Origin of the sequence: Kitasatospora sp. NPDC056531 (assembly GCF_042794375.1) — a bacterium.
Taxonomy (GTDB): Bacteria; Actinomycetota; Actinomycetes; order Streptomycetales; family Streptomycetaceae; genus Kitasatospora.
This window is the reverse complement of record NZ_JBHTTU010000031.1, coordinates 1-97,963: the sequence shown is the minus strand read 5'-3', so window position 1 is coordinate 97,963 and position 97,963 is coordinate 1. Positions and strand designations below refer to the sequence as shown.

Here is a 97,963-nt window from a genome sequence, read left to right as displayed (position 1 = left end):
ATCTGCGGGGTGAACATCCCGGTGCGCGATCCAGTGCCGTTGGTGCTTGCGACGACGAACCGCGACCCGTCCCCGTCCCCCCCCCCCCCCCCCCCCCCCCCTCCCCCCCTCCCCCCCCCCCCCCCTCCCTCCCCCCCCCCCCCCCCCCCCCCCCGCGACGGGAAGCTCAGGCCCTAGCAGGGCTTGCGCCAGGCGTTGAGGTCGAGCTTCTTCTGCATCGAACTGAAGCCCAGTGCCTTGGTCTTGGCGCAGAACTGGTCCGTGTCGATCTTGTACTCGACGTGGAACACCGCCTTGCCCGCCTTGATGAAGGGCGAGACGCGGTCGCACTCGTCGAACTGCGAACACTCCTCGTTGACCGCGAAGTCGAAGTCCGGCAGCAGCGCGGGGATCTGGTCCAGGTCGTTCTTCAGGCCGATGGCCAGGCCGCGCTCGTGCGCGAGCTGGGCCAGCATGCGGTTGTACGCGAGCTGGTCGTCGGGGGTCAGCGGGAAGCCGCTGTTCTGGTTGTAGGCCTCGATGGTGTCCGGCTCGATGGCGTCGAAGCCCTTGCTCCTGCACATGTCGAAACGGGCCGCCATCAGCGGCTTCAGCTGGTCGAGCTTGCGGATGTCGAACCACTTCTCGCCCTTCCAGCCGGTGTCCGAGCCCTGCAGGGCCTTGGCGAAGGTGTTGGAGTCGGGGCGGAAGTCCTCCCAGGACCCGGCGTTGATGTAGCAGATCACCTTGCGGCCCTTGGCGTGCAGCGCGGCCACCACCGAGGCGTCGTTCTCGAAGCCGTCGATGTCGTAGACCGGGACGTCCACCGACTGGTCCACGGTGCCACCGAGCTGCCACTGCCAGGCCAGGCCCGGGGCGGGCTGCCAGCGGGCCCCGGCCGGGGCCGGGGCGGTGGTGCCGGGCGGGGTGCTGCTCCCCGGCGGGGTGGCGGGAGCGGTGGTGGCCCCGGGCGTGCCCGGGGCCGTGGTCCCACCGGTGGCGCCGGGGGTGCTTGGGGTGTCCGTGGCGGACGGGGTGCCGGGGGTGCTCGGCGCGGTGGCCGCGGGAGAGTTGCTCGGGCTGCCGTCGGCAGAGTCCTGGTCGTCCTCCGAACCGGAGCTGCTGCACGAGCTGACCAGCAGGGCGGTGGCGGTGGCGAGGGCCAGGGCGGCCGGCAGGAGCCGGGTACGGCGGTTCACGGTAGTCGAACTCCGGATCGGGTCAGGTCAGTTCAGCGGCGGTCAGACCGTACGGCAGGGTGCGCCAGGGGTTCTCGCCGGCGCCGGGTACGGCGCAGCCGACGCCCGCGCGCCGGGCGGCGATCAGCGCGGAGGCGTCCAGGGCGGCGTCGGCCGGGACGTCGTAGACCAGGTGGCAGAAGCGGGAAGCCGCGTGGCGGCCGGTCCACAGCGGCAGTGTCATGGTGCGGTAGGTGTCCCAGTCGCCCTCGAAGGTGACCAGCAGGTCGGCCAGGCCGACCTCGGCGTAGCCCGGGTCCGGGTGCTCGCCGTGGCCGAACACCACGGTGCCGCAGCCGGCCGCCCGGGCGGCCGTGGCCAGTCGCCGGTAGTGCGACAGCGCGCCCGGGTGGGTGGCGACCTGGTCGAGGTACACGCCGGTGATGCCGTGCCGCTGGCGGTACGTCAGGATGTCGGCGACCACGGCCGCGTGCGGCCTGCGGCCGTAGTCGGTGTCGGTGTAGCCGACCAACGGCAGGCCGGCCGCGCGGAGTTCCTCGGCGGCCTCGGCGAAGACGTTGTCCGGCACCTCGCCCGGACCGTCCGCGAGGTTGAGCACCACGGCGGCGATCCGGGCGGGGTCGGCGGCGGCGACCGCCCGCCAGGCCGCCGGGTCCACCGCGGGGTGGACGTACAGCGGCACCAGCAGGCGGCCGTCGGGGGTGATCCCGGTCATGCGACCACCGGGGTCGGGGGGTGCTCGGCGGTGCTGAGCCACAGGTCGCGCAGGGTGTCGGCGAGGTCCGTCTCCGGGTGCCAGCCGAGCTCCCGGGCGGCGGCCGACACGTCGGCCTGCTGCCAGGAGACCGCGGCCGAGCGCTCGGAGCCGGCGCCGCTCTCGTCGATCCGGCCGGTGAAGCCGGCCGCCGCGACCAGTCCGTCGGCGATCGCCCGGACCTGACGGGCCCGCCCGGACGCGAGGTTGAGCACCCGGGGGAGCGGGCGGTCGGCGGTGACCGCCAGGCCGACCGCCTCGGCGATGTCCCGGGCGTCGACGAAGTCGCGGTAGGCGGAGAGGTCCCCGACCGTGACCACGGCGTCGGCGCCCTCGGGAGCCACCCGGCGCAGCTCGGCCGCCAGCCGGCCGGGCAGCGAGCCCGCCGGGGCGCCCGGGCCGACCGGGTTGAACACCCGCAGCACCACCGCGTCCAGCGGCGAGCCGGCCACCGCGAGGGAGCCGGCCAGCTTGGTCGCGCCGTACACGCCGACCGGGCGGGCGTCGGCCTCCTCGGACAGCGAGCTGCCCTCGGCGCAGACGCCGTACTCGCCGGCCGAGCCGATGTGCACCAGGCGGGCCTTCGAGGCGCCCAGGGAAAGCGCCTCGCAGAGCACCGCCGGGCCGCGGGCGTTCACCTCGGCCAGCTTGACCGCGCTGCCGGCCACCGCGCCGGCGAAGTTGACCACCACGTCGGGGGCCAGCGCGGCCAGTTCCTCGCCGAGCGGGCCGGCCTGGGCGGTGCCCAGGTCCAGCCGGAGGTCGTGGGCGGGCCGCCGGCCCGCGGTCAGCACGGTGGCCCGGGGCAGCGACCGCAGGACGGCGGAGGCGTGACGGCCGAGGAAGCCGTCGCCGCCGAGCAGCAGAATCCTCACGCGGCGCGTCCGTCGCTCTCGGCGCCCGTGGCGGCGGGCTCCTCGACCGTGTCGTCCGCGGCGGTACGGGCGGCCGGGATCGGCAGCTCCGCGACGCCCGGCGCGATGCCGGTCGACTCGAAGGGCATCAGCACCGGGCGGATGCCGGCGAACTCGGCGTTGGCCCGGTCGTAGTCGTCCGGACGGCCGATGTCCAGCCAGTAGCCGCCGAAGTCGTAGGAGGCCGGCGGGGTGTCGGCGGCCAGCAGGTCGAGCACCAGCTCGTCGAAGCCCAGCGGCAGGCCGGGGGTGTATTTGGCGAGCGCCGAGCGCGAGACGCCGTACACGCCCATCGAGACGCGGTAGTCGATGCTCGGCTTCTCCTGGAAGCCGGTGATGGTGCCGGAGTCGGTGGTCAGCACACCGAAGTCGATCTTCACCTGGCGGGCGTAGGTGGCGATGGTCAGCGGGGCGCCGGACGCCTCGTGGTGCTTGAGCACCCCGGCGAAGTCCAGGTCGGTGAGGATGTCGCCGTTCATCACCAGGAAGTGCTCGGGCAGGCGGTCCTGCATGGTGAGCAGCGGGCCCATGGTGCCGAGCGGGCTGTCCTCGACGGCGTAGCCGACCCGCAGGCCCCACTGGGAGCCGTTGCCGACGTACGCGCGGATGATGTGGCCGAGGTGGCCGATGGCCAGGGTGACGGTCTTGAAGCCCGCGGCGGCGAGCTGGCGCATCACGATCTCCAGGATCGCGTGCTGGTCGCCGATCGGGACGAGCGGCTTGGGAAGCGCGGTGGTGTACGGGCGGAGACGGACGCCCTTACCGCCGGCCAGGATCACTGCGTGCATGGTGTTTCCCCCACGGAAAGGATGTGTAGGACACGAATCCCGGTTACCAGGACGAGCATGATCGTTTAAGGCGGGTCAGACGTTGTAGATGTCGGTCTTGTAGCGGGCCAGGTTGGCCGGGTCGCGGAAGAACTCGATGGTCTGCTCCAGGCCCTGCTCCAGCGTGAACTGCGGCGCCCAGCCGGTGGCCTCGCGCAGCCGGGTGGCGTCCGCGACCAGGCGCATGACCTCGGAGTTGGTCGGACGGATGCGCTGCTCGTCCTCCTTCACCACCAGGTCCACGCCCATCAGCTTGCCGACCAGGGTGACCAGGTCGCCGACCGAGATCTCGCCGCCGGTGCCGGCGTTGAAGGTCCGGCCGACCACGGTCTCGGCGGGCGCGGTGCCGACCGTGCGGAAGGCGTTGGCGGTGTCCTTGACGAACATGAAGTCGCGGGTCGGGCGCAGGTCGCCGAGGGTGATCTCGGTCTGGCCGGCCGCGACCTGGGCGATCACGGTGGGGATGACGGCGCGCATCGACTGGCGCGGGCCGAAGGTGTTGAACGGGCGCAGGGTGACGACCGGGGTCTCGAAGCTGGCGTGGTAGCTGTCGGCCAGCCGGTCCCCGCCGGCCTTGGAGGCGGCGTACGGGGACTGGGTGTTGATCGGGTGGTCCTCGGTGATCGGCACGGTCTGCGCGGTGCCGTAGGTCTCGCTGGTGGAGGTGTGCACCAGGCGCGGGATCTCCAGGTGGCGCACCGCCTCCAGCACGTTCAAGGTGCCGGTGACGTTGGTGTCCACGTACGAGTGGGGGGCGCGGTAGGAGTACGGGATCGCGATCAGGGCGGCCAGGTGGTAGACCGCCTCGGTGCCCTTGACCAGGCCGTTGACCGAGCCCGGGTCCCGGACGTCGCCGAGGATGATCTCGACCGAGTCCAGCACCTCCTCGGAGAGGGTCTCCAGCCAGCCGAAGGAGGAGAAGGAGTTGTACTGGACCATCGCGCGGACGTGGTGCCCGTCGGCGACCAGGGTCTCGACGAGGTGGGAGCCGATGAAGCCCTCGGCTCCGGTAACCGCGACGCTGCTCATGCGGGATTCGCTTTCTCGATGTACGGGGACGGCGCGACGCTCTGTGGTGGTCGGCCGGTGGTGCCTCGGCTGAGGCGGACTTTTCAGCGGTGTTGGGTGGTGCGGCCGAGCGCGGGCCCGGCGATGGCGGTGAGGACGAGTGCGGCCGTCCCGCAGCCGATCAGCTGCAGGACGATCGGGTCCGCACCGGTCAGCAGCCCGGCGCTCTCGGCGACCGCGGCGGCCAGACAGATGAGGGCGGTGCTCCAGCTGAACCCGAAGGCGTTCAGCAGCAGCGCCAGCCAGAGCGAGCCGCCCAGGAGCAGCATCGCGCCGAGCTGCGGCACGCCGAGCGAGGGGGCGCCCGGCCACAGCACGGTCGCGGCGGCGTCCAGCGCGGCCACGGTGGTGAGGTAGATGAACAGGCAGCCGAGCAGGATCCCGCCGGTGCGGCGGGTGAACTGCCCGGTGGTGTGGCTGGTGCGCAGCGCGGCCACGGCCATCGCCCGGTAGCGGAACAGCAGCCACTCGGCCAGGCCGAGACTGAGCGTCAGCGCGATCATGGCCGGGCCGGTCGGGGTGGTCCGCACCTCGTGTGCCGGACGGGCGTGCACGAGGTGCGCCGGGGTGTGCACGACGTGGGAGGCGGCGTGCACGGCCTGGTGGATGGTCTCGCCGAGGCCGGCGATCAGCGTCAGCGCGCCGCAGGCCAGGCCGAACAGCAGGTGCGGGACCTCCTGGCTGATCGCCAGCTTCAGCTCCACGCCGTCCTGTTCGCCGCCGCGCGCGGCGACCAGCAGCTCGCGGACGGCCAGTCCGACCGCCAGCGCCACCGAGGCGAGCAGCACCACCGTACGGACCACCTGCGGGACGTCGACTGCCAGCACCACGCCCGCGCCGACCGAGGCCGGTGCCAGCGCCAGCAGCAGGAACTTCTCCCGGCCGAGCACCAGCAGCGCGGTGGCCGCGCCCAGGTAGCAGGACTGCCCGGCGGCGAACCACAGCGCGCCGAGCGGCCCGCCGACCACGTACGCCGCCGCTGAGGCGAGCAGCGCGCCGACCGGTGCGCCGACGGCCAGGCAGACCGCGGCCTCCCGGCGGCGCAGCCGGCCCAGCCAGCGGTACGCGCGGTGCGCCAGCGCCTGGTTGAAGCCCCAGCTGACCAGGGTGGCGATGGACAGCGCGAGCATGCCCGAGGGCAGGCCGAAGCGCATCCGGGCGGTCGCGAACAGGTTGGCGCCGAGCAGGTAGCCGAGCCCGGGCAGGGCGAACACCAGGCCGCGCACCACGCAGCGCCAGGGGTCGGCCCGCCAGGGGTTGGCGAACTCGGAGCTCGGGCCGGGGTAGCGGCGCTCGACCTTCTCGAACAGCTCCTCGGCGACGGTGAACGCGTCGGGGCGGCCGTAGAGCAGGGCGGCCTGCTCGTCGGACAGTCCGTCGGACTCCAGGATGGCCGCGATCTCGTACGGGTGGACGGCGTCGGCGCAGATGTCCCGCAGGCGCTCGGCGAGTTCGTCCAGCGGGTCGGCGGAGAGGCCGAGCTGCTCCGTGGGCTTGGGCTCGACGGGCGGGGCGGGGCGGCGGAGCTTCAGCGGCAGGGTGCGCAGCTGCATCGTCCGCTCGGCTCCGCCCTCGTCGGGAACGAGCCTGATCGGACCACTCATGCGCCCACCTCGCTGCGCTCGGCGGCCGCTTCGCGGTACACGCACCCTTCGATCGTTCGCTCGCTTCGCTCGCTCATGCGCCCACCTCGCTCGGCTGGGGCCGGGCGGCGGCCAACTGCTCGTTCCAGTCGGGGCTGGGGACTTCGTCGGTGACGGCCACCACGCCGCCGGGCATCCAGCGGGAGGTGCCGAGGAGCTCGGTGTAGATGCCCCGGAAGCCGTCGATGTTCTGGCGGAGCGTGAACTGCTCGATGACCCGCAGCCGGGCCCCCTCGCCGAGCCGGGCGCGCCGTTCGGGGTCGCGCAGCAGCTCGATCGCGGCGGCCGCCATCGGCTCGGGCTCGCGCGGCGGGACGACCAGGCCGGTGTCGCCGACGGCCTCGCGCACGCCGCCGACGTCGGTCGAGACGGTCGCGCGGCCGCAGGACATCGCCTCGATCAGGGTGAACGGGAAGCCCTCGCTGATGCTGGAGAGCATGACCACGTTGCCCGCCGCGTACGCGTCGGTGATGTCGGCGACGCGGCCCTCGAAGGCCACCGAGTCGGCGATGCCGAGCTCGGCGGCCAGGGCTATGCAGCCGTCCCGGTACGCCTCGCCGCCCTTGGGAGTGCCCCCGAAGAGCCGCAGCCGCGCCTCGGGGATCTCACGGTGGACGATGGCGAAGGCCCGGATCAGCGTCTCCAGGTCCTTGATCGGGTCGACCCGGCCGGCCCAGCTGAGGGTCGGCGTCTCGGGCTCGGGCCCGGCCGGCGGGAAGGCGGCCGGGTCCACCCCGTTGTAGACGGTGCGGATGTGGGCGGACGGCGTGCCGCCGCGCTCCTCCCAGCGCCGGTTGTACCGGTTGCCGGGGGTGACCAGCGCGGCCTGTCGGTAGCTCTCCTCGGCGAGCATCCGGTAGAAGCCGAGCAGCAGCGCCTTGACCGGCCAGCGGTAGGGGCCGGTGCGGTAGCCGAGGTAGCGCTCGCGCAGGTAGATGCCGTGCTCGGTGAGCAGGAACGGTACGCCGTACTGCTGGGCGGCGATCAGCCCGGGAAGGGTGGCCAGGCCGCCGCTGGCCGCGTGGGCGACGCCGTCGGTGGGCGGGTCGACGGAGAGCGGCCGCAGGGCGTGCTCCAGCAGGTCGGTGGCGTTCAGCGCGTCGTGCAGGGTCGGCCGGGAGACGGCGGTGGGCAGGTAGTCGCGGGTCCACACGTGCTGGAGGGTGCGCAGGGCGCGCTCGCTGCGCAGCGCCGGGCTGAGCAGCCCGCGCCGGGCGAGGTCGGCGAAGCCGTACAGCTCGGTGCCGAAGTGGGTGGTGTAGACCGGGTCGAGGATGGAGTGCAGGAAGCGCTCGTACGCGTTGAGGAAGCGCCGCATCTCCTTGCCGCGCGGCGGACCCGCCTCCGCGGCCGGGCCCCACAGCGGTGCGGTGGTGACCGACCGTACGTTGGCCGGCAGTTCCCAGGCCAGTGCCTCCTGGCCGGTGCCGGTGACGGCGATGACGTCGAAGTCGACGTCCGGCATGCCTTGAACGAGCTGGTCGCACCAGACGCTCACGCCGCCGTGCTGGTGCGGATACGTCCCCTCGGTGAGCAGGGTGACGCGCATCTCCTGTCCCCCCTCCTGTTCTTGCGTCGGTTGTCCGGGCTGGGTGGCCGGAGCGGGCGCCGTGGCGGGGTCGGGCCGGGAGTCCGGCCCGACCCCGTCAGCGGGTGGTACGGGTTACCGGTTGCCGGGGCGCCCGGTGGTGCTGCCGTGCGAGGCCGTCCCCCCAGAGGCCTTGCCGGACTGGTCGCCCTGGCCGGTGTTGCTGCTCACGACTCCCTTGCCGGGCACCGGGGTTCCGCTGCCGGGGACGAGGGACTTCGCGGGCTTGCGGGTGGTGTCGCTCGGGCCCACCGGGACCGGGGTGGCGACACCCTGCGGCACGACCTTCTTGTCCGCCGGGGCCGGGGCCGGGACGGACTTGGCCGCAACGCTCGGCGCGACGGCGGCCGGGGCGGCCGGCGCGCTGCCGGAGGGGAGCTGCAGGGCGACGCTGCTCTGCAGGGCGCCCGGGGACACCCAGCCGGAGAGCGTACCGGCATAGGCCGAACCGAAGGCGGTCGAACCGATGGCCAGCTTCTGAGTAGTTCCGGTCGGCATGGTGGCCTGGACCTGAACACCGGCCGGCGCGCTGACGGTGACGCTGTTGCCGATCTTGTACGCGGTGACCTGGCCTGCGGCGACGGCGTTGTTCCAGGCCGCGCGCTTCTGGAACTCCTGGCCGATCTCGCGCTCACCGAGGTTCACGATCGGGGCGTTGTCGGCGTACAGCCCGCGGTAGGTGCCGAGGATCTTCTCCAGCACCGGGTACAGGATGCGGCCCTCGGACAGGTTCGACTGGTGCACGAAGTGCGGCCGCGGGTCGTTGCTCAGCACGTGGCCGAGGTCGATCCGGGCCTCCAGCGGCACGATGTACGACTGGTAGCCGGTGGTGGTGTCCAGCGGCTTGGGCAGGCAGGTGGAGTTGGCGTTGTTCTCGCAGACGCCGCTGCCGCCGTTGGCCTTGCTGGTGTAGATCCAGTTGTACTCGTCGGCCTCCTCCTGCGCCGAGCCGGCGTTGTAGAAGACGTTCATCGGGTACCGCGGCACGGTCAGCGTGGACGTGCCGACGGCCCGCTGGGCGGGCTCGCGGGAGGCGTCGCTACCGGTGAACTTGATGCCGTTGGCGGCGAGCGCCGGCGCCAGGTTCGGGTTGTCGCTGGTCTCCTGCGGGGCGGTCAGCAGACCGGAGTGCTCGCCGGTGACGAGGACCTGCGGGTCGACGTTCAGGCCGTTCTTGGTGGCCCAGTCGAAGTTGTTCTTGATCTGGGTGTTGATGGTGTTCTGGTCGACCCAGACGGTGTTGCCCGAGGCGTCCTTGGTGCAGCGCCACGGCACCACGCTGACGTCCTGGACGCAGCCCAGGTACGGGTGGGTGTAGGTGTGGTTGACCCAGCGGTAGCTGTTCTGGTCGGCGATCATCTGGTTCGCCGTCGGGTCGACCGTGGTGTTGTTGTCGGCCTTCCAGTCCTCGCTGCCGCCGCCGTTGAACACCATGTCCAGCGTGAAGTTGTTGGCGGCCTCCCACTGCTTGAGGTAGTTGGCGTCGTCCGGGGTCATCCGGATCGGGTTGGTCGTGCCCGGGGTGCCGGGCGGGCAGGTCACGTCACCGGGGGTGCACTTCAGCGTGGTGGACCAGCGGTCGTCGGCCAGGAACACGTCGTCCACGTGGGTGGCGAAGTAGTTGCGGTCGTAGCCGAGGTGGACGCCCTGGGTGATCCAGTCGACCATGCCGCGGGCCAGCAACCGGAACTGCTGCTGGTACTGGTTGTAGACGAAGGTGACGACCAGTTCCTTGCGGCCGTCGTGGGTGTACTCACCGACCAGCGAACCGCGGGTGGTCGAGTTGGGAATCTGCGCGTCGACCAGCGGGACGAAGGAGGCGCCGGACGGCAGATTGGCGAGCGGGGTCGCCAGGTAGCCGTAGCTCTCGCTGACGTTCGGGTCGTTGTCCTCGAACGGCACGCTGCCCTTGAGGTACCCGAACGGGCCCGAAGTTCCGGCCGTGGTGGTGGCGGCCTGGAATCCGTCGAGGGTGCCGACGAAACCGGGATTCTGCGCGTAGTTCAGACCGACGGCCGGGCTGGCCCAGGTGTACGCGTCAATCTGCCGCACGTTGAAAGCGGCTTCGTAGGTCGCGATCGCCGTCATCTCGGCGGCGCTGTTGGGGAAGGGGTTTTCGTTGGGCAGCACGATGCCCTGGTACTTCCCCCGCGGCTGCCCGTTCAGCGTGTCGCTCAGGAAAGCCGAGTTGATGACGGGGCGGTTGGGGTCATTGAGGCTGACGACCTTGTACGGCGTCCCCTGGCTCTTCAGTTCGGCGGTGATCGCCGCGACGGACGGACCCCCGTCGTCGATGACCAGGACGGTGAGGTCGATCCTGGGCGGCGTGGTGTCGCCGTGGGCCAGGGTGGTCTGCAGGCCGCTGGCCAGCAGAACTGCCGCTGCGCAAGCGGCAACTCTTCGGGTCGCTCGACCCATGGTTGATCCTCCCCTTGGGGCCGGCGCAGCGCTGCTCTGCGCTCGCCCGCCCGTGTAGCTGTTCGCGGGCAGCAGGCTGCCCGGCGCCCATCCTGGTCGAGGGTCGACTGTGCGAGGGACCAATTGGGCGAGAGTGCAGCGAACCTGTTACCAACGTTCATGGCGAAGCCATGGAGGCGCTGATTGTGACCGTAGCCGGACCGCCCGCGCAAATAATGAATTGAAAATGAAAAAACGGAAGCCGAGTGCTACAGCTGGTTACCGAGTGTGCGGCTCAGGTGCTTCCGCAGGGGACCTACACTGTCGTCGTAGCGCATGGCACTCTTGCACATCTCGCCGGTCTGACGGGCAGGTTCATGCAATATCTGGCACCGCTGTGCCATGTGACAGTCTGAATATGCAATGGAGGCGCGCGGGTGACCGATCGGCAGATCGAGTCAGAGCGAATCGGAGACGCGCGGAATGCGCTCCCGGAGCCGGACGCAGCGGTGCTGGTCGGGCGCAGTCTCGGCCTGAGCGGCGCGGTCAACGCCCGGGATCTGGGCGGCTATCGGACGGCCGACGGGCGGGCGGTCCGCGGCGGAGTGGCCCTGCGCAGTGATGGCCTGAACCACGTCACCGCCGAGGACCTCGGACCGCTGGGCGCGCTCGGCCTGCGCCGGGTGGTGGACCTGCGCAGCGCCGAGGAGATTCGCGAGGCCGGCCCGGACCGCCTTCCGGGCAGCGTGACCCTGCACCATCTTCCGCTGCTGGCAACGGACTTCGACATCCACCTGACGCTGCGCAGCGCCCTGTCCGACCGCAGCGCGCGCAAGCAGCGCGCCCTGCTCGGCGGCGGCCGGGCGCCCGCGATGATGACCGGCCTCTACCGCTGGTTCGTCACCGACGCGCAGGCCCGGGAGCGCTTCGCCGACCTGCTGCGGCTGCTGGCCGCGCCGGACGGGGTACCGCTGCTGTTCCACTGCTCGGCCGGCAAGGACCGCACCGGCTGGGCCGCCGCGCTGGTGCTGACCGCCCTGGGCGTGGACCGCGAGACCGTGCTCGCCGACTACCTGCTCACCAACGAGCGTTCCGCCCCGGTGGTGACGAGGGTGCTGGACGACTTCGGCAGCCGCGGCCTGATGCGCGAGCCCGAGCTCCTCCTGCCGGTCTTCCGGGCCGACCGCGCCTACCTGGACGCGGCCTTCGCGGAGGTCGAGGCCGGCTGGAGCGGCTTCGACGCGTTCTGGCGGGAGGGGCTCGGGCTGGACGAGGACGTGCTGACCGGGCTGCGGACCAACCTGCTGGACGGCGGCGGCGGTTGAGTCGGCGAGGGGTCAGCCCTCGCTGATCAGCCCCGCGCGGAGCTGGGTGAGCGTCCTGGTGAGCAGCCGGGAGACGTGCATCTGGGAGATCCCGATCTCCTCGCCGATCTGCGACTGGGTGAGGTTGCCGAAGAAGCGCAGCATGATGATCCGGCGTTCGCGCGGCGGCAGCTTGGCCAGCAGCGGCTTGAGCGACTCCCGGTACTCCACGCCCTCCAGTGCGAGGTCCTCGTAGCCGAGCCGCTCGGCCAGCGGCCCCTCGCTGTCCTCCTCGCCGGGGCTGGAGTCCAGCGAGCTCGCGGTGTACGCGTTGCCCACCGCGAGGCCCTCGACCACGTCCTCCTCGCTGACGCCCAGGCAGGTGGCCAGCTCGGCGACGGTGGGGGAGCGGTCCAGCCGCTGGGACAGCTCGTCCCCGGCCTTGGTGAGCGCCAGCCGCAGCTCCTGGAGCCGCCGCGGCACCCGGACCGACCAACTGGTGTCCCGGAAGAAGCGCTTGATCTCGCCGACGACGGTCGGCATCGCGAAGGTGGGGAACTCCACCCCGCGCTCCGGGTCGAAGCGGTCGATCGCCTTGATCAGGCCGATGGTGCCGACCTGGACGATGTCCTCCATCGGCTCGTTGCGGCTGCGGAAGCGCGCCGAGGCGTACCGGACCAGCGGCAGGTTGAGCTCGATCAGGGTGTCGCGGACGTAGGTGTGCTCCGCGCTGCCCGGTTCCAGGGCGGCCAGCCGCAGGAACAGTGAGCGGGAGAGCGTCCGGGTGTCCAGCCCGGAGCCGGGCGGCGTCTCGGGCGGAGCCCCGGGGCCGGGCGTCTCGGCGGCGGGCCTTTCGAGGGACGTGGCCCGCTGGTGCGGGATCCGGTCCTCGGCAACCACGGTGCCTTCGGCCTGACCAGCGTGGATCTCCGCAGTGCCCAGCTCTCCGGACATGCACCCACCCCCTTGTGACTGACAGTTGAACGGGGGCCGTCGCACGGAGGTTCCCGGCGAGGGCCCAACCCCCTGCATACCGGAACACGATCCACGGCAAACCCGAACGTCGCAAGATGTCACGCCGGGGTAACGCGCTGCAATCTCACTCTTCCCAGGAGTTGCCGGTGCGAAGCCTGGTCAGGATCCGCGAGAGCAACCGGGAGACGTGCATCTGGGACATCCCCAGCTCGGTGCTGATCTGTGACTGGGTGAGGTTGGCGAAGAACCGCAGCATCACGATCCGCCGCTCCCGTTCGGGGAGTTGGACCAGCAGGTGGCGGACCATGTCGCGGTGCTCGACCTCGGCGAGCGCGGAGTCCTCGTAGCCGAGCCGGTCCAGCAGGGCGAGCCCGCCCTCGTGCTCCTGCGCGGCCTCCAGGGACGCCGCGTTGTAGGCCCGTCCGGCGTCCAGGCAGGCCCGGACGTCCTCCTCGGGGATCCGCAGGCTGGCGGCGATCTCGGGCACCTTGGGGGCCCGCCCGTTCAGCACCGTCAGTTCCTCCATGGCACTGCTGACCTGGACCCACAGCTCCTGGAGTCGGCGCGGAACGTGCATGGTGCGGACGTTGTCCCGGAAGTAGCGCTTGATCTCGCCGAGGATGGTCGGCAGCGCGTAGGTGGGGAACTGGACGCCGCGCTCCGGGTCGAAGCGGTCGATCGCGTTGATCAGGCCGATGGTGCCGACCTGGACGACGTCCTCCATCGGCTCGCTGCGGCTGCGGAAGCGGGTGGCCGCGTAGCGGACCAGCGGGATGTTCACCTCGATCAGGGCGGCCCGGACCCGCTCCCGCTCGGGGGCGTCCGGCGGCAGCTCGGCGAGCCGCTCGAACAGCACCCGGGTCAGCGTCCGTACGTCCACGGCCGGCCGGCCGCCGGCGCCGCGCAGCCCGTCCGGGCGGAGCTCGCCGGCCGGGCTGATGATCGCAGCCAGCACCTCGTCCACGGACACGTCACCCCTCCCAAAGTCGACAACGGCGGGCCCTGCGGATCGGGTGTCGCGGCTGGTTCACCACCTCGCCATGTCCGGCAAAACCGGTCATAGCATCACAAGGTGGGCGCAGGTCGGGCAAGCACCCGACGGAGGTGTGTTGGTGGGGCGCCCAGCCTCCACCGCTCCCGTCGCCGAAGCGCGGCAAGGGTCGTTCCCGGACGGAGCAGAACGCCCCGCCCGGAGGCCGGGCGGGGCGGCGCGGGCCGTCCGGGGGACGGCCCGGTGGGGATCAGACCTCGATGTCGGCGATCACCCAGGTGGCGAACTCGCGCCACTGGCCCGCCGCGGCCTGGTGGGCCGGGTGGGTCAGGTAGGCCTGGAGGGACTCGCGGTCCTCGACCAGGCTGTTGATCGCGTAGTCGTACGCGATGTCCCGCTCGGTGGTGTTCCAGCCGCACTCCCACTCGCGGAGCTCGGGGATCAGCGAGCCGAGCTCGGCGAACGCCTTGGCGCCGGCGAGCACGCGCTCTTCGTCCTTGGTGACGCCTTCGTTGAGCTTGAACAGGACCAGGTGCCGGATCACGATTGCCGCTCCTCGCGGACGGGGGTAGAGGGTCCCGCCCACCGTAGCCGGTGTACCCGGGCCGGTCGCGGGCCGTCCGGCTGTCGAGTCGACCGCTACTTGATCAGGCCGGTCATGAAGGTGCCGACGGCCTTGGCCGCGTTCGAGATGCCCTCGAAGCCGAGCTGGACGAGTTCGGCGGAGCGGGCCGGTGAGGTGATGATCGAGTAGAGCACGAAGATGAGCAGGAGGACCATGCCGATCTTCTTCGCCTGCGCCATCGTGACCTTCCTCCCTGCGATGGGCCGCCGCCATTCGGGTCCCCGAGCGGCCCTGCAGGGCAGCTTATCCACCGGACGGGCTATCAAGTGTGCGACGCGTTCGTCCGACGGGACGAAGGTCCCCGGCACTGGGGCCTTTCTCCGGGTGCCCGGACGGGACCGGGGCGGCAGGATGGATGGCGTACCGGGGATCTGGCAGGAATCCCCCGGTGCGTGGATCCGGAGCTCCCCGCTGTGGGACCGGGCGCCGCGGCTTCCCCCCGACGCGGCACCGGTTGTGGGACTCCGCCGGGGGAGCGGTCAGTCCCCCCGAGCCGCTCCCCCCTCCAGGCTCCGTACGGGCCGGGCAATGGTGGTCATCAGCCCGGAGTGCGGAGCCGTTTCCGCGTCCGAGGGTGCGCGGAAACGCCGAGGGCCCGTCCGGATCGGACGGGCCCTCGGGCTTTCCAGCGGTAGCGGTGGGATTCGAACCCACGGTGGAGTTGCCCCCACACACGCTTTCGAGGCGTGCTCCTTTGGCCGCTCGGACACGCTACCGAGGGGAACTCTACCGGACGGGTGGCGCGGTCACGAAATCCGTTGTCGGCGGGACCGTGGCCGAGGGCTCGGCGGTCGGTGTCGAAGCTCAGCGGTGGGTGTCGAAGAAGGCGCGCAGCTGCTCGCCGCACTCCTCGGCGAGGACGCCCCAGATCACCTCGGGGCGGTGGTTGAGCCGGCGGTCGCGCATCACGTCGAAGAGCGAGCCGGCCGCGCCGGCCTTCTCGTCGAGGGCACCGTAGACCACCCGGTCGATCCGGGACAGCACGATGGCGCCGGCGCACATCGTGCAGGGCTCCAGTGTGACGACCAGGGTGCAGCCGCTCAGCCGCCACTCCCCGATCTTCTCCGCCGCCTGCCGGATCGCGACCACCTCGGCGTGCGCGGTCGGGTCGCCGACCGCCTCGCGCTCGTTGTGGCCGCGCCCGAGCACCTCGCCGTCCGGTCCCAGGACGAGCGCCCCGACCGGGACGTCACCGGTGGACGGCGCCAGGGCGGCCTCGGCGATGGCGAGGCGCATCGGCGCCGCCCAGCGGTCGCGGACCGGGTCGGGGCGGACGGGGGCGGGCAGCGGGGGGACGTATGGGACGGTCAGTGGGGTGGATGCGGGCTGCATGGCATCCAGTGTCGGGCATCCGCCCGCTACCGGACCGCCTCCAGGACCTCGCCGCAGCCCAGGGCCTCGGCGATCTCCTCCAGGGCGTCGCCGGGTACCGCGCCCTCGCCGCTGAGGGCGAGCAGCTCGTCGGCGGCGAGGCCGAACTCGGTGAGCAGGTGGGCGTCGCCGAGCGGGCCGACCGGGACGCCGCCGCGGGCGTCCGCGTCCTCGTCGTCCTGGTCCTCAGCCTGCTCGGCCTCGTCCAGCAGGTGGTCCAGGTCGCCGAACTCGCTCTCGCCGGCCTGGTCGACCAGCTCGTCGGTGAGGACGGAGCCGTAGGAGCTGCGGGCGGCGGCGGCGCCGTCCGACACGAAGATCCGCGGGTCCTCCTCACCGTCCACCCGGACGATGGCGAACCAGGAGTCCTCCTGTTCGATGAAGATCAGGACGCTGTCGTCGTCCTGCGCGGAGTCGCGGGCCAGGTCGGCCAGATCGGCCAGGGTTTCGACGTCGTCGAGTTCCGTCTCGCTCACATCCCACCCGTCCTCGGAGCGAGCAAGCACTGCAGCGAAGTACGCCACCAGGGACACTCCCAAGATCATCGGTCTCGGCTGTCGGCGCGTTCGGGCAACGCGGAAATCTGGCCGCCCCCGCGCCAGAGGCGGTCCGCTTGTTCGGACCGTCCCATCGGAATCGTGACAGAAAGCCCGCCCTTGCGGGGGGTGTTCGGCAGCGCGTCTTTGCAGGTCGTGTCGGAAGGACCGGGTGGCGGACAGCGGAGTCGGGCCAGGAGTGTCCGAAGGCGGTCGAAATTTGGTCCGAACGTCCGTCGGAGTCGGGGCGGTCGAGTCGGCGGCCACCGCGGATCCGAGTCGGACCCCGGTCGGCCCCGGCTGCGGTCCCCGTCGGATCGGCGTCGGCTCCCGACGGAACCGCCTCAGAACCGCGTCAGATCCCTGTCAGATCCGGAATGTTCGCATCCGCATCGCTTCGCGCATCCGCCGTTCCTTGGTCCGTCGGGGCTGGACCCGCTCCCTCAGCTCGCGGGCCTCGGCGAGCTCGCGCAGAAAGACGGCCCGCCGCTTGCGGCGCTCCGCCTCGGTCTCCGGAGGGTCGTGCGGCGGGCCGGCGCCAAGGGTCGCCCCGCCGACGGGCTCGTCCGCCGAGCCGTCCCCGGCTTTCGGGTTGCTCGTCATAAGACGTGACATTCCCAGAACGGGCGGGTTGATACCACAGGAGGCGGTTCCGTCCGGACATCCGCGATGTGTCACGGCGTGTCACAGCAGCGTCACCCCCGCTGGTGGGTGGCTGTGGCACGGCGTGTCGTACAGGCGTCCAGGACCGGGCTAACCTCGATACATGCGTCTCCACGTCGTCGACCACCCCCTGGTCGCCCACAAGCTCTCCACCCTGCGCGACGAGCGCACCGACTCGCCGACCTTCCGTCGCCTGACCGACGAGCTGGTGACCCTCCTCGCCTACGAGGCCACCCGGGACGTCCGCACCGACGAGGTGGAGATCACCACGCCCGTGGCGGTCACGCTCGGTACCCGCCTCAGCTACCCCCGTCCGCTGGTCGTGCCGATCCTGCGGGCCGGCCTCGGCATGCTGGACGGGATGACCCGCCTGCTGCCGACCGCCGAGGTGGGCTTCCTCGGCATGGTGCGTAACGAGGAGACCCTGGAGGCCTCCACGTACGCCACCCGGATGCCGGACGACCTCTCCGGCCGCCAGGTCTACGTGCTCGACCCGATGCTGGCCACCGGCGGCACCCTGGTCGCCGCGATCAAGATGCTGATCGAGCGCGGCGCCACCGACGTCACCGCCGTGGTGCTGCTGGCCGCGCCGGAGGGCGTCGAGGTGATGCGCCGCGAGCTGGCCGACCTGCCGGTCACCGTGGTCACCGCGGCCCTGGACGAGCGGCTGAACGAGAACGGCTACATCGTCCCCGGCCTGGGTGACGCGGGCGACCGGCTGTACGGCACCGCAGGCTGAGTCCCCGCTGACGTACGGCCCCTTCCGGCACGACTTCGAACGACCGAGAGCCCCCGGCACTACGTCTGCCGGGGGCTCCTGCGTGTCCGTCGGGCCTCAGCAGCTGCCGGTGGCGCTCGGGGTGGGGGAGGGCTTGATGGCCAGGGCGAGGGCGGCGGCCGCCTGGGATTCGTCCAGCAGGGCGTTGTAGCTGTCGCCGATCACGAAGTCCACGCTGGCGTCGGTGCGGGCGTCGGCGGTGACGGTGGCCCCGGCGATCTGCGAGCCGACCAGGGTGCCGCCCCCGGCGCCTGCCGGGCCGGCGATCACCTGGGCGGTCCCGGGCACCTTCTTGTCCAGTTCGGCCGGCGCGTTGCCGACCTTGCCGATGGTGAAGCCGCGCTTCTTGAGCTCGTCGGCGGTCCGTCCGGCCAGGCCGGCCTTGGTGGTGGCGTTGTAGACGTTCACCGTGACGGCCGCGGCCTGCGGAATGACGTGCGGGTCGCCGCCGGGTGCGGCGGGGCCGGTGGCGCCGGAGGCCGCGGGGGCGCCCGGCGTCGGGGCGGCCAGCGGCTTGCCGGACGGCGTCGCGCAGGCCTGTGCGGAGGTGTTCTTGCCCTTGCCGGTGAAGATGTCGTAGAGCTGCACGCCGCCGAGCGCGATCAGGGCCAGCGCCAGCAGACCTGCGAGCGCGGCGATCACCTTGCGGCTCTTCTTCGGGGGCCGGCCCAGCCGTGGGTAGGCGTTGCCGGTGATGCGGTACTGCTTCCCCTTGAGGCCTTGGGGAGTCAACATGCTCACGGTTTGTCTCCCCCTCGTGCCAGGGCGGGGTCGGGATGACGGGTGGGCCGGGTAGAGGCGCCCCCCACGTGCGGGCGGATCCCCTGGTCGCGGCCGTAGTCAGCAGAGTAGTGCCGTACGGCTGAGAAGGTACTAAACGATCATCATGTGGAGTACGCCGGTACCCGAAAGGAGGTACCCGGGTACGCGTGGACCGCCCTCCGGCGGATGGCGAGAGGACGGTCCGTGAAGACTGTGTGGATGCCCCGGGGCCGCTGGCCCGGGGTCGGCGCGCTGGGTCGGCGCCCTGGGTCGGTGCCCTGAGGTGGGGTGCCGTCAGTCCATCTCGAGGACGCGGGCGTGGAGCACCTGGCGCTGCTGCAGCGCGGCCCGTACGGCCCGGTGCAGCCCGTCCTCCAGGTAGAGGTCGCCGTGCCACTTCACCACGTGGGCGAAGAGGTCCCCGTAGAAGGTCGAGTCCTCGGCCAGCAGGGTTTCCAGGTCGAGTTGGCCCTTGGTGGTCACCAGCTGGTCGAGCCGCACCGGACGTGGGGCGACGTCAGCCCACTGGCGGGTGCTCGTCCGGCCGTGATCCGGGTACGGCCGCCCATTGCCGATGCGCTTGAAGATCACACGGAAAGCCTACCGTTTGGGTGGCGGATGGCGCAGCAGCCGCGACGCCGCCACGCGCACGGGTGTGAACTGCGGATGGACGAATGCGGCTGTTTGATGGGAAATGTCGCGAACATCAGCCCGGTTCCGATCGGGTTCCGGTCCTGAATGCGAAGCGTGCCGGTCCCGTGGCCCGATCCGCCCAGGAGTGTGCCTGATGTCCGCCGCCCTCACGCACCGCCTCCCGCGCCGCCGAAGTCGGGCAGCAACGGACGCCGCAGGGCTGCTGGGCTCGCAGCTCGGCTACCCGACCGTGAAGTCCTTCGCGCGCTCGGCCGGGAAGCAGCTCGGGCAGGGGATCTCGCGCAGCCTGTTCGGGACGCCCAAGCGGCGGCGGTGGGCCCTCAGCCGGAGAGCGCGGCGCCGATCCGGTCGAGCGAGGACAGCCGCATCAGGCCGTAGTTGTAGAACTCGACCTCGGGGACACCGAGTTCACGCAGGGCGGCGATCTTGGCGGCGAGGTTCTCCGGGCCGTTGCAGTCCGAGGCCATCGGGCGCAGGATCACCGCCATCCGCTGCGGGCGGACGCCGTGCAGGGCGAAGGCGGCGAGCTTCTCCCGGACGGCCTCCGGGGTCCTGGCGTACCCGAGGGTCTCGATCTGGTCGGTGACCCCGGCGAGGGCGGGCAGGTCGATGCCGGACAGCCAGCCCTTGCCGGGGCCGCCGCCGTCCATGAAGCTCAGCCGCATGCCGTGCCGACGGGCCTGCTCGGTGAGGTCGGCGGCGAGCGCGGTGACGGTGGCGGCGGAGACGTCCACGTAGGCGGCGAAGGCGCCGTCGGCGAGGGCGCTCAGATCGGCGGGCTCGGCGGCGGCCTCCTGGTCGGCCAGCCGGTGGCGCAGTTCGGTCCGTACCGCCTCGGTGACCTGCTCGGCGGGGACACCGGCACGGGTGGCGGCGGCGCGGCAGTGCGGGCAGAAGCAGACGCCGAGCAGGGCCTCGGCGGTCGGGCCCAGCTCCTCGAAGTAGCGCTCGTGGTGGTAGCCGTGGCGCAGGCCGTGGAAGTGCAGGGACTCGGCGCGGATCGCGTCCACGCCGTAACGGGCGAGTTCGTCGACCAGGGTCAGCGCGTACTCGCGGACCTCCGGGTTCGCCGGGCAGAGCTCGGTGAGGTGACGGTCGCCGAAGGCGTTGGCCGGGGCGCAGTCGGGGTGGGCGAAGCCGAGCCGGTCGTTGTGGCAGAACACCGTCCAGGCGTGCAGTTTCAGGCCGCGCCGGCCGGCCTCGGCGGCGGCCTCGGTGAAGGGGTCGCGGTCGCCGATGGCGGTGGACGGGACGGGCGCCAGGCGCCGGCCCTGCCAGCGGACCGGGTCGGGGCGGAAGTAGGCCGCGCCCGGCTCCAGGTAGCGGATCACCCGGTGGGGGTTGTGCGGGAAGACGTCGCGGGCCTCGTGGTAGACGGAGGCCAGGGTGACGCCGCCGACTCCGGCCCGGTCGGTGAGGTTGCCGAAGAAGGTGTCGGCGCCCTCGTCGAGCAGGTCGGTGGCGAAGGCGAGGACGGACGACTCCACGGTGCGGCTCCGGAGCTGGGGGCAGGTGCGTCGGTCACGCTAGCCGCCGGGGTGGGAATGGTCTATACCTGACTCCCCGAGTGGCCTACAGGCCCAGGTCGTCGAGTTCCTTGAGCAGGGCGGCGTTGGGGCTGTTCGGGTCGGTGCCGGTCGACTTGGTCTTGCCCTGGGCCTTGCCCTGGGCCTTGCCCTCGGCCTTGGCCTCGTCGGCTCGGCGCGGAGCGCGGTTGCGGAAGATCCACGCGCCGGCCAGGCCGCCGGTCAGACCGCCCAGGTGGGCCGACCAGCTGATGCCCGGGGCGACGCCGGGCAGGGCGCTGGTCACCATGTAGGCGTAGGAGGCGCCGAGCACCACGCCGATCAGGGTGTCGATCAGGTTGCGGTCGATGATCCCGCGCAGCACCACGTAGCCGAAGTAGCCGAACACCACGCCGCTGGCTCCGGCGCCGATCCGGTTCGGGCTGTCGAAGACCCAGGAGGTCAGCTCGCTGGTCAGGGCGACCAGCAGGGTCAGGCCGAGGAACTTCTTGACCCCGCGGTAGGCCGCCAGGAAGCCGAAGACGAACAGCGGGCCGGAGTTGGCCTCCAGGTGCGCCCAGTTCCAGTGCAGGAACGGCGCGGTGACGACGTTCGGCAGCCGGCTCAGATCCTGCGGGACGACGCCGAAGCGCTTGCCGAGGTCGTAGTCGTCCATCCAGTTCACCAGCTGGATCAGCCAGATCGCGGCCAGTACCCCGACCATGGTGAACAGCGCCCGGCGGGCGTCGGCGATCATCTGGACGGGGTCGATCGTGCTTGCCGTGCTGCTGCGGTGCTCCGAGGCCATGACCTCGACTGTAGGGGCCACGGGATCGGACGTGCATCCCATTACAGTGATCGGTGACGGCCGGTTCACGGCCGTCACCGGCCCGTTGAGAGGTGACAGACCCATGAGTGTTCGTCCGCCGCTGCCGTACGAGTTCCTTCCGCAGGTGCCGTCCTTCCCGCTGAGCAGCCAGGACTTCGCCGAAGGCGGCACGCTGGGCCGGGAGTTCATCCACTCCGGCGGCAACCTCTCGCCGCAGCTGGCCTGGTCGGACCTGCCGGAGGGCACCAAGAGCATCGCCGTCACCTGCTACGACCCGGACGCGCCGACCGGCTCCGGCTGGTGGCACTGGCTCGCCCTCAACCTGCCCGCCGACACCGTCGAACTGCCGCGCGGCGCCGGTTCGTCGGACGGGACCCTGCCGGGCGCGGCCTCCTTCCACGGCCGCACCGACTTCCCGGGCAACAAGTACGACGGCGCCGCCCCGCCGCCCGGCGGCCCGCACCGGTACGTGTTCGCGGTGCACGCGCTGGACGTGGAGAAGCTGGACGTCACCGCCGACACCCCGGCGGCCCAGGTCGGCTTCAACCTGACCTTCCACACCCTGGGGCGGGCGCTGCTGACCGGCGAGTACGGGGTCTGAGGAGCGGTGTCGACGTCCGATCGTCCGGTCGAGGTCTGGCGGCTGCCCGAGGAGGACCGACGGGCGGGCCGCCGGGCCGCGACCTGGACGGTCGGGCCGGACGGGGAGTTGCTGGTCCTTCTGACGGCCGGACCGGAACCGGAACCGCCGTACGACGCCTGTCTGGTGACCGTCGCGCGGGGTGGTGACCAGCGGCTCGATCTGCCGCAGGTCCCGCTCCACCACCCGACGTACCTCGGTCTGCTGCCGGGCGGTCGGCCGCTGGTGGTGGACGGTCGGGCGGAGGAGCTGGCGGACGGCTGGGAGCTCAACGGCCTGGTGTTCGCACCGGACGGCCGGCCGACCCGGCGGCTGCAGCTCGGCGACGACGTCCAGGCACTGGTGACGGACCGCGAAGGCCGGATCTGGCTGGCCTTCGGCGATGAGGGCCGCTACGGGGACAACCCGCTCGCCCAGCGCGGCCTGCTGGGTCTGGACGGCGCCGGGCGGACCGTCTGGGTGCCGGACTTCAAGGACCTGCCCGACGACCCGATGGAGGGCCTCGCCGCCGCCACCGAGGGGCGGCGGGTCTGGCTGGCCTGGTACGGGGAGCGCGCCTTCCTCACCGCCGCCGACCCGGGCGGTGGGCCGCCCCTCAGCACGCGGCTGCCGGCCCGTCAGCCGGTGGGCTTCGCGGTCGCCGACGACCGGGCCGTCTTCCTGCAGCCCGACGGCGAGTTGGTCCGGTGCGTACGGGAGAGCCGGAAGGGCTGGCGGGAGGTCCGCCGGGAGCGGCTGGACCTGCCGGGGGAGTTGGACCGGCACCACGCCTACGGCCGGGACGGTGTGCTCTGGTTCCGCTGCGGCAACGGCTGGTACCGGGTCCCGGCCTGAGTCACCGGCATCGGCCCTGACCCGGCTGGTTCGCCGCGTGGTCGGCCAGGTCCGCGAGCCTGCGCAGGTGCTCGCGCAGCTCCGGCGGCTCGTGCACCTCGAAGGGGCAGTCCAGCATCAGCAGCCCCGCCGCCAGCCACCGCAGGGAGTCCGCCCGGGAGCGCAGGCGGCAGCTGTGGTCGTCGATCGGCTCGATCTCGTAGTCCCCGGTCCACGGCATCCAGCCGTCTACCTCGGCGGCGGGCCGGTGCACGGTGGCCACCATGGTGTGCGTCGGCGACTGGCCGCGCAGCCTGCTCGCCACGAACACGGCGGCGTCCTCGGCGGGGAGCGGGCGCGGGGTGAACCGGGCGCCGGTGGCGAAGGGCTCGCTCAGCCGGTCGATCCGGAAGAGCCGCCAGTCCTCGCGGTCCAGGTCGTAGCCGATCAGGTACCAGCGGCGGCCGGTCGAGACGAGGCGCTCGGGTTCGACGTTGCGCCGGGTCTCGGCGCCGTCGCGGGCCCGATAGGAGAAGCGCAGCCGCTCCTTGGCGGTGACGGCGCGGGCGAGCATGGTGAGGTCCTCCGGGTCGACGGTCGGGCCGTCCCCGGTGAGCAGCGGCACGGTGGCGCTGTTGAGCGTGCCCACCCGGTGCCGCAGCCGGGCGGGCAGCACCTGGAGCAGCTTGCCGAGGGCCCGTACCGAGGCCTCCTCGATGCCGACCACCGCGTGTCCGGCCGCCGCCCGGAGCCCGACCGCGATGGCCACCGCCTCGTCGTCGTCCAGCAGCAGCGGCGGCATCGCGGTGCCCGCGACCAGCCGGTAGCCGCCGACCGCGCCCATGGTGGCCCGCACCGGGTAGCCGAGGTCGCGCAGCCGGTCGATGTCGCGCCGGATGGTGCGGGGGCTGACGCCGAGCCGCTCGGCGAGTTCGCTGCCGGGCCACTCGCGCGGGGTCTGCAGCAGGGACAGCAGGTTCAGCAGCCGGGCCGGGGTGTCGGTCATGCCGTCCAGGATGCCGGATGAACTGGGACAGGTCCTGACCTACATGGCCCCTACCTTGGTGGACGTGCAGCAGAAGAGCGAGGAGTACGGAATGACCACGGCGGGAGCCGACCGGCGGAGGTGGATCGCGCTGGCGATCGTGATGGTCGCCTCCTTCATGGACCTGGTGGACGTGACCATCGTCAACATCGCCATCCCGAGCATCCAGCAGGACACCGGCGCCTCCTTCAGCGCCATCCAGTGGGTCACCGGCGGCTACGCGCTGGCCTTCGCGATCGGGCTGATCACCGGCGGCCGACTGGGCGACATCCACGGCCGCAAGCGGCTGTTCCTGATCGGGATCGGCGGCTTCACCGTGGCCTCCGCACTGTGCGGACTGGCCTCCGGCCCGGAGATGCTGGTCGCGATGCGGCTGCTGCAGGGCGGCACGGCGGCGCTGATGGTGCCGCAGGTGCTGTCGATCATCCACGCGACCTTCCCGGCGGAGGAGCGCGGCAAGGTGTTCGGCATGTTCGGCGCGGTGGTCGGACTGGGCGCGGTCTCCGGTCCGATGATCGGCGCGCTGCTCACCGAGTGGGACCCACTGGGCCTGGCCTGGCGGCCGATCTTCCTGATCAACCTGCCGGTCGGCATCGCCGGTCTGCTGCTCGGCCGCCGCTACATCGACGAGTCCAGGGCCGAGCACGCGCTGAAGCTGGACCTGGTCGGCGTGGCGCTGGCCAGCCTCGGCCTGCTGATGCTGATCTACCCGCTGACCCACGGCCGGGAGGCCGGCTGGCCGCTCTGGGGCTATCTGTCGATGGCCGGGAGCCTGCCGGTGTTCGCGCTGTTCGTGGTGTACGAGAAGGCCAAGACCCGGCGGGACGGCTCGCCGCTGGTGGAGCTGTCGCTGTTCCGGGTGAAGAGCTTCGCGGCCGGGATCTGCGTGCAGCTGGCCTTCGGGGTGGCGCTCGGCATCTTCTTCCTGGTCTGGACGCTCTACATGCAGGTCGGGCTGGGCTGGAGCCCGCTCAAGGCCGGCGCGACCGGCATCCCGTTCTCGCTCGCGGTCTCCACGGCGGCCGGGCTCTCGGTGCAGAAGCTGGTGCCGCGGTTCGGGCGGAAGGTGCTCCAGGCGGGCGCGCTGGTGATGGCGGCGGGCGTGCTCACCTACATCTGGGAGGCGGACCGGTACGGGACGTCGATCGCGCCCTGGCAGATGGCGCTGCCGCTGGTGGTGATGGGCCTCGGGATGGGGCTGATCGTCGCGCCGATCACCGACGCGGTGCTGTCCGAGGTGCCGCGCCGGCACGCCGGCTCGGCCTCCGGGCTGATCAACACCGTGCAGCAGGTGGGGAACGCGCTCGGGCTCGGGCTGGTGTCGGTGGCCTTCTTCGGGGCGATGGACGACGTGGTCGCGCCGGACGCGGTCGGGACGGCCTTCGGCGGGGCGTTCACCAACGCGCTGTGGTGGGTCGCGGGGGTGCTGCTGGCGGTGTTCCTGCTGATGTTCGCGCTGCCGCGGAAGCGGGCGGCGGGGGGTGTCGCCGCTGCGGGGGACGCGGCGGAGCAGGAGCAGCAGCCGGTGCTGATCTGACGCCCGGCTCGACGAGGGCCTCGGTCGCGCGTGTGCGGCCGGGGCCCTCGGCGCATCCCGGACCGTGCGCCCGCTACGGGGGCTCGGCTGCCCGGACCCGCTGGTAGCTGCTGCCGTCCTTGGGGCGGGCCAGGTGGCCGGCCTCGACCAGGTCGCGGCGCAGGGCGGGGGCGTCGTCGTCCGGCCGACTCAGCGGGTGCCGGGCACGGCCGCTGCGGTCGCCCGGGAGGTGGTGCGGGGCTTGGCGGCGGCCTTCGCCTCCTTCGCGGCGCGCTTCATCTCCTGCTTGAACTCCCGTACCAGGGTGAGGGAATCGGGGCCGGTGATGTCGGCGACCGAGCGGTGCGAGCCCTCCTCGCCGTACGCGCCGGCCGCCTCGCGCCAGCCCTCCGGCCGTACGCCGTACTGCTTGCCGAGCAGGGCCAGGAAGATCTGCGACTTCTGCTTGCCGAAGCCGGGGAGGGCGTTGAGGCGGCTGAGCAGCTCCTTGCCGGTGCGGGCGTCCTTCCACAGCGCGGCGGCGTTGCCGTCGTACTGCGCGACGAGGAACTGACAGAGCTGCTGCACCCGTTTCGCCATCGCGGCCGGGTAGCGGTGGACGGCCGGTTTCGCGGAGAGGAGGGCGACGAACTCCTCCGGGCTGTAGGTGGCGATCTCGTGGGCGTCGAGGTCGTCCCGGCCGAGGCGCTGGGCGATGGTCAGCGGGCCGGTGAACGCCCATTCCATCGGCACCTGTTGGTCCAGCAGCATGCCGACGAGCGCGGCGAGCGCACTCCGTCCGAGCAGTTCGTCGGCCTCGGGCTGCTGGGCGAGCCGGACGGTGACGTTCATGGGGTTTGCCCTCCTCGGAGTTGACGTCGGGTCGGCGCCCAGTCTGGTGGACGCGGCGTGGGCGGACGCCGTCAACACGCCCGTAGCCGGGGAAGTCTTGGTGCCCCGGCCTTGCCAGGCCTGCATTGTTCGTTGGCGGAACGGTTGTTGGGGCCCTTCGGAGGGAACGCGGAAAAATTTTTGTCCGCGCCTGTCACATCCGCGGCGCGCGCCGGGTCAGTGCTGTGTCCGACCGACCAGCCACCGAATGGGGAGCACACCAAATGTCCGTCGCCCACACCATCGTCACCATCCTCGGCGCCCTCATGGTCGGCTTCTCGGCGTACTCGGTCTTCACCAAGGCCGAGTACGTCGTGGGGCCCCTCGCCGAGTACGGCGTCCCGCGCGCCTGGTGGACCTGGCTCGGCGTCGCCAAGGCCGCCGGCGCCCTCGGCCTCCTGGTCGGCCTCGCCGTCCCGGCCCTCGGCTACGCCGCCGCCGTCGGCGTCATCCTCTACTTCCTCGGCGCCGTCATCACCGTCGTCCGCGCCCGCGCCTACGCCCACATCCCCTTCCCCCTCATCTACATGGCACCCGTCGCGGCCTCCCTGATCCTGGGGCTCGCGGCCTGACAGGGCCAGCGCCGCAGGGGCGGACCGCCGAGCGGTCCGCCCCTGCGGCGCTGTCTCCGTGGGGGCGTCGGGGGCGGTCGAGGCGGGGTGGGTGTGCGCTCGGCCGGGCGGGTGGTCGTGGTGGGGCGGGTGCGGGGGCGAGTGCGCCGGTGGGGGCGGTGATCCGGGCCCCGTACGGACGATCCGGGGCAGCCCGATCGCCCGGACGAGAGTCCGAGCGGAGGTTCGAGCAGGTGGGTCATCTCATATGACTGTTCCTGTTGTGCCGGTGCGGTGACCTGGCGGCGGGTCATTCTTGGTCCAAACGACGCGTCCAGAAAGGCTCGCCCGCCGTGACCCAGCCGTTCGAACTGCCGTCCTTCTACGTGCCGCACCCGGCGCGCCTCAACCCCCATCTGGACGAAGCGCGGGCCCACTCCACCGACTGGGCCCGGGAGATGGGCATGCTGGAGGGATCGGGCATCTGGGACCAGGTCGACCTTGAGGCCCACGACTACGGGCTGCTCTGCTCCTACACCCACCCCGACACCTCCGCCGAGGCGCTGTCGCTGGTCACCGACTGGTACGTCTGGGTCTTCTTCTTCGACGACCACTTCCTCGACATGTACAAGCGCACCAACGACCGCGAGGGCGGCAAGGCGCACCTCGACCGGCTGCCGCTGTTCATGCCGGCCGACCCGACCACCCCGACGCCCGAGCCGGAGAACCCGGTCGAGGCGGGTCTGGCCGACTTGTGGCGGCGCACCGTGCCGGCGATGGGCGAGGACTGGCGGATCCGGTTCGCCGAGAGCACCCGCAACCTGCTCAACGAGTCGCTGTGGGAGCTCTCCAACATCAACGCCGGCCGGGTGGCCAACCCGGTCGAGTACATCGAGATGCGCCGCAAGGTCGGCGGCGCTCCGTGGTCCGCGCAGCTGGTCGAGTACGCGGCCGACGCCGAGGTGCCGAAGGAGGTTTCGGGTTCGCGCGCACTGCGGGTGCTGATGGACGCCTTCTCCGACGGCGTGCACCTGCGCAACGACATCTTCTCGTACCAGCGCGAGGTCGAGGACGAGGGCGAGTTGAGCAACGGCATCCTGGTGCTGGAGCGCTTCCTGGAGTGCTCCACCCAGGAGGCCGCCGAGGCGGTCAACGACCTGCTCACCTCGCGGCTCCAGCAGTTCGAGAACACCGTGTTCACCGAACTGCCGGTGCTGTTCGCGGAGACCGGGCTCGACGCCGCGGGCCGCGCCCGGGTGGCGGCGTACGTCAAGGGCCTGCAGGACTGGCAGGCCGGCGGGCATGAGTGGCACATGCGCTCCAGTCGTTACATGAACGGTGCGGGCGTGAACGGCGGTGGCGCGGCGGCGGGTTCGGCCGCCGAGGCGACGCCCGGAACGGGCGGCGGGCTGCCCGGCCTGCCTGGTCTGCCGGGTTCCGGCAACTGGTGGGACCAGTACGCGATCGGCGGCATCGGAACCTCGGCGCTGGACGTCCTGCGCAAGGGAGTTGAGAAGGCGGCGGCCCCCGTCGCCCCTGCCGCTCCCGCCGCGCCCGCCGCCCCCGCCGAGCGGCGGGCGCGCTCGCACGGCCACGTGCCGTTCCAGCCCGTCGGCCCGTCCCGACTGCCCGAGTTCAAGCTGCCGTTCAGCCTGTCGCTGAGCCCGCACCTGGACGGCGCCCGGGAGCGGGTGATCGACTGGGCCGAGCGGGTCGGCCTGCTGGCCGGGCACCCCGACGTCCCCGGCTCCGGAATCTGGGACGTCGAGTCGATGCGCGACTACGACCTCCCGCTCTGCGCAGCCGGCATCCACCCGGACGCCACCGCCGACCAACTCGACATCTCCTCGGCCTGGTTGGCCTGGGGCACCTGGGCCGACGACTACTACCCGAAGCTCTTCGGACGCACCCGCGACCTGGCCGGCGCCAAGGCCGCCAACGCCCGGCTGTCGCTGTTCATGCCGCTGGAGGGCGGCCCGACGCCCGAGCCCGCCAACGCGCTGGAGCGCAGCCTCGCCGACATCTGGGAGCGGACCGCCGGCCCGATGACCGTCGAGGCCCGGGGCCGGCTGCGCGAGTCGGTCGAGGTGATGACGGCCAGCTGGATCTGGGAGCTCAGCAACCAGATCCAGAACCGGATCCCGGACCCGGTCGACTACCTGGAGATGCGCCGCACCACCTTCGGCTCCGAGCTCACCACCCTGCTGGCCCGTCTCGGCCACGGGCGGACCGTGCCGGATGAGGTGTACCGGCACGGCTCGATGCGCGCGCTGGAGAACTCCGCCATGGACTACGGGTGCATGATCAACGACGTCTTCTCGTACCAGAAGGAGGTCGAGTACGAGGGCGAGCTGCACAACATCGTGCTGGTGGTGCAGAACTTCTTCAACTGCGACTACCCGTCGGCGGTCCGGATCGTCGACGACCTGATGCACTCCCGGCTGGAGCAGTTCCAGCACGTAGCGCAGCAGGAACTCCCGGTGATGTACGAGGACTTCGGACTGGACGCGGCCGCCCGGGAGCTGCTCGCCGGGTACGTCACGGAGCTGGAGAACTGGCTCGCGGGCGTGCTGAACTGGCACGAGGGCTGCCGCCGGTACCGCGCGGAGGACCTGGAGCGGCACTTCGGCGCCGAGCGGGACCTCGCGGAGGCGGTCCGGACGCGGGCGAAGGCACCCGAGGTGCCCGAGGCGCCGGCGGCCGCGGCCAGTGCGGCGGCCCCGGGCGTCCCGACCGCCCCCGTCCCGCCGGTGCCCGTGCCCGTACCCGCTGCCGCGCCGGACCCCGAGCCGAGCGCCGCCGCCGTGACCGGCGCGGTGCCGCTCGGCCCGACCGGCCTCGGCACGGCCTCGCTGCGCCCGCCGCTGACCGGGGCCGTCCCGGCGAACTGAGGCGGCACACCCGAGGCGCACCCAAGCGGGTGCGCCTCGTCGTGGCTAGGCTGGCGAGTCGGGGGCCGCGCGCGCCTTCCGGCGCGTGCCCGCATCGTCACGGACAAGGGCTGATAGATGGCTGCGCTACCTGAGGGCACACCCTGTTGGGCCGACGCGATGTTCACCGACGTGGAGGGCGCCAAAGCCTTCTACGGCCACGTCCTCGGCTGGACCTTCGGTGAGAGCTCTTCGGAGTTCGGCAACTACACGGCGGCGTACTCGGACGGCAAGGCGGTGGCCGCGCTCGTGCCGCCGGTGCCCGGTTACCAGGCGCAGTCCGTCTGGTGCCTGTACCTCGCCTCCCCGGACGTCGCCGCCACCGCCGAGCGGATCCGCGCCAATGGGGGCGAGGTGGTCATGGGCCCGATGGCGATCGGAGACGTCGGCACGATGGTGCTGGCCAAGGACCCGGGCGGGGTCGTGTTCGGCGTCTGGCAGGCCGGGACCCACGAGGGCTTCGAGAAGCAGGGCGCGCCCGGCGCGTACAGCTGGGCCGAGATCGTCACCCGCGAGCCCGGCAAGGCAGACGCCTTCTTCCCGGCGGTCTTCCCGTACGGCACCAAGAAGATGGACTCCGAGCAGGTGGACTACCGGATGTTCCAGGTCGGCGGCCGACCGGTGCTGGGCCGGAAGGGGGCGGAGGGTGACTTCCTGCCGCCCGAGGCGCCCTCGTACGTGAGCGTCTACTTCGCCGTGGACGACACCGACGCCGCGGTCGAGCGGCTGACGGCACACGGCGGCAAGGTGTACTTCGGGCCGGTGGACAGCCCGTTCGGCCGGTTCGCGGCGGTCGGCGACCAGCAGGGTGCGGCCTTCGGGCTGATCGACCTCGGCCGGACCGTGGGCGAGCAGCCCAGGACCGTGGACGTCTGATGGGGGAGCGGGGGGATCTCGTCGAGACCCTGGGCAACCACCGCGGCCTGCTGCGCCGCACCGTCCGGGACCTCACCGACGAGCAGGCGGCCCGGCAGACCACGGTCAGCGAGCTGTGCCTCGGCGGTCTGATCAAGCACGTGTCCGCGGTCGAGGCGCGCTGGGCGCGGTTCATCACCGGCGGCGCGGAGGCGATGCGCAGCGGCGACGGGGACTGGGCGGCGCAGTTCCGGATGGCGGAGGGCGAGACGCTGGCCGGGCTGCTCGACGCGTACGAGGCGGTGGCGCGCGGCACCGACGAACTGGTCCGCAGCCTGCCCGACCTGGACCTCGCCCACCCGCTGCCGCCGGCGCCCTGGTTCGAGCCGGGGGCGAGCTGGTCGGCCCGGCGGGTGCTGCTGCACCTGATCGCGGAGACCGCGCAGCACGCCGGGCACGCGGACATCATCCGGGAGTCGCTGGACGGGGCGAAGTCGATGGGGTGAGCGGATTCGTGCTGCCTCGGGGGCTCGGGGCACTTCGGGGGCTCAGGACACCTCGACCCCGAGCAGTTCGCGCAGCGCCCGGCAGCCGTCCGGGGTGACCCGCACGGCCCGGCCGGAGCCGATCCGCTCCACCCAGGCGCGGTCCAGGGCGGTGCGGCAGAGCGCCGCGCCCAGCGCCCCGCCGAGGTGGCTGCGGCGTTCCGTCCAGTCCAGGCAGCCGCGCACCACCGGGCGCCCGCCGGGGCGGCCCGCGCGCGGCGGCAGTTCGATCGCCTGCGCGGCCAGCCAGGCATGGCCGCGCTCGGTGACGGCGAGGCCGGCGTCGTCGCTGACCAGGCCGCGGTCGAGCAGCGCGTCGGCGACGGCCACGCCGAGGCGGCCGGCCAGGTGGTCGTAGCAGGTCCGGGCGCGGGCCTCGGCGCTCTGCCGGGTGGCCTCGCGGAGGGTGTGGGGCGCCCGGTCCGGCAGCTCGGCGGCCTCGGCGAAGACCGTCTCGGCGAAGACGGTGACGTCCTCGATCAGGGTGGCGACGGCCGGGGTGGCCAGTCGGACGTACCGGTGCCGCCCCTGCCGTTCCTCGGCCAGCAGCCCGCCCGCGATCAACCGGGAGAGGTGCTCGCTGGCGGTGGACGGCGCGACCCCTGCGGTCCGGGCCAGCTCGCCGGCCGTCCAGGCGCGGCCGTCGAGCAGTGCGGAGCAGAACTCGGCGCGGGTGGGGTCGGCGAGCAGGGCGGCGAGGGCGGCGAGCGAGGAGCCCCGGTGGTCCAGCGGCATGCGTCCATGGTCTGGCATACCGCCATGGTCGCCCCGGCACAGTTCGGCCGGGACCGAAACGAGCCGGGGCCACGATGAGGGCATGAGTGATCCCACGGTGATCCGAATCGACTTCTCCCGGTACGAGGACGTGACCGAGGCCCTGGCCGACCCGACGCTGGTCCCCCCGCCCGCGACGCCCGGCCCGTACGGCACGGTGGCCTGGCTGCGGGCCGCCGTCGCCCGGTTCAGCGCGGGCGGGCCGCACGCCCGGCGGCGGGCGCTGGTGCTGGCCGACCTGGAACGGCTGGACCCGGCCGCGCTGCGGGTCGCGGCGGCGGGCGGCTACGGGACGGACGTCCGGCTGCGGGTGGTCCGGGTGCTGGCGGCGGCGCTCGGGCTGGCCGAGCCGGAGGCTGTCGCGCGGGACGTGAAGGCGGTGTCCCGGACGTACTTCGAGGCGGCTCCGGACGACCCGGAGGCGGACGCGGCGGTCGCCCGGCTGGTGCCCGCGATGGGGGACGCCGACGAGGAGACGGCGGTCAACCGGATCGGCCTGCTCGTCCAGGCCTGTGACGCCACGGCCACCCTGGTCGAGCACGCCCGGCGGCACCCCGGCGGCCTGGCCGGCGCCCTGCGGGAGGACTCGCCCGTCCGGGAGATGCACCGCTTCGCCGCCCGGGCGACCGAGGTCGGCGGGGTCGCCGTACCCGCCGGGGCGCACGTCCTGCTGGACGTCGCGGCCGCCCAGCAGCCGGACCGCGAGCCGCTGGCCTTCGGCGCCGAGCCCCGGCTCTGCCCGGGCCGCTCGCACGCGCTGGTCATCGCCGAGGGCATCCTGTACGGCTCCTCGGACCCGGCGGACGACTCGGTGCCGCCCTCGCAGGACGTCGATCAGGCCGAACTCGCCGCCCTGATCCCGGAGATGATGGATCACGTCCTCGGTCTCGCCGCCACCTGGACGACCTGGGACGGGCGCCCGATCGTGAACGCGGGCGGGCGAACCTACACCCCGCACAAGGTGGTTCGCCGGGTCGCCGACCATCTCCTGGACCACCTGGCCGAGTTGGAGGCCCGACTGGTCGGCGAGCCGGCCGAGCCCGACCACTGGCACGCCTCCAACGTCACCACCCCGGCCGACCTCGCGCCGTTCACCGTCGCCGACCTGGACGAGGCCCGCAGCCGGCTCACCAGGCTCGGGCGGATCTGGTCCCAGCGGGTCGCCGCGCTGCCGGAGAAGCACCTGGACGACTCGCCCGGTGCGGGCTGGAGCTTCCGTCAGATCGTCTGCCACCTCGCCTCGGCGTCCGGCTACTACGCGGACTCCGTCGGCGAGTTGAACCCGGAGGTGACCCGATGACCCCGTTCGCCGCACTGCACCACCGCCCCGGCCGCCCGCTGCTGCTCCCGAACGCCTGGGACCACGCCTCGGCCGTCGCCCTCGCCGCCGAGGGCTACCCGGCGATCGGCACCACCAGCCTGGGCGTGGCGGCCGCCGCAGGCCTGCCGGACGGTGCCGCCGCCACCCGCGCGGAGACCGTACGGCTGGCCCGCCGGCTCGGCCGCGACGACTTCCTGCTCAGCGTCGACGTGGAGTCCGGCTTCAGCGACGACCCGGACGAAGTCGCGGCGTTGGCCGTGGAGTTGGCGCAGGCCGGGGTGGCCGGCATCAACCTGGAGGACGGCCGGGCGGACGGCACGCTGACACCGGCCGCCGTCCACGCGGCGAAGGTCGCGGCGGTGAAGGCGGCCGTGCCGGAGCTGTTCGTGAACGCCCGCACCGACACCTACTGGTGTGGGCAGGACGACCCCGAGCCGGAGGCCGTCCGGCGGCTGGAGGTCTACCAGCGGGCGGGCGCGGACGGCGTGTTCGTCCCCGGGGTGACCGAACCGGCGGTGATCGCCCGGCTGGTCGGCCGGGTCGCCGTCCCGCTCAACGTCCTGCTGACGCCGACCGGCCCGGGCCTCGCCGAACTGGCCGAGCTCGGGGTGGCCCGGGTCAGCCTGGGCTCGCTGCTCTACCGGGCGGCGCTGGCGGCGGCGGTGGCCACGGCGGCGGCCGTCGCCTCGGGCGGGCCGGTGGGGCCGGTGCCGGGGTACGCCGATGTGCAGGCGCTCAGCGGGAGTTGAGCGTCGGCAGACGGTGAGCGATGGGTGACCGGCGATGATCGACGGCCCGGGCGGGTGCGGTGCACCCGCCCGGGTCGCCTCGATGCCGTCCAGGATCACCCCGACGCCGCGGATGAAGCTGCTGTCCCGGCTGTCCATCCCGCCGATCGCGGCGGACCTCAAGGCCGGGGCGCAGGACATCCAGTGGATCATCGACTCGTACATCCTGGTCTTCGCCGGGCTGCTGCTGACCTCGGGCAGCCTCGGGGCGTAGCCTTCGACGCATGTCCACCGACTACGCGGAGCGCGCGTCCAGGCTGCCCGGGGCGGTGCTGTGGACGAAGGGCGCCGACCGTACGGGCGGTGGCGCGGGCGGCCTGGTGCTGCCGGACGGCTGCATGGACCTGCTGTGGACGGAGGGCCGGCTGCTGGTCGCCGGCCCCGACACCCGGGCGTTCCGACCCGGGCCCGGGCTGCGGGGCCCGTGGGCGGGCGTCCGGTTCCGGCCCGGGGCCGCTCCGGCGCTGCTCGGGGTACCGGCCTCCGCGCTGCGCGACCGGCGGGTCGACCTGGCCGACCTGCGCCCCGGCGGCGAGGTGCGGCGGCTGACCGGACGGATCGACGCGGCGCCCGACCCGGCCGCCGCGCTGGAGGAACTCGCGCTGCGCCTGGCCGCCGAGGCGCAGCCGGAGGACCCGCTGGTACGGGCGGTGGCCGGAGCGCTCGCGGCCGGGCACAGCGTCGCGGCGACGGCCGAGGCGGTCGGGCTCGGCGCCCGCCAGCTGCACCGCCGCTCGCAGGCCGCCTTCGGTTACGGCCCCAAGACGCTCGCCCGGATCCTGCGTCTGCAGCGCGCCCTCGGGCTGGCCCGCTCCGGTGTCCCGCTCGCCGAGACGGCGGCCCGGACGGGCTACGCGGACCAGGCGCACCTGTCCCGCGAGGTACGGGAGTTGGCGGGACAGCCGGTGACGGCCCTGTTGGCGGCCTAGAGCTGCCGGGGGCCTGGAGCCGCCGGGCCCCGGAGCTACTGCGCCAGCGGCGCGAGCAGGTCGACCCCGTTGCCGTCCGGGTCGTGCACCGTCGCGTAACGCTGGCCCCAGAAGGCGTCCCAGGGCTTCAGCTCCCCGTGGTACCCGGCGCCGGTCAGCTCCTCGTACACCGCGTCCACGTGCGCCGGGCTCTGGCAGCGGAACGCCAGCGCGGCCCGGCCGTTGCCGGTCGGCGGCCGCCAGCCGGGGTGGAAGGAACGGATGGTGGACTCGGCGTCGAGCACCAGGAGCAGCCCGCCGGGCAGTTCGGCCTCGACGTGCGGCGCCTGCTCGGAGCCCTCCGGGAAGGCGATGCCGAGCCGCCGGTAGAAGGCGACCGAGGCGGCCATGTCGGAGACCGCGAGGCCGAAGAAGGCGAGTTGCGGTGCGGATGTGCTGTTCATGGTCGCCACGCTAGGCGGGGTGCGGTCGGGGGGTCTTGAAGGAATCGGACGTCCGGGCCGGGGGCCGCTACCCTCCCGGTCATGTCCACTGCGCCTGACCTCGACGAACCGATCCACCTCGTCCCGTACGACCCGGTCTGGGCGGTCCGGGGCCGGGCCCTGGTGGAGCGGCTCACCGCAGGGCTCGGGGAGCAGGGCCCGTACGTCGAGGTCGGGCACATCGGCTCGACCTCCGTCCCCGGCCTGGACGCCAAGCCGGTGCTCGACGTCCAGATCGGCTGTGCGGCCGGGGACGTCGACGCGGTGGTCGGGTACGTCCGTGGGCTCGGCTTCGAGCACCTGGGCGAGGCGGGCGTCCCCGGCCGCGAATACCTGCGGCGGCGCTCTGAGCGGCCGGCCAACGTCCATGTGGTCGTACTGCGCGGGCAGTTGTGGACCGACAACCTGCTGCTGCGCGACTACCTGCGCGCTCACCCGGAGGCGGCCGCCCGCTACGCCCGCGCCAAGCGGGACGCCGCCCGGGCCACCGGGCGGCTGCTCGCCTACTCGGACCACAAGGCGGCGACGGTGGCCGAACTCATGGCGGCGGCCCGGGCCTTCGGGGGCTGAGCCCCGGCCGGAAGGCCCCGCCGTCCTGGCCGGAAGGTCCGTTGTCAGTCCCTCCTTGTACTGTCGATCGCGGCAACAGTGATCACTGCACGGGGGTGTGGCGAATGATCAGGACCGACCCGGAGACGCCCGACGTCTTCATCACCCCGATCGAGGACGTCTTCGTCCGCAACCACCTCGGCCCGCCTCCGCGGCTCGACCCGGCCAGCTGGACGCTCACCGTCGAGGGCCTGGTGGAGCGGCCCCTGCGGCTGGACTTCCGGAGCCTCCAGGGCCTGCCGCAGACCCGGTTCACCGCCGTCCACGAGTGCTTCGGCAATCCGCTGCGCCCCGATGTGCCGACCCGCGCCGTCACCAACCTGGAGTGGGCCGGCGTCCCGCTCGCCGCCGTGCTGGAGCTGGCCGGCCCGCGCCCGGAGGCCCGGAACGTCTGGCTGGAGGGCGCCGACCGCGGCGACTTCGCGGGGGAGGGCGGTGTGAGTTACCTCAAGGACCTGCCCCTCGACCAGGCGGGCGCCGAGGTCGTCCTCGCCCACACCATGAACGGCGAACCGCTGCGCCCCGACCACGGGTATCCGGTGCGCGCGGTGGCGCCCCTGATGTTCGGCACCAACTCGGTCAAGTGGCTGACCCGGATCGTGCTGGCCGCCGAGCGCCCCGACCACATCTTCACCACCCGCCTGTACACCCGCGTCCTGCCCGGGGAGAGTGAGGCCCGTCCGGTCCGCGAGAAGGACGTCGGCAGCAAGCTGCTCACCCCGCGCGACGGCCGGTCCGTCCCGGCCGGAGTCTGCGAACTGGCCGGCTATGCCTGGAGTTCCACCGAGGTGACGGCCGTCGAGATCGCCGTGGACGACGCCGACTGGCAGCCCGCCGAGCTGGACCGGCGCGGCCCGCACCCCAGTTGGCAGCGCTTCCGGCTCCGGTGCGACCTCGCCCCGGGCCCGCGCCGCGTCCGCTGCCGGGCCACCGACTCCGCCGGGCGGGTCCAGCCGCTCACCGGCGACCGGAACGCCGTCCACGAGATAGCCGTGGTGGCCGAGTGACGGCTGCCGCCGTGCTCAGCGCGCGACCGGCTGGGCGGTGATCGCCGGACGGACCACGGTGAGCATCAGGTCGAGGAACTGGTCGGGGTGGCGGAAGCTCGCGAAGTGGCTGGCGTTCCGGATCAGCGCGAACTCCTTGACCGGCGCGGTGACCTCGTCGAAGAAGCGCTTGGCCGGCTCGGGCGGGGTGAGGACGTCGCTGTCGCCCTGGAAGACGAAGAACGGGATCCGGAACTCCGTCCCCTCGGCGCGCTCGTCGAAGGCCGCGGCCTCCAGCTGGAGGCGCTCGGAGAACTCCATGGCCTTCAGGTACGACCGCAGGCCGGGCAGGGTGTGCAGGGGCGAGAACCAGAGTGAGCGCACCACCACGGTCTTCATGGTGTCGAAGGAGAGCGGGTCGCTGGTGAGGACCAGCTTGTTGTACTCGCCGACGTCCTTGGTGGTCCACGCCGACCGGTCGGCGCCCATCGCCAGGGCGGTGGCCAGCTCCTTCTCCTTCTTCCGGCCCGCCGCGCGCAGCCGGCCCACGAGCGCGTCGTAGGCCGAGCGCTCCCGGCCGCCGTCGATGATGTTCTGGTCGGTGCCGACGTAACCCGAGTACAGCTCGGGGTGGTTGCGGGCCAGCCGCAGGCCGAGGACGGTGCCGAAGGAGTTGGCGACCAGCAGCAGCCGGTCGACGCCGAGCCGGGTCCGCAGGTGCTCGGTGACCTCCAGGGCGTCGTGGTACAGCCGCTCGTGGCTCAGCTCGCCCTGCCCCTCCGGGCCGGTGGCGGCGAAGGTGAAGCCGGCGCCGCGCATGTCCCAGCGCACGATCGTGAAGTGCTTCTCCCAGCCCCGGGTGCGGGGGATGAAGACCAGGTTGGAAGCGCCGGGGCCGCCCAGGATCTCCAGGATCACCGGGTTGTCGCGGTCCTCGCCGCGGATGGAGACCCACTGGTCGATGCCGCCGATCCGGACGAAGCCCGCCTCCTCGATCCCCTTCGGGCCGGTGATCCGCAGCCGCTTGGCGAGCGCGGCGCGCTTGAGCTGCCGGTAGCCCAGCAGTCCGGCGACGGGAGCGGTGAGAGCGGCGGCGGAGACGGTGGCGATGGTGGCGAGCATGGTGTATCCCCCAAACTGTTTATCGCATCAGCAGATGCGTTTAAGGTATATACAGTTCTGGGTGGTGTCAACGGGCACCACGGAACACCAGCTGAGAGGGAGCGTCGGATGGCCAGGGAGAAGGCGCGTGACCTGCGTGCGGGCATCGCACTGCTGTGGGGCGAGCAGGACCAGCCGACCCGGGGGCCCAAGCCGAGCCTGACCCCCCAGCGCATCGCCGTGGCCGCGGTGGTGATCGCCGACGCCGAGGGGCTGGACGCCGTCTCGATGAACAAGGTCGCCGCCGAGTTCGGCGTCTCGGCGATGGCGCTCTACCGCTACGTGCCCGGTAAGGCCGAACTGATCGAGCTGATGGTCGAGTCCGTCCTCGCCGAGGCCCCCGACCTGTCGGCGGCCGGGGCCGGCTGGCGGGAGCGGATCACCGAGTGGGCCCGCCGGTCCGCGGCGACCCACCGCGCCCACCCCTGGCTACTGGCCGCCACCGCCATGCGCCGTCAGCTGATGGGCCCCAACCAGCTCGGCTGGCTCGACGCGGCGCTCGCCGCCCTGGAGCCCAGCGGCCTGACCGCGGCCGAGCAGCACCGGGTCTTCGTGCTGGTCGCGGGCCTGGTCCGCACGCTCGTCCAGCAGGACCTCGACTTCGACGAGCAGCACAGCCGGGAGTGGAACCGCCTCACCGGCGAGCTCCTGGAGCGCCACGCCGACCGCTTCCCCACCCTCACCCGCGCCATCGCCGCCGGCGCCTTCGCCCCCGACCCGGTCGACCCCTTGGAGTTCGGCCTCGCCCGGATCCTCGACGGCGTCCAGCTACTGGTCGACCAGCCCTCCTAGCGAACCAGTACTACTGGTCGGCGGCGTGAGGCGCGGCTACCTCGGCAGCAGGAGCGCGTATTCGCGGATCAGCGCGGCCGCGCCCTCCTCGACCCGGGCGAAGACGATCACTTCGTCGAGCGAGCTGAACGACCCGAGCTCCTGACGGGCGGCCACGATCCCCTCGGCCAACGGCGGTTCGATGGAGCACGCGTCGGCGATGGCCCGGGCCGGCGCGTTGTTGAGGTCGACCAGGCCGCCGTCGTCGTACTGGCGCGGCAGATCGGGGCGTCCGATGTGGAGGTCGTGGACCCGGCCTGCCGGGCGGGCTGTCGTTGCGGAGTTGTGATGGTCGTGTGGTGCGGCCCGGACCAGCTCGGTCGGCGGGGTCGGCCGGGTCCACCGGGCCGGCCGACCCCTGCTACGCGGTGGGGCGGCTGGCGGCCAGGAGGTCGTGGAGGAGTGGCAGCAGTTCCTCGGGCGCGGCCTTGGCGAGTTCGGCGAAGGCCCCGCTGGAGCGCGCCAGGATGATCCCGGCGAAGGCGGCCGCCGCGAGTTCGGCCCGCAGCTGGGGGCGGTCCACGTGTTCGGCGGCGAAGCGGCGGTGCAGCGGCTCGACCATCCGTTCGTGGAGGTAGGTGCGCGCGGACTGCTGGACCTCGGTGTTGTCGCCGGGTAGGACCGCGGCCATGAAGGAGGGGCCCGGGCCGCGTCGGGTGAGCCGCTCCACCAGGGTGCGCAGGCGGTCGTCGTCCAGCAGGTCGGCCGGTGCCGAGTCGCCCAGCTCCATGCGTACGGTGGCCAGGTAGAGCTGGGTCTTGCCGCCGAAGTAACGGGCGATCAGTGCCGGGTCCACGCCGGCCCGGTCGCCGATCTCCCGGATGGTGGTGCGCTCGAAGCCGCGGTCGGCGAAGAGTTCCATCGCCGCCCGGATCAGGAGCTCCCGGCTGCGGGCGGCGTCCCGGCGCCGCGGGGTGGCGGGTTCCGGCTGTCCGCCGTCCGCGACGGCGGGCCCGTCGGCCCCGGGGGCCGCCTCGGTCACCGCTCGGCTCCGGCCCGCAGCACGGGCACCTCGCCCTCGCCGGCCACGCCGTCGGCGATGCTCTCTTCCACCATCAGCTCCTCGTCCACGCGGGCACCCTTGCGGGCGGCGGTCGCGGCACTGAGCCGCGGCAGGACGATCGTAGTCAGCCCGATCACCACCCACACCGCGCAGCCGATCAGCGCCGCGTCCCGGTAGCCGCTGTCGGCGGGCAGCAGCTGCCCCGGTGCGGTGTGCGCCTGGAGGACGGCGCCGCACAGCGCGCTGCCGGTGGAGTAGCCGACGGTGCGCAGCAGCTGGTTGAAGCTGACCGCGCTGCCGACCTCGTCGGCGGGCACCGCGTTGACGATCAGCCCCGGCATCACGGCGAAGGTGCAGCCGACGCCGAGCCCGGCGATCCCCATCACCACCAGGAGCTCCCACAGGTGGTCACGGGCGAACAGGAAGACCAGCACCGAGACCAGTGAGACCGCGCAGCCGAGCGGCAGCACCAGGGCGGACGAGGTGCGCCGGGCCAGGGTCGGGACCACCTTGCTGGACAGCAGGCTGAGCGCCGAGAACGGCAGCAGCACCAGGCCGGCCACCACGACCGAGGCGCCCAGGCCGTAGCCGGTGCTGGCCGGGGTCTGGACGTAGCGGATCACCAGCGAGAACAGCAGGTACATCCCGACGCCCGCGACCAGGGCGGCCACGTCCGCGGTCAGCACCACGGGGTTGGTCAGGCTGCGCAGCTCCACCAGCGGGTGGGCGGTGCGCAGCTCGTGCCACACCCAGCCGACCAGCAGCAGCACCGAGGCGCCCGCCACCGTCCACAGCCGGGCGCTGGCCCAGCCCCAGCTCTCGCCCTCGCTGAGCACCAGCAGCAGTCCGACCAGCGCCAGCCCGATCAGCACCGCGCCGAGCGCGTCCAGCGGGCGCCGTTCGCGGTCCGTCGTCGGGGGCAGCACCAGGACGGCCAGCGCCAGGGCGAGCGCGCTGATCACGGCGCCGAACCAGAAGGCCGCGTAGATGCCGAAGGACTGGGCGATCAGGCCGGTGATCGGGTAGCCGAGGCCGACGCCGGCGACGGTGGTGATGGAGAGCAGTGCGACCGCCGAGCGGGAGGCCGGGCCGGGCAGCGCGTCCCGCGCGGTGGCGATGGCCAGTGGGGTCAGCCCGACCCCGACGCCCTGCAGCGCGCGCCCGGCGATCAGCGAGTCGAAGCCGAGCGGCAGCGCGGCCAGCACGCTGCCGACCACCACCATGGCGGCGGCGGCGAGGGTGGTCGCACGCCGGGCCGGCCCGTCGCCCAGCCGTCCGAGCACCGGGGTGGCGACCGCCCCGACCAGCATCGTGATGGTCAGCGACCACTGCGCCTCGGCGAGCGACACGTGGTCGACGGCCGCGATGGTCGGGATCATCGGCGCACCGAGACTGCTGATCACCGCCACCACGGCACTGAGGAACACCAGCACGGGCACCAGGGCCCGCTCACGTCGCGTCGACAGGCCCGTTCGGGTCTCCATGGACGCGCCCTCCCTTGTCGGAGATCGAGTGTCTGACGGCTGTCATCATGCGATGTCATCAGACGATGTCATCGCATGATGACATAACTGACCCGCGGAGCAGAAGCCATTCTCGGCAGCGGGATCGCCACTGCCGCGCGGAAGCCGCGCCGGAACCCGAGCCGGAGGACGACGAAGGCCCCGACCGGCGAACCGGTCGGGGCCTTCGCGAAGGCGGAGGATGCGGGATTCGAACTCGTGAAGGGCTTCCGTACTGCTGGTCGTCGGCATCACGGGGGCGCGACGACGGCTGAACGGGCCGACGGGGACGGGCCTGCGGCCGGGCTCAGCGCCTTCGCCGCCGCGACACCCGGCGGTCGGTGTGCCGTGGCGATGGGCGGCGGGGACGAGAGGCCGTTGCGATCTGACGCACCAGCTGGTGCAGGCAGACGGCCGAGGTGATCGGCGGCAGGCCCGCGACGACGATGTCGAGCGGATCGAGGGACGTCCGGTACACCTCGAAGGAGCACAACCCCGTCGCGATGCCGGAGAAGACGACCACCACGACCCACGCGTGCACCAGCCTGCGTGATTCCAGCGTGCTGCGCAGCATCGAGAGGCTGCCCACCAGCCACGGCCCGTAGATGATCACCGGCCACAGGTGGTCCATTCCGTGCGGCACCCGGGACCCGGCGAGGTCGCGCAGCGGGTTGTAGCAGAGCAGCCAGTCCAGCACGCAGACGGCGGTGACCGTCACGGCCGTCAGCACCCCGAACAGCTTGCGGAAGACCAGCGGCCACGATGTCACCGACTGTTCGCGGCGGTGCCGCACGGCCGGAGCGGGCTCCCGCGTCGCCTGGTGCGGCACGGTGTCGAGCAGGCTGAGGTCGTCCAACGACGCGTAGGCGTGGTGCGGCACGGTGTCGAGCAGACTGAGGTCGTCCAACGACGCGTAGGTGTGGAGCGGCCCGGGCTGCTCGCTGTCCCAATCGATCCATCCCTCGGTGGTCGGGACGCCGAGGACACTGGCCCCGCTCCCGAACCAGGCGGAGGACTCGCCCATCGAGTCGTACATCGCCAACTCCTAACGTTGTGCCGTCCGCTGCCCTGCTCGCCTGCCGCCGAGTCGCGCGGGTCAGCATTTGGCCGGGGCCGAGGAGCCGGCACGCTGGGCGTGGCTCTCCTGGAGGTGGCGGAGCGTACGGAGGAAGTCGGCCAGCAGCCGGGAGCAGTGCGCCAGGACGACGCGCTCCCCGTTGCGTGCCAGGTAGCCGCACTGCACGTCTCCCGCAGCATTTCGACGATCGGGCACAAAAAGCCAGCTGCCGACGCTGCATACGGGGTCCCGGTCTGCCGGGGGCAAATTTTGCCATTGACGAATTACACCCATACCCCGGTCAACGACGGGGATGGCCCATCGAATATCCGCAATCCGGGCGACCTTTAATAGCTCATTTTGGGCATGCTACATGGAATTCCTCGGTCGATCCACCCGGGCTGCCGGATTAAAGATTCGGTATGGTGCTCCCGAAAATTCCCCACCCGCCGGGGCGGTGGTCATATGTTCATAACCGCCCGTACCTGCTTGGCGATTCTCCCCGGGTGGCGCGACGGGGTGGCGCGCGCGGAGACCGTGTCCTCCCCGGAATTCTCAACGAATCAGTGGTGTAGACATCTTGCCAGCTTCGCATCTTCCGGATACTCATGTAAGGTCTTTGGCTCGTTGGAGGAATCCGCCATCCACATGCACCCGGCATGATTTTTTAGCCGGTTTCGGCAAGGGGACTGGAATGCTCGCCAGGAACGAATATCTGGAGATGCAGGGGCTGCATCTCCAGGGCTGGTCGATCTCGGCGATCGCCCGGCATCTGAGGCGCGATCGCAAAACGGTGCGGTCCTATCTCGGCGGTGGTCGGGTAGCGGGCGTGCGCAGTGCGACGCCGGACGTGTTCCTGCTCTTCCTGCCCTATTGCCGGCAGCGGCTGGCCGATGACCCGCACCTCCTGGCGACCCGGCTGTACGCGGAGGTGGTCGAGCTCGGCTACCTCGGCGCCTACTCCACCTTCACCCGGGCGCTGCGTCGGCACCTGCTGCGTCCGCCCTGTACGCACTGCCCGCCCGGTGGGTATCCGGGCGGGCCGGCGGACGCGTCACGAGGCGGCCAGGAGATCCGGTTCGACTGGCTCCGGTTGTCCGCCCCGCCGGCGCGGTGGGGGTGCGGCACCCACGCGCAGCTGCTGATCGGCACCCTCACCACCTCCGGTCGCTGGCGCGGCGTGCTGAGCGACGGCGACGACCTCCCGCACCTGGCTGAGGCGATCGACCGGGTGCTACGCCGGTTCGGTGGCACGCCCGGATGCTGGCGGCTCGGCCGGACGCCGGTCGCGTGCAGCGTCGCGACCGGCCAGCCGAAGCCGGCTTTCACGCGGGTGGCCCGCTACTACGGTGCGGCAGTCCAGCTCGGTCCGGCCGGCCATGCCGATCCACCGGACGAGGCCCGGGGGGCGGTGCTGCGCGACTGGTGGTACGGCACCGCGCGGGACACCTGGCTGACCGGTGCCCAGGAGGAGCTCGATCGGCTCGCACTGTGCCAGGACGCCCAGGACGCCCAGGACGCCCAGGACGCCCGGGACGGCCATCGGCTGCCGGCCCTGCCGGCCACCCCGTTCCCCGCGCGATTGTGCACGCACCGGGTCGTCGGCCCTCAGGGGCTGGTGCCGTACCGCGACAGCTTCTACGCGGTCCAGCCCGACCTCGCCGGCGCGTTGGTGACGGTCCACCACCGGCTGGACGAGCCGTACCTGTCGATCGCCACTCCCACGGGCGCCGTCATCGCTCGACACCGGCTCGCGCCGCCCGGGTCGGCCCGGACCATGGCCGACGACGCCGGAACGAGCGCCCTGGAGCGCCCCGCACGCCTGGCGCGGCCCCAGGTCCCCGCCTGCAGGGACGGCTGGCGGCGCAAGCCGCTCTCACGGCAGGCCTTGGCCGAGGCGCAGGCGCTGCGCGCGTCCGGCGGCGGACGCGATACGCCTCGGTGACGCGGTGGAGGACGGACGGGTCCGCCCGACTCCGGCTCTCGTCGGTGCGGCCCACGAGGTCATGGACGAGTTGGTGAGGGTGGCCCACGCCTTGCGTCCGCTGCGCGAGCGCGAGCGACCCGGGACACGGCCGGGCCGTGCTGTCCACCGGTGCCCGGAGCCGGCAGAACATCGCGCTCTACGAGAGCGAGGGGTACCGGGCGGCGCCGCACTCCGGTGCCGACGGGACAGCCCGCCTGATCAAGAACCTGGCGTGGGCCCGGCTTCCATCCTGGGCCCAGGCGCGTCCAACGGACTCTCCTCGGCGCCTCGTGGCGCACCCACGGGCCGACAGCCCGCCACCCCCCGAGGCGTGACCGGAGGTGTGCTCACCGCAGCCACCGGTTCCCGGCCGGCGTTCCACCCCGGCCCGCCGTGGGCTTCGCGCGTGCGCGTCCTCGGGCCGGGTGGCAGCGTGGAGGAGGGGACCCGGATGCGCGGGAACGGCCCGGACGCACACAGGGAGCATGCCCTTGAGCAAGGCACAGGACGGACCGGAGGAACACCGGTCCGCTCGTAGCCGGCTGCGCTCGCGGCTGCGGGTGCGCAGTGTCGCCGGGCAGGTGTTCCTGTGGCTGCTGGTCGTGGTGGTGCTGCTGGTCGGCGCGGCCCTGACGACGCTCATCCTGCAGGCCCACAACTACGCCATCAGTGATGCCGGGCACAGCACGCGCGCCGCGGCCGTCACGTTGTCGCGTTATCCCGGGCTGGCGGCTGCTCTGGACAGCGCCGATCCGACCGCGGTGCTGCAGCCGCTGGCCGTGGACGTGCAGAAGAGCGGCGGCTTCGACTACATCGTGATCTTCGGCACCGACGGGACCCGCTACGCCCAGACCGCCCATCCCGAGCTGATCGGAAAGCACGTCTACGGCGACTACCAGGATTCCCTGAAAGGGCCGTACACCGTGACCGAGAACATACCGCTGGGACCCGACGTGGACACCACCGTGTCGGTCACCAGGCCGGACGGTTCGGTCGCCGGTTTTCTCTCGGTTGGGTACTACGTCAAGAACACGGGAGGCGCGGTGAGCCGGCAGCTGCCGGTCCTGTTCGGCGGTGCGGCGGCCGCGCTCGCCGTGGGGACGGGCGGGGCGGTGCTGGTGCGGCGGCGGCTGCGTCGCCAGACGCTCGGCCTGGGCCCGGCCGAGATGACGCGGATGTACGAGCACCACGACGCGGTGCTGCACGCGGTGCGCGAGGGCGTGCTGATCGTCGGCGGGGACGGTCGGGTGGTGCTGGCGAACGACGAGGCCCGGCGGCTGCTGGAGCTGGCGCCCGAGGTGGAGGGACGGCCGGTCACCGAGCTGGGGCTCGATCCGGGGCTGGCCGGGCTGCTGGCGTCCGGGCGGGCCGCCACCGACGAGGTGTACCCGGCCGAGGACCGGCTGCTCGCCGTCAACAACCGCCCCACCGCGCCGTTCGGCGGCGGGCCCGGCAGTGTCGCGACGATCCGGGACACCACCGAGCTGCGGACGCTGGCCGGGCAGGCCGAGGCGGCCCGGGCCCGGCTGAGGCTGCTCTACGACGCGGGTGTACGGGTCGGCACCACCCTGGACGTGGAGCGGACCGCCCAGGAGCTGGTCGACGCGGTGATGCCGCGCTTCGCGGACTTCGCCACCGTCGAGCTGGCCGAGGCGGTGCTGCGCGGTGACGAACCGCTCCCGGACACGGGCGTCGCGGGAGGCCCGCGGATCCGCCGGGTGGCCGCCGGCGGCATCCGCGAGGACCGGCCGTTCCACCCGGTGGGTACGCAGATCAGCCCGCTGCCCGGCACACCGGAGGCCGTCGCCCTGGGAAGCGGGCGCGCCACGCTGGTGCCCGACCTGCGCCAGGCACACGCCTGGCGGGCACGTGACCCGCAGACCGCCGACCGGATCCTCGCGTACGGGGTCCACTCGCTGGTCTCCACACCGCTCAGGGCGCGCGGCCTGACCCTGGGCGCGGTCACCTTCTGGCGCTCGGGGCAGTCCGCACCGTTCGGGGAGGAGGACGTCGCCTTCGCCGAGGAACTGGTCGCCCGCGCGGCGATGTCCATCGACAACGCCCGCCGCTACACCCGCGAGCACCGGATGGCCGAGGCGCTGCAACGCAGCCTGCTACCCCGCGCACTGCCCGAGCAGAACGCCATGGAAGTGGCCTACCGCTACCGGCCGGCGCAGCGGGGGGTCGGCGGGGACTGGTTCGACGTCATCCCGCTGCCCGGCTTCCGCGTGGCCCTGGTCGTCGGCGACGTCGTCGGCCACGGCCTGCACGCCGCCGCCACCATGGGCCGACTGCGCACAGCCGTCCTCAACTTCGCCGCCCTCGACCTGCCCCCGGACGAGCTGCTCGCCCGCCTCGACGAACTGGTCGCCCGACTCGACCAAGGCGAACCCGTCGAGGACGACAAGACGAGGGCGGTCACGGGCGCCACCTGCCTGTACGCGATCTACGACCCGGTCTCCGGACACTGCGCCATGGCACGGGCGGGCCACCCGCCGCCCGCCCTGGTCCGCACCGACGGCGGCGTGGAGTTCGTCGACCTGCCCGCCGGGCCGCCACTCGGCGTGGGCGGCCTGCCCTTCGAGACCACCGAACTCCAGCTGGAGCCCGGCAGCGCACTGATCCTCTACACCAACGGACTCGTCACCGGCCGCGAGCGCGACCTGGAGAACGGACTCGCCGCGCTGCGTGCCTGCCTGGCCGACACCCCAGCTCACGGATCCCCGGAGGAGACCTGCCGGGCCGTGTTCGACACGCTGGTCCCACCGCACCCGGGCGACGACATCGCACTCCTCGTCGCCCACACACGCCTGTTCGAACCGTCCCAGATGGCCACCTGGGACGTGCCGTACGACTTCGCCGCCGTCTCCCGCATCCGCAACGCATGCGGCCACCAGCTGACCGCCTGGGGCCTGGAGGAACTGAGCTTCACCGCCGAGCTGATCCTCAGCGAACTGATCACCAACGCCCTCCGCTACGGCGCCGAGCCCATCCGCGTGCGCATGCTGCGCGACACCAGCCTGGTCTGCGAGGTCTCCGACAGCAGCAGCACCGCCCCCCACCTGCGCTACGCCGCCACCATGGACGAGGGCGGCCGGGGCCTGTTCCTGGTGGCCCAGATCGCCGAGCGGTGGGGGACCAGGTACACGGCCCGCGGCAAGGTCATCTGGGCCGAGCAACCACTGACCGCACCCGAGTACCGGTTCGAGGCGATGCTGCTCTAGAGCCCGCGTGGTGGAGGTGGTCCTGAGCGCTGGTGTGGTCGCAGAGCCGGGCGAGGACCATGCCCCTGATCAGGCGACGCGGGGAGGGCGATGGCGCCTGGTGACCACCAGGATGGCCATGTCGTCGCCGCGTTCGCCCCCGGTCCAGTGGCCGACGTCCTCGGTGAGGGCATCCACCACCGCACCGGGGTCACTGAACCGCCTGTGCATGCGCTCCGAGGCGAGCGGGTCGTAGAAGGCCCCCCGCTTGTCCCGCGCCTCGGTGACGCCGTCGGTCACCAGCAGTAGCGAGGCCCCCGGGGGCAGCCGCACGACATCGGCGGGCACGGAGTCGGTATGAGTGGGATCGACCAGTCCCAGGCCGAGGGGTAGCTGTGGGACGGTCGGGTCGAGCCGTGCGAGCCGTCCGTCGTGGATCAGGTACGGGGGCGGATGCCCGTGGTTCACCAGGCTCAGTACCTCGCCGTCGGTGGAGACCTCGGCCAGTACGGCGGTGATGAAGCCCTCCATGGCGGGCACCGGGCCGCTGCAGGCTGTGTCTCTGGCCACTGCCTCGTCCATCCGCTGTCCCAGCGTGACCAGGCTGGGGGCGTACTCGGCTTCCTGGCGGAAGGCTCCGATCGCGATCGCCACGGCGGCGACAGCCGCGACGCCTTTGCCCCGCACATCGCCGATGATCATCCGTACCCCGAACGGCGTCTCCTGCACGGCGAAGAAGTCACCGCCGATCCGTGCCTCGGCCTGCGCCGCCGTGTACCCCGCGGCCACGGTCAGCGGCCCGACCATCCTCGGTGGCTCCGGGAGGACCGCCCGCTGGACCCTCTCCGCGACATCCCTGGCCAGTGCCAGATCGCGCCCCTGCCGCACGATCAGCCGGTTGACCGCGAGAGCCAGCACGCCGATCACGCTGACCACGGCGAGGTCGACGATCAGTGGTGTCGCCGGACGCCCGCGTTCGATGTCCACCAACACCGAGACCACGCACGTGACACACACGACGGCGAGCGCGGAGCGGAAGGAGAGCGTGGCACCCGCGATGAGCGGTGCGGCTGCCAGCAGTGGGAGTCCCGTGTACGGCTGGGGTGCGAAACGATCCAGCAGGACGCCGGCCACGAGGACCAGTGCCGCGAGCATCCACGGCACCTTCGCCAGAGTGGGTCGCAGGACTTTCACGGTGCACCTCCCGTCCCGGCCGATCAAGGCCCGGAGCGCGGGCCCCGGCCAGCCTGTCACATCGGGGACTTACGCGATCTTTCGGACACGCTCGTGGTCGCCCGCGGGGCTGTCCGGGCCTTCGGCCAAGGGCGGAGGTGTCATCGGGGAGGCCTGCCACAATGATCTGATTAGTCATCAAACTCAGCGTTTGTCCGGGTTGTTGTGTAGCCTCACCGCATGTCCACCGGACGTGCGGTCGGCCCGCGCGAACTGCAACGTGCCCTGAGTGGAATCGGGGCGTCGGTGCACCATTCCAGCTGGTCATGCTCACGGACGAGGACTTCGAGTACCTTCCTCGCCCCGAGAGGAGCATCGCCGTCGCCGAGAACGCCGCCGAATCCGCCCGTGCCGCATGCGTGGGAAGGATCAAACCGTGCCGGCTGATCAGGCTGGAGCAACACGTCGATCCACGCGGCACCCTCTCCGTGGTCGAGTCCGGCATGACCACGGACTTCGCCATCCAGCGCGTCTACTACATGTACGGGCAGCCGGAGTCGTCGCCGCCTCGTGGTGAGCACGGGCACCGCACCCTGGAACAGGTGGTGATCGCCGCGCACGGCGGCTTCTCGGTCAGCCTGGACGACGGCTTCCACCGTACGGCGTACCGGCTGGACGAGCCGGGTGTGGGGCTCTACATCGGGCCGATGGTGTGGCACGTGCTCCAGGACTTCGCCCCCGGGTCCGTCGCCCTCGTCCTCGCCTCGCGACACTACGAGGAATCGGACTACTACCGCGACTACGACACCTTCCTGCGCGACGCCCGGCGCCTGCCGTGAACGTGCCCTTCCTCGACCTGAGCGCGGCCTACCGGGAGCTGCGGGCCGACCTCGACGCGGCCGTGCGCCGGGTGGCCGCCTCCGGCCGCTACCTGCTCGGCGCCGAACTGGAGGCGTTCGAGGCGGAGTTCGCGGCGTACTGCGGCAACGACCACTGCGCCGGGGTCGGCAGCGGCAGTGCCGCGCTGGAGCTGGCGCTGCGCGCGCTGGGCATCGGACCCGGCGACGAGGTGGTGGTGCCCGCGCACACCTACATCGCCACCTGGCTGGCGGTGTCCGCCGTCGGGGCCAGACCGGTGCCCGTCGATCCGACGCCGGACGGGCTGTCCCTGGACCCGGCCCTCGTCGAGGCGGCGCTCACCCCCCGGACCAGGGCCGTGCTGCCCGTGCACCTGTACGGGCATCCGGCCGATCTGGATCCGCTGCTGGCGATCGCCGAACGGCACGCCCTGGCCGTCGTCGAGGACGCCGCGCAGGCGCACGGCGCCCGCTACCGGAGCCGCCGGATCGGATCGGGCCACGTGGTCGCGTTCAGCTTCTACCCCGGCAAGAACCTGGGCGCCATGGGCGACGCCGGAGCAGTCGTCACCCGGGACGCCGCCCTGGCCGACCGCGTCCGGCTGCTGCGCAACTACGGCTCCCGGGAGAAGTACCGGCACGAGGTGCGGGCCACCAACTCGCGACTCGACGAGCTCCAGGCCGCCGTGCTGCGCGCCAAGCTGCCGCACCTGGACGCCTGGAACGCCCGGCGGGCCCGCACCGCCGAGTGCTACACCCGCGCCCTGGGCGGCCTTCCGCAGCTCGCCGTCCCCGCCACGGCCGCCTGGGCCGATCCGGCGTGGCACCTGTACGTGATCCGCTGCGCAGAACGTGACGAGCTGCGCCGTCGGCTGGAGCGGGCCGGGGTGGAGACCCTGATGCACTACCCCGTACCACCCCATCGGTCCCCGGCCTACGCCGACGACCCGGCCGGCGCGCCGCCCGGCACCCACCCGCGCAGCGAACACCTGGCAGCGGCGGGCCTCAGCCTCCCCCTCGGGCCCCACCTCGGCGGCGACGAGGCCGGCGTCGTGGTGGAGGCGGTCACCACGGCGGCCGCGGGGCTGCGAGCGTACGACCGTCGTTCCCCGGCGGGGACGCCGCGGACGGGAAAGCACTGGACGGAAGCCTTCGGGAAGGGATCGCGGCCGAATGGATGACCGCTGCTCCGCCGTGCCGCCGGAGATCGTCCGGCTGCCCCGGTACACCCGCGCCGACCAGGACGAGATCTTCGGCCCCGGCGACGACCCCTACAGTGTCGGCGACCTCGGACTGACCTTCCGGCCCAAGGAGATCCACCTCGGCATCCGGGCCGCCGACGACCGGCTCGTCGCCCACATCGGCCTGGTGCCGATCCTGCTCAGCGTCGGTGACACAGAGCTCGCGGCTGTCGGCATAGGGGGCCTCGCCGTCGCCCCCGGCAGGCGCGACGGCAGCCTCGCGCGCGCCCTGCTCGAAGCCGCGTTCGACCACGCGCGCACGCTCGGCTCCGCGCACGCGCTGGCGTTCTGCCGCCCGAGGCTCGTCCCCTACTACGAGCGGCGGGGCTTCCACGAACTGGCTGCGGAGGTGACGGTGGAACAGCCCGGAGGGCGGCTCGTGGTGATGCCGCTACGCACGATCTGGTCGCCGCTGCGTGACGGCGCCGAGTGGCCCGCGGGCGCGGTGCGGCTGCGCTCACTACCGATCTAGGTCGACGGGGGCCACCTAACGAGGAAGGCTCCGACCGGAAACCCGGTCGGAGCCTCCGCCCTGCCGGCCGAGATCGACTGATCCACAGAGCGGAAAGACGGAAAAATGTTCAAGACCGAGGCTCGTTTCGTCAAGTTTGCCGTTGCCCTTGCCGTTGGCGCCTTCCTGGCGCTCGGCGGGTCGGCCGCCCCGGACACCGTCAACACCGCCGCTCCGGTCGCGCTCGCGGACTCCGCCTGGGGCTGATCGTCCGGGCACCGGCCGTGAGCCGGGCCGGTGCAGTCCTCAGGCGTCCAGTGGGTTCGCGGCGATCCTGGCGGCGATGCCGTTGCGCATCGCCGCCGCCGCCGAGCTGTCCGGCTTGCGCTGCGCCTGCTCACGGAAGCACGACACGAACTCGTCGCCAAGGCCGAGGCGGGGGTGGCGTGCCAGCACTTCGCCCCGGAAGGCGGCGGTGAAGTCGTCCACGTTCCGGCCCGAGATGTCCAGGCTGGTGGAGCGCTCGAGCAGGTGGCCCTCGGGGTCGTCGGCCACGTCGACCTGATCCCACATGTGCCGGACGATCACCTCAGCCAGCCGCGTGCGGCGCGCCGCCGGCCATCCGGCACCGGCCGCGAACACCCACGCCACGTGTCCGCCGGCTTCGTCGAATGCCACGGTGTGGCTGTCGAACTCACGTACCAGGCCGATGTCGTGGAACATCGCGGCCACGTACAGCAACTCCGCGTCGAACGCGATGCCCTGGGACGTGCCGTAGGCCGCCGCCCACAGGTAGGCCCGCGCGGAATGGTTCAGCAGCGCGGGGGAGCAGTAGGCGGAGGCCACTTCCCGGGCGGTGGCGCACGCGGCGGTGTCGGGGATCACGAGATCATCGAGTTTCACGTCAGTGATTATCCGCGCCGCCGGGCCGTCAGACGGTCGAGGCCGTGGCCTCCGTGACGCCCGCCGGTCGTCAGCTGGATTCGGCTGCGTCGAGGATGCCGGAGCGGGCCACCAGGTAGCCGAGCTCCGCCCTGCTGCGACTGCCCAGGGCATCCGAGATCTTCTTGATGTGCGAGGAGACCGTACGGGAGCTGATGCCGAGCCGGGCCGCGATGGCCTCGTCGGTGTGCCCGCGCACCATCAGGCGCAGCACCGCCGTCTGGCTCTCCTGGGCGAGTCGCTGCGGGCGTAGCCGGTCCGGACCGTAGGTGATCGTCTGTGCCCGCCCCCACATGTGGTCGAAGACCTTCACCAGAAAGCCGACGATCCCCGGGTGCTGGATGGCCAGCGTTGTGGTCCGGCGCTCCTGGAATCCGGGGGCGAAGGCGGCCGATCGGTCGCAGATGATGATCCGCTCGAAGACCTCTTAGTGGCCTTCTGCAAGGAGAACGGCCTCTGGCCCGTCTACAACCACAACCGCATCCACGTCGTCCCGCCCTGCACCATCACCGACGAGGAGGCCCGGGAGGGTCTCGCCATCCTCGACCGGGCCCTCTCGATCGCCGACAGGTACACCGACAACTGAGGTACCGCCCCAGCCGCAGGAGCACGGGGCCGCCTGTTACCGCGGAGATCCGCCGTAGCGGGCGGCCCGGTGCACTGTCGGTCCCGGAGCGCCAGCTCCTCGGGTCGAGCTGCGACCAAAACCGCAACCATGAGACGACGAAGGCCCCGACCGGAAACCCGGTCGGGGCCTTTCGTTTGCCCTGGCGGGCAGAGGCGGAGGATACGAGATTCGAACTCGTGAGGGGTTGCCCCCAACACGCTTTCCAAATGTTCGTCCGACTGTCCGGGGGCGGCCGCAGGTGTCCTGACCTGTGGCGGAACGGCGTGCTCGCCCGGTTTTGGACGGTTCTGGACGGGGGTGAATGCAACCAGAACTGCAACCGGGGGAGCTGGTCGTACCGGCTCCCGATCTACGGGCGCGAGGGTGCCGGCGTTCGGAGCCGAGTCCGGGCGCGACTCATTTCTCGGCTTCTGACCCGTACCACTGGAGGGCTTGCCCGGTGACCTTCGCGATGCACTCGAAGTCCCGGTCCCGGTGCAGCAGGGTCAGGCCCTCCATCTCTGCCGTTGCCGCGACGACCAGGTCCACCGCGCCGGCGCTGCGGTGCTGGCCCCGTTTGGTCAGTGCTTCTTGGACCCGCCAGGCACGCTCGAAGGCGCGATCGTGGACAGGCACCCAGCTGAACAGCTGTCGCATGTCCTCGATCCCCTGCATGCGGTCGGCAGCCGTCCGCGCGCTGTAGAAGAACTCGAGCTCGGTGATGGGACAGGTGGCGATGAGCCCGGCAGCCGCTGCCTGGTCCCAGCCGTACTGCTCACCGTCCCGGCGCATGAACCGCGCGAGGGCGCTGGTGTCGATTAGGAACCTTGCCGCGCTCACCGACGGTAGTTCCTCTTGTCCTCGAAGATCTCCAGGTCGAAGGCTCCATCCTCAGCGGCAGCGCGTAGCCGGGTGAGTGCGAGGGCCCGCCTCCGGGTCTCCAGCACCTCACGAAGGGCGCTGTTGACCGTCTCCTTCTTCGTACTGGTCCCGAGTGCCTGGGCCACGTCGGCGAGCAGCTCGTCGTCCAGATCGATCACGGTCCGGCTCATGGATGCACCTCCTGATGTATCAACTCATGTGCAAAGTATATCTCGCCATGGGCGACGGTGGGCAGCTGTGCCAGGAGATCGGACTGGCTGCATCGACTGTTAATCCCGTTCTCGATCGTCCTGACAGGCTGGGGCGTAGCTTCGATGATAAAAGCCCAGCTCAGCGCAACATTCGCGAGCCGATTCTGATTCGGCGCCGACGACTGAAGGCCAAAGAATGCGCACTGCGGGTGCGCAGTGGACGCAAGGGCTCCACGCTTCTAGCGTCGTCTTTGTCGGAACAGGCAGGCGGAACAGCCCGGGGGGCATCATGAGTACGGCAGACAGTACTGACGAGCGTCTGGTCACGCGTTCCGAGATCGTGGAGCTCACCGGAGTGGCGCGACCGACGATCACCATGTGGGCGAAGCGCCACACGGACTTCCCGTCGCCGGTCCGCTCTGGTGAAGCGGAGTACTTCTGGCTCCCCGGTGTTCTCGAGTGGCTGGACTCCCGGGCGGTTCCGGAAGCGCGGCTGACCCGGGACGAGAGGAGTGGTGTCACCTACGGTAGTCGGGCGCGCCAACGGCTGAGGGTGAGGCGGCTCCTGGATGTTGAGGCCGGCGTGTGCGGTCGCGGCACTGAGCCGGAGGATGCCGGGAATCGACAGTGCGTGGACGAGCTCATGGGAGAGCTCGCGGACAGAGTTCGCGGGTCAGGCTCGATGGTGGACTACCTGAGCCTGCTTCTGTCGCTCAACTTCCTGCGGCTCGGCGAACCCGGTCGCTGGAGTGCGCTCCGAGAGGTGGCCGCCTCCGGCCGTGGGGCGGAAGCGGCTGGAACGCTGCTTCGGCACATCGGCGTCTCCGCCGACGAGGTACTTCGCCGCCGTGGCCTACCACCAGGGATGCGGGACGCGTTCGTGAAATTGGAACCAGGGTCCTACGAAGTCCTGCTGCGAGTCGTGCACTTGGTGGAGGGGCTGGGACGCGATGCCTTCCGACTGGTTCTCGACGAGTACGAGGCACAAGCAGGTCTGCGCAGCAGCGACTTCTTCACGCCGCGCGGGCTGGCCAGGCTCATGGCCAGGCTGGTCGTGCGCCCGGACGAGGTGGTGGGTACGGTCCACGACCCCTACGCACGAGGGGGCGAGATGTTGGCAGCAGCGGCCAGGGCCGTTTCGTCGGCTGATCCCCACTCTCCGCCGCCCGTGGTCATCGGAGAGAGCCCGAGCAGGGATACGTTGCGACTCGCGAGCATGAACCTCACCCTCCAAGGCATCCGGCCAAAGCTTCGAGCCGTTACCGCATCGCCGTGGCGTCGACTTGAAAGGGCTGGGGGCGCAGCAGACGTGGTTCTGACGAACCCGCCCTTCAACATGAGCGATTCTGCAGGCCAGGAGCGGGGAGGCACGTGGCAGTTCGGTCCGCCGCCCGGCGGCAACGACAACTTCGCGTGGCTTCAACATGTAGTGGCATTGCTGAGCGCGGATGGCAGGGCTGCCGTGGTGATGCCCAACAAGGCGGGCAACTCGACCAATCGGGCGGAGCGCCGGATTCGCCGGAACATGGTGGAGGCCGGGGTGGTCGAGGCGGTCATCGCGTTGCCGCCAAAACTCTTCTCGCAGACTCCCATTCCGGTCTCGGTCTGGCTTCTGCGGAAATCTGTGTCTGCTCGTCAGGAGGTGCTGTTTCTCGATGCTCGGAATCTGGGGACAGAGCATCGCGGGCGGCGCGTTATGGATGAGCGAGATCAGCAGAGCGTCGTAGAGGCGTATGAGCGGTGGTGCGCAGATGACCAACAGAGCCTGGCACCGGGGGATTTCGGGTGTCTTGGCGTCTCCGTGCCACGGTCGGCCCTTCGCGACAAGGGGTACACGCTGAATCCGCTCGATCATCTCGCGGGTGCACAGCGGGAATCCTCTCCCGCACAAGTGCCTGATGCGCTTGTGGAAGCTCGCGCGGACACCGTTCGTCTGCGGATGCGTGTCGAGGAGGCGGACCGCGCTGCCGATGCCATCCGTGCAGCCGCTCGCTCAGGGGAACCCGGTCGCCGAGGGCCGGCTCCGGCGGGCTGGACCCACGTCTTCCTGCGCGACCTGTGCCAGATCCAGGCCGGATTCTCATATTCACGCCTGCCGGCGGAGCAGCGCGCATCAGGTGAGCAAAATCCGGTGGTATTTTCCCGGCATCTCCGAAACGGGCGCATCGGGGAAATTATCGACGAGAGGGTCTCCGCCGAGACCGCGCGGCGGCTTGAGCGATTCCGGCTGACCGTGGGGGACATCGTGTGCATCCGCACCGGCGCGATGAGGCCTCCGGCCATCGTGACCAGGCGGGAGGAAGGATGGCTGCTCAGCACGAATCTCATCAGACTGCGAGTGCTGGAGCCCGCCAGGGTTGATCCCGAGTACCTCCTGGGTTATCTGTCCCTGCCGCACACCGTGGGGTGGATCACGGACCGCGCGGCGGCTACGGCCGCACCCTCCATCAACGCCGCGTCTCTCGGGCAACTGCTGGTGGCGCTGCCGCCTCTCCAGGAGCAGTTGGAAGTCGCCGCGACGCTCAGGAGCCTCGACGAGCAGATCGCCGCGCACCAGCAACTGGTTGCCAGTGTCTCCCGTACTCGTGCGGTGCTCGCGGAGCACCTCATGAGCGCCGTGCTGGCTCTCGAATGATGCCGACCGTCACCCAGTGCACCTCACACCACCAGAAAGGCACGTTCTAGTGACTGAATCAAATCGCCCGAACTCCTCCGGCACGTGGGTGCTGTGGCTCCTCATCATCGGCCTCGTCTCGCTCGTCATCGCACTCGTGGTGGGCATCCTCCAGACCTGGGCGGGAGCCAGACTGCCGGAGGCCACGATGGCTGCCGGCGCTGCCTTCGGGGTGTCGGTCGGGCTCTGCCTGGCCGTTCTGGCCGCCGTAAGGGAACTGAGAGGGTCTCTGTAGCCGTCCCGCTCGGAGGGGCGCACTCGTGGGATACGACGATGGCCCGGACCGTTGAACGGTCCGGGCCATCTACTGGCGGAGGATACGAGATTCGAACTCGTGAGGGGTTGCCCCCAACACGCTTTCCAATTCTCCCGAACCCTGTCCGCCGGCGTCCGTACGCGTTCTGACCTGCGGGGAAGCGAACCGTTGGGCAGCGGCAGAACCCAGCCGGACGGGGGTGAACGAGACCAGAACCGAGACCAGGGCCGGGCCGGGCCATGCGCCGAAACAGGTGCCCGGGGGCGCTGGTGGCCTCGAAGACCGGGCTCTCCCGGGTCCATCAGCAGACTCCGGGCGAGCTGCGCCATCCGCCCCCGCCTTCGGCCTGGGAGGAGTCGTGGGGCCCGTCGCTCGACCAGCCCCGGGCAGAGGACAGCGACTTCGCGCGCCCTGCGTCACCCGTTCGGTGGTCAGCCGGCCTTGCCGTCGTCGTCCTGCAGGAGTTCGACGATGATCTCGATGCCGAGCGCGTAGGCCGGCGTGCCCGAGGTGATGAGCGCGGTCTCGGCGACTCCGATGAGGTCGGCGATGCCGGCGCCCGCGTGGAGTGCTCCCCGGGCGTGGATCCGGGCCGGTTCCGCCCGACCGAGAGCCAGCAGCTGCCCGAAGTGGACCAACTGTTGCACTCGACCGCCGAGTGGGCTGTCGGCCAGCACGATGTGGCGCAGGGCCGTGAACGCCTCCTCCGTGGGGAGCCGGCCGAAGGCCTGGGCCACCCGCAGACGGTCCTCCACCGCGCCCGGGACGGCTCCGAGCGTCGTGCGGTAGCGGTCCCGCAGGGCTTCGGAACGCTCGGCGAAGGTGTGGTCGCTCATGACGAGACCCGTGCGATCGAGGCCCGGACGGCCTCCAGAGCGCCCTCGGGGAAGTCCACGGCCCCGCCGATCGCCGCGGCGGCGATCTCGGCCTCGGCGCTTTCCTCGATCGCCACCACGAGGTGGCCGGCAGCCGCCGCGTCCGGGCCGAACACCAGCAGCCCGTGGTTGGCCAGAAGGACCGCGGCCGTCGTCGGGCGTCGTTCCAGGACGTCGGCGATGCCCCGGACCGACACGTCCGACCCGCGCGGCCCCCAGGGCACCACCGGTACGTCCTCGGGCTGTCCGAAGCGGAGCATCGGTTCGGTGCGGCACGGCAGCGGCCGGTGGGCCACCGCGAAGGCCGTCGCGCCGGGTGAGTGGGTGTGGATGATCGCGCCCACGTGCGGGCGGGCGCGGTAGACGACGCTGTGCATGGCGATGATCTCGACGCTGACGGAGCGCAGTTCTCCTTCCAGGACCTGCCCGTCGAGACCGACGGTCGCCAGCTGGTGGGGTTCCAGGTCGCGGACGAACCCCGGGGTCAGCAGGAAGCGGTCGGCGTCGAGCCTGACGCTCAGGTTGGCGTGTCCGGAGTGCGACATCACCCCCGCCACGAAGAGTTGCCGGGCAGCCTCGACGAGCTGGTGGGCCCGGCTCGTCACTTCAGGTGCGTCTGCCATCTCTTCATCTCCCAATTCTCCGTCGGCGGCGGCCGGTTCGCCGCCGCTGCACGTGCCGGCCACTCTGCGACTTGAACTAAGGTTCAAGTCAAGCGTCGGGCCAGTACGACGAGATGACGAGAGAAAGGGGAGGGGCGAAGCGTGCGCATGACGATCGGTCAGCTTGCCGAGATCACCAACGTTCCCGCGTCAGCCATCCGGTTCTGGGAACGCCACGGCCTGCTGACTCCGCCCGAACGGCAGGGTGGGCAGCGGCGCTATCCGCCGCATGCCGCGGAGCGGATCGTGCTGTTACGCAAGTTCCAGCAAGCCGGGCTGAGCCTGGCCGAGGTCAGGGAGTTCCAGCAGGACCAGCCGCGCAGGCAGGCGATGATCCGCGCCAAGGTCGCCGAGATCGAGCAGCGCATGGTCGATCTCGACTACGCCCACCAGCTCCTGACCCATGCCCTCCAGTGCAGCAAGACGGACATCGTCAGCTGCCCGACCTTCCGGGAACAGATGGCGAAGTGGAGTCGGTCCAGCTGACGGCAAAGACCGCGACCACGGGACGACGAAGGCCCGGACCGCTTCGCAACGGTCCGGGCCTTCGATCAAAGGCGGAGGATACGAGATTCGAACTCGTGAGGGGTTGCCCCCAACACGCTTTCCAATTCTCCCGAACAGTGTCCGCCGGGGTTCACACCCGTTCTGACCTGTGGCGGAGCGAGTCTGGGGCTATCGGCTGAACCTCGGCGGACGGCAATGAATGAGACCAGAAATGAGACCACCCGCCATCGGCCTCTGGCCGCCACGGCGGTGCCGCCGTGGGCATGGGCATAGGCCCAGGCTGATCTTCAGGCGATGGTGCTGCAGCAGGCGTCCGGCGCGGTGGCGCGCTTGCAGAGGGGCCGGCTACCGGGGAACGGCCACAGCCATGAGGTCGCCGTCGCCGAGGTGCAGCCAGCCGCGGCCTGGGGTGGACGATACGCCGACGAGAGAGGTTGCCGAGGCGCTGCCGATCAACTTGCCGGACGTGTTGGCCTGCGGTGCGAGTAGGAGGCCCCGGCGCGCCTTGGTCAGTTCGCTCAGCCACTTCATGCTGTGGTCGATCTCCCGCTCGTCGCCGGCTGCGACCAGAGCTGCAGCTTCGCTGGATCCGTTTTGGAGCAGTCGCCTCAGCACACGGGACGCACCGCAGTCCGCCAGCACCTCGGCGTCGTCCATCACCACCACCACGGGGTCGTCCCGCGTAGCCGTGTCCAACACCTCCTCAAGTTCCTGACGTTCGATGTCGTCCTGGACGAGGCAACCCAGCACAGACGGCCGCTCCGCCAGTTCGCGCAGCGGGGAAGGTCGTGGCGCTACTAGGAGGAGCCGCGTGCCGCCCGCCAGCAAGGAGCGCGCGACGGTCGTCAGCGCGGTGGAGCGCCCCGATCCAGCTGGTCCGGCAATGGTGAAGGCGGGAGTGGATCCGGCTGCTAGATCGGGACCGTGGGCGGAGAGGGGGTCGCCTCCGACACCTGCGAGCGCCCACAGTCGTGGTACCGCTGAGGGTCGCATCGCCCACGCTTCGTCAAAGCCGATGTCCGACGGTAGGGAGTCGAAGCGCAGCTGTCGCTCCAGAGCCTCACGGGCCGTGCTCCAGAGCCCCAGCAGCAGCGTGTGGTCCTCCAATTGCAGGTGCGCCGCGTTGGAGAAGGCGATCAGCGCTTCGCGGTCGGGCAGCTCGTCATGGGTGTACCAGCGGATCCATCTGTCCGCCGAGATCCCTGTCTGGTGTTCCAGCTCAGTGAAGGACCAATGGTGTTTGAGCCGGTGCTCTTCGAGGCAGCGTTGCACAGCGATGAGTTCCCGACGTGCGGGGGAGCGGGCCACCTCGAACTCGTGGCTCTGCACCCCGTAGAACGTCGCATTCGCCGGGCGGTGCTCCTCCAGCGCGTCCGCCATCCTGGCGAATCCCTCGCTACGGCGAACCACGCCGAGGAAGACCCTGAGTGCGTCCTTGTCGTCCCACAGCGACTGCGCCGCATTGATGATCAGGGACTTCAGCGATTCCAATGCGGCGTCGCCCTGCGTGTCGTTGTCTGTTTCCTCGCCGGGCTCCGTGTTGTCGTCCTGGAGGCTTGCGTGCGCCTGGGCGACCGTCTCGCTGACGGCCAGCTTCCACAGCTCCTTGAACCGGTCGGCCACAGTGTCGTCATCATGGCGGGCGATCTCGGCAAGGGCGCGGACGATGAGGTCGAGGCGGCCTAGCGGCGGCAGGTCGGTCTTCTGGAAGACATCCAGGACCGCTTGGTGGTTGACGATCCAGAAGCCCTGAGTGTCCTTGCCGATCCGATCCCGGATGCCCCGTGCGGACGGGAGCCCCGCGTCCAGTCTGAGGTCGTGGAGATCGCCGTTCAGCTTTTCCAGACAGGGCTGATGGGAGAGGTCCGGCCTCGTCCACAACTGAGCACTCACGGTTCCTCCCCCGGGGCAGAGTTCACAAGTCGTCAGCCCGGCACTCGACGGCGCCGGCCATTGTCAGACTCTGTCACAGGCCGCGCGCTCGCGGCCCCGGTTGGCCAATGTCGTCAGGGACTGTCCGGGGCCGTCAGCGGCAGCTGCCGGTGACCCACGCTGGCTGTGGCAACGGCAGTAGGCCGGTCACCGACGGAAGGCAAGTCCTATGGAACAGCTCAGCGTCCGCACCGTCGTCCTCCTCCTGGTGGGCATCCTCGCTGTCGTTCTCATCGTGCGCGCACCGACCCTCGGGTTCGCCATGGTGGGGGCGACTGCAGTGGTCGCGCTGCTGGCCCAACTCATGGGTAGGGAGTGAGGCTGCCGCCCGAGAGCACCGCGTGCAAGGCCGCACTGGTGCTGATCACTCTCGGCGAGCTAACTGACCCGGATGCCTCCGACTGAATCGCTGGTGCGGCTCCGGCCATCCTGGGGATCAGTAGTAACTGCAACTACGGAACGACGAAGGCCCCGACCGCTGAGCGGTCGGGGCCTTCGTTATGGCTGGTCGGCCATGGCGGAGGATGCGAGATTCGAACTCGTGCGGGGTTGCCCCCAACACGCTCCCCACGATTCACACTTAGCTCTGCTGCGGCCAGCGGCTGCGGCTCTGAAAGTACTCGAGAGCCGCGGGTTCCTCCGTGAACTCAAGCAGGCCGCCTACCCTGTCTGCCAATAGAGCTCGGACCTCGGATGGTGTGGCGAAGAAGAACTCGCGTCGAGCGTTGACGAAGTTGACCCGTCGATCGGCGAACGCCTTATGGAGTTCGGACTCCAGTGCCACGGCGTCCTCGGAGAAGAACAAGGCATGGACGTCGTACCGGAACGGCACTGAAGCGTCGCCGAGCTCGCGGACGCGGTCCATCGGGTCGAGGCGGCGGGTCATGCCGATCTTGACGATGTTCGGACCGAAGGCGCCGATGTTCGAGATGACGTATACGTAGCCGGCGCGGATGTTCGCGATGCGGTAGTCGTTGGCTGCGATGGCTTTCTCGATGTCAGCGAGTCGGCCGGAGAGTTCGGTGGCGGCGGTGTCGTCGCCGTTGGCGCGGAGGGATGCCAGGACGCTGATGTAGTGCGCTCGTTCTTTCTCGAGTCGCTCCTTCTCTGCGGCCAACTCCTGCTCAGCCCGGCGCTGTTCGCGGAGAAGCTGGCGCTCCTGGCGGGCGTGTTCGCGCTCTTCCTGCACCTTCATCTGGAAGTCAGCAGTCAGCTCGAGCTCAGCGACTCGCAGAGCGTGATACTCGGGGTTGATCCGCATCTCCATGATTGCCCCGAGCTTCTCGACCGCCGTGACCGCCGACTCCAGCCGCTTCTGCGCGGTGCGCACGTTCCCTGACCTCAGCGAGCGTACGCAGTTGTCGGCCTCGGCGTTGTAGGCCCGCAGCATCAGCTTGGACAGATCGCCGACAAGTTTCCGTCCTCGGGCTAGAGATCCGTCGAACGTGAACATGTCTGCGGCGAGGATCGCGCGGCTGCTCTTGATGACGTCGTCGATCTGGCCTTCGAGACTGCGCAGCCGGTCTTTGTAGGCCGCCGCGTTCTCCAGAGGATGGTGGTAGCGGTAGATGCCGACGTCCTGCAAAGCGCGCTGGTCGCTGAGATCGATCACGTCGGCGCCACTCTGTGCGGCGGCGAGTGCCGCTTCGAGATCGGCGATACGGGCCAACAGTGGCGCGGGGTCGACTCCGCGGAACGGTGGCAGAGTCGGTGGGATGGCAGATGTCTGGTCTGGCCCAGTTCCCGGTGACCCTTGCGCCGGGTCCGTGGGAGCCTCGGTGGTTGGCGCGGTCGCGGACTCGTCGAAGTCGTTGTCCGATTCGGACTCGTCGTCGGGCACGAAGAGGTGCCAGCCAGGCGGTGGGGTCGGCCAGGTCGGGTCAGGCTTCCATCCTGGCGGGGGAGTCCAACCTTCGGGCGGCGTGGGCCACCCCGGCGGTGGGTTGAATCGCACTGTCACTGCCCTCGAACGCGGATGCCGCGACTGGTGTCAGCCGGGACCAGGCCGAATGGCGACTTCGACATTGCGGCACCGAGGTGCTGCAACGTGGCCTGGGGGATCACTTTGGCCAGATCGAAGCTGTTGAAGGTCTCGCGGTCCGCGGCAACGATGACAAGAGGAACAGTGGTTGGGCGGCCGGTGGCGGGGTCGATCGTATCGACGCCGACCGTCAGCGCGATCGAGTGGACTTTGCCGGCGCGGTCGGCCTCGAAGACTTCGTGGAGACTGCGAACTGCGACCTGCCAGACCGCGTTCGCGTACCGCTCCTTCTTTTCGCGAACGGGCAGGTCAGTTGAGGCAATCTCGTCCTTCGCCTTCACGTATCGGTACGCCTTCACCGCGGGTATGGTTGAGGGCTCTGGAACGCTGACTGTAAGCGTGAGTTCGCGGGATGCGAGATTGAACGCATGGTCGTGCTCGACCGGGAAGACCTCGGGGTAGACCGAGTTGGACAGGACGATGCCGACGTATTCTTGGATGGCGGATTCGACATCGAAGGCAAGGTCGTTGATGAGCTTGCTGACCTTGGCGTTGTGAGCCGACGCCTCAGCCTCGCGCTTTTCGCATTCCTGCTTGTATTTCTCCTCGGCGGCAGATAGTTCCGCCACGCGCTTGGCTTCCAACCTCTCGCGGTGGGCCATTTCCTTGAGGTAGCTGCTGTGGACAGCATTCCTGGTGCGCTCCCAGTAGCCATGCGCGTTTTCAAAGGCGGCCCGGGCTTCCTCGATGGCCTGTTGGTGCCGTTTTTTGCCGCCAAGCATGGCTGAGAGTCCGCTGGGTGCGGTCGGCTCCTGATACACGGGCTCAGGCGCGTAGTGCGGCTCTGTAACCTTGGGCGCAGGGACAGCCAGGCCACGAGGAATGAACGGAGGATGCTCGACCTTCGAGATCTTCAATGATTCGAGATCGACAAAGTCGTCTATGCCCAGGGTCCACGCGAGCAGACTGTCGATGTCGGCAAGGTCGCTGGCCAGATCGGTGTTCATGGACTCGACTTCGGCGAGCCTGGACTCCACATGGAGTCGCGCAGCCTCACGCTCCGCGGCCTTCTTCTCGGCGGCAGAGGCTCTCGCCGCCGCCACCTGCGCGCGTTCGTATGCCCTCATGGCTTGTTCGGCTTGGCGCTGCGCTGCAAGATGAGCACGATGGGCGGCGGCCTGCTGCTGGCGTCGGCGCTTCTCCGCTTGCTGCGCCTGGTAGTTCATCTCCGCGAAGAAGCCGCGACGTTTGCCCATGACATCCCCTACAAGACCCGGTACCGAGGATCAAACCTTGCGAGTTTCACCGTAGCGATGATCACTGCCGCTGGCGGGCTTAACCCAGGATTGAGGGCGGAGGTCGCTGCAGGTCCCGCGCAGGTAGCAGGACGATGGCAGCGGCGCGGGGGATACCGATCTGTGGGGCGGCGAGGCCCATGCCCTTGGCGAAGGAGTGGACGCGGCCGATCCGGTCGAGGGCGGTGAACAGTTCGTCGACCACGGTCTGGGCGGCGGTGCCCTCGGTCGGCAGGTCGAACGGCTCGGCCGGGTGATTGAGGATGGGGGTGCCCTGTTGGACGATGCCGAGGGGCTGCATCTGCTGGCTGGGAGGCACCTTGAGCACCTGTTCGACGCGGCGACCTACGCGAAGCCAAACGGACCTCTGATCCACGCTACCGGCGGTGCCCTGCTGCCTTCCCCGTTTCGTCTCTGCGCATGGCGGTCATCGACAACTCGGCGAGGCGCGGGAGGAATTTCACGTCGAGCTGTTCCATCGGGTGCAGGAGGCCACGCTCGCAGGTCTCAGCGATCCACATCGCGTAGTTAGCTCGCGGGTAGGCGGGGTTGATGCCGACCTCTCCCTTCGGGACCGTCCCGTTGAACGGGGCGGGGATGCCCTCGGTGTTCCAATAGGCCCATGCCTCCATGGCCTTGGCCTGTTCGAAGGCGAGGTAGAGCTGCGGGTAGCGGCCGATGGCCCGTAGGTCGCGAAAGACGAGCTGTCCCAGCAACCCCGGCGCCGTTTTGGTGAGAGTGTCGAAGTCCGCGTGGTGGAAGGTGAAGGAGGCCGCGTCCTGGCCGGTGGCGAGCGCCACGGTGGCGAACAGGTGCGACAGGCGCCTCCTCGTGTACTGGGCGACTCCGGCGGTGAGGTCGGTTTCGATCCGGCCGACGAGGTCGAGGAGGCGGTCGTGTCCTGGGTTGAAGCGGGATAGGTCGAAGAGTTTGTCCATGCCCTGTACGGCGGTGAAGGCGAGCTGCTTGTAGAGGCGGTTGTTCATCTCCCCCAGCTCTGCGTAGGCCTTGGTCTCGTGGCTGGTGGAGTGGAGCATCAGGTACTCGGAGAGCACCTCGAAGTAGAGGTAGCCGAGGAACGGGAATGCTGGCACGGTGGCGGCGAGTTGGTCGATGAAGTCGGTGTCCGGCGTTGGTGTTCCGGTGGCGTTGGCGAGGGCGGTGTCGAGGAAGGGCGCCGTCGCCTGGATGCGTTGCAGGGCGGTGCGGCGGAGCTTGGCGTCCTCGTGCTCGGTGAGGAAGCTGCGGTGGGTGAAGTAGGTCCGCAGGTGGATGGCGCCGAGGCGGAGGTAGTTGATGCCCTTGGGTGGGGCCGGGGCGTCGGGGGTGATCTCGAAGACAAGGGTGCGGGTGTGCTTCTTGGTCTCCAGGAGGTAGGAGCCGAGGTTGTGGGGGCGCAGACCGGCGGGTTCCGGGGTGAGGGGCGCGCAGTAGAGGGCGGCCACGAGGCAGCCGCTGGAGGCGTAGAGGTGTCCGCTGGTGCGGATGGCGTCGAGGGCGACGGTGGTGTGCATCAGGTGGATGGGGCGGCCGGAGACGAGCGTCTCGGTCATGGCGTTGCCGCGTAGGAGCCAGCCGTTGGGGGTGTCGTGTTCGAGGTGGGATCGCCAGTCGGCTTCGGTCTCGGTGAGGCCGACGGGTCCGGGGCGGGTGGGGGTGGTGGTGTGGTCGGTGTGGGCGTTATCCCATTCGGCGTGCATGGCGCGGCCTCCTTCTAGCAGGTGGGGTCGAGGATCTGGCGGGCGTGGATGAGCGCTCCGTGGTTGCTGGCGCCGTCGAGGCGGGCCTGTTCGCTGCGGACGACCAGGTCGTGGGCGACGGCGTGGAGCCAGGCGGGCGGCACGAGCCGCAGGTGGGACGGGTCGGGCCACCAGCGGGCGAGGGGGAGCCGGTAGCGGTCCAGGCAATCGGCGGCCTTGAGCAGGTCGATCAGGTGCGGTGCTCGCTGGTAGACGCGGTTCTGCTGCACGGTGAAGCGCTCGTACGGCACGTCGTGGAGGCTGATGGCGGTAGCGGCCTGCGTGAGGGCGTCCTGCGGCAGCTCCCGGCCGACCAGGCCGGTGACGGCGGCCTGGTTGCGGGTGAACCATGCAGCTGCCCGCAGGCCGTGGCCGGGGTCGTCCCGGTCGTTGTGGCGCTGGCAGTCGTGGACGGCTGCGGCGACGCACAGCGCGGCTCTGTGGTCGCGGTCGAGCCCGTACTCCTGGGCGAGGACCGACGAGAGCAGCGAGACGCGGGCGTTGTGCCGGACGCCGTGGACCGAGTCGGCGCACCGGGGCTCCGCGAACCAGGTGACGTCCGGTACCAGCATGAGCGGCGGGTGTGGCAGGGTGGGCGGCGCGGCGGAGACCTCGGGCCGCATCCCGGTGATCCAGGTCAGTGTGGATTGGTCCATGACCTGGTGGTCCGGAAGCATCCGGTTCTCGGCGAGTTCTCTGAGCGACGCGGCGCCCGAGCGGTGTGTTCGTTGGGCCATGTCTGTTTCCTCGAAGGGATGGGTTCGGTGGGCTTGAAGCTGGGCGTGGCGGTTCTGACCATGGGCACGCGGCCGAAGGAACTGGCCGAGCTGCTGGCCTCGGTGGAGATGCAGACCGTCCCGGCCGCGAGGGTCGTGGTGGTTGCCCAGGGTTGCCCCCTGCCGGAGCTACCGGCGTGGGTGGAGGGCGTCGAGCTGGCCGAGAACCTCGGGGTGACCGGCGGCCGGAACGTGGCGCTGGAGCATCTGCGTGACGTGGACGTGGTGATCGACCTGGACGACGACGGCCTGCTGGTTGCCGACGACGTGTTCGCGAGGATCGAGGCCCTCTACGAGGCCGATCCCCGGCTGGGCATCGTGTCCTTCCGGATCGCCGACGAGACCGGGCTGACCCAGCGCCGCCACGTTCCCCGGCTGCGGGCCGGCGATCCGATGCGCGGTGGCGAGGTGACCAGCTTCCTCGGCGGCGGCCATGGGCTGTCGACGAAGATGCTGCAGCAGGTCGGGGACTGGCCGGACGCGTTCTTCTTCGCGCACGAGGAGACCGACATGGCCTGGCGGGCGCTCGACGCTGGCTGGAGGGTGCTGTACGCCCCGGAGCTGCTGCTGCAGCACCCGCGGACCAGCCCGACCCGGCACTCGTTCTTCTACCGGGTGAACGCCCGTAACCGCGTGTACCTCGCGCGCCGGCACCTGCCCGCTGTGCTGGTGCCGGTCTACCTCGGCGTGTGGGTGGCGCTCACGGTCGCCCGCACGCGGAATGCGGCCGGGCTGAAGGCGTGGTTCTCCGGCTTCGCCGAGGGCTGGCGCACACCGTGCGGTCGGCGCAAGCCGATGCGCTGGAGCGCGGTGTGGACCATGACCCGGCTCGGCCGGCCCCCGATCATCTAGGCCGCAGCCGCCCGGCGCATCCAATCCGGGATCGCGCCGGGGTTCGCCCGCAGCCAGGCCACGTAGCGAGCGACGCCCTCCTCGATGGTGGTCGCCGGCCGCCAGCCCAAAAGCTCCTCCATCCGTTCGACGGAGGCGTACCCGCCTTCGGGATCGCCGGGCGGCATCGGCGTCTCCGCGAGTTGCGTGTCGGGGTAGTGAGCGCGGACCAGTTCGGCGACCTGCCGGATCGACGTGCCGGTGCCCGTACCGATGTTCACCGTCTCGGTGTGCACGCGGGGCGAGGTCAGGGCGTGCAGGGTGCCCGTGGCGATGTCGTCGACGTGGACCAGGTCACGGATCTGGTGGCCGCCGCCGTTGAGTTGCAGCGACAGGCCGAGCGCGGCCCGCATGGCGAACCAGGCGACCACCCAGGAGTGGCTGTTCTCCTTGACGACCTGCGGTTCACCGTAGACCGAGAAGTACCGCACGACCGCGTAGGAGTGGCTGGCCTCCCCCAGCATTGCGGCGGTCTGGTACTCGCCCCACACCTTGCTGTTCCCGTACACCGACACCGGCGCGACGGCCGCATCCTCGACGAACCGCGGGCTGCCGTTGCCGTAGACGCTGGCCGAGGAGACGAACACCATGCGCTGCACCCGCGTGGAGGCGGCGACGGCGTCGAGGACGTGCTGGGTACCGATGATGTTGGAGCCGATGGCGTCCAACGGCCGGCGCGTGCAGGCGGCGACATCGGCCAGCGCAGCGGCGTGGATCACATAGTCGCACTCGGTGATCACTCGGTTCATCAGACCCGGTTCGGCGATGTCGCCGACGATGAAGTCCGGGTTGAAGGTGTCGATGCCGAATCGCTCGCGGTACACCTCGGGCGGGTAGGCGTCGAGCTTGCACACCGAGATGGCGCGTGCGCCGAGTCGGCGGAGCTGGGCCGTGATGCGGCTGCCGATCAGGCCGCCGGCCCCGGTGACCAGGACGGTCTTCCCGGCAAGCTGTTCAAGGGACATGAGGTGTTCCCTCCTGTGGTGAGCGTGGAGTGTTGGCGAATCAGTTGGCGCGGTGCCGCGGGCAGGCACAGTCAGGCCAGACCTCGATCCGGGCGACGTACTCGTCGGGGCCCGGGTTGGCGGCGATCACGCCGGAGTCGTCGTAGCGGGTGCCGTCCTTCGCGACGCTGAACGTGCGGATGGTCAGACCCGGGCGACGCCTGGCGCGAGTAGCACGGCCCTCTTCAGCAGTTGCGCTCGCCTTGCTATCCGCCGGGGACCGCGCTTCCGCCGTGCGTCGGGTCGTGACGTTGTCCATCGGATCCCTCCCATTGCCGGCCTCGGGCCGGTGTGCCCGTGGTGCTGGACGGGTGATTGGCAGGTGCTGGAAGCCGCCCAGATCTCACGCTTCGCTGTCAGTTGTGTGCGGATTGCGAAGTGTCGTCAGCATGGCGGCGGGCGGTTACGCATCGATACGACGTCGCTGCCGTCGTGGTGGCGTCGTCACTGGGCGCTGGTTGACATGGCCGACGACGTCGTGCGTCATGACCACCGTCATGACTGCCGCCATCTGGCCCGAGAGCCCTCCGGACGGGTTTCCTGCGGACCGGCCATGGCTATCGTCAGAGCAGACGAACGGGGACGGAGAGGATCCGCAGTGGCCGAAACCCCCACCCTCTTAAGGGTCTTGACGCTGCAGCGCCACTGGCAGGTCTACGAGACCTTCCGCCTCCGGTTCGAGGCGACGGCGAACTCGGCCGCCGAGCAGGAAAACGATCCCCGACTCCGGGGCCTGTCGGTTTCCAAGCGGCAGTTCGAGCGCTGGTACGGCGGCGCAGTGAAGACCCGCCCCTACCCGGACCAGTGCCGGGTGCTGGAGGCGATGTTCGGCGTCAGCGTCGACGTGCTCCTCGCGCCCGCACCGGCCCCGTCCCTGGCAGCGCCTGCGGTCGCCGACTCGTTCGTCATCCCGCCACAACGGCCGGTCCCTGTCCTACTCCCCTCCGAGCAGGCAGCGGTACTGCCTGCCGGCGGCCCGTCCAACAGCGAGACCCGTTTCGACGCGGGCACCACGGAATTGGAAAGGCAGGTCGCAATGGCGGCTCGTCGCGCACTTCGGTTCACCGCGATGGCAGAGGGCAGCAGCATCGGCCCGGAGACCCTGGGCCAGATCCACGACGAGGTCCGGCGGCTGACCGTCGCCTACCCGAGGCTGGCGCTGCCGACCCTGCTCGGCGACCTGGTCGAGGTACAGGACCTCACCTTCCGCCTCCTCGAACACGGCCGAGTCAAGCCCCTACAGGCCCGCGATCTGTACCTGCTCGCCGGGATCACCTCCGGCATGCTCGCCAAGGCAAGCCACGACCTGGGCAACCCGAGCGCCGCGATGATGCAGGCTCGCACTGCCTTCGTCTGCGCCGACAACGCCGACCACCACGCCATGCGCGCCTGGGTCCGCTCCCTCCAGTCGCTGATCTCCTACTGGGCGGGCCGCCCCGGCGAGGCCGCCGACTACGCCACCCTCGGGCAGAGCGCGGCTGGCGACGTCCACGGCACCACCAGCGTCTGGCTGGCCTGTCTCTCCGCCCGCGCCCACTCCCTCCTCGGCGACGGCGAGGCCACCCGCACCGCCATCCAGCAGGCCGAGGACGCCCGCGCGGCCGCCGAACCCGACGACCTCGACGCCTTCGGCGGCATCATGACCTTCCCCGTGCCCCGACAGCTCTACTACGTCGCCGAGGCCACCGTGCAGCTCGGCGAGGACGCAGCGCTCGGCGAGAGCCAGTCCGAGGCCGCCGTCGCCGCCTACCGCGACGCCTCCGAGGACGACTGGGCCTTCGGCGACGAGGCCGGCGCCCAGACCGACCTCGCCCTCGCCCGCATCGCCCGAGGCGAGGTCGAAGGTGCCGTTGAGGCCGTCCGCCCGGTACTCGACCTCCCCATCGAGCAGCGGAACTTCGGCATCGTCAGCAGCGCTCAACGCGTCCACGCCGCGCTGAGTGCCGATGGCCGTCGCAACGGCATTGTGGGCGTGAATCTGCAGCAGGAGATCGAGGCCTTTACCGCCACCCCGACCTCGGTCCTCGTCCGGTGACCCCACGGATAGGCTCCGCAGCCATGACCCCAGTTCACCTGGCCGGCCCCCGCCTGGCACTGCGCGAAGTCGAACCCGAGGACACCGACGCCCTCCTGGCCATCTACGGCGACCCGGAGGCTACCCGGCACCTCAGCTTCGAACCCCGCACCCGCGACCAGGTTCAGGCGATCACCGCCCGCTCCATCGCCTCCGCGAGCGCCACCCCGCGAACCGAGTACTGCCTCGCCATCACCCGGCTCGGCGAGCACCAGTTGATCGGCTACGCGCGCCTGGCCACCGAACCGCAGCAGGCCGCCACCATCGGCTTCGCCCTCCACTTGGCCGAGTGGGGCAAGGGCCTCGGCACGGAAACCGTCCACCTGCTGTGCGCGCTCGGCTTCAACGTCCTCGGCCTGCACCGCATCTGGGCAGCCCGCTCACCGCTCAACGAGGCCTCCGCGCGCACCCTGCTGCGAGCCGGCATGACCGAGGACGGGCGCATCCGCGACCACGTCTTCGTCCACGGCGCCTGGCGCGACTCGATCACCTACTCGATCCTGGAGCAGGAGTGGTCGCCGAACGGCGTGCTGGGAATCGCCGCCGATCACGAGAGCTGAGTCCTCGGGGATCTGTGCCTATCGGTCTGGCGGTGCAGCACCTCTGCGGCCTCCCGCTGGCGCTTGGCTCCGGGGTCTGTCCTCGCACCCCTGGGCGAGGGCAGATGCGTGCGGAGGGCGGTGAGACCGTCCGGTGCGACAACTTGCTCCGTCAGGAGCGAGCCGGGGTAAGGATGACTTACCCCACAACTTGCTCCGGCTTCCGGCGGTCTGACCTGGGTTCGGTCACAGGTGATCTCGTGTAGCCAGGAGCTGCCGATGCGCTGGCAGTGCTGTTCCTGGTCTTATGCAGAGTAGGTCAGGGGACGTTACGGCGTGCGGTGGAAGCTCGGAAATCTGCTTGAAGGCAGGGCGTTCACGGCGGGGCGTACACGCGAGCCCCCTTCTAGAAGGGGGCTCGCGCGTGAACGCTGGGTCGCGTGGACGGCGTGTACGCCTTCGTGATCGCTCTGCCTGCGGTTTCATCGTCGAGCGTGGACGGTGTGAGCGGCTCTCGCAGGGGCCTGCGCGGAAGGCGTGCGTGGACGGTCCCGTGTGCGGGTCCACGCCCGGAATGTGCCCCGTGGCGGCGATAATCCGCCTGTTCACCGGCGGGCCGGTTGCGACGGTCGGCGCTGCCCGCTGGCCGACGCGGTCACCCCGGTCAGTTCGGTCGGTCGCAGTGACCAGGGTGACCGGAACTCCGGTCACTGCGGTCGGTCAGTGCGACGGACTGACCGGAGACTCGGTTACTGCGCTGTCCCCGGTCACTCCTGTCACCGCGTGGCGGTCAGGAGACGGCGGCGATGTGCCGGGCGGAGGGGCGGTAACGGGCCTGCTGGCCGCCCCCGGCGCCGCCGGCGGTGCCTTCGGTCTTGACCGCCAGCCCGCTCTTGACCAGGCGGTCAAGGTGGCGGCGGGCCTTCTCGATGTCGGCACGGTCGGGGTTGGCCTCGCCGGTCAGGGCAGTCGCCAGGTCACGGGCGGTCAGACCGTCTGTGGCGGCGCGCAGGAGGGTGACCGGGTCCAGGGTCGGCTCGACGTAGGTGGTTCCGCGCTGGTGGTCGTGGACGACTGGTAGCGGGCCGATCTCGCCGGTCACGGTCTTGAGGTGGTGAATGGTGACCGCCGGGTCGCCGGCCTCTCCGGCGATGAACAGGACGCTGCCCGCTCCGGCGGTCAGCCAGGTTGAGCCGTACACCCGGTCCAGGGTGGGACGCTGGCCGCGTGGCGCGTCTGCGGTGGCCTTGCGCTGGTGGTGGAGCTCCATGATCTGGACGCCTGCGCGCAGGGCCCGCATGCGGGCGTTGTTGAAGGCGACGGCCAGGGAGTCGTCGACGAGGGTGCTGACCGCGTCCTTGAGGCTGTCGATGACGATGGTGTCGGCGCGGTGGGCGGCGGCGAGTTCGGCGAGGAGGTCGGGTTCCTTGTCGAGGGTGGCGGGGAGCGGTCCCTGCCACACGGCGAGGCGGTCGCGCAGGTGGGCCTCGTCGGCAGGCAGGATGCGGCGAGCCATGGCGCGGGCAATCTGCTGGGGGCGGTCCATGGCGAGGTAGAGAACGCGTTCTCCCTCGGCCACGGGGAGATCGAGGACGGCGGCCTGGAGGCCGAGGCGGGCGAGGACGACCTGGTGGGCGATGGTGGTCTTGCCGACGCCCGGCGCGCCGACGATCATCAGGCTTTCGCCGGAGGCCCAGGCGGTCTGTTCGCGGGTGCCCCACAAGGGTTCCTTGTCCGCGCCGGTCTTGGTGACGAAGTCCCAGCCGTTGACGATGTAGCGGGACAGGCGGCTGCTGCCGGAGGCCAGGGCGCGTTCGCGCTCGGCACGGATCTCGGTCTCGACGGCCGTACGGATCTCGTCCGGGTCGGCGCCCGGAGTCAGCGCATGCTGGACCGTGCGGATGCCGGTGGCATGCAGGGTCCGCAGTTGGGCGTCGCGGCGCACGATCTGCGCATAGTGGTCGGCGTTGTCGGCAGAGGGCGGTGCGGTGGCGACGAGCGTGTGGAGGTACGACGCGCCCCCGATGCGGGAGAGATCTCCCGATCCCCGCAGGTGGTCGGTGAGGGCGATGGGGTCGGTGGGCGCGTCCTCGGCGCGCAGGGCCAGGATCGCGCGCCAGATGGTCTCGTGGGCGGGCCGGTAGAAGTCGCCCGCGTCCAGAGTGCCGCGGACCTTCTCCACCGCCTGGTGGTTCAGCATGCAGGCACCGAGGACCGCCTGTTCGGCGTCGACGTTGTGCGGTGGTTCCCCGAGGGCGGGGCCAGCGTGAGCGTTCGACGCGTCGCCCCGTCGCCGGTCGTTGGATGACGGCTTTGACGGCGGGGCCGTAGGCTTGTCCACAGCGGTGTCCTCACTCGGAGGCGCTGGGCGGCTACCCGGTTCCTCCGTTGTCGACTGTTCCAGGGATGGGCGGTTTCGAGGTTCTGCTTCGGCCCTCGGCGTTCGTAGCGCCGGGGGCCTTTGTGTTGTCGCGATGCGGGGTGGCTGGCCCGGCTCGTCGATGCGTTTCGGCTTATTTGCGTTTCGCTTTGCATCACGTTAACGTCGTGCTCGACGCATTGCAAATGGGCTTAACGACGATGCATGGAGGGTTGGCCGTGGCTGATGAGGACCGGCGACAACGGCTGGAAGGGGAGGAGAACGTCGCCCGGCGGATCAAGATGGAGCGCGAGGCGCGTGGGTGGAGTACCGCCACGCTCGCCGATCGCCTGACCGAGGCCGGCTACCCGCTCAACCAGTCGGCGGTGTGGCGCATCGAGAGCGGTGAACCGCGTCGCAGGGTGAACCTGGACGAGGCCATCGGCTTCGCCAAGGTCTTCGACATCTCCCTGGACAACCTGGTCGGGCCACCCGAGATCGCTGCCAACGCCCACGTGAAGCGGTTGCTGGCGGAGTTTGCCGAGAGCTGGCAGAAGTCCGTCACCGCTCGCAAGGAGATGAATCGCGCCCGTGACGCGCTCGATGCCTACGGCGCAGCCCACCCGAACCTTGCCGAACTCATCAGCGCGATGATCACCCAGGTCGTGGCTGACGAGGCCGGCGCCCAGGGGCTCGCCGACCCGGGAACCGCGACGTAGCCCGTCGCTCCGAACGGGGCCCTGGCCACTTGAGGGCACCTGCTACACGCTGCTGGGTCCGCACGTCACTCCTGCCGCTAGCCCGATGTTGACCGACATCATGCTGGACGTCCGGTGGTTTGGTGCGGCCGGAATCAACCGCTAACGTCCCCTCCCGCCGGTCCGACTACGGGCTTTGCCAGCCCATGGAGCCTCGACCAGTCATGCCCTCCGCAGCCCCGGCGCTACGAACGCCGGAGGCCACAGCGCGGACCCGTAAAACCGAATCCGCCCATCCCTGGAACTTCGACAACGGCGGCGCATAGCCGAAAGCGCCGCTGGGATAGGACACCCATGTCCGAAACGCCGTTGGAACTTGCCCGAGTGGCCCACGCCCTCGGCACCACCGAGCGCGTCCTCCTCCGCCTGGTCGCAGATCAGTGCGGTGTTGCAGCAGACCCCACGCTCGTCGCCCTCACGGTCGAGGAAGCCGCTCGCCGACTCGGCGTCGGTCGGACGACGATGTACGCCCTGGTCTCCTCCGGCGAGGTCCCGTCCGTGACGATCGGTCGCCTCCGCCGGGTGCCCGCCGAGGCACTCAAGGGGTACATGGCCGCTCGTGCGGCTGCCGCCGCTTCGACCGTCGCGCTCGCGGCCTGAGCGGGGGAACCGAATGGCGAAGACCCGCAAGCCCAACGGCGACTCCTCGATCTACGAGGGCAGCGACGGCCGCTGGCACGGCCGCGTAACGGTCGGCGTGAAGGGCGATGGAACCCCTGACCGACGCCACGTCAGCGCCAAGACCCGCACCGAGGTCACGGCCAAGGTCCGCAAGCTGGAGAAGCTGCGCGACAACGGCACCGTGCCCAAGGCCGGCCAGAAGTGGACCGTGGGCAAGTGGCTGACCCACTGGATCACCGAGATCGTGCCCGGCACCGTTGGCGAGAACACCTACGCCGGATACGAGGTCGCCGTCCGCGTGCACCTCGTCCCCGGCCTCGGCGCGCACCGCCTGGAGAAGCTGGAACCCGAGCACCTGGAGCGCTTCTACAAGAAGATGCAGGCCGCCGGCAGCGCCGCCGGAACTGCCCACCAGGCCCACCGCACCATTCGTGTCGCCCTCGGCGAGGCCCTGCGGCGCGACCACCTCACCCGCAACGTGGCCACGATCGCCAAGGCCCCGAAGCTCGAAGAGGAGGAGGTCGAGCCGTTCGAGATCGAGGAGGTCCAGGCGCTCCTGGAGGCGGCGCGCAAGCGTCGCAACTCCGACCGCTGGATCTTCGCGCTCGCCCTCGGCCTGCGGCAGGGGGAGGTCCTCGGGCTCCAGTGGAAGGACGTCGACTTCAACCGTGGCGTCGCTTGGGTCAAGCGCGGCCGGCTGCGGCCCAAGTACCGGCACGGCTGCGGCGATCGCTGCGGGCGCAAGCCCGGCTTCTGCCCGCAGAAGGAGCCGATCCGCCGCGAGACCAAGGACACCAAGTCCCGGGCCGGGCGACGCGCGGTGCCGCTGCCCGAGCAGCTCGTCGTGATCCTCCGGCAGCACAAGGAGGAGCAGGGCCGCGAGCGGGCCCTCGCCCGGGACCTCTGGGTGGAGAAGGGCTACGTCTTCACCTCGGAGATCGGCGAGCCGCTCAACCCCAGCACCGACTACCACCACTGGAAGCGGCTCCTGCGCGAGGCCGGCATCCGGGACGGCCGCCTCCACGACGCCCGCCACACCGCCTCGACCGTCCTCCTCCTGCTCGGCGTGCCCGAGCGGATCGTCATGGCGATCATGGGCTGGTCATCGACCGCGATGGCCCAGCGCTACCAACACGTCACCGATCCGATGCTGAACGAGGTCGGCAAGAAGATCGGCGGGTTGCTCTGGGCTGGGGCAGCGGTCGATGAGTGCCAGGAACGGAGCGCCATCTGAGCTCGGCATGTTCCGAAGGACACGTCCGGGTCCTCGACCGAACCATGGTCGAGGACCCGGATGCACCTTTTGGGGCCTCGTGGGGAGGGCTGGGGCGAAAGCAGCCCGGCCTGCGCCGCCAGCTGGTAGGGATCCACGTCCTGCCAGATCGGGCAACCGCCTGCCAGGTTGGCGGAGCTTGCCGCATTATGTGGGCATATCAAGAGCGCATGCCCTAGGGGGGACATGGCCAACTCGCGCATGGACCGGATCGTCCGGTGGGTTGTGCGGTACTGGGTGAAGCGTCGTCGCAAGCGGCGCGCCGTTAACCGGCGTGCTGGCGAGGTATTGATGGTACGACTCGATCAGGCTTCTGACCAACTCGCTTTGCCGGACAGGACTTTGCCGCACACGCGTGCCGCTCTCTATGCGACGCGCGCCACGCTAGAGACCTTCCCATTCGAGCTGCTTCCGATCTTCGTGGTGCTGTTCGTCATCCCGATGAGGAGCCTTGGGGGCATGCAGCAAGCGCTGTCTGCCAGCGCTGAATGGTCGGGGCGTGAACACTTCGATGCCCTCAAGCACTTCCTTCAGTCCTACGCCAACGCCTTTGAGAACTTCCTGGCCACGCAAGGTCAGGCTCCGATGGCGGGGCTCTACGACTGGCTGGCGGTCTTCACGCTAGTGCTGCCGTCGGCACTCGCGATGTTTGTCCTTACGCCTAGGAGATTGGGTCGAGGAGCAGATCGTCGTTTCAGGCTGAACCTGGAGGTCCTTAAGGCTCTGGAAGCCTGCGGCCATGCCCAGGAGCTGCCTACGATCAGACGTCAGCGGAGTCTTCGCAAGCTCGACCGGGCGTGCCGACGAGTCGAAGAGCACGTGTTGAAAGCGCACCGTATGGTCGGCACGATCCCTCTCCGTTCCACCCGGCGAGCGCCGGCTCGCCAGCATGCAGCGCTGGTCGCCGGAATTTTGCGCCAGCAGGTGGCATGTTTGGACACTGCGCCGGAGAAGGCCTTCGCTGATCTCGGCGCGATGTTGGCCACGATCGGTGAGCAGTATGCGGCTGGCCAGGTCAGCGCTCTGCTGGACGTCAAGGCATACCCGGATGCGCAGCCGTTGTCGACCGTCAGGCAGGCGATCGGTGAAACAGTTCGGATCGCCGTGGCTCTGTCTGCTGCGACAGCTGCCGCGGCGGTGGCCGCCGCGATACTTCCTAAGCTTCCCGTCCCCGATCAGGCGCGTCCTTGGGTGACGTTCGGCTGCGCGGCCGTTGCGGCCCTCCTGACGTCCGGATGGAACATTTTCACGAAGGTCGTCGGCTTCGTGCCGGGCCGCCAGTAGTCCTCGGGCCATACACCGACCCCCAGGGGACGCGAGCAGGCCCCGAACTGCGAACTGAGACCAAAACTGAGACCACGGGACGACGAAGGCCCCGACCGCTGAGCGGTTGGGGCCTTCGTTATGGCTGGTCAGCCATGGCGGAGGATACGAGATTCGAACTCGTGAGGGGTTGCCCCCAACACGCTTTCCAAGCGTGCGCCCTAGGCCTCTAGGCGAATCCTCCGTGGGAGAGCTTAGTACATGTTTCGGGGTGCTCGCGACCAGCTATCCCGCAGGCCGGAGGTGGGGGTGGCCTGTGGATCGTCGGGGCCGGGATCCGGTAGTGTGGGTGTCAGCCCCTCGTGTGGCGTCATCTCTCTGAACCCCCCCAGGGCCGGAAGGCAGCAAGGGTAGGAGGGCTCTGGCGGGTGCACGGGGGGTCTTCGCGTTCCCCGGGCCGCGCGGGTCCGGACGGAGTGGGGGCCAAGGGTGAAGGGGCGACGCGTTTGTCGGTCCGTCCCGATATCGTCGGTGGTGTGTCCCTAGCCCTGTACCGCCGCTACCGCCCCGAGACCTTCGCGGAGGTCATCGGGCAGGAGCACGTGACCGCTCCGCTCCAGCAGGCCCTGCGCAACAACAGGGTCAACCACGCGTACCTGTTCAGCGGGCCGCGCGGCTGTGGCAAGACGACGAGCGCGCGCATCCTGGCCCGCTGCCTGAACTGTGAGCAGGGGCCGACGCCGACGCCCTGCGGAGAGTGCCAGTCCTGTCGGGACCTCGCGACCGGCGGGCCCGGCTCGATCGACGTGATCGAGATCGACGCGGCCTCGCACGGTGGTGTGGACGACGCGCGCGAGCTGCGCGAGCGGGCCTTCTTCGCGCCGGTGCACAGCCGGTACAAGATCTTCATCCTGGACGAGGCGCACATGGTGACCTCGGCCGGGTTCAACGCGCTGCTCAAGGTGGTCGAGGAGCCGCCGGAGCACCTCAAGTTCATCTTCGCGACCACCGAGCCGGAGAAGGTGATCGGGACGATCCGGTCCCGGACCCACCACTACCCGTTCCGGCTGGTCCCGCCCGGCACGCTGCGCGACTACCTGGCGGACGTCTGCCGCCGCGAGGACATCCAGGTCGAGGACCCGGTGTTCCCGCTGGTGGTACGGGCCGGCGCCGGCTCGGTGCGTGACTCGATGTCGGTCATGGACCAGCTGCTGGCCGGTGCCGGGGACGACGGCGTCACCTACCAGATGGCGACCGCGTTGCTCGGGTACACGGACTCCGCGCTGCTGGACGAGGTGGTGGACGCCTTCGCCGCGCACGACGGGGCGACGGTGTTCCAGGTGGTCGACCGGGTGGTCGAGGGCGGGCACGACCCGCGCCGCTTCGTCACCGACCTGCTGGAGCGGCTGCGCGACCTGGTGATCCTCGCCACGGTGCCGGACGCGGGGGAGAAGGGGCTGATCGACGCCCCGGCGGACCGGGTCGCGGTGATGCAGGCGCAGGCGGACGCGTTCGGCGCGGCCGAGCTGAGCCGGGCGGCGGACATCGTCAACACCGGGCTGACCGAGATGCGCGGCAACGCGGCGCCCCGGCTGCAGCTGGAGCTGATCTGCGCCCGGGTGATGCTGCCCGGCGCGTACAGCGACGAGCTGTCGCTGCAGGCGCGTCTGGACAAGCTGGAGCGGCGGGCGGCGGCCGGTGGGTTCGCCGCGGCGGCGGGAGTGGCGCCGATGGCTCCGATGGCCGCTCCGGTGGGCGTCCCGTCGATGGAGGTGCCCGCGCCCGTCCCGGCCCCGGCCCCGGTGGCCGAGGCCGTCGCGCCGCCGGTGGCCGCCCCCGTGCAGCCCGCCCCCGTGCAGGCTCCGCCGCCCCCGGCCCCCGCCGGGCCCGCGCCGGGAGCCTGGCCGATTCCGCGCAGCTTCCCGCCCGCGGGAGGCGCCCCGGCCCCCGCCGCGTCTCCCGCGTCACAGCCGCAGGCCGCCCCGGCGCCCGCGCCCGTCGCGGCACCGGCACCGGCACCGGCACCGGTCCCCGTGCCCACGCCCGCCCCTGCGGTGGCCGCCCCCGGCGGTCAGCCGTCCGCGGCCGCGCAGCAGGGCGCCGCGCAGGTCCGGCAGCTGTGGCCGCAGATCCTGGAGGCGGTGAAGAACCGCCGCCGCTTCACCTGGATCCTGCTCAGCCAGAACGGCCAGGTGGCCGGGTTCGACGGCAGCGTGCTCCAGGTGTCGTTCATCAACGCCGGCGCCCGGGACAGCTTCGTCGGCAGCAACAGCGACGACGTGCTGCGTCAGGCGCTGGCCGACGCGCTGGGCGTGGACTGGCGGATCGAGTGCATCGTCGACCCGTCCGGCGGTGCCGGCGCGGCCCCGAGCGCCGCCCCGGCCGGTGGCGGCTGGGGGGCCCCGGCCCGTCCGGCGGCCGCCGCGCCGCCGATGGCCGCCCCCGCCCCCGCGCCGGCCCCGGCGCCGGTCCAGCAGGCCCCCGCCCCGGTGCAGCCCCAGCCCCAGGCGCCGGCCCCCGCGCCGGTCCAGGCCCCGCCGCCCGCGGCGGTGCCGCAGGCCCGTCCGATGCGGTCGGTGGCCCCGGAGGACGACATCCCGGAGGAGGACGACCCGGACCTCAACGAGGAGGCGTTCTCCGGTCAGGAGCTGATCATCCGCGAGCTGGGCGCCACGGTGCTGGAGGAGATCCACCACCGCGGCAACTGAGCGGGCCCCGGGCCCGTAGGCTCGGCGGTGACGAACGACCAACCGCATGACAGCAAGGAGTGAGCCGTGTTCCCCGGTGGCGGTCAGCCCAACATGCAGCAGCTGCTCAAGCAGGCGCAGAAGATGCAGGAAGAGCTCGCCAAGGCCCAGCAGGAGCTGGCCGAGGCGAAGGTGAACGGTACGGCGGGCGGCGGCCTGGTCGAGGCCACCGTGACCGGTTCCGGTGAGCTGGTGGCGCTGACCATCGCCCCGGCCGCCGTCGACCCGGAGGACACCGAGACCCTGGCCGACCTGATCCTGGCGGCCGTTCGGGACGCCAACCAGGCCGCCCAGAAGATGCAGGCCGAGCGGATGGGCCCGCTCACCCAGGGTCTGGGCGGCGGCATTCCCGGCCTGCCGTTCTGATCTGACACAGATCAGCGCCACAGGTCTGCGCCGCAGGTCAGCACGCAGGTCAGGGCGCAGGCAGGGCAGAGGGGGAGCACGGGCCAGGGCGCCGATCAGCGCCCGGTCTGTACAGCAGACGGTCTGGAGTTCACACGACGGACCCATGTGATTTCTGTGGGAGTCGGGCGTCGGGCGGTGTGTCCGGCGCCCGATTCGTTGGATGATGGCACCGGAGCACCACCGACCATCCGAGGGAAGGCGCGACGTGTACGAGGGCGTGGTTCAGGACCTGATCGACGAACTGGGTAGGCTGCCCGGCGTCGGGCCCAAGAGCGCGCAGCGGATCGCCTTCCACGTGCTGCAGGCCGACCCGACGGACGTGCGCCGCCTCGCGCACGCGCTGCTGGAGGTCAAGGACAAGGTCCGCTTCTGCGTGGTCTGCGGCAACGTCGCCGAGGCCGAGCAGTGCCGGGTCTGCCTGGACCCGCGCCGCGACCTCGGCGTCATCTGCGTGGTCGAGGAGCCCAAGGACGTCGTCGCCATCGAGCGCACCCGTGAGTTCCGCGGCCGCTACCACGTGCTGGGCGGCGCGATCAGCCCCATCGAGGGCGTCGGCCCGGACGACCTGCGCATCCGCGAGCTGCTGTCGCGCCTCGCGGACGGCACGGTCACCGAGCTGATCCTGGCCACCGACCCCAACCTGGAGGGGGAGGCGACCGCCACCTATCTGGCCCGGCTCTGCAAGCCGATGGGCCTGAAGGTGACCCGCCTGGCGAGCGGACTGCCCGTCGGCGGGGACCTGGAGTACGCGGACGAGGTCACCCTCGGCCGCGCCTTCGAAGGGAGACGACTGCTCGATGTCTGACCGGACGATCAACCAGCAGCCCCACGGGGAGCCCGAGACCCACGCCCCGCACACCCACGGCCACGGCTCGGAGCCGGACGACTTCGCCGTGCAGATCGCCGACTCGGTGGAGAGCTTCGTGCTCGCCGTCACCGAGGTCGCCAAGGGCGACGAACCGGGCAGCGCGGTCTCGCTGCTGCTCCTGGAGGTCTCCCAGCTGCTGCTGGCCGGCGGCCGGCTGGGCGCCATCGAGGACGTCGTCCCCGAGGACCGCTTCGAGCCCGACGCCGGTCCCGAGCCGGACGGCGAGCAGCTGCGCGAGCGCCTCGCCGCGCTGCTCGCGCCGATCGACGTCTACCACGAGGTCTTCGACCCGTACGGCCCGCCGGAGAAGCCGAACGCCTTCCGGATCTCGGACGACCTGGCCGGCGTGGTCAGCGAGCTCCAGCACGGCCTGACCCACTACCGCGAGGGCCGGGTCAGCGAGGCGCTGTGGTGGTGGCAGTTCTCGTACCTCTCCAACTGGGGCACGACCTGCACCGCGGTGCTGCGGGCGCTGCAGTCGCTGATCGCCCACGTCCGGCTGGACAGCCCGATCGGCGCGGTGCCCGACGGTGCGGACACCGACGACGACGGTCTCACCGACGAGCAGCTGGAGCAGCAGGCCGGCGATCTGATGGCGGCCGAGCTCGGTCTCGGGCGGTGACCGTCCGGGCGGTGGCCCGCGGCGGACATGTGACGCATGCCTCAGCCGTCCGCCCGGAAAAGAAATCCGGCCGTGGCGGCGTCCGTTCGTCCGACGATTCTTCGGAACCGCGCCGAATGCCCCGCAGACCTGCCGGTGGCACCCCGCCCGTGGTCGCTCACGTGCTGAAACGGCCGTCTCATCATATGGAAAGCACCAGGCGGGGCACCCCTGCTCGGTAGACTGACGCCGACCGCACACCCCTCTCCCCCGGGGGGTACGGGGGCCTGGCGCCCCCGGAAAACGACACAAGTCGAGGAGCGCACGTGGGCCTTGTCGTGCAGAAGTACGGCGGCTCATCCGTTGCGGATGCCGAAGGCATCAAGCGCGTGGCCCGTCGAATCGTTGACGCCAAGAAGGCCGGCCATGAGGTCGTCGTCGTGGTGTCCGCGATGGGCGACACGACGGACGAGCTCATCGAACTCGCGGAGCAGGTGTCACCGCTTCCTGCCGGCCGTGAGTTCGACATGCTGCTGACCGCTGGAGAGCGCATCTCCATGGCGCTGCTGGCCATGGCGATCAAATCCCTGGGTCACGAGGCCCAGTCCTTCACGGGCAGTCAGGCCGGTGTCATCACCGACTCCGTCCACAACAAGGCGCGCATCATCGACGTGACGCCGGGTCGCATCCGCACCGCCCTGGACCAGGGCAACATCGCGATCGTGGCCGGCTTCCAGGGCGTGTCCCAGAGCAGCAAGGACATCACCACGCTGGGCCGCGGCGGCTCGGACACCACGGCCGTCGCCCTCGCGGCGGCGCTCAAGGCCGAGGTCTGCGAGATCTACACCGACGTGGACGGCGTGTTCACCGCCGACCCGCGCGTGGTGAAGAAGGCCCGCAAGATCGACTGGATCGCGTACGAGGACATGCTGGAGCTGGCCTCGTCCGGTTCGAAGGTGCTGCTCGACCGCTGTGTGGAGTACGCCCGCCGCTACAACATCCCGATTCACGTACGCTCGTCCTTCTCGGGTCTTCCCGGGACGATCGTCAGCAACGACAACCCGAACAAGCCCGAAGGGGGCGAGATGGAGCAGGCCATCATCTCCGGAGTCGCCCACGACACCTCCGAGGCCAAGGTCACGGTCGTCGGCGTGCCCGACAAGCCGGGCGAGGCGGCGCGCATCTTCCGCGCCATCGCCGACGCCGAGGTCAACATCGACATGGTGGTGCAGAACGTCTCCGCCGCGTCGACCGGCCTGACCGACATCTCCTTCACCCTGCCCAAGACCGAGGGCCAGAAGGCCATCGACGCGCTCGGCCGGGTCAAGGAGGGCATCGGCTACGAGTCGCTGCGCTACGACGACGCGATCGGCAAGATCTCGCTGGTCGGCGCCGGCATGCGCTCCAATCCGGGCGTCACCGCGACCTTCTTCGAGGCGCTGTCCGCCGCGGGCGTGAACATCGAGCTGATCTCCACCTCGGAGATCCGCATCTCGGTGGTCACCCGCGCCGACGACGTGTCGGAGGCGGTCCGCGCCGTGCACAGCGCCTTCGGTCTGGACAGCGAGTCGGACGAGGCCGTCGTCTACGGCGGCACCGGGCGATGACCCGGAAGCCGGGCGGGGGCTCCGGGCGATGACCCGGCGTCCGAACCTCGCCGTCGTCGGCGCCACCGGCGCTGTCGGCGAGGTGCTGCTCGGCCTGCTCTCCCTCCGTCAGGACATCTGGGGCGAGATCCGACTCGTCGCCTCCCCGCGTTCGGCCGGCCGCGCGCCGGTCGTACGCGGGGAGGCGGTCGGGGTCGTCCCGCTGACGGAGGAGGCCTTCGCCGGGATCGACGTCGCCGTGTTCGCCGTTCCCGACCAGGTGTCCGCCCAGTGGGCGCCGATCGCGGCGGCCAAGGGCGTCGTGGTGGTTGACGACTCGGCCGCCTTCCGTACCAGCGGGGACGTGCCGCTGGTCGTCCCCGAGGTCAACGCGGCCGCGCTGCGGATCCGTCCGCGCGGCATCGTGGCCAGCCCGGCCGGCACCACGCTCGCGCTGGTCGCGGCGGTCGGCGCGCTGCACGCCGAGTACGGGCTGGAGCAGCTGGTCGTCGCCACCTACCAAGCCGCCAGCGGTGAGGGCCGCGAGGGCGTCGTCGCGCTGCGCGAGCAGACCGCGCTGGTGGCCGGCACCGAGGTCGGCCGGCAGACCGGCGACCTGCGCGCCGTGATCGCCGACGACGGGCCGTTCGCCGCCCCGCTCGTCCTCAACGCCGTGCCCTGGACCGGCGGCCTGCGCGAGGGCGGCTGGTCCGCCCAGGAGCTGGGCCTGCGCGACGAGGCCCGCAAGATCCTCGGCCTGCCCGCCCTGAGGGTCTCCGCGACCTGCGTGCGCATCCCGGTGGTGCGCACCCACGCGCTGGCCGTGCACGCGCGCTTCGAACGCGAGGTCAGCCAGGAGCACGCGCAGGACATCCTGCGCGAGACGCCCGGTGTGGTCCTCTACGACGACCCGGCGGCCGGGGAGTTCCCGACACCGAACGACGTGGTCGGCACCGACCCGGTCTGGGTCGGGCGGGTGCGCCGGGCGCTGGACGAGCCGGACGCGCTCGACCTCTTCCTCTGCGGCGACAACCTGCGCAAGGGTGCCGCACTGAACCTGGTGCAGATCGCCGAGCTGGTGGCACGTGAGCTGACGGCGGGAGAGGAACGGGCTCCCGACACCCCGGACGGGCCCTCGGAACCCCGGACCTGAGGGTCCCTTCTGCCCGGGGATGTCCGCACCTGTGTCCGCTCCTCGACACAATCTGTCCGGAATCCCGTGGGAATCCCCTGGAGGCCTCTTCCGCCGATGCGGAAGAATGGCCCCCGGGCTGGGCAACCATGACAGGGGATCGAGTGTCCAACGGGCGTGGCGAACGTTTTGGTGGGGGCAAGGGCGGGCATCCCGGCGAGAGCCGCGGTGGCCTTCCCCTCGCGCGCCCCGTGGTCTTCGAGTAGGCCGGAAGACGACCAGATGACGGCGGCCGCACCCGGTGCGGCGGACTCCGGCGCGGGTACCGACGCGGGTACCAGCGAGGACCTGCTCACCGAGACCTACCAGGCGCACTACCGCTCGCTGCTGCGGCTTGCCGCGCTGCTCCTGGACGACCTCTCCACCTGTGAGGACGTCGTGCAGGAGGCCTTCATCCGGGTGCACGCCGCCCGGCGCCGGGTGCGCGAACCCGAGAAGACCCTGGCCTACCTGCGGCAGACCGTGGTGAACCTGTCGCGCTCCACGCTGCGCCGCCGCATCCTCGGTCTGCGACTGCTGCCGAAGCCCATGCCTGACATGGCCAGTGCAGAAGAAGGTGCCTACGATGCCTTGGAGCGCGACCAGTTGAAGGCCGCGCTGCGTGGTCTGCAACGCCGTCAGCGGGAGGTTCTGGTGCTGCGTTACTTCGTGGACATGACGGAGGCGCAGGTCGCCGAGACCCTGGGCATCTCGCTCGGCTCCGTGAAGGCCTACGGATCACGCGGACTCGCCGCCCTCCGGACCCAGATGGAGGCCGGACATGGCTGACGGCGTCTGGCAGCGGTCCGGGGACGACGACCTCTCGGGTCTCTCCTCCGAGGAACGGGCACTGCGTGAGCTGATGCACCACGCGGTGGCCGGGATCCAGCCCGAGTCCGGCGCCCTGCCCCGCATCCGTCAGGCCGTACCCCGGCGCCGGGCCGCCCGGCGCGGGGCCTGGACCGGCGCGGCGGCGCTGGCCCTGGCCGTCGCGATCGCCCTGCCCGTCCTGCACGACGGGGACCACCTCGGGCTCTCCGGCGGACCCGGCTCGGCCGAGGCCCAGAGCCCGGCCCCCACCGCCCCCGGCGGCAAGACGGCCGGCGGGTCCGTCGGCACCGGTGCGGCCGTGCACACCGGCCCGAGCGGCACCGGGGACACCGCGCCCTCCCCGGGCACCGCCTCCGCGTCGCCCAGCCCCGGCGTGGACACCACCCGGCCGGGCCTCACCCCCACCCCCACCGGGACCCCCGGCACCGGGGACGGCGGGATCATCCCGCTCTGCACCCGGACGGACCTCGGACAGGGCACCGCGCAGGTCGGTGCGGCGGACGGGCAGGGGCGGATCTACGGCTCCTTCACCGTCTACAACGTCTCCGGGCGCAGCTGCCGCCTCGGCGGACCGGGCGCGGTGGCCGTCACCGCGGTCAGCGGCGCCGACCGCAGCCGGGTCCGTACGGCCGACCACACCCCCGGCGACCCGGCGGGCAGCCTGCCCGCGATGGACACCGAGCCACCCGTACTGGCGCCGCAGGCCGGGTACCGGGTGCCGTTCGCCTGGATCCCCGACCAGAGCTGCGGCTCCGGCGGCACCGCGACCAGCGCGCCCACCGGCGCCAACCAGGTGGCCCTGACCACCCAGGCCCCCGCCGCCGCCTCGGACGCCCCCGCCTCCGGCAACTCGGCGGCCCCGAGCTCCAACCCGCAGGCCAGCGCGACGCCCACCTCCGGTCCCACCTCGGCGCCCAGCCCGACCGCCACCCCGACCGGCAGCCCCACCACCGGCCCGGCCACCGCCACCATCGCCCACACCCCGGCCCCGGGCAGCCCGGCGGCCGCGACGGCCTCGCTGCCGGTCGCCTGCGGGGGGACGCTCTACCGGGGCGGCGTGCAGTCCACGGGCGGGGCGGTCGCCCAGCCGTTGGGGACGCCGGCGGCGGGCTGAGGGGGCGCTCCCGGGCCCGGCTTCTCGGGCCCAGCTTCTCGGGCCCAGCTTCTCGGGCTCTCGGGCCCAGCTCCTCGGGCCTCCCGCGTCCCCCACCCCGCCCGCGCCCGGCGGTCCTCCCGTCCTCGGCGGACCCTGTGGTCCGGGACGGTGTGAGGAATGGTTACCGTGGGGGGTGTGTACCGGTTCCTCCTGACTCCGCGCTGGCTCAGCGGCACCGCACTGGCCATGGCGGCCGTGGCGGTGTGCGTCTGGCTGGGCACCTGGCAGCTCGGCCGGTTCGAGGACCGCGTCACCACGCACCAGGAGACCAAGCAGTCCCTCACCGCTTCGAGTGACGCCGAGCCGATCGACGCCCTGCTCACCCAGGCCAGCCCGCAGGTGACCACGCAGACCGTCGGCAAGCCCGTCACGGTGACCGGCAGCTATGACACCGAGCACCAACTCCTCGTCCCCAACCGGGTGCTGGACGGTAAGCAGGGCTACTACGTGCTCACCCCGCTGCGCACCGCTGACGGACACGCCGTCGCAGTGGTGCGGGGCTGGGTGCCCGGGGCCCCGTCCGGAGCCGTGGCCGAGGCGCCGCCGACCGGGCAGGTGACGGTGACCGGACGGCTGCAGGCCGACGAGGCGGTGGGCAGCAACGGCGCGGTGGCGGGCGGTCTGCCTGCCGGGCAGCTCGGCATGATCAACCGGGCCTCGCTGCTGAACGTCCTCGAATACGACGGCTGGTACGACGGCTGGGTGGCCGCCGACCAGGTGCCCACCGGGCTGACGGCCGTACCGACCGTGCAGCCGCAGGGCGGCGACGGGCTCACCCTGCGTGCCTTCCAGAACCTGGGCTACACCCTGGAGTGGTTCGTCTTCGCGGGCTTCGTGGTCTTCATGTGGTTCCGCCTGCTGCGCCGCGAGGTGGAGGCGGAGCAGGACCGGGCCCTCGGGCTGGACCCGGTCCTGGACTGACCCTTCGGAGCCCTACCGGGTGGGCTTGCCGGGCGCGGGCACCGGCTTGGCCGGGGTTGCGACCGCCGACGGGGTCGGGGGCGCGGCGGGGGTCGGCGCCTGGGTCGGCGCCTGGGTCGGCGCCTGGCCCGGTGTCTGCGAGGGGACGGCCCGGGCGGTGTTGGTGCCGCCGAACGGCGTCGACATGTCGCCGTCCCCCTCGGGCACCCCGTTGCGGCAGTGGCCGCGACCACCGACACCGTTCGAGTCGTAGTGGTCGATGTGGTGGTGCACGGTGCGCCCGTTCGACCCCTTGGACCCCTTCGAGCCCTTCGATCCCGAGCCGGACGAGCCCTTGGACCCGCTCGACCCCTTCGACCCGCTGGACCCCTTGGCCAGCTGGTCCGTGCCGTCGCCGGGCCGGTACGCCGCCCGGACGACGAACGAGCCGGCCCCGTCCCCCGGCGCGCCGGCCTTCGTCGCCGTGGCGGGCGGCGCGCCGGGCACGGCGCTCGCCGGGGGCGTCGAGGCGACCGCCGTCGGAGCGGGCGGCACGGCGGCCGTGGGGCTGGGCAGCACCGGACCGACCGGGAGCGGGCAGGCCGTCTCGGCGTCGTGCGAGCCCGAGCAGCCGGTGAGCACCAGCGCCCCCGCCACCGCCACCCCCGCGAGCGTCAGCGGACGCCTCACTCAGCCCCTCCTGCGGCCCCGCCGGGCATGCCGAGGTGGCGCCGGACGAAGTCGATCTCCAGCCGCAGCTGCTTGATCCGCTCCTCCACCACCAGCGAGCCGTGCCCGGCGTCGTACCGGTACACCTCGTGCGGCTTGCCGAGCCGCTCCAGCCGCTCGACGTAGTTGTCGATCTGCCGGATCGGGCAGCGCGGGTCGTTCACCCCGGCGCTGATGTAGACCGGCACCCGCACCTGCTCGACGTAGGTCAGCGGCGAGGACGCGGTGAAGCGCTCCGGGACCTCCTCCGGGGTGCCGCCGAAGAGCGTGCGGTCCAGCGACTTCAGCGCCTCCATCTCGTCGGCGTACGCGGTGTGGTAGTCCGCGACCGGCACGGCGGCGACGCCGAGCGACCAGCTCTCCGGCTGGACGCCCAGGCCGAGCAGGGTCAGGTAGCCGCCCCAGCTGCCGCCGGTCAGCACCAGGCGCTGCGGGTCGGCCAGGCCGCCGGCGACCGCCCACTCCCGGACGGCGGCGATGTCCTCCAGCTCGATCAGGCCGACCCGCTCGTGCAGCGCGTCGGTCCAGGCCTGCCCGTAGCCGGTCGAGCCCCGGTAGTTGACCCGGACCACCGCGAAGCCGTGGTCCAGCCAGGCGGCCGGGCCGGCGGCGAAGGAGTCGCTGTCGTGGTGGGTCGGGCCGCCGTGGATCTCGAAGACGGTCGGCAGCGGGCCGTCACCGGGGGCGTGGCCGGCCGGGCGCTGCACCAGGGCGTGCACCCGCCCGCCGGGGCCGTCCACCCAGACGTCCTCGACCGGGACGGAACCGGGCGGCACCGGACCCGGCGCCCGCAGCACGACCGCACCGGCGGTGGAGCGGACGGCGGAGGGCTCGGCGGCGGAGGACCAGAGGTACTCCACCGTGCCGTCCGGACGGGCGGTGGCGCCGCCGACGGTGCCGCGCGCGGTGTCCAGGCGGGTCAGCCGGCCGTCCGCGAGCGAGTACGAGAACAGCTCGCTGCGGGCCTCGTACTCATGCTCGACCAGCAGTTCCCCGGCCCCGGGGCGCCACTGGGCGGAGACGTCGCCGGGCAGCTCGCGGCCCTGCTCGTCGCGCAGCGGGAGGGCCGTCTCGGCGCCGGTGGCGACGTCCCAGATCATCGGCTCCCAGCGGCCGGTGCGCTGGTGGGCGACCAGCAGGCGGGTGTCGCCCTCGACCGGGGCGAAGCCCAGGCAGGCGACGCCGCGCGGCTCGTCCCGGCCGGTCACCTCGTCCAGCTCGGCGACCGTCTCGACGCCGTCCCCGTGGAGGCGGACCACGCGGATCGCGGAGTGCATCGCGTCGCCGTGCTCGGTGTGGTCGACGGCGAGCAGGGTGCCGTCGTGGCTCAGGTCGCCGACGCCGCCGTACTCCTCGTGACGGTAGATCTCGACCGGCTCGGCGGTGCCGGGGCGGCGCACGTGCAGGGTGGTGCCGTCCTCGTCGGTGGAGCGGCCGACGACCACCGTGCCGTCGCGGCCGAGGGCCAGGCCGGCCGAGTAGGAGGGGGCGAGACCGGGCACGGCCTCCTCGTCCGGGCCGCCAGCGAAGGGCTGGCGGCGCCAGACACCGAACTCGTCGCCGTCGTGGTCGTCGAACCACCAGACCCAGGCGCCGTCCGGGGACAGCTCGGCGTCGGTGGTGCCGTTCGGGCGGTCGGTGACCTGACGGTGGGTTCCGGTGGCGCGGTCCCAGGCGTAGACCTCGTAGGTGCCGGTCGAGTTGGACACGTACAGGGCCCGGTCGGGGGCGTCCTCGGCCCAGTCGGGCAGCGACACCCGGGCCGCCCTGAACCGCTGCTCCCACGCCGGTACGGCGCTCTTCTCCTCGCTCATCCGACCATCCAACCCGATCGGCGGGAGGGAACGGAACCGGCGGGTGGGTTCGACCCTCCCGCCGGTTCCGTTCGCTCTGTTCCGTCCGTTCCCCTCTGTTCCGTTCGGTCCGTTCGGTCCGCTCGGTCCGCTCCCGGGACGTTCACGAACGCCCGGGGCCCTGAGCGCGCCCGGGGGCCTAGGAACGCCCGGCCGTGCGCGGCAGCAGCCGGACCAGTCCCACGAGGACCAGCTCCAGCACCGCGAGCGCCGTCACGCTGCGGCCGAAGGCGGCGGTCGCGTCGCCCGCGCCGTAGTAGACCAGGCCGATCAGCGCGATCCCGACGGCCCCGCCGACCTGCTGCACGGTGGACACCGCACCGGCCGCCGAACCGGCCAGCTGAGGCTCGACGGCCGCCAGGGCGACGGTGGTGACCGGGGCGATCACCAGGCCCATGCCGAGGCCGTCGACGAACAGCCCGGGCGCCAGCCACCAGACGCTGCCGGCCGCCGCGCCGTAGGCGGCGAGGGCGAGCAGGCCCAGCCCGGCGGCCATCAGCAGGCCGCCGACGGTGATCGTGCGCGGCTCGCCGAGCCGGGCGGTGACCAGGTGGGTGGTGTTGGAGGTGATCAGGTAGCCGAGGCCGATCGCGGTGAAGACCAGTCCGGCACCGAGCGCGTCCAGGCCGCGGCCGATCGGCAGGTTGATCAGGAAGCAGCTGCGCCAGCCGAGGCCGAGGAGGTCCGCGCGGATCAGCAGCCCGCCGATCAGCTGGCCGAACTCCGCGCCGACGCCCATGGTCAGCCCGTACCGGGCGAAGGCCCGCGCCTGCGCCGCGCCGCTGAAGGCCGTCCGCAGGATCGCCAGCACCTGCGGGCCCATCAGCGCCGCCCCGAGGCCCCGGACGACCCGGGAGCCGACCAGGGCGCCGGTGGTGGGGGCGAGGCCGCAGGCGGCGGAGGCGAGGGTGAACAGGGCCAGGCCGACCGCGACACCCGGCGGCGGCCTATGGACCCCTCCTGCCCGATGGCGGGCAAGGAGGGAGGTCGCCGAGCCGGCCGGCGGTGACCAACCCGGCCGCAAGGGCCAGGCTGAACCCGGCCATCACCCACTGGACGGCTGCGGGGCCGGCGCCCAGGTCGGCCTGGAGGGAGGGGACGGCGACGTTGACGACGAAGACGTCGAGGGAGGTCATGAAGGTGGCGGTCAGGACGACCAGCAGCAGGCTCTTGGGGGCCGTGGCTGCCTTCGGCGCGGCGGCGGCCGCGGCTTCGGCCGACCGCCGGGTGCCCAGGGCGGTGCTCATCTCGGGCTCTCCTCAAGGGCTCGGGGCTCAGGGCTCGGGGCGGGGTCCGGGGCTCGGGGCCCGGGTTCGGGGTCCGGGGCGGGGTCCGGTTCGGGGAGGGGCGTCGCCGGGTGGCCCGGCGGCGCCCCTCGGGTGGGTCGCGCCTGCGGCTCAGGCGCCCGGGACGCGGTCCAGGAAGCCGTACACGGTGCCGATCCGGCCGTCCGGGGTGGCCGCCAACACGTCGAAGCCGATCACCATCGGCTCGGCGCCGGCCGGGCCGAGGTTCCAGGTGAACCGGGCGATGTCGTGGTGCGCGTCCACCGGGCCGAGGGTGAACTCCAGCCCCGGGAACTGTGCCTGGGCCGCGCCGATCAGCGCGTCGATCGCGTCCCGGCCGGCGACCGCGGCCAGCGGGTCGGTGTAGCGGCCGTCCTCGGCCCAGACCTCGTCGATCAGCTTGCGGCGGGCCGCCGGGTCGGTCTCGTTCCAGACCGCGAGGTAGCGCTCGGCGAGCTGCTGGAGGGCGGCGACGGTGATCTCGGTCATGGCTGTCTCCCGTGTTCCGGTGGGTGGTTGGGCGGGCGTTCCCGCTGCTCAACCAAGGTATGGACGGGCCGGGCCGGGCGAATCAGTCACGTATAGGCATGGCGGTACGTAGCTCTCGCCACGGGGTACCGGCGGCCGGCTGGGTAGGGTCGGGGGCATGCTGTACGGGAGGGAACACGAACAGGCCGCCGTGGCAGGGCTGTTGGCGGCGGCGGGGGGCGGACGCAGCGGGGCCCTGCTGCTGCGTGGCGAGGCGGGGATCGGCAAGACCGCGCTGCTCGATGACGCCGTCGCGCGGGCCGGGGCGGGTTTCCGGGTGATCCGGGCGGCCGGCGTCGAGTACGAGGCCGAACTGCCCTTCGCCGGGCTGAGCCTGTTGCTCGCCCCCGGCCTGGACCGGCTGGACGCCCTGCCCGGGCCGCAACGGCGGGCCCTGGAGACGGCGTTCGGGCTCGGCGACTCATCGACGGCGGCCGCGGACCGGCTGCTCGTCGGCCTGGCCACCCTCGGGCTGCTCGCCGAACTCGCCTCCGAACAGCCGCTGTTGTGCGTGGTCGACGATGTGCAGTGGCTGGACCGCGCCTCCCTGGACGCGCTGCTGCTGGCCGCCCGGCGGCTCCAGGCCGAGGGGGTCGCCCTGCTGCTCGCCGTCCGCACCGAGGGCGGCGCCTCCGCAGAGCGGCAACTCGGGCTCCCCGAACTGCGGGTGAGTGGTTTGGCCGAGGCCGACGCCACCCGCCTGCTGGCGCACCGGGCCGGCCCCGACCTGCCCGCCGCAGTCCGTGACCGGCTGCTCGCCGAGGCCGCCGGCAACCCGCTCGCCCTCACCGAACTCCCGGTCGCCGCCGGGCCGCAGCCGCACACGGCGGGCGGGCTACCGCTCACCAGCCGGCTGCTGATCGCCTTCCACGGCCAGGTCACCGGCCTGCCCCCGGCCACCCAGACCCTGCTGCTGATCGCTGCCGCCGAGGAGAGCGGCGAGCTGGACGTCGTGCTGCCCGCCGCGGCCGCGCTCGGGGTCGGCGCCGAACAGCTCACCCCCGCCGAGGAATCCGGCCTGGTGACGGTCACCGCCGACCGTCGGATCGCGTTCCGCCACCCGCTGCTGCGCTCCGCGATCCTGCAACGCGCCCCGCACCACCAACGGCTGACGGTTCACCGGGCCATCGCCGAGGCGCTGCCCGACGGCGACCGCCGCACCTGGCACCGCGCCCTCGCCGCCACCGCCCCCGACGCCGACCTCGCCGACGCGCTGGAACGCACCGCCGTCCGCGCCGAGCGCCGCGGCGGCCACGGCGGCGCCGCCGCGTACGAGCGCGCCGCCCGGCTCACCCCCGACCGCGACGCCGCCACCCGCCGGCTCGTTCTGGCCGCCGAAGCCGCCACCGAGGAAGGCGAGTTGGTGCGCGCCGAGGCGCTCGCGGACGAGGCCGCCGGCCGCACCGACAACGTCCTCGCGCACGCCCTGCTGGACCAGGTCCGGGCCACCGCGCACTTCTGGCGCGGCTCGTATCCGACGGCGAACCGGCTGCTGCTCGACGCCGCCGCCACGGACATCGAGTCCTCGCACGCCGCCCGGATGCTGTTCCAGGCCTTCCACGCCGCCTGGTACGCGGGGGAGGAGGCGGTGGTCGCGGTGCTCGACCGGCTCGCCGTCCTCCCGCTCGCCCCCGACGACCCCCTGGCCCCGCTCGCCCGCCACCTGCCCGCCGCCGTCCTCCCGGCCCTCGGCAGGCCCGCCGGGCCCCTGCCGCCCGTCCGGGAGAGCGCCGAGGCCGCCCGCCGGGCCGGCGCCGAGACCCCCGTCGACCTCGTCCAGCTCTGCGGCGCCACCCTCATCCTCGGCCGCGACGAGGAGACCGTCGAACTCGGCGGCGAACTGGTCGCGGAGGCCCGCGCCAAGGGCACCGTCGGGGTGATGCCCACCCTGCAGTTCTTCCTCGCCGAGGCCGAGCTCTTCCACGGCCGCCACGCCGACGCCGAACTCACCGCCATCGAGGCCCTCGCTCTCGCCCGGGACACCGGCCAGCACCAGTGGGTCAGCCAACTCAGTGCCCTGCTCGCCTACCTGGCCGCCCTGGACGGCCGCACCGAGCGCTGCACAGAACTGGCCACCACCGCCCTCGCCACCACCGGCCCGCAGACCGCCGCCCCCGCCGCCGGCCGCCCCTGGGCCCACTGGGCCCTCGCCCTGCTCGACCTCGGACAGGGCCGCGCCGCCGGCGCCGCGGACCGCCTCCACCCCCTCACGACCGGCCCGCACCGCCACCACGTCTGCGCCACCCGCGCCGTCCCCGACCTGGTCGAGGCCGCCGTCCGGCTCGGCACCCCGGACCGCGCCGCCGAACCCTACGAATGCTTCGCCCGCTGGACCGCCGCCGCCGACCGCCCCTGGGCCGAAGCCCTACGCCTGCGCTGCCAGGCCCTCCTCGGCCCCGACGAACTCGCCGAACCGGCCTACCGCGCCGCCCTCGACCTCCACACCACCACCCACCGCCCCTTCGAACACGCCCGCACCGCCCTCCTCTACGGCGAATGGCTCCGCCGCACCCGCCGTCGCACCGACGCCCGCCCCCACCTCCACTTCGCCCTGGAAACCTTCGACCGCCTCGCCGCCCACCCCTGGTCCGCCCGCGCCCGCACCGAACTCTCCGCCACCGGCACCCCCGCCCCCGACACCCCGCTCTCCCCACAGAGCCCGCAGACCCCCCTGACCCCGCTGACCCCTCAAGAACTCCAGATCGCCCGCCTGGCCGCCCAGGGCCTCACCAACCGCGACATCGCCGCCCAACTCTTCCTGAGCCCCCGCACCGTCGCCCACCACCTCTACAAGGCCTACCCCAAGCTGGGCATCACCTCCCGCACGGCCCTCGCGTCCGTGCTCTGACACGACATCGGCAGGGCCGCCCACCCGCTCCAGGGCCCCGTCACGAGCGGACACGCCAGAGGGCCCATCGGATTTCTCCGATGGGCCCTCTGGGCTGGGTCGGGGTGGCGGGACTTGAACCCACAGCCTCTTCGCCCCGAATCACGGGCAGCCTGGTCGCTGAGGTCGTTCACTCAGGCCACAGGTGGTGCCGGGCGCGCTGACGGCCACTGCCGCGCCGCCGCTTCCTACCCTTCTCACCGGCCGTGCGGCAGCCATCCTTGCTGGACGGCTCGCACGCCGAACTCGAACCGGCTGCGCGCACCCAGCTGCTCCATCAGGTCCGTTGCCTGCCGCCGGGCGGTACGGGCGGAGACGGCGAGCCGCTTGGCGATCGCCTCGTCGGTGAGACCCTGCGACAGCAGCCTGACGACCGCGGCTTCCTGGGGGCTGAGGCCCGTCTCGTCCCTTGAGGCTCTCCCGCTCAGCGGCTGAGCAGCGGCCCAGACGTTCTCGAAGAGTGCGCACAGGGCGGTCAGTGTGCCTTGTCCGGTCAGCACCACCGCGCCGGACCGGGTGTCCTCGCTGCTCACCGGGATGAGGGCGGCATTCCGATCGAAGATGATCATCCGGGTGGGGAGCTCCGGCGAGGTCCGCACCTCCCCGCCCAGCTTCTCCAGCCAGCTCACGTACGCCACCGTGGGCTGGCTGTTACGCACACTGTCCAGGTACACGGTCCGCATGCGGACACCCCGCCCCAGCAGGTCCTGGTCGTGCGGCTTGGACGCCTCGATGCTCTCCGGGCTGTGCCTGCCACCGGGTGCGAAGGTCATGATCTCGGTCCGCAGCCCGCGGGCCAGTCCGGCGATCCTGTCCCGGATCTCGTCGAGCCCCGTCAGTTGTTCGACCCCGTTCTGCGACGCGGCGGGCTTCAGGTCCGCGAACTCCGCGATCAGCTGGGCCGCCGCCGCACGGGATGCCTCGATCCGCAACTTCTGTGCGGCCAGCTCGGCCTGCTGGCGTGCCATCAGAAGCTCCATGCCGACGGCCGGCGACACCGCGTGAAGCTCACCCGCCTGTTCGTGCGACGGGCGGACCAGCGCCAGCTCGCTGAGCAGGTCCAGGCTGCGTCGGACGTCCTCCTCCGGCAGGGTGAGCCGCTCGGCGAGCGCGCGCACCCCGTCCTTCGGGTAGGCGAGCATGCACCGGTAGACGGCCTCCGAGACAGCGTCCAATCCGAGCGAGGTCAACACTGCGCTCATCCCCCCTGAACAGCAGTTATTCCATTAAAAAACGCACATGATCATCTCATTTGGATGTTCGAGTCAGCCAGCGTCGACCGTGGACGGTTTAGGCCATGGACGGTACAGGCCTGATTGATCCTCTATTGAGGTGCATGGGCGATTTGAGAGGGTCGGGGCCATGTACCTCATCCACGCGAACCTCTGCGCACCGCGCCCGGAAATGACGCTGCCCCAAGGCTCCGGAGGGCTGGTCCGTTCGATCGCGATGCCGCACGAGGAGATCGAGCACATCTCCGTGCACCACGGTTCGACCCCCGACCCGGTGCTCGGGGTCTTCCTGATCGCCGATCGACTCGAGAGCGCCGAGGCCGTGGTGGCCCGGTTGTGCCGGCGCGCTATCGACACCCTCCCCGCTCTGCGCGGGTGGTCCGTCGCTCGGGTCGGGGCTCCTCTCGTCGCCCCCTTCTACGAGCGACTGCTGTCCTCCTCCGGTCACGGTGGACTGATCAGTCCAGGGCCGGTTCCGTCCACCTGAAAGCCCTTCCGCCCACCCTGACCTGCGACGAAGCTAGTACTCGCCAGCAGGGAACACCGCCCGGCAGCTGGCACCGGACGAAGCGTCACCGCGGGACGCGAGACCGGGAGACACCCTCAGTCCCAGCTCATTCAGAGGACCACTTCCATGCTTCGCACCTCGCTCACCAAGGCCACCGCGGTCGCTTCCCTCGCTCTCGCCGCCCTCGTGCCGGCGGTCGCCGCCCAGATCTCCACCCCAGCCACCCACGCTGCGGCTGTGTCCGCTCCGGCCAACACCATCTGGGACTGACCCGCGCCGCCTGACGGTTTGCGCACCGCTCTTCCGTCGCCCCGCCGCCGCCCGTCGACCGCTGCTCCTGCAGGGCAGCCGTCCATGCCGCGACCGGGCCGTCGAACCGTCAGCAGAGAGCCGAACAGACGTTTTCGCCCACCTCGCCAGTCAGGACTGCCACCATGTCTTCCAAGGCTTCCAAGTTCACCCGGGTCGCCCTCGCCACCGCCATCGCCGTCTCCGGCGCGGTCGCCACCACCGCTTTCACCGCAACCGCCTCGCACGCGGCGAGCGCTGCGTCCTCCGTCGACGGCTCGATCTCCCGCTCCGAGATCATCGCCCGCGCTCAGTACTGGCTCGGTAAGAGCATTTCCTACAGCCAGAACGACTCCTACCCGGACGCGGATGGCCGCAACTACCGCACGGACTGCTCCGGTTACGTCTCAATGGCCTGGCACCTGGGAACCAGCGCCAACACTCAGAGTCTCGCCGATTCCTACACCACCGAGATATCGCGCAGCGACCTGAAGCCCGGTGACATCCTCAACAGCTACTACAACCACGTCATCCTGTTCGAGAAGTGGGAGGACGACGCCCACACCACCTTCTCCTACTACTCGTTCGGCTCCACCCCGGTGAAGCACGTCACCGGAGTCTCCATCGACGCGTCGGAGTTCGACAGTCACCCCAACAGCGAGTACAAGGCGCTGCGCTACAAGAATGTCGTCGATGACGTGGCGGTGCCTTCGGTGAGTGTGAGTCAGTTGGTCGGGGATCAGTCGGGGGCGGTGTTCCTGTCGGCGTCCGCGTCGGGTTCGGGTGGGGCGTCGTTGTCGA

General features: G+C 71.4%; 96 protein-coding genes, 2 tRNA genes, 1 other RNA gene and 2 pseudogenes. 48 read left to right on the top strand and 53 right to left on the bottom strand.

The window, feature by feature from the left end; all coding sequences use genetic code 11:
* Positions 1 to 173 precede the first annotated feature (173 nt).
* The 8 genes and pseudogenes from ACFQ87_RS24745 to ACFQ87_RS24710 form a co-directional block, all read right to left on the bottom strand.
* Entirely contained in the window at positions 174 to 1,178 is a 1,005-nt protein-coding gene (locus ACFQ87_RS24745) for an endo alpha-1,4 polygalactosaminidase (RefSeq protein WP_380612975.1), read from the bottom strand.
* 22 nt (positions 1,179 to 1,200) lie between these two features.
* The gene (locus tag ACFQ87_RS24740; protein WP_380612974.1) at positions 1,201 to 1,893 is read right to left on the bottom strand and encodes a spherulation-specific family 4 protein; all 693 of its coding nucleotides are present in this window, start codon (positions 1,891 to 1,893) and stop codon (positions 1,201 to 1,203) included.
* Positions 1,890 to 2,807, bottom strand: coding sequence for an NAD-dependent epimerase/dehydratase family protein (locus tag ACFQ87_RS24735; RefSeq protein ID WP_380612973.1), 918 nt, complete (start codon positions 2,805 to 2,807; stop codon positions 1,890 to 1,892). The genes ACFQ87_RS24740 and ACFQ87_RS24735 overlap by 4 nt, the downstream gene beginning before the upstream one ends.
* 125 nt (positions 2,808 to 2,932) lie before the next feature.
* A pseudogene (locus tag ACFQ87_RS24730) lies at positions 2,933 to 3,634 on the bottom strand (NDP-sugar synthase); the annotation flags it as partial.
* Positions 3,635 to 3,709: 75 nt separating this feature from the next.
* On the bottom strand, positions 3,710 to 4,702 hold the full coding sequence (locus ACFQ87_RS24725) for an SDR family NAD(P)-dependent oxidoreductase (protein ID WP_380612972.1): 993 nt from the start codon (positions 4,700 to 4,702) through the stop codon (positions 3,710 to 3,712).
* 83 nt (positions 4,703 to 4,785) lie between these two features.
* Positions 4,786 to 6,345, bottom strand: a complete 1,560-nt coding sequence (locus ACFQ87_RS24720) for a hypothetical protein (RefSeq protein WP_380612971.1) — start codon at positions 6,343 to 6,345, stop codon at positions 4,786 to 4,788.
* A gap of 73 nt (positions 6,346 to 6,418) precedes the next feature.
* On the bottom strand, positions 6,419 to 7,933 hold the full coding sequence (pelF, locus tag ACFQ87_RS24715) for a GT4 family glycosyltransferase PelF (RefSeq protein WP_380612970.1): 1,515 nt from the start codon (positions 7,931 to 7,933) through the stop codon (positions 6,419 to 6,421).
* A gap of 114 nt (positions 7,934 to 8,047) precedes the next feature.
* Positions 8,048 to 10,390: a hypothetical protein gene (locus tag ACFQ87_RS24710; RefSeq protein WP_380612969.1), complete on the bottom strand. Its 2,343-nt coding sequence runs from the start codon at positions 10,388 to 10,390 to the stop codon at positions 8,048 to 8,050.
* 416 nt (positions 10,391 to 10,806) lie between these two features.
* Between ACFQ87_RS24710 and ACFQ87_RS24705 the strand changes: the two genes are divergently transcribed.
* Complete coding sequence (locus tag ACFQ87_RS24705; RefSeq protein WP_380612968.1) at positions 10,807 to 11,694, top strand: tyrosine-protein phosphatase; 888 nt, start codon at positions 10,807 to 10,809, stop codon at positions 11,692 to 11,694.
* 12 nt (positions 11,695 to 11,706) lie between these two features.
* Here the strand turns inward: ACFQ87_RS24705 and ACFQ87_RS24700 are convergent, their stop codons facing one another.
* From ACFQ87_RS24700 to ACFQ87_RS24665, 8 genes are all read right to left on the bottom strand, one after another.
* Complete coding sequence (locus ACFQ87_RS24700) at positions 11,707 to 12,627, bottom strand: RNA polymerase sigma factor SigF (RefSeq protein ID WP_380612967.1); 921 nt, start codon at positions 12,625 to 12,627, stop codon at positions 11,707 to 11,709.
* A 145-nt stretch (positions 12,628 to 12,772) separates the two neighbouring features.
* Entirely contained in the window at positions 12,773 to 13,612 is an 840-nt protein-coding gene (locus ACFQ87_RS24695; protein ID WP_380612981.1) for a SigB/SigF/SigG family RNA polymerase sigma factor, read from the bottom strand.
* Positions 13,613 to 13,889: 277 nt separating this feature from the next.
* Positions 13,890 to 14,183 (bottom strand): Dabb family protein, encoded by a 294-nt coding sequence (locus tag ACFQ87_RS24690; RefSeq protein WP_380612966.1) that lies wholly within the window; start codon positions 14,181 to 14,183, stop codon positions 13,890 to 13,892.
* Positions 14,184 to 14,278: 95 nt separating this feature from the next.
* Entirely contained in the window at positions 14,279 to 14,443 is a 165-nt protein-coding gene (locus ACFQ87_RS24685) for a hypothetical protein (protein WP_167344920.1), read from the bottom strand.
* Between the two features lie 450 nt (positions 14,444 to 14,893).
* A tRNA-Ser gene (locus ACFQ87_RS24680) sits at positions 14,894 to 14,980 on the bottom strand.
* Positions 14,981 to 15,068: 88 nt separating this feature from the next.
* Positions 15,069 to 15,596 (bottom strand): tRNA adenosine(34) deaminase TadA, encoded by a 528-nt coding sequence (gene tadA / locus ACFQ87_RS24675; RefSeq protein ID WP_380612965.1) that lies wholly within the window; start codon positions 15,594 to 15,596, stop codon positions 15,069 to 15,071.
* A gap of 26 nt (positions 15,597 to 15,622) precedes the next feature.
* Positions 15,623 to 16,180, bottom strand: a complete 558-nt coding sequence (locus ACFQ87_RS24670) for a tRNA adenosine deaminase-associated protein (protein ID WP_380612964.1) — start codon at positions 16,178 to 16,180, stop codon at positions 15,623 to 15,625.
* A 357-nt stretch (positions 16,181 to 16,537) separates the two neighbouring features.
* Positions 16,538 to 16,774: a hypothetical protein gene (locus ACFQ87_RS24665; protein ID WP_380612963.1), complete on the bottom strand. Its 237-nt coding sequence runs from the start codon at positions 16,772 to 16,774 to the stop codon at positions 16,538 to 16,540.
* A 163-nt stretch (positions 16,775 to 16,937) separates the two neighbouring features.
* Between ACFQ87_RS24665 and upp the strand changes: the two genes are divergently transcribed.
* A complete protein-coding gene (gene upp / locus ACFQ87_RS24660) occupies positions 16,938 to 17,573 on the top strand; it encodes a uracil phosphoribosyltransferase (protein ID WP_350506235.1) in 636 nt (211 codons plus the stop codon).
* Between the two features lie 96 nt (positions 17,574 to 17,669).
* On the opposite strand, the gene ACFQ87_RS24655 is transcribed toward upp, so the two are convergent.
* The 4 genes from ACFQ87_RS24655 to ACFQ87_RS24640 form a co-directional block, all read right to left on the bottom strand.
* Complete coding sequence (locus ACFQ87_RS24655; RefSeq protein ID WP_380612980.1) at positions 17,670 to 18,347, bottom strand: LytR C-terminal domain-containing protein; 678 nt, start codon at positions 18,345 to 18,347, stop codon at positions 17,670 to 17,672.
* Between the two features lie 321 nt (positions 18,348 to 18,668).
* Positions 18,669 to 18,965 (bottom strand): type II toxin-antitoxin system VapB family antitoxin, encoded by a 297-nt coding sequence (locus ACFQ87_RS24650; protein ID WP_030273186.1) that lies wholly within the window; start codon positions 18,963 to 18,965, stop codon positions 18,669 to 18,671.
* A 383-nt stretch (positions 18,966 to 19,348) separates the two neighbouring features.
* Positions 19,349 to 20,515, bottom strand: coding sequence for a hypothetical protein (locus ACFQ87_RS24645; protein ID WP_380612962.1), 1,167 nt, complete (start codon positions 20,513 to 20,515; stop codon positions 19,349 to 19,351).
* An 85-nt stretch (positions 20,516 to 20,600) separates the two neighbouring features.
* Positions 20,601 to 21,341 (bottom strand): rhomboid family intramembrane serine protease, encoded by a 741-nt coding sequence (locus ACFQ87_RS24640; RefSeq protein ID WP_380612961.1) that lies wholly within the window; start codon positions 21,339 to 21,341, stop codon positions 20,601 to 20,603.
* Positions 21,342 to 21,444: 103 nt separating this feature from the next.
* Between ACFQ87_RS24640 and ACFQ87_RS24635 the strand changes: the two genes are divergently transcribed.
* Both ACFQ87_RS24635 and ACFQ87_RS24630 read left to right on the top strand, forming a co-directional pair.
* On the top strand, positions 21,445 to 21,963 hold the full coding sequence (locus tag ACFQ87_RS24635) for a YbhB/YbcL family Raf kinase inhibitor-like protein (RefSeq protein ID WP_380612960.1): 519 nt from the start codon (positions 21,445 to 21,447) through the stop codon (positions 21,961 to 21,963).
* A gap of 6 nt (positions 21,964 to 21,969) precedes the next feature.
* Positions 21,970 to 22,836 (top strand): hypothetical protein, encoded by an 867-nt coding sequence (locus tag ACFQ87_RS24630; RefSeq protein ID WP_380612959.1) that lies wholly within the window; start codon positions 21,970 to 21,972, stop codon positions 22,834 to 22,836.
* 1 nt (position 22,837) lies between these two features.
* On the opposite strand, the gene ACFQ87_RS24625 is transcribed toward ACFQ87_RS24630, so the two are convergent.
* Positions 22,838 to 23,821, bottom strand: a complete 984-nt coding sequence (locus ACFQ87_RS24625; RefSeq protein WP_380612958.1) for a helix-turn-helix transcriptional regulator — start codon at positions 23,819 to 23,821, stop codon at positions 22,838 to 22,840.
* Between the two features lie 91 nt (positions 23,822 to 23,912).
* Between ACFQ87_RS24625 and ACFQ87_RS24620 the strand changes: the two genes are divergently transcribed.
* Entirely contained in the window at positions 23,913 to 25,397 is a 1,485-nt protein-coding gene (locus ACFQ87_RS24620; protein ID WP_380612979.1) for an MFS transporter, read from the top strand.
* Positions 25,398 to 25,586: 189 nt separating this feature from the next.
* Here ACFQ87_RS24620 and ACFQ87_RS24615 read toward each other — a convergent pair whose 3' ends face one another.
* Positions 25,587 to 26,228 (bottom strand): HhH-GPD-type base excision DNA repair protein, encoded by a 642-nt coding sequence (locus ACFQ87_RS24615; protein ID WP_380612957.1) that lies wholly within the window; start codon positions 26,226 to 26,228, stop codon positions 25,587 to 25,589.
* Between the two features lie 263 nt (positions 26,229 to 26,491).
* Between ACFQ87_RS24615 and ACFQ87_RS24610 the strand changes: the two genes are divergently transcribed.
* The 4 genes from ACFQ87_RS24610 to ACFQ87_RS24595 all read left to right on the top strand — a co-directional run bounded on the left by ACFQ87_RS24610 (position 26,492) and on the right by ACFQ87_RS24595 (position 31,109).
* Positions 26,492 to 26,839 carry a DoxX family protein gene (locus tag ACFQ87_RS24610; protein WP_380612956.1) on the top strand — a complete coding sequence of 116 codons (348 nt, stop codon included), beginning with the start codon at positions 26,492 to 26,494 and terminating at the stop codon, positions 26,837 to 26,839.
* A gap of 332 nt (positions 26,840 to 27,171) precedes the next feature.
* A complete protein-coding gene (locus tag ACFQ87_RS24605; RefSeq protein WP_380612955.1) occupies positions 27,172 to 29,709 on the top strand; it encodes a germacradienol/geosmin synthase in 2,538 nt (845 codons plus the stop codon).
* Positions 29,710 to 29,826: 117 nt separating this feature from the next.
* Positions 29,827 to 30,624, top strand: coding sequence for a VOC family protein (locus ACFQ87_RS24600; protein ID WP_380612954.1), 798 nt, complete (start codon positions 29,827 to 29,829; stop codon positions 30,622 to 30,624).
* Positions 30,624 to 31,109 carry a DinB family protein gene (locus ACFQ87_RS24595; RefSeq protein WP_380612953.1) on the top strand — a complete coding sequence of 162 codons (486 nt, stop codon included), beginning with the start codon at positions 30,624 to 30,626 and terminating at the stop codon, positions 31,107 to 31,109. The genes ACFQ87_RS24600 and ACFQ87_RS24595 overlap by 1 nt, the downstream gene beginning before the upstream one ends.
* Positions 31,110 to 31,151: 42 nt before the next feature.
* On the opposite strand, the gene ACFQ87_RS24590 is transcribed toward ACFQ87_RS24595, so the two are convergent.
* The gene (locus ACFQ87_RS24590) at positions 31,152 to 31,883 is read right to left on the bottom strand and encodes an ArsR/SmtB family transcription factor (RefSeq protein ID WP_380612952.1); all 732 of its coding nucleotides are present in this window, start codon (positions 31,881 to 31,883) and stop codon (positions 31,152 to 31,154) included.
* Positions 31,884 to 31,965: 82 nt separating this feature from the next.
* Here ACFQ87_RS24590 and ACFQ87_RS24585 point away from each other — a divergent pair, with 82 nt between their 5' ends.
* From ACFQ87_RS24585 to ACFQ87_RS24570, 4 genes are read left to right on the top strand one after another with little or no spacing between them, the layout of a single operon-like run.
* Positions 31,966 to 33,222 carry a hypothetical protein gene (locus ACFQ87_RS24585; protein ID WP_380612951.1) on the top strand — a complete coding sequence of 419 codons (1,257 nt, stop codon included), beginning with the start codon at positions 31,966 to 31,968 and terminating at the stop codon, positions 33,220 to 33,222.
* Positions 33,219 to 33,992 carry an isocitrate lyase/phosphoenolpyruvate mutase family protein gene (locus ACFQ87_RS24580; protein ID WP_380612950.1) on the top strand — a complete coding sequence of 258 codons (774 nt, stop codon included), beginning with the start codon at positions 33,219 to 33,221 and terminating at the stop codon, positions 33,990 to 33,992. The genes ACFQ87_RS24585 and ACFQ87_RS24580 overlap by 4 nt, the downstream gene beginning before the upstream one ends.
* 34 nt (positions 33,993 to 34,026) lie before the next feature.
* On the top strand, positions 34,027 to 34,245 hold the full coding sequence (locus tag ACFQ87_RS24575; protein WP_380612982.1) for a hypothetical protein: 219 nt from the start codon (positions 34,027 to 34,029) through the stop codon (positions 34,243 to 34,245).
* 10 nt (positions 34,246 to 34,255) lie between these two features.
* Positions 34,256 to 34,960 carry a helix-turn-helix domain-containing protein gene (locus ACFQ87_RS24570; protein WP_380612949.1) on the top strand — a complete coding sequence of 235 codons (705 nt, stop codon included), beginning with the start codon at positions 34,256 to 34,258 and terminating at the stop codon, positions 34,958 to 34,960.
* A gap of 35 nt (positions 34,961 to 34,995) precedes the next feature.
* Here the strand turns inward: ACFQ87_RS24570 and ACFQ87_RS24565 are convergent, their stop codons facing one another.
* Entirely contained in the window at positions 34,996 to 35,403 is a 408-nt protein-coding gene (locus ACFQ87_RS24565) for a VOC family protein (protein WP_380612948.1), read from the bottom strand.
* Positions 35,404 to 35,484: 81 nt separating this feature from the next.
* Here ACFQ87_RS24565 and ACFQ87_RS24560 point away from each other — a divergent pair, with 81 nt between their 5' ends.
* On the top strand, positions 35,485 to 36,012 hold the full coding sequence (locus ACFQ87_RS24560) for a GrpB family protein (protein WP_380612947.1): 528 nt from the start codon (positions 35,485 to 35,487) through the stop codon (positions 36,010 to 36,012).
* 104 nt (positions 36,013 to 36,116) lie between these two features.
* Complete coding sequence (locus ACFQ87_RS24555; protein WP_380612946.1) at positions 36,117 to 37,058, top strand: molybdopterin-dependent oxidoreductase; 942 nt, start codon at positions 36,117 to 36,119, stop codon at positions 37,056 to 37,058.
* Between the two features lie 15 nt (positions 37,059 to 37,073).
* Here ACFQ87_RS24555 and ACFQ87_RS24550 read toward each other — a convergent pair whose 3' ends face one another.
* The gene (locus tag ACFQ87_RS24550) at positions 37,074 to 38,159 is read right to left on the bottom strand and encodes an alpha/beta fold hydrolase (protein WP_380612945.1); all 1,086 of its coding nucleotides are present in this window, start codon (positions 38,157 to 38,159) and stop codon (positions 37,074 to 37,076) included.
* A 108-nt stretch (positions 38,160 to 38,267) separates the two neighbouring features.
* On the opposite strand from ACFQ87_RS24550, the gene ACFQ87_RS24545 reads away from it, so the two are divergent.
* Positions 38,268 to 38,990 (top strand): TetR/AcrR family transcriptional regulator, encoded by a 723-nt coding sequence (locus ACFQ87_RS24545; protein WP_380612944.1) that lies wholly within the window; start codon positions 38,268 to 38,270, stop codon positions 38,988 to 38,990.
* Between the two features lie 36 nt (positions 38,991 to 39,026).
* On the opposite strand, the gene ACFQ87_RS24540 is transcribed toward ACFQ87_RS24545, so the two are convergent.
* The 5 genes from ACFQ87_RS24540 to ACFQ87_RS24520 form a co-directional block, all read right to left on the bottom strand.
* Positions 39,027 to 39,161 carry a hypothetical protein gene (locus tag ACFQ87_RS24540; protein WP_380612943.1) on the bottom strand — a complete coding sequence of 45 codons (135 nt, stop codon included), beginning with the start codon at positions 39,159 to 39,161 and terminating at the stop codon, positions 39,027 to 39,029.
* Between the two features lie 229 nt (positions 39,162 to 39,390).
* Positions 39,391 to 40,011, bottom strand: a complete 621-nt coding sequence (locus tag ACFQ87_RS24535) for a helix-turn-helix domain-containing protein (RefSeq protein WP_380612942.1) — start codon at positions 40,009 to 40,011, stop codon at positions 39,391 to 39,393.
* Positions 40,008 to 41,516: an MFS transporter gene (locus tag ACFQ87_RS24530; RefSeq protein WP_380612941.1), complete on the bottom strand. Its 1,509-nt coding sequence runs from the start codon at positions 41,514 to 41,516 to the stop codon at positions 40,008 to 40,010. Before ACFQ87_RS24530 ends, ACFQ87_RS24535 begins: the two co-directional genes overlap by 4 nt.
* Positions 41,517 to 41,841: 325 nt before the next feature.
* Positions 41,842 to 42,570: a hypothetical protein gene (locus ACFQ87_RS24525; protein ID WP_380612940.1), complete on the bottom strand. Its 729-nt coding sequence runs from the start codon at positions 42,568 to 42,570 to the stop codon at positions 41,842 to 41,844.
* 60 nt (positions 42,571 to 42,630) lie between these two features.
* Positions 42,631 to 42,777, bottom strand: a complete 147-nt coding sequence (locus tag ACFQ87_RS24520; protein ID WP_380612939.1) for a hypothetical protein — start codon at positions 42,775 to 42,777, stop codon at positions 42,631 to 42,633.
* Positions 42,778 to 43,285: 508 nt separating this feature from the next.
* Here ACFQ87_RS24520 and ACFQ87_RS24515 point away from each other — a divergent pair.
* Complete coding sequence (locus tag ACFQ87_RS24515) at positions 43,286 to 44,536, top strand: IS21 family transposase (RefSeq protein WP_380612938.1); 1,251 nt, start codon at positions 43,286 to 43,288, stop codon at positions 44,534 to 44,536.
* Between the two features lie 506 nt (positions 44,537 to 45,042).
* Positions 45,043 to 47,781 (top strand): SpoIIE family protein phosphatase, encoded by a 2,739-nt coding sequence (locus ACFQ87_RS24510; protein WP_380612937.1) that lies wholly within the window; start codon positions 45,043 to 45,045, stop codon positions 47,779 to 47,781.
* Between the two features lie 69 nt (positions 47,782 to 47,850).
* On the opposite strand, the gene ACFQ87_RS24505 is transcribed toward ACFQ87_RS24510, so the two are convergent.
* On the bottom strand, positions 47,851 to 48,915 hold the full coding sequence (locus tag ACFQ87_RS24505; protein WP_380612936.1) for a PP2C family protein-serine/threonine phosphatase: 1,065 nt from the start codon (positions 48,913 to 48,915) through the stop codon (positions 47,851 to 47,853).
* A 344-nt stretch (positions 48,916 to 49,259) separates the two neighbouring features.
* On the opposite strand from ACFQ87_RS24505, the gene ACFQ87_RS24500 reads away from it, so the two are divergent.
* From ACFQ87_RS24500 to ACFQ87_RS24485, 4 genes are all read left to right on the top strand, one after another.
* On the top strand, positions 49,260 to 49,772 hold the full coding sequence (locus tag ACFQ87_RS24500) for an FdtA/QdtA family cupin domain-containing protein (RefSeq protein WP_380612935.1): 513 nt from the start codon (positions 49,260 to 49,262) through the stop codon (positions 49,770 to 49,772).
* A complete protein-coding gene (locus ACFQ87_RS24495; protein ID WP_380612934.1) occupies positions 49,769 to 50,971 on the top strand; it encodes a DegT/DnrJ/EryC1/StrS family aminotransferase in 1,203 nt (400 codons plus the stop codon). Before ACFQ87_RS24500 ends, ACFQ87_RS24495 begins: the two co-directional genes overlap by 4 nt.
* Positions 50,964 to 51,503, top strand: a complete 540-nt coding sequence (locus tag ACFQ87_RS24490; protein ID WP_380612933.1) for a GNAT family N-acetyltransferase — start codon at positions 50,964 to 50,966, stop codon at positions 51,501 to 51,503. The genes ACFQ87_RS24495 and ACFQ87_RS24490 overlap by 8 nt, the downstream gene beginning before the upstream one ends.
* Positions 51,504 to 51,608: 105 nt before the next feature.
* The gene (locus ACFQ87_RS24485) at positions 51,609 to 51,749 is read left to right on the top strand and encodes a hypothetical protein (RefSeq protein WP_380612932.1); all 141 of its coding nucleotides are present in this window, start codon (positions 51,609 to 51,611) and stop codon (positions 51,747 to 51,749) included.
* Positions 51,750 to 51,788: 39 nt separating this feature from the next.
* On the opposite strand, the gene ACFQ87_RS24480 is transcribed toward ACFQ87_RS24485, so the two are convergent.
* Positions 51,789 to 52,385 (bottom strand): HD domain-containing protein, encoded by a 597-nt coding sequence (locus ACFQ87_RS24480; RefSeq protein ID WP_380612931.1) that lies wholly within the window; start codon positions 52,383 to 52,385, stop codon positions 51,789 to 51,791.
* A gap of 70 nt (positions 52,386 to 52,455) precedes the next feature.
* Positions 52,456 to 52,737 (bottom strand): response regulator transcription factor, encoded by a 282-nt coding sequence (locus ACFQ87_RS24475; protein WP_380612930.1) that lies wholly within the window; start codon positions 52,735 to 52,737, stop codon positions 52,456 to 52,458.
* Between the two features lie 117 nt (positions 52,738 to 52,854).
* Here ACFQ87_RS24475 and ACFQ87_RS24470 point away from each other — a divergent pair, with 117 nt between their 5' ends.
* Positions 52,855 to 53,010, top strand: coding sequence for a hypothetical protein (locus ACFQ87_RS24470; RefSeq protein WP_380612929.1), 156 nt, complete (start codon positions 52,855 to 52,857; stop codon positions 53,008 to 53,010).
* A 438-nt stretch (positions 53,011 to 53,448) separates the two neighbouring features.
* On the opposite strand, the gene ACFQ87_RS24465 is transcribed toward ACFQ87_RS24470, so the two are convergent.
* Both ACFQ87_RS24465 and ACFQ87_RS24460 read right to left on the bottom strand, forming a co-directional pair.
* Positions 53,449 to 53,871 (bottom strand): PIN domain nuclease, encoded by a 423-nt coding sequence (locus ACFQ87_RS24465; RefSeq protein ID WP_380612928.1) that lies wholly within the window; start codon positions 53,869 to 53,871, stop codon positions 53,449 to 53,451.
* Positions 53,868 to 54,083 carry a type II toxin-antitoxin system VapB family antitoxin gene (locus tag ACFQ87_RS24460; RefSeq protein WP_380612927.1) on the bottom strand — a complete coding sequence of 72 codons (216 nt, stop codon included), beginning with the start codon at positions 54,081 to 54,083 and terminating at the stop codon, positions 53,868 to 53,870. The genes ACFQ87_RS24465 and ACFQ87_RS24460 overlap by 4 nt, the downstream gene beginning before the upstream one ends.
* Before the next feature lie 310 nt (positions 54,084 to 54,393).
* On the opposite strand from ACFQ87_RS24460, the gene ACFQ87_RS24455 reads away from it, so the two are divergent.
* Together ACFQ87_RS24455 and ACFQ87_RS24450 are read left to right on the top strand one after the other, a co-directional pair.
* Positions 54,394 to 56,739, top strand: a complete 2,346-nt coding sequence (locus ACFQ87_RS24455) for an N-6 DNA methylase (RefSeq protein ID WP_380612926.1) — start codon at positions 54,394 to 54,396, stop codon at positions 56,737 to 56,739.
* A 49-nt stretch (positions 56,740 to 56,788) separates the two neighbouring features.
* Positions 56,789 to 57,013: a hypothetical protein gene (locus ACFQ87_RS24450; RefSeq protein ID WP_380612925.1), complete on the top strand. Its 225-nt coding sequence runs from the start codon at positions 56,789 to 56,791 to the stop codon at positions 57,011 to 57,013.
* A gap of 452 nt (positions 57,014 to 57,465) precedes the next feature.
* Here the strand turns inward: ACFQ87_RS24450 and ACFQ87_RS24445 are convergent, their stop codons facing one another.
* Positions 57,466 to 57,870: a carboxymuconolactone decarboxylase family protein gene (locus ACFQ87_RS24445; RefSeq protein WP_380612924.1), complete on the bottom strand. Its 405-nt coding sequence runs from the start codon at positions 57,868 to 57,870 to the stop codon at positions 57,466 to 57,468.
* Positions 57,867 to 58,532, bottom strand: a complete 666-nt coding sequence (locus ACFQ87_RS24440) for a class II aldolase/adducin family protein (protein ID WP_380612923.1) — start codon at positions 58,530 to 58,532, stop codon at positions 57,867 to 57,869. Before ACFQ87_RS24440 ends, ACFQ87_RS24445 begins: the two co-directional genes overlap by 4 nt.
* Positions 58,533 to 58,679: 147 nt before the next feature.
* On the opposite strand from ACFQ87_RS24440, the gene ACFQ87_RS24435 reads away from it, so the two are divergent.
* Positions 58,680 to 59,057 (top strand): MerR family transcriptional regulator, encoded by a 378-nt coding sequence (locus ACFQ87_RS24435; RefSeq protein WP_380612978.1) that lies wholly within the window; start codon positions 58,680 to 58,682, stop codon positions 59,055 to 59,057.
* Positions 59,058 to 59,423: 366 nt separating this feature from the next.
* Here ACFQ87_RS24435 and ACFQ87_RS24430 read toward each other — a convergent pair whose 3' ends face one another.
* Entirely contained in the window at positions 59,424 to 60,971 is a 1,548-nt protein-coding gene (locus ACFQ87_RS24430) for a hypothetical protein (protein ID WP_380612922.1), read from the bottom strand.
* 208 nt (positions 60,972 to 61,179) lie between these two features.
* On the opposite strand from ACFQ87_RS24430, the gene ACFQ87_RS24425 reads away from it, so the two are divergent.
* Positions 61,180 to 61,329: a hypothetical protein gene (locus ACFQ87_RS24425; RefSeq protein WP_181442628.1), complete on the top strand. Its 150-nt coding sequence runs from the start codon at positions 61,180 to 61,182 to the stop codon at positions 61,327 to 61,329.
* 261 nt (positions 61,330 to 61,590) lie between these two features.
* On the opposite strand, the gene ACFQ87_RS24420 is transcribed toward ACFQ87_RS24425, so the two are convergent.
* From ACFQ87_RS24420 to ACFQ87_RS24400, 5 genes are all read right to left on the bottom strand, one after another.
* Positions 61,591 to 62,679 (bottom strand): DUF4041 domain-containing protein, encoded by a 1,089-nt coding sequence (locus ACFQ87_RS24420; protein WP_380612921.1) that lies wholly within the window; start codon positions 62,677 to 62,679, stop codon positions 61,591 to 61,593.
* Positions 62,680 to 62,966: 287 nt separating this feature from the next.
* Positions 62,967 to 64,247 carry a hypothetical protein gene (locus ACFQ87_RS24415; RefSeq protein ID WP_380612920.1) on the bottom strand — a complete coding sequence of 427 codons (1,281 nt, stop codon included), beginning with the start codon at positions 64,245 to 64,247 and terminating at the stop codon, positions 62,967 to 62,969.
* A 79-nt stretch (positions 64,248 to 64,326) separates the two neighbouring features.
* Positions 64,327 to 64,605, bottom strand: coding sequence for a peptide deformylase (locus ACFQ87_RS24410; RefSeq protein ID WP_380612919.1), 279 nt, complete (start codon positions 64,603 to 64,605; stop codon positions 64,327 to 64,329).
* 58 nt (positions 64,606 to 64,663) lie between these two features.
* A complete protein-coding gene (locus ACFQ87_RS24405) occupies positions 64,664 to 65,986 on the bottom strand; it encodes a hypothetical protein (protein WP_380612918.1) in 1,323 nt (440 codons plus the stop codon).
* Between the two features lie 14 nt (positions 65,987 to 66,000).
* Positions 66,001 to 66,762: a hypothetical protein gene (locus ACFQ87_RS24400; RefSeq protein WP_380612917.1), complete on the bottom strand. Its 762-nt coding sequence runs from the start codon at positions 66,760 to 66,762 to the stop codon at positions 66,001 to 66,003.
* 60 nt (positions 66,763 to 66,822) lie between these two features.
* On the opposite strand from ACFQ87_RS24400, the gene ACFQ87_RS24395 reads away from it, so the two are divergent.
* Positions 66,823 to 67,653 (top strand): glycosyltransferase family 2 protein, encoded by an 831-nt coding sequence (locus ACFQ87_RS24395; protein ID WP_380612977.1) that lies wholly within the window; start codon positions 66,823 to 66,825, stop codon positions 67,651 to 67,653.
* Here ACFQ87_RS24395 and ACFQ87_RS24390 read toward each other — a convergent pair.
* Both ACFQ87_RS24390 and ACFQ87_RS24385 read right to left on the bottom strand, forming a co-directional pair.
* The gene (locus ACFQ87_RS24390; RefSeq protein WP_380612916.1) at positions 67,650 to 68,657 is read right to left on the bottom strand and encodes an NAD-dependent epimerase/dehydratase family protein; all 1,008 of its coding nucleotides are present in this window, start codon (positions 68,655 to 68,657) and stop codon (positions 67,650 to 67,652) included. The genes ACFQ87_RS24395 and ACFQ87_RS24390 overlap by 4 nt on opposite strands.
* A gap of 40 nt (positions 68,658 to 68,697) precedes the next feature.
* Positions 68,698 to 68,955, bottom strand: coding sequence for a hypothetical protein (locus ACFQ87_RS24385; RefSeq protein ID WP_380612915.1), 258 nt, complete (start codon positions 68,953 to 68,955; stop codon positions 68,698 to 68,700).
* Positions 68,956 to 69,324: 369 nt separating this feature from the next.
* Here ACFQ87_RS24385 and ACFQ87_RS24380 point away from each other — a divergent pair, with 369 nt between their 5' ends.
* Together ACFQ87_RS24380 and ACFQ87_RS24375 are read left to right on the top strand one after the other, a co-directional pair.
* Positions 69,325 to 70,731: a hypothetical protein gene (locus tag ACFQ87_RS24380; RefSeq protein WP_380612914.1), complete on the top strand. Its 1,407-nt coding sequence runs from the start codon at positions 69,325 to 69,327 to the stop codon at positions 70,729 to 70,731.
* 23 nt (positions 70,732 to 70,754) lie between these two features.
* Positions 70,755 to 71,330: a GNAT family N-acetyltransferase gene (locus tag ACFQ87_RS24375; protein WP_380612913.1), complete on the top strand. Its 576-nt coding sequence runs from the start codon at positions 70,755 to 70,757 to the stop codon at positions 71,328 to 71,330.
* A 769-nt stretch (positions 71,331 to 72,099) separates the two neighbouring features.
* Here ACFQ87_RS24375 and ACFQ87_RS24370 read toward each other — a convergent pair.
* Positions 72,100 to 73,650, bottom strand: a complete 1,551-nt coding sequence (locus ACFQ87_RS24370; protein WP_380612912.1) for a DnaB-like helicase N-terminal domain-containing protein — start codon at positions 73,648 to 73,650, stop codon at positions 72,100 to 72,102.
* 257 nt (positions 73,651 to 73,907) lie between these two features.
* Between ACFQ87_RS24370 and ACFQ87_RS24365 the strand changes: the two genes are divergently transcribed.
* The 4 genes from ACFQ87_RS24365 to ACFQ87_RS24350 all read left to right on the top strand — a co-directional run bounded on the left by ACFQ87_RS24365 (position 73,908) and on the right by ACFQ87_RS24350 (position 77,604).
* Positions 73,908 to 74,387 carry a helix-turn-helix domain-containing protein gene (locus ACFQ87_RS24365; protein ID WP_380612911.1) on the top strand — a complete coding sequence of 160 codons (480 nt, stop codon included), beginning with the start codon at positions 73,908 to 73,910 and terminating at the stop codon, positions 74,385 to 74,387.
* Between the two features lie 333 nt (positions 74,388 to 74,720).
* A complete protein-coding gene (locus ACFQ87_RS24360; RefSeq protein ID WP_380612910.1) occupies positions 74,721 to 75,026 on the top strand; it encodes a helix-turn-helix domain-containing protein in 306 nt (101 codons plus the stop codon).
* Positions 75,027 to 75,039: 13 nt separating this feature from the next.
* Positions 75,040 to 76,281, top strand: a complete 1,242-nt coding sequence (locus ACFQ87_RS24355; protein ID WP_380612909.1) for a tyrosine-type recombinase/integrase — start codon at positions 75,040 to 75,042, stop codon at positions 76,279 to 76,281.
* Between the two features lie 225 nt (positions 76,282 to 76,506).
* Entirely contained in the window at positions 76,507 to 77,604 is a 1,098-nt protein-coding gene (locus tag ACFQ87_RS24350) for a hypothetical protein (protein WP_380612908.1), read from the top strand.
* A 135-nt stretch (positions 77,605 to 77,739) separates the two neighbouring features.
* On the opposite strand, the gene ACFQ87_RS24345 is transcribed toward ACFQ87_RS24350, so the two are convergent.
* Positions 77,740 to 77,827: transfer RNA gene (locus ACFQ87_RS24345), tRNA-Ser, on the bottom strand.
* 107 nt (positions 77,828 to 77,934) lie between these two features.
* Here ACFQ87_RS24345 and ffs point away from each other — a divergent pair.
* The 10 genes from ffs (at position 77,935) to ACFQ87_RS24295 (ending at position 87,872) form a co-directional block, all read left to right on the top strand.
* An RNA gene (ffs, locus tag ACFQ87_RS24340) (signal recognition particle sRNA small type) lies at positions 77,935 to 78,031 on the top strand.
* An 88-nt stretch (positions 78,032 to 78,119) separates the two neighbouring features.
* The gene (locus ACFQ87_RS24335) at positions 78,120 to 80,291 is read left to right on the top strand and encodes a DNA polymerase III subunit gamma and tau (RefSeq protein ID WP_380612907.1); all 2,172 of its coding nucleotides are present in this window, start codon (positions 78,120 to 78,122) and stop codon (positions 80,289 to 80,291) included.
* Positions 80,292 to 80,357: 66 nt separating this feature from the next.
* Positions 80,358 to 80,696 carry a YbaB/EbfC family nucleoid-associated protein gene (locus ACFQ87_RS24330; protein ID WP_380612906.1) on the top strand — a complete coding sequence of 113 codons (339 nt, stop codon included), beginning with the start codon at positions 80,358 to 80,360 and terminating at the stop codon, positions 80,694 to 80,696.
* Between the two features lie 247 nt (positions 80,697 to 80,943).
* Positions 80,944 to 81,543, top strand: a complete 600-nt coding sequence (gene recR, locus ACFQ87_RS24325) for a recombination mediator RecR (RefSeq protein WP_355668740.1) — start codon at positions 80,944 to 80,946, stop codon at positions 81,541 to 81,543.
* Positions 81,536 to 82,228, top strand: coding sequence for a DUF5063 domain-containing protein (locus tag ACFQ87_RS24320; RefSeq protein WP_380612905.1), 693 nt, complete (start codon positions 81,536 to 81,538; stop codon positions 82,226 to 82,228). The genes recR and ACFQ87_RS24320 overlap by 8 nt, the downstream gene beginning before the upstream one ends.
* Positions 82,229 to 82,533: 305 nt before the next feature.
* Entirely contained in the window at positions 82,534 to 83,814 is a 1,281-nt protein-coding gene (locus ACFQ87_RS24315; protein ID WP_380612904.1) for an aspartate kinase, read from the top strand.
* A gap of 28 nt (positions 83,815 to 83,842) precedes the next feature.
* Complete coding sequence (locus tag ACFQ87_RS24310; protein ID WP_380612903.1) at positions 83,843 to 84,946, top strand: aspartate-semialdehyde dehydrogenase; 1,104 nt, start codon at positions 83,843 to 83,845, stop codon at positions 84,944 to 84,946.
* 261 nt (positions 84,947 to 85,207) lie between these two features.
* Positions 85,208 to 85,753 (top strand): SigE family RNA polymerase sigma factor, encoded by a 546-nt coding sequence (locus ACFQ87_RS24305; protein ID WP_355668736.1) that lies wholly within the window; start codon positions 85,208 to 85,210, stop codon positions 85,751 to 85,753.
* Positions 85,746 to 86,909 (top strand): hypothetical protein, encoded by a 1,164-nt coding sequence (locus ACFQ87_RS24300; RefSeq protein ID WP_380612902.1) that lies wholly within the window; start codon positions 85,746 to 85,748, stop codon positions 86,907 to 86,909. Before ACFQ87_RS24305 ends, ACFQ87_RS24300 begins: the two co-directional genes overlap by 8 nt.
* A 177-nt stretch (positions 86,910 to 87,086) precedes the next feature.
* Complete coding sequence (locus ACFQ87_RS24295; RefSeq protein WP_380612901.1) at positions 87,087 to 87,872, top strand: SURF1 family protein; 786 nt, start codon at positions 87,087 to 87,089, stop codon at positions 87,870 to 87,872.
* Positions 87,873 to 87,884: 12 nt separating this feature from the next.
* Here ACFQ87_RS24295 and ACFQ87_RS24290 read toward each other — a convergent pair whose 3' ends face one another.
* The 5 genes from ACFQ87_RS24290 to ACFQ87_RS24270 form a co-directional block, all read right to left on the bottom strand.
* Positions 87,885 to 88,541 carry a hypothetical protein gene (locus ACFQ87_RS24290; RefSeq protein WP_380612900.1) on the bottom strand — a complete coding sequence of 219 codons (657 nt, stop codon included), beginning with the start codon at positions 88,539 to 88,541 and terminating at the stop codon, positions 87,885 to 87,887.
* A complete protein-coding gene (locus ACFQ87_RS24285) occupies positions 88,538 to 90,394 on the bottom strand; it encodes a S9 family peptidase (protein ID WP_380612899.1) in 1,857 nt (618 codons plus the stop codon). The genes ACFQ87_RS24290 and ACFQ87_RS24285 overlap by 4 nt, the downstream gene beginning before the upstream one ends.
* Before the next feature lie 178 nt (positions 90,395 to 90,572).
* Positions 90,573 to 91,457: an MFS transporter gene (locus tag ACFQ87_RS24280; RefSeq protein WP_380612898.1), complete on the bottom strand. Its 885-nt coding sequence runs from the start codon at positions 91,455 to 91,457 to the stop codon at positions 90,573 to 90,575.
* Complete coding sequence (locus tag ACFQ87_RS24275; protein WP_380612897.1) at positions 91,381 to 91,680, bottom strand: MFS transporter; 300 nt, start codon at positions 91,678 to 91,680, stop codon at positions 91,381 to 91,383. The genes ACFQ87_RS24280 and ACFQ87_RS24275 overlap by 77 nt, the downstream gene beginning before the upstream one ends.
* A 150-nt stretch (positions 91,681 to 91,830) precedes the next feature.
* Complete coding sequence (locus tag ACFQ87_RS24270) at positions 91,831 to 92,208, bottom strand: nuclear transport factor 2 family protein (RefSeq protein ID WP_380612896.1); 378 nt, start codon at positions 92,206 to 92,208, stop codon at positions 91,831 to 91,833.
* Positions 92,209 to 92,365: 157 nt separating this feature from the next.
* Here ACFQ87_RS24270 and ACFQ87_RS24265 point away from each other — a divergent pair, with 157 nt between their 5' ends.
* On the top strand, positions 92,366 to 95,095 hold the full coding sequence (locus ACFQ87_RS24265) for a helix-turn-helix transcriptional regulator (protein ID WP_380612895.1): 2,730 nt from the start codon (positions 92,366 to 92,368) through the stop codon (positions 95,093 to 95,095).
* A gap of 236 nt (positions 95,096 to 95,331) precedes the next feature.
* Here the strand turns inward: ACFQ87_RS24265 and ACFQ87_RS24260 are convergent, their stop codons facing one another.
* Positions 95,332 to 96,327, bottom strand: a complete 996-nt coding sequence (locus ACFQ87_RS24260) for a LuxR C-terminal-related transcriptional regulator (protein WP_380612976.1) — start codon at positions 96,325 to 96,327, stop codon at positions 95,332 to 95,334.
* Positions 96,328 to 96,538: 211 nt separating this feature from the next.
* Here ACFQ87_RS24260 and ACFQ87_RS24255 point away from each other — a divergent pair, with 211 nt between their 5' ends.
* The 3 genes and pseudogenes from ACFQ87_RS24255 to ACFQ87_RS24245 all read left to right on the top strand — a co-directional run.
* Positions 96,539 to 96,853, top strand: a complete 315-nt coding sequence (locus ACFQ87_RS24255) for a hypothetical protein (RefSeq protein WP_380612894.1) — start codon at positions 96,539 to 96,541, stop codon at positions 96,851 to 96,853.
* A gap of 147 nt (positions 96,854 to 97,000) precedes the next feature.
* A complete protein-coding gene (locus ACFQ87_RS24250) occupies positions 97,001 to 97,144 on the top strand; it encodes a hypothetical protein (RefSeq protein WP_380612893.1) in 144 nt (47 codons plus the stop codon).
* A 164-nt stretch (positions 97,145 to 97,308) separates the two neighbouring features.
* A pseudogene (locus ACFQ87_RS24245) lies at positions 97,309 to 97,963 on the top strand (hypothetical protein); the annotation flags it as partial.

What these genes read in the sequence shown, in the direction of transcription:
- ACFQ87_RS24740 (WP_380612974.1), bottom strand. Translation starts at nt 1,893, where the DNA reads ATGACCGGGATCACCCCCGACGGCCGCCTGCTGGTGCCGCTGTACGTC.
- ACFQ87_RS24725 (WP_380612972.1), bottom strand. Translation starts at nt 4,702, where the DNA reads ATGAGCAGCGTCGCGGTTACCGGAGCCGAGGGCTTCATCGGCTCCCAC.
- ACFQ87_RS24720 (WP_380612971.1), bottom strand. Translation starts at nt 6,345, where the DNA reads ATGAGTGGTCCGATCAGGCTCGTTCCCGACGAGGGCGGAGCCGAGCGG.
- pelF (WP_380612970.1), bottom strand. Translation starts at nt 7,933, where the DNA reads ATGCGCGTCACCCTGCTCACCGAGGGGACGTATCCGCACCAGCACGGC.
- ACFQ87_RS24710 (WP_380612969.1), bottom strand. Translation starts at nt 10,390, where the DNA reads ATGGGTCGAGCGACCCGAAGAGTTGCCGCTTGCGCAGCGGCAGTTCTG.
- ACFQ87_RS24700 (WP_380612967.1), bottom strand. Translation starts at nt 12,627, where the DNA reads ATGTCCGGAGAGCTGGGCACTGCGGAGATCCACGCTGGTCAGGCCGAA.
- ACFQ87_RS24685 (WP_167344920.1), bottom strand. Translation starts at nt 14,443, where the DNA reads ATGGCGCAGGCGAAGAAGATCGGCATGGTCCTCCTGCTCATCTTCGTG.
- tadA (WP_380612965.1), bottom strand. Translation starts at nt 15,596, where the DNA reads ATGCAGCCCGCATCCACCCCACTGACCGTCCCATACGTCCCCCCGCTG.
- ACFQ87_RS24670 (WP_380612964.1), bottom strand. Translation starts at nt 16,180, where the DNA reads ATGATCTTGGGAGTGTCCCTGGTGGCGTACTTCGCTGCAGTGCTTGCT.
- ACFQ87_RS24665 (WP_380612963.1), bottom strand. Translation starts at nt 16,774, where the DNA reads ATGACGAGCAACCCGAAAGCCGGGGACGGCTCGGCGGACGAGCCCGTC.
- upp (WP_350506235.1), top strand. Translation starts at nt 16,938, where the DNA reads ATGCGTCTCCACGTCGTCGACCACCCCCTGGTCGCCCACAAGCTCTCC.
- ACFQ87_RS24655 (WP_380612980.1), bottom strand. Translation starts at nt 18,347, where the DNA reads ATGTTGACTCCCCAAGGCCTCAAGGGGAAGCAGTACCGCATCACCGGC.
- ACFQ87_RS24640 (WP_380612961.1), bottom strand. Translation starts at nt 21,341, where the DNA reads ATGGCCTCGGAGCACCGCAGCAGCACGGCAAGCACGATCGACCCCGTC.
- ACFQ87_RS24635 (WP_380612960.1), top strand. Translation starts at nt 21,445, where the DNA reads ATGAGTGTTCGTCCGCCGCTGCCGTACGAGTTCCTTCCGCAGGTGCCG.
- ACFQ87_RS24625 (WP_380612958.1), bottom strand. Translation starts at nt 23,821, where the DNA reads ATGACCGACACCCCGGCCCGGCTGCTGAACCTGCTGTCCCTGCTGCAG.
- ACFQ87_RS24620 (WP_380612979.1), top strand. Translation starts at nt 23,913, where the DNA reads ATGACCACGGCGGGAGCCGACCGGCGGAGGTGGATCGCGCTGGCGATC.
- ACFQ87_RS24615 (WP_380612957.1), bottom strand. Translation starts at nt 26,228, where the DNA reads ATGAACGTCACCGTCCGGCTCGCCCAGCAGCCCGAGGCCGACGAACTG.
- ACFQ87_RS24610 (WP_380612956.1), top strand. Translation starts at nt 26,492, where the DNA reads ATGTCCGTCGCCCACACCATCGTCACCATCCTCGGCGCCCTCATGGTC.
- ACFQ87_RS24600 (WP_380612954.1), top strand. Translation starts at nt 29,827, where the DNA reads ATGGCTGCGCTACCTGAGGGCACACCCTGTTGGGCCGACGCGATGTTC.
- ACFQ87_RS24595 (WP_380612953.1), top strand. Translation starts at nt 30,624, where the DNA reads ATGGGGGAGCGGGGGGATCTCGTCGAGACCCTGGGCAACCACCGCGGC.
- ACFQ87_RS24590 (WP_380612952.1), bottom strand. Translation starts at nt 31,883, where the DNA reads ATGCCGCTGGACCACCGGGGCTCCTCGCTCGCCGCCCTCGCCGCCCTG.
- ACFQ87_RS24585 (WP_380612951.1), top strand. Translation starts at nt 31,966, where the DNA reads ATGAGTGATCCCACGGTGATCCGAATCGACTTCTCCCGGTACGAGGAC.
- ACFQ87_RS24580 (WP_380612950.1), top strand. Translation starts at nt 33,219, where the DNA reads ATGACCCCGTTCGCCGCACTGCACCACCGCCCCGGCCGCCCGCTGCTG.
- ACFQ87_RS24575 (WP_380612982.1), top strand. Translation starts at nt 34,027, where the DNA reads ATGATCGACGGCCCGGGCGGGTGCGGTGCACCCGCCCGGGTCGCCTCG.
- ACFQ87_RS24570 (WP_380612949.1), top strand. Translation starts at nt 34,256, where the DNA reads ATGTCCACCGACTACGCGGAGCGCGCGTCCAGGCTGCCCGGGGCGGTG.
- ACFQ87_RS24565 (WP_380612948.1), bottom strand. Translation starts at nt 35,403, where the DNA reads ATGAACAGCACATCCGCACCGCAACTCGCCTTCTTCGGCCTCGCGGTC.
- ACFQ87_RS24560 (WP_380612947.1), top strand. Translation starts at nt 35,485, where the DNA reads ATGTCCACTGCGCCTGACCTCGACGAACCGATCCACCTCGTCCCGTAC.
- ACFQ87_RS24555 (WP_380612946.1), top strand. Translation starts at nt 36,117, where the DNA reads ATGATCAGGACCGACCCGGAGACGCCCGACGTCTTCATCACCCCGATC.
- ACFQ87_RS24550 (WP_380612945.1), bottom strand. Translation starts at nt 38,159, where the DNA reads ATGCTCGCCACCATCGCCACCGTCTCCGCCGCCGCTCTCACCGCTCCC.
- ACFQ87_RS24545 (WP_380612944.1), top strand. Translation starts at nt 38,268, where the DNA reads ATGGCCAGGGAGAAGGCGCGTGACCTGCGTGCGGGCATCGCACTGCTG.
- ACFQ87_RS24530 (WP_380612941.1), bottom strand. Translation starts at nt 41,516, where the DNA reads ATGGAGACCCGAACGGGCCTGTCGACGCGACGTGAGCGGGCCCTGGTG.
- ACFQ87_RS24525 (WP_380612940.1), bottom strand. Translation starts at nt 42,570, where the DNA reads ATGTACGACTCGATGGGCGAGTCCTCCGCCTGGTTCGGGAGCGGGGCC.
- ACFQ87_RS24515 (WP_380612938.1), top strand. Translation starts at nt 43,286, where the DNA reads ATGCTCGCCAGGAACGAATATCTGGAGATGCAGGGGCTGCATCTCCAG.
- ACFQ87_RS24510 (WP_380612937.1), top strand. Translation starts at nt 45,043, where the DNA reads ATGCCCTTGAGCAAGGCACAGGACGGACCGGAGGAACACCGGTCCGCT.
- ACFQ87_RS24505 (WP_380612936.1), bottom strand. Translation starts at nt 48,915, where the DNA reads ATGCTCGCGGCACTGGTCCTCGTGGCCGGCGTCCTGCTGGATCGTTTC.
- ACFQ87_RS24500 (WP_380612935.1), top strand. Translation starts at nt 49,260, where the DNA reads ATGCTCACGGACGAGGACTTCGAGTACCTTCCTCGCCCCGAGAGGAGC.
- ACFQ87_RS24490 (WP_380612933.1), top strand. Translation starts at nt 50,964, where the DNA reads ATGGATGACCGCTGCTCCGCCGTGCCGCCGGAGATCGTCCGGCTGCCC.
- ACFQ87_RS24485 (WP_380612932.1), top strand. Translation starts at nt 51,609, where the DNA reads ATGTTCAAGACCGAGGCTCGTTTCGTCAAGTTTGCCGTTGCCCTTGCC.
- ACFQ87_RS24460 (WP_380612927.1), bottom strand. Translation starts at nt 54,083, where the DNA reads ATGAGCCGGACCGTGATCGATCTGGACGACGAGCTGCTCGCCGACGTG.
- ACFQ87_RS24455 (WP_380612926.1), top strand. Translation starts at nt 54,394, where the DNA reads ATGAGTACGGCAGACAGTACTGACGAGCGTCTGGTCACGCGTTCCGAG.
- ACFQ87_RS24445 (WP_380612924.1), bottom strand. Translation starts at nt 57,870, where the DNA reads ATGAGCGACCACACCTTCGCCGAGCGTTCCGAAGCCCTGCGGGACCGC.
- ACFQ87_RS24440 (WP_380612923.1), bottom strand. Translation starts at nt 58,532, where the DNA reads ATGGCAGACGCACCTGAAGTGACGAGCCGGGCCCACCAGCTCGTCGAG.
- ACFQ87_RS24435 (WP_380612978.1), top strand. Translation starts at nt 58,680, where the DNA reads ATGACGATCGGTCAGCTTGCCGAGATCACCAACGTTCCCGCGTCAGCC.
- ACFQ87_RS24425 (WP_181442628.1), top strand. Translation starts at nt 61,180, where the DNA reads ATGGAACAGCTCAGCGTCCGCACCGTCGTCCTCCTCCTGGTGGGCATC.
- ACFQ87_RS24415 (WP_380612920.1), bottom strand. Translation starts at nt 64,247, where the DNA reads ATGGGCAAACGTCGCGGCTTCTTCGCGGAGATGAACTACCAGGCGCAG.
- ACFQ87_RS24405 (WP_380612918.1), bottom strand. Translation starts at nt 65,986, where the DNA reads ATGCACGCCGAATGGGATAACGCCCACACCGACCACACCACCACCCCC.
- ACFQ87_RS24400 (WP_380612917.1), bottom strand. Translation starts at nt 66,762, where the DNA reads ATGGCCCAACGAACACACCGCTCGGGCGCCGCGTCGCTCAGAGAACTC.
- ACFQ87_RS24395 (WP_380612977.1), top strand. Translation starts at nt 66,823, where the DNA reads ATGGGCACGCGGCCGAAGGAACTGGCCGAGCTGCTGGCCTCGGTGGAG.
- ACFQ87_RS24390 (WP_380612916.1), bottom strand. Translation starts at nt 68,657, where the DNA reads ATGTCCCTTGAACAGCTTGCCGGGAAGACCGTCCTGGTCACCGGGGCC.
- ACFQ87_RS24385 (WP_380612915.1), bottom strand. Translation starts at nt 68,955, where the DNA reads ATGGACAACGTCACGACCCGACGCACGGCGGAAGCGCGGTCCCCGGCG.
- ACFQ87_RS24375 (WP_380612913.1), top strand. Translation starts at nt 70,755, where the DNA reads ATGACCCCAGTTCACCTGGCCGGCCCCCGCCTGGCACTGCGCGAAGTC.
- ACFQ87_RS24360 (WP_380612910.1), top strand. Translation starts at nt 74,721, where the DNA reads ATGTCCGAAACGCCGTTGGAACTTGCCCGAGTGGCCCACGCCCTCGGC.
- ACFQ87_RS24355 (WP_380612909.1), top strand. Translation starts at nt 75,040, where the DNA reads ATGGCGAAGACCCGCAAGCCCAACGGCGACTCCTCGATCTACGAGGGC.
- ACFQ87_RS24350 (WP_380612908.1), top strand. Translation starts at nt 76,507, where the DNA reads ATGGCCAACTCGCGCATGGACCGGATCGTCCGGTGGGTTGTGCGGTAC.
- ACFQ87_RS24320 (WP_380612905.1), top strand. Translation starts at nt 81,536, where the DNA reads ATGTCTGACCGGACGATCAACCAGCAGCCCCACGGGGAGCCCGAGACC.
- ACFQ87_RS24310 (WP_380612903.1), top strand. Translation starts at nt 83,843, where the DNA reads ATGACCCGGCGTCCGAACCTCGCCGTCGTCGGCGCCACCGGCGCTGTC.
- ACFQ87_RS24305 (WP_355668736.1), top strand. Translation starts at nt 85,208, where the DNA reads ATGACGGCGGCCGCACCCGGTGCGGCGGACTCCGGCGCGGGTACCGAC.
- ACFQ87_RS24300 (WP_380612902.1), top strand. Translation starts at nt 85,746, where the DNA reads ATGGCTGACGGCGTCTGGCAGCGGTCCGGGGACGACGACCTCTCGGGT.
- ACFQ87_RS24285 (WP_380612899.1), bottom strand. Translation starts at nt 90,394, where the DNA reads ATGAGCGAGGAGAAGAGCGCCGTACCGGCGTGGGAGCAGCGGTTCAGG.
- ACFQ87_RS24275 (WP_380612897.1), bottom strand. Translation starts at nt 91,680, where the DNA reads ATGAGCACCGCCCTGGGCACCCGGCGGTCGGCCGAAGCCGCGGCCGCC.
- ACFQ87_RS24270 (WP_380612896.1), bottom strand. Translation starts at nt 92,208, where the DNA reads ATGACCGAGATCACCGTCGCCGCCCTCCAGCAGCTCGCCGAGCGCTAC.
- ACFQ87_RS24265 (WP_380612895.1), top strand. Translation starts at nt 92,366, where the DNA reads ATGCTGTACGGGAGGGAACACGAACAGGCCGCCGTGGCAGGGCTGTTG.
- ACFQ87_RS24255 (WP_380612894.1), top strand. Translation starts at nt 96,539, where the DNA reads ATGACGCTGCCCCAAGGCTCCGGAGGGCTGGTCCGTTCGATCGCGATG.
- ACFQ87_RS24250 (WP_380612893.1), top strand. Translation starts at nt 97,001, where the DNA reads ATGCTTCGCACCTCGCTCACCAAGGCCACCGCGGTCGCTTCCCTCGCT.